Origin of the sequence: Caulobacter sp. UC70_42 (assembly GCF_044056025.1) — a bacterium.
Classification (GTDB): Bacteria; Pseudomonadota; Alphaproteobacteria; order Caulobacterales; family Caulobacteraceae; genus Caulobacter.
Genome location: NZ_CP171994.1, coordinates 3,382,705 through 3,498,047, shown reverse-complemented (window position 1 = coordinate 3,498,047; position 115,343 = coordinate 3,382,705). Strand labels below are relative to the sequence as shown.

Here is a 115,343-nt window from a genome sequence, read left to right as displayed (position 1 = left end):
CCGCCCACGGAATTTCGATCCCACCAAGCGCTATCCGGTGATCGAGAACATCTATGCCGGCCCGCACGCCAGCTTCGTGCCCAAGACCTGGTGGCCGTTCGGCTATCACGCCGGTGGCGACAAGGTGGTAGGCATGCAGTCCCTGGCGGATCTGGGCTTCATCGTCGTGCAGATCGACGGCATGGGCACGCTGAACCGCTCGAAGGCCTTCCACGACGTGGCCTGGAAGAACCTGGCCGACTCCGGCTTCCCCGACCGCATCCTCTGGCACCAGGCCGTGGCGGCCAAGTATCCCTGGTATGACACAAGCCGCGTCGGCATCTATGGCGGCTCGGCCGGCGGCCAGTCGACGGCGCTGGCCCTGCTCTACCATCCGGAGTTCTACAAGGTCGGGGTGGCCTTCGCCGGCTGCTTCGACAACCGCATGGACAAGATCAGCTGGAACGAGCAGTGGCTGGGCTGGCCCGTCGACCAGAGCTATTCGGACGCCTCGGCGATCGACAACGCCTGGCGCCTTCAAGGCAAGCTGCTGTTGATCGTCGGCGAGCAGGACAAGAACGTCGATCCCGCCTCGACCCTGCAGTTCGCCGACGCCCTGATCAAGGCGGACAAAGAGTTCGACCTGCTGGTCGTCCCGGGCGAAGGCCACGCGGTCGGCCGCTCGACCGGCCCGATCGACTATGGCCAGCGCAAGGAGTTCGAATTCTTCCTGCGCCACCTGGCCGGCCAGGAGCCGCCGAACTGGAACGCCCGCGCGATGGTCACGCCGGTGGCGGCGCGCTGAGAGGAAAACGCTCCCGATCGGTGAGATCGGGAGCGTCTTCAGTCAGCCGAGCGGCCCGTTCAGTTGCCTTGTGTCGCGCTGTCGTAGAAGGCGTCGAGGTCCTTCTTGAACTGCGTGGTGACCGCCGGGTTGATGTAAACCATGTGCCCGGACTCGTAGTACTTGTAGGTCAGGTTCTTCTGCAGGCTCGGATCGATCTGCATGTGCTTCAGGTCATACTCCGCCCCGAAGAACGGCGTGGCCATGTCGTAATAGCCGTTCTGCGACAGCACCTTCAGCTTCGGGTTCTGGCGCATGGCCATCGACAGGTCGAGCGCGGTGTCGGCCAGGGCCATCTGAGCGCCGCCTCCGCGTCCGCCCGGCGCCCTGTGCTTCTGGTCCCACTTTCCGCCGCCGATCTGGGCGTAGTAGTTCGGGCGGTAGCTGAGCTTGGTCTTATAGCCCAGGGTGCCGAACAGATACTTGTTCAGCGCGCCGATATAGGCCCCGCTGATCGAGGTGTCGGTGGCGTCGAACTCGGGACCGTCGCCGCCATCATCGACGTCGATGCCCTTGAAGCGCGAGTCCAGGCGGCCAACGGTGCGCGACTGGTCACGCAACAGCTCCTTGCGGAACCGACCGAGCTCGACGCGCAGGTCGACGCTGAGCAGGAACTTCTCGGACAGGCCGGTATAGGCGCTCATCTGCTTGGCGATGGCGGCGCGTTCGGCGTCGGTGAGGTCCGAACCCTTGGCCATGGCCGTGGCGTAGGGGCCGCGAGCCCATTCGCGCACCTCGGTCAGGAACGGCTCCAGCGCCGCCGGGCGGTTCTGCAGGCGGTTGTGGTACCAGGCCGTGGCTGCGTAGCTGGGCAGGTAGGTGACGAAGATCTGGTCGAAGCCCGGCTGGCGGACCCCGTAGTTCAGGATCGACGACAGCAGGACGACGCCGTTCATCTGCACGCCGCGCTCCTGCAGGGCGTGGACCAGGCCGGCCGAGCGCAGGGTGCCGTAGCTCTCGCCGAACAGGAACTTGGGGCTGTCCCAGCGGTCGTTGATCGTCAGGTAGCGCATGATGCCGCGCGCGAAGGCGTCGATGTCCTGGTCGACGCCGTAGAACTCCGGCCCCTTCGACTTGCCGATCGGCCGCGACAGGCCCGTGCCGATGGCGTCGATGAAGACGATGTCGGTCTTGTCCAGCATCGTCTCGTGGTTCTCGGTGATCTTGTAGGGCGCCGGCGCGGCGACCTCGACCAGCGGCGTCTCGACGTGCACCGGGCCGATCGAGCCCATGTGCAGCCACATGCTCGAGGAGCCCGGGCCGCCGTTATAGGTGAAGGTCACAGGACGCGGCGCCGAGCCCTTGGGACGGTCGGCCACGTAGGCGACGTAGAACATGCTGGCCACCGCCTCGCCGTCGTCGTTGCGGATGACGACCGTGCCGGGGGTGACGGTATAGCCGATGACCTTGCCGCCGACCGTCACCGAACCGCGCCTGGGCTGGGCGTCCTCCTCGGCGCTGGCCTGGGCCAGGTCGGGGGCGTCGGCCTTGGCGGCCTTTTCGGAACCCTTGGCCGGGGCCTCGACGGCCGGCGGCTTCTCCTGGGCCAGGACGGGCTGCGCCGCGAGGGCGGCCAGGCCCAGGGCGGCTATGAGGGGATACGCACGCATGGAAATCTCCGGATGGAAGTCTTGGTCTGGTCTTCGGGAAGGTCCTAGGAGGCTGGCGTCGTCGGGCTGGCGCCGCCGTCGGCGATGTACTTGTCGATCCGCGCCTCCAGCACCGGCAGCGGCACCGAGCCGAGCGCCAGGATGACGTCGTGGAACTTGCGCTGGTCGAACTTGGGACCGAGCTTGGCCTCGGCCTCGGCGCGCTTCTTGCGGATGCTCAGCTCGCCCAGCTTGTAGGCCAGGGCCTGGCCCGGCCAGCTGATGTATCGGTCGACCTCGGTCTCGATGTCGTGCTGGGCCAGCGCCGTGTGGCTGGCCAGGTAGTCGATGGCCTGCTGGCGGGTCCAGCCGTCGTGGTGGATGCCGGTGTCGATCACCAGGCGCGCGGCTCGCCACATCTCGAACGACAGCCGGCCGAAGTCCTCATAGGGCGTGCGGTAGATGCCCATCTTGGTGCCCAGCCACTCCATGTAGAGCGCCCAGCCCTCGCCATAGCCCGAGAAGTAGGTCTGCTTTCGGAAGGCCGGCCGACCGGTCTGCTCCAGGGCCACGGCGGCCTGGAAGCTGTGGCCCGGATTGCACTCGTGCAGGGTCAGGGCCGGGATCTGGTACAGCGGCCGCGACGGCAGGTCGTAGGTGTTCATCTGGCAGGATTCCAGCCCGCCCCGGCCGGACGTATAGTAGGGCGCGATGGCGGCCGGCACCGGCACGATGGTGAAACGGTAGCGCGGCAGCAGGCCGATGGTGTCCTTCAGCTTGCCGTCCACGCGCTTGGCCACATAGGCCGACACGCCCAGCAGTTCGTCCGGGGTCTTGGCGTAGAACTGCGGGTCGGTGCGCAGGAACTTCAGGAAGGCGGGCATGTCGCCCTTGAAGCCGCTCTGCTCCTTGACCTTCTCCATCTCGGCCGAAATCCGAGCCACTTCCGACAGGCCGATCTGGTGGATCTGCTCGGCGGTCAGGTCGGTGGTCGTGAACTCCTTGATCTGCGCCTGATAGTAGGCCTTGCCGTCCGGCAAGGCCTCGGCGGCGATCGTCTTGCGGGCCTTGGGCAGGTACTCGTCGCGATAATAGGCCAGCAGTTTCTGGTAGGCGGGCGCCACCGACTGGGCGATCACCTGCCGGGCCTCGGCGCGCAGTTTCTCCTGGTCTTCGGCCGGGATCGACGAGGGCATGTTGGCGAAGGCCTCGTAGAAGCCGTTCTTGGCCGGATCGGCGTTGGTGAAGGCGGCGATCGTGGCGTCGCGACCGCTCAAGGCCTCGCGCGGGACGGTGAAACCGCGCGCCACGCCGGCCTTCATGTTGGCGATCTGCTCGTCGAAATAGCGCGGGATGTCGCGCATACGGCCGATATAGCGGCGATAGCCCTCGGCGCTGGAATAGCCGCTGCGTGCGGACAGGCCGGACCAGAACTGGCTGTCGGCGTTGAACGGCGCTTCCCAGGTCCGGTACTTGCCCTGGGCGACGAAGGCCTCGAGGCTGGTGCGGAACACCGCGGCGTTGATCTGCTCCTCGGGCGACAGCTGGTCGACGGGGATCTTGTTCAACTCGGCCAGCGTCTTGGTCCAGTAGGCCAGGCGGGCCTCCTGGCTGGCGGCGTCGACGCGCTGCAGGTGGTCGGCGCCGCCGCTGAACGGCGCGTCGCTGGCCAGGCGCGCGAACTCCTTCTGCCGCCACGCCCACTCGGCGTCATAGATCGCCTTCAGGCGGCTGTCGGCGTCGCTGGCGGTAGCGGCGGCCGGCGCGACGGTCTGGGCCAGGGAGACCGCCGGAGCGCTGGCCATCAGGGCCAGGGCGGAAACGAGCATCAGGGAGCGAGCGAACACGGGAAGTCTCCATCCAGTACAGGCGGCAAGGGTTCAGGGCGCGGGGTCAGGCGGCGGTCGCGGCGTTGGGGTTCTTGCCGCCGCCGGCGATCCAGTCGTCGATGGCCTTTTCCAGGGTCGGAAGCGGCACCGAGCCGAGACCCAGGATCGTGTCATGGAACCAGCGCTGGTCGAACTTCGCGCCCAGCTTGGCCTCGGCCTCCGCGCGTTTGCGGCGGATCAGCATCTCGCCCAGCTTGTAGGCCAGGGCCTGGCCCGGGTCGTTGATGTAGCGGTCGACCTCGATGGTCACCTCGTGATCGGACAGGGCGGTGTGGCTGGACAGGTAGTCCAGCGCCTGCTGGCGGGACCAGCCCATGTGATGCAGGCCGGTGTCGACCACCAGGCGGGCGGCGCGCCACATCTCGTAGGTCTCGCGGCCGAACTCGTCATAGGGCGTCTCGTAGACGCCCATCTTCGTGCCCAGCCACTCCATGTAGAGCGCCCAGCCTTCGCCATAGCCCGAGAAGTAGGTGCGCTTGCGGATCGCCGGACGGTTGGGGCCCTCCAGCGCCAGGGCCGCCTGGAAGCTGTGGCCCGGAACGCACTCGTGCAGGGTCAGCGGCGGGATGGTGTAGAGCGGCCGGGCCGGCAGGTTGTAGGTGTTCATCAGGCAGCTCTCGAGGCCGCCATTGCCGCCCGTCCCGAACGGCGCGATCGCCGCCGGCGTCGGCACGATGGTGAAGCGATAGCGCGGCAGCAGGCCGATGGTGAACTTCAACTGGCCATTGGCCTTGTTGGCCACATAGGCCGACTTGGCGATCAGCTCATAGGGCGTCTTGGCGTAGAACTGCGGGTCGGTCTTCAGGTACTTGAGGAAGCCCTGGAAGTCGCCGGTCCAGCCCGCCTGCTTCATCGTCGCCTGCATGTCGGCGTCGATCCGCGCCACCTCTTTCAGGCCGATCTGGTGGATCTGCTCGGCCGTCAGGTCGGTGGTCGTGTATTCGCGGATCTTGGCCTGGTAGAAGGCCTTGCCGTCCGGCAGGCTCTCGGCGGCGGTATTGGTCCGGGCGTGCGGAATGTAGTCGTCGCGCACATAGGTCAGCAGCTTGCCGAACGCCGGCGCGGCGGCGCCGGTGACGGCGGCCCTGCCCTCTTCCACCAGCTTGTCGCGCTCACCGGCCGGGATCGACGACGGCATGTTGGCGAACGGGCCGAAGAACGGATTGGCCGCCGGATCGCTCGAGGCCAGCGGGGCGATGGTGGTGTCGCGCCCCTCGATCGACGCCCTGGCCTTGGTGAAGCCGCGCGCCTGCCCGGACTTCATGTTGGCGATCTGCTCGTCGACATAGCGCGGCATGTCGCGCAGCCGGCCCAGATAAGGCGCGGTACTCGGCGACGGTCCCGAAGCCCGTTCGCGGCGCCATCCAGGTCCAGAAGCCGAACGGGTCCTCGTATTCCTTGAACTTGATCTGGCTGACGAAGGCTTCCAGTGCGGTGCGGAACACCGCGGCGTTGACCTTCTCCTCGGGCGACAGCTGGTCGACGGGGATCTTGTCCAGCTGCGCCAGGGCGTTCGTCCAATAGGTGAGCCGGCGCTGCTGGCTGGCGGGATCGACATGCGGCAGGCGATCGCCCAGGCCGCCGCCCTCGTCGTCGGCGTCGCGGCCGAACTCCTGGGCGCGCCAGTTCCACTCGGCGTCATAGAGCGCCTTCAGGCGCGCGTCGGCGCTGGTGGCGGCGCTCATGGCGGGCTTTGCCGGCTTGGTCTGCGCCAGCGCCGGCTGAGCGACCAGCGCCATGCCCAGCGCGATCGCCAATCCCGAAACTCGTTTCATAACGCCCCTCCTCCCCATGCCCTGGTCAGGTTGTTCTCGAAGACCCCGCCGGCGCATAGATCCGCACGCCGAAGACAGGACCACAGCGGGTCGTGTCATCGGCGGGCTGGAAGCGCACGGTCACGCTTCCCTTGCCCCGGGTCAATTCTTGCGGGATCGGATAGTCCACATCGAAGAAATCGCCCGGATGCTGACCGGTCAGCGCCTGGGTCGCGATGCGGACGCCATCGATCAGGATGTCGAAGCGCTTATTGCGCTCCTCACCCCAAAAAGTGGCTTGCAGGATCAGCGGCCCCGGCTTCACCGCAGCCCTGTATTCGAAGAAGCCGAAGGTGCGCGCATCGCGCCCATGGCGGCCGCGATAGGTGACGGCGTAGCTGTTCTTGGCGACCAGCCCATGATCGCGTTCGGCCTGCATCTCGCCCAGGTGCATGACGTCGACCGAGCGCCGCGCCAGGTCCTGCAAGCGCGCCTGCTCGGCCGCGTAGGCGACCTGCTGCTTCTTCCAGCCAGCCTCGTCGAAAGTGGCGAAATAGACCGCGGTGCGGCGGTCGCGCTGCTGGAAGAACGGCGCGAACGACAGGTCGGCCGGCTTGCCTATCCCCTTTGTCCGGTACTGGCCCGGCGTCGGCTCGACGGGAACGAAGCCCGTCAGAGGATCGCGGGCGACCAGCGCCGGCGCGGGTCCGTCATAGGGCTGGCTGGAGGGTCCAAGGTCGGCGGCCAGGACCACGGGCCCTTTCAGCACGGCCAGCACGGAGGAGTCGTCGACCGTCGCCTCGGTCCGCAGCGTCATGGGCAGGTCCAGCGTGACCCGGTCGCCCTTGCGCCAGGCGCGGCGCAGGACCGTGTAGTCGCCGGCCGGTCCCGCCGACATCGCCTCGCCGTTGACGCTGACCCGCGCGCCCTGGCACCAGCCGGGGACGCGCAGGGCCAGGCCGAAGTCCTTCCCATCCCTTGAACCGTCCAGGTCCTCGACCACGATCTCGACCCGCTCGCCGAACGGATAGGCGGTCTCCATCCGGAAGGTCGCCCCCTGCTCGGCCCAGCGGGCGGTCGAGGGGATGTAGAGATTGACCAGCAGGGTGTCGCCGCTGCGCCACCAGATGGAGTCGCCGTGCTTGGCGTGGCTTTCCATGCCCGCGCCGACGCAGCACCAGAAGTCGTCGAACGGCCGCGAGAACCGGCGCGCCGAGCCCGACATCAGCGGGACCATGTAGGCGAACATGCCGGTCGACGGGTCCTGATGGGCCAGGATGTGGTTGATGTGCGCGCGCTCGTAATAGTCGAACAGCGCCGCCCGGGGCTGCCAGCCATAGAGATGCCGGGTCAGCTTCAGCATGTTGTAGGTGTTGCAGCTCTCGCAGGTCTGCTCGGTGATGTGGCGCGAGATGGTGCGGGGCGCGGTGAAGTATTCCCGGTCGGCGTTGCCGCCGATCACGTAGCTGTAGTCGCGGGTCACCGTCTCCCAGAAGAAGTGCGCCGCCACGGCCTGGTCGGCCTTGCCGGTCAGCTCATGCAGCCGCGCCAGGCCGATGACCTTGGGGATCTGGGTGTTGGCGTGGATCCACGGCAGGGAGTTCGCGGCGCTGGCTCAGCGGGTCCAGGACCTTGGCGTGGCGCAGGCGCTCGGCCAGGTCCAGCCAGCGCGGATCCCGGGTGCGGGCGTAGAGCTCGGCGAAGCTCTCGTTGACGCCGCCGTGCTCGCAGTCGAGGACCGTCTGCACCTGGGCGTCGTTCAGCTGGGCGAACACCGCGTCGATGTAGCCGCCCAGGGCGACGGCGACCCGAAGGGCCTGCTGGTTGTCGCAATGAAGCTGGGCGTCGAACAGGCCGGCGAACAGCTTGTGCCAGTTGTAGAGCGGCACCCAGCAGCCGTTGAGGTCGAAGCCCATCGAGCGGATGTCGCCGGCGATCAGCTCGGGGAAGATCGCCTTGCCGTCCTCGACCACGTCGCCGCGCTTGCGCGTGAACCCGGCGACATAGCCGTCGCCGTGGGCGGCCTGGACCACCGCCAGTTCGCCGACGATGTAGTCGACTCGCCGCCTGCACTCGGCGTCGCCGGTCTGGGCGTACATCAGCGACAGGGCCGTCAGGTAGTGACCCAGGGTGTGGCCAGCGATGGTGTCGCTCTCCCACCCGCCATAGACCGCCCCCTTGGCCGGCAGTCCGGCGCTGGTGCGGAAGTTGTGCAGCAGCCGGTCGGGCTCCAGGGCGTGGAGGTAGCGGCGATTGGCCTCCACCGCCGTCAGCCACGGCGAGTCCAGCAGCCGCACGTCGGCCAGCGGCAAAGGACTGGCCGGGCCGAGCGGGGCCAGCGGCGCGGCGCTCAGCAGCGACGGCGCCGAGGCGGCCAGGCCGGCCATGGCCAGCAACATGCGTCGATCGATCGACTCCACGGCGCCTGCTCCCTACTTGGTTTCGGGCAGGGCCGGATTGAAGCCCGGCGGATTGACCCCGCCGTCGGCGATGAACTGGTCGAGCCGCGCCTCGAGCGTCGACAGCGGCACGGACCCCAGCGCCAGGATCGCGTCGTGGAAGTTGCGCTGGTCGAACTTGGCCCCCAGCTTGGCCTCGGCCTCGGCGCGCTTCCTGCGGATCACCATCTCGCCCAGCTTGTAGGCCACCGCCTGGCCGGGCCAGGCGATGTAGCGGTCGATCTCGGTCTCGATCTCGTGCTCGGACAGCGCGGTGTGGTCGCGCAGGTACTGCTGGGCCTGCTCGCGGGTCCAGCCGTAGTGGTGGATGCCCGTGTCGATCACCAGGCGGCTGGCGCGCCAGATCTCGTAGGACAGCCGGCCGAAGTTCTCATAGGGCGTGTCGTAGACGCCCATCTTCGTGCCCAGCCACTCCATGTAGAGCGCCCAGCCCTCGCCATAGCCCGAGAACGAGGTCTGGCGGCGGAAGTCGGGGCGGTTCTTGGCCTCGGCCGCCACCGCCGCCTGGAAGGCGTGGCCCGGATTGCACTCGTGCAGGGTCAGGGCGGTCAGGGTGTACAGGGGCCGCGACGGCAGGTCGTAGGTGTTCATCAGGCAGCTGTCGAGGCCGCCGCGACCGCCAGTATAGATCGGCGCGAGGGCCGGCGGCACGGGCAGGATCGCGAAGCGCCGGCGCGGCAGGAAGCCGATGGTGTCGGCCAGCTTGCCGTCGACGCGCTTGGCCACATAGGCCGAGAACGACAGCAGCTCCCTGGGCGTCTTCGGATAGAACTGCGGGTCGGTGCGCAGGAACTTCAGGAACTCCGGCATCGTCCCCTTGAAGCCGGTCTGGGCCTTGACCGCCTCCATCTCGGCGCTGATCCGCGCGACCTCTTCGAGGCCGATCTTGTGGATCTGCTCGGGCGTCAGATCGAGCGTCGTGAAGCCCTGGATCTGAGCCTGGTAGAAGGCCTTGCCGTCGGGCTCGGCCTCGGCCGCCAGGGTGGTGCGGGCCTGCTTCATGTATTCGTCGCGGATGAAGGCCAGCAGCTTGGCGTAGGCCGGGATCACCGTGCTGGTGAGCACCTGCTGGGCTTCGGCCTTGAGGGCGGCCTGCTCTTCGGCCGGGATCGAGGCCGGCATGGTCTCGAACGGGGCCAGGAACGGATTGTCCGCGCCGGTCGACAGGTTGGGCTCGATGGTCTTGTCGCGACCGGTGACCACCACCCGCGGCACGCTGAAGCCACGCTTGAGACCGGCCCGCATATTGGCGGTCTGTTCGTCGAAATAGCGCGGGATGTCGCGCATCCGGGCGATGTAGTTGCGATAATCCTTGGCCGTCTTCAGCGCGCCGCGCGGGGCCAGTCCCGCCCAGAAGAAGGTGTCGGCGTTGAACGGCGCCTCGTAGGTCTTGAAGCGGGCGTTGTCGGCCAGGGACTTCACCGAGGCGCGGAAGATCTCGGCGTTGATCTTCTCCTCCGGCGACAGCTGGTCGACCGGGATCTTGTCCAGCTCGGCCAGGACGGCTGTCCAGTAGGCCAGGCGCGCGGTCTGGCTCTTGGCGTCGACGCGCGGCAGGTGATCGGCGCCGTCGCCCCAGCGGCCGTTGTCGTCTCGAACCCGGCCCAGCTCGCCCTGCCGCCAGGCCCACTCCCGCTCGTACAGCGCCTTCAGCCGCGCGTCGGCGGCGCCGGCTTGAGCGGAGGCCTGTCCGGCGCTCGCCATGACGCTCGCGGCCAGCAAGGCCGCCGCGATCGTCCGTCCCATCGAAACCTTGCTCATGCCCCTACTCCCACGCACGCGAACCAACGAAAATCAGTGAGTCAGATCGACCGCCTCGATCGGCATCGGTCCGGCGGGCAGTCCCCGCGCCGTCTTGTCCTTGAGCACCGACTGGCGGATCTCCTCGCGCAGCTTGCGCGCGTCGTAGAGGATGCCGTCCTTGATGGTCCAAGCCACGCCGCCGACGCGCTCGACCTTGCCGGTGTCGTCGTTCAGGCGCAGCGAACCGGTGCCGAACAGCAGCTTCAGATTGGCCAGCGGATTGCCCTGGACGATGACGAGGTCGGCCTTGCGGCCCACGCGGATCGTGCCGACCTGATCCTCGTGGCCCAGCAGCCGTGCGCCTTCCTGGGTCGCCGAGTGGATGACCTCCAGCGACGAGAAGCCGGCCTCGCGCAGCAGCTCCATCTCCTGGACGTAGCCGAAGCCGTAGAGGTTGTAGATGTAGCCGCTGTCGCTGCCGACCGTGACGCGCCCGCCGCGGTTCTTGTACTCGTTCACGAACCGCATCCAGAGGCGGTAGTTGTCCTTCCAGGCGACCTCGTCCTCGGTGGTCCAGTCGAACCAGTAAGAGCCGTGATGGACGCGGCTGGGGCGGTAATAGTCCCACAGCGCCGGCATGGTGTAGTCGTCGTGCCAGGTGGCGCGGCTCATCCTCATGAGATCGCGGCTGGCCAGGTAGGCGGTGAAGGTCGGATTCAGCGTGAACTTGCGGTCCAGCAGGGTCTGCATGACCTCTTCCCACTTGGCCGAGCCGGGCGCGGCGCTCTGGGCCCACAGCCGGCCGGACTCGCCGAAGCGCTCCTGCTCGTCATTGTTGACGAAGTCGGTGGGCCAGCTCTGCAGCCGCTTGTCGGTGAACATCGCCTCGGGCAGGCCGTACCAGTGCTCCATCGACTCCAGGCCGTGGGCCGAAGTGGTCAGCACGTTGGCGAAGGCCACGCTGGGCTGGGCGTGGTGCATGGTGGTGTGGAGGCCGATCTTGTGGGCCTCCTCAATGGCCGCGAACAGCACGTCTTCGGAACCGCCGATGAACTTGACGCCGTCGGCGCCGCGCGCCTTGGCTTCCTGCACGGCCAGGCGCGCCTGGACCGGGTCGTTGACGGGCGTGTTCCGGATCTTGTGGAAGAACGGATAGATGTCGATGCGCGGCGCGACGATCTCGTTGCGGGCGCTGCGGGCCTTGATGTCGGCCAGCCACTCGATCGGCCGGCTGCTGCCGACCTCGCGCACCGAGGTGACGCCGTTGGCGATCCAGAGCTTGAGGATGTAGTCCGATGGAACGGCTTGCGCATCGTTCAGGTCGTGCAGGTGGACGTGGGCGTCCACGAAGCCCGGCATCACGTAGTAGCCGGTCAGATCCAGCTCGTAATCGCCCTTGGCGGCGCGGGCCGAAGGGTCGATCGCCTTGGGCGCCCGATGGTGCGGATCTCGGCGATGCGGTCGTTGACCAGGACGATGTCGACAGGCCCCTGGGCCGGCGCGCCGGTGCCGTCGATCATGGTGACGTTGCGCAGCACCACGCGGTTGAACGGGCCGATCCCTTCCGTCCGCTTCGGGATCGGATCGGCGACCTTGCCCGCCTTGGCGGCCGGCGCGTCGTCGAGCGGCGCGGCCATCGGTGTGGTCGCTATCATCACGGCCGCGACCGAGGTCAGCAGCACTTGAGCCAGTCTCTTCATCGTTTCCCCTCCCCAGGGTCGAAAGGCCGCGAGCGTTTCGCCCGCGGCCCTCGAACATTCGCCTAGAAGCGCAGTCGCGCGCCCATGAAGTAGCGCCGGCCCAGCGTGTCGAAGAGCGACACGTCGGTGTTGGCGTCGCCGACCAGGGTGGTGCCCAGGATCGGCGGCTGCTTGTCGAGCAGGTTGTTGACCCCGCCGAACAGGCTCACCTGCTTGGTCACGTTCACCGCGAACGAGCCGTCGACGTACCAGGTGGGATCGACCTTCTTCACGACGTTGGTCGCGGTCGGGTACAGCTCCAGCTCGCCGATCATCCGGGCCGCCAGGCGCAGGGTGACGTCGCCGCTGGCGTAGTTGGCGCTGAGGTTCAGCTTGAAGTCCGGAGTGATGAACCCGCCGGTGCCGCTGGAGCAGCCCGCGCCGTAGAAGCCGGCGCAGTCCTGCGGCTTCTGGTTGGCCAGGACCTGGGTCGAACGCTCGAACAGCCAGCTGGCCACCGCGGTCAGCGACAGGTTGGCCGGCCCGCCCAGCTCCAGCGCCGACGGCAGCGGCAGGCGGTAGTCGACCTGGGCGTCGACGCCGCGGACCTTCAGCTGGCCGATATTGCTGTTGCTGGTGCGGACGAAGTCGATCTGGCCGCTCGGCAGACGCTTGATCGCCTGACAGGTGACGCTGCTGAGGTTGAGATTGGAGAAGCAGTCGTTCAGCGTCTGCTGGGCGTTGATCGTCGTGATCGCGTTCTTCACCTCGACGTTGAAGTAATCGACCGTGATGTTCAGACGCGGGATGATCGGCGGCGAGATGACCGCGCCGATGGTGAAGGTGCTGGACTTCTCCTCCGTCAGGTTCGGATTGCCGCCGCTTTCCTGGGTGAGACCAAGGGTGGCCTGGGTGAAGGTCTCGATGTCGGCGGCCGGAACGCCCTGGGCGATGCAGAGCTGCTTCTGGGCGGCCGAGGGCTTCTGGGCCGTGGCGCAGGGATCGGTGCCGCCGGTGAAGCCTTGCGCCCGCGCCGCGTAGAGCTCGGCGATATTGGGCGCGCGGATCGCGCGGTTATAGGCGCCGCGGAACCGGACCCACTCGATCGGCGCGTACTCGCCGCCGGCCTTCCAGGCGAAGACGCCGCCGATCGACGAATAGTCCGAGTAGCGTGCCGCGCCCTCGACGGCCAGGGTCTTGACGAACGGCAGGTCGGCCAGGATCGGCACGCGCAGTTCGCCGAAGACTTCCTTGACGTCGAACGAGCCCTTCAGGGCGTTGGAGGACGCCGCGCCGTATTCGCCGTTCAGGTCGAAGGCGCTGGGACTGGAGGCGTACTGATCCTTGCGGTACTCGGCGCCAACCGCCATGGCGACGGGACCGGCCGGCAGGGTGAACACCGTGCCGCTCAGCGAGCCGCCGCCGACCTGACGCTCGAAGATGTCGTGGGCGTCGCGATCGGGAGTCAGGAACTTGCCGGCCGCCGGACTGATCGAGGCCAGGCCGAAGATCGACACAGGAACGCAGCCTTGCGCGCCGCTGCGGCACACCACCTGGCCGGCCGAATTGACGATGGCGTCCAGGCCCTGGCTGAGGCGCGTCTGGTTGATCGTGCCTTCGTTGTGGGTGTCGGTGCGGTTACGCATGTACTGGTAGAAGGCGTCCCACCGCCAGGTGTGGTCCATCACGTCGAAATCGCCACGCAGACCGGTGGTGATCTCGTAGGACTGGCGCTCGTAGAACGAGTTGCGGGTGCCCAGCTCGTCGGCGCGCCGCCCGCCGCCGACCACCGAGGCGGTGCCGGTGCGGTTCGGGTCGAAGATCGCGGCGTTGTCGACGAAGAACTGCCGCAGCGCCGGCGTCAGCGCGGCATTGCTGGCGTAGTTCGGCACCAGCAGGGTCGAGGACGCCGCGCCCGGGGTCACCGGCGTGAACGAGTCCGGGGCCAGGATCGAGTTGTTGCGCGAATTGACGAAGAACGCCTCTGCATAGGCCGTGACGTGATCGGTAAGATTGTAGTGGCTGATGGTCGAGACGTTGTAGCGCTCGAGCGGCCGCTGCAGCAGGTTGAACGGCGCGTAGTTGTAGGTGTCTTCCGGCTGGCAGTAGGGCAGCACCACGCCGTTCGCGCCAAAGCGGATGCCGGTGACCGAGGTGCAGGTCCCGCTGGGGGTCAGGTTGACGCCCACCAGCTGGGCGCGCTGGGTGGCGCTGAGCGGCACGCGGGTGCCGGGAATGCTGCCCGAACCGGAATAGACCAGGGCGCCGTTCACCTCGCCCAGCGGGGTCTTGGAGAAGTCGCGGTCGTTCTGGGTGATCGGGTCTTGCTTGGTGTAGGACAGCGACATGGCGACATTGCCGCGTCCGCCATCCAGGTTGGCGCCCATCGTCAGGTCCAGCTTCTTGGACTTGGCGTCGCCGCGATCGGTGACCCCGTACTGGCCCGAGGCCTCGAAGCCCTCGAAATTGTCCTTCAGGATGAAGTTGACCGCGCCGGCGATGGCGTCCGAGCCGTAGACCGCCGAGGCGCCGCCAGTGATGATCTCGGTCCGCTTGATCAGCGTATCCGGGATGCTGGCCAGGTCGACGTCGGCCGCCGAGTTGGCCGGAATGAAGCGCCGGCCGTTGACCAGCACCAGCGTCCGGGTCGAGCCCAGACCGCGAAGATTGGCCGTCAGCACGCCCGAGCCGCCGCCGTTGTTGACGGTCGAGGTGTTGCCCGAGGCCAGCTGCGGAAACTGGTTCAGGGTCTTTTCAAGCGTGACGTTGCCCGACTGCTTGATCTCCATCTCACCGACCACCGTGGTCGGGCTGGGGGCCGTCAGGTCCGTCCGCGTCAGGCGGGATCCGGTGACGACGATCTCCTCGACCGTCGCGGGCGCGTCGCTCTGAGCGGTCTGGGACGCGGTCTGGGCCAGCGCCGGAGCCCCGATCGCCAGGAACCCGCCGATCATGCTGGAACATAGAACGATAGAGCGAAGATTTTTCCGAGCCTCGCCCGTATTCTGATCACCACTTCTCATGCTCATCCCCCAATTTTGATCGATGTCGTAGGTGTTTTCGGACCGTTAGTTCTCACCAAAGAATGCAAGCATGCCCTCGCGCATCGCCGACATGGCGCGCGAGCGCACTCGATACTCGCCTCTTGAAGACAAGCACCGCCTAGGACGGGTTCAGGGTCGAGACCTTCTCTCGATCCGTACCGTATACAGAATACGGTATATTGGATCGGAAATTGGTCAAGCCCGTGTTTCCGATTTGTGAAGGGTTGGAAGATTGGCCGCCGACCTGCCGCTCTTATGGTCAGGTCGCGCTCATGATCCGTGCCTTCTCTCCCCTCCTCTTCGAACGAGGGGATCGACGCCAAACCGCGCGCGAGAAGCCAGGCGACCTTCGGCGGAGCCAGCTGAACGGCTGAAGTTCCGCGCTTCCCCTCACGCTGGTATTTATAATAACGTATACAATACCAATGTCGACGCAAACAGGGAGTTCAGCTGATGGGCGCATCGATCAAAGGCGCCAGCCGGCGCGGTCTGGCGGCCCTGGCCCTGGCCATGACGGCGGCGCCGGTCCTGGCCGCGCCCCGGACATGTCCCCGCGTGATGGACGAAGCGGCCGAGACCACCGCCATCCTCAAGGTCATCGCGGACATGCAGGCGGCGTGGAACCGCGGCGACTTCCACGGCTATATGGCCGGGTTTCTCGATCCGGGGGTGATCTTCGTGTCGAAAGGCCGGTTCCAGGACGGCTGGCAAGGCACGCTGGACCACTACATCCGCGACTACGGCGCCTCGGCCGACACCCGCGGCCAGGTGCGGTTCCACGACATCAAGGTCGAGATGCTGGGGCCCGACGCCGCCCAGCTGATCAGCCGCTACGAGCTCATCCGCCCCAAGCAGGCCCAACGCGGCATCAACACGCGGCTGATGCGCAAGGTGGCCGGGCGATGGGTGATCGCCCTGAACCACGTCTCGGCCGAGGAAGGCCCCTCCGCGGCCTGATCTCTATGGCGCCTCGGAGCGCGCCAGCAGCTCGACCAGATCCTTTTTCCAGAACTTGGCCCAGGTGTGCGTGCCGTGGCCGCGCGTCTCGGGCGTGGCCTGGATCAGGATGAACTTGCCGTTCTTCAGCCGTTTGGCCGCCGGCTCGGCGATGCCCAGGCTGGGTGGGTTGATGAAGTCGTCGCTGGAATTCACCCAGGTCATGGGCGCGGTGATCTTCTCCAGATCCGCCGACGGATCGTAGTCGCTGGACGCGGCCACCTGATAGAGCATGTCGTTGGCGTCGCGCGTGGGCAGGTCCTTGGCGAAGCGATCCTCGAAGAAGGCGTCGGCTGCGTCGCGCGTGGGCGCCTGTTGCTGCCAGGCCGGCGGGGCCGAGCCCGCGACGATCATCAGGTTGACCGCCCCGCGCAGGCCCAGCACCGGCTGCTGGTCGTAGTCGCCGCCGCGCCAGGCCGGGTCGGCCTTGATCGACTCCATCGCCGCCTTGCGCCAGACGCGGTTCAGGCCGGCGATCTGCACGGGCAGGCAGGCCATGGGCATGATCGCCTGCGCGAATTGCGGATGCAGCTCGCCCCACATGAAGCCGTGCATGCAGCCCATCGAGGTGCCCATCAGCAGGCGCAGGCGGTCGACCTTCAGACCGTCCACCAGCAGCAGGCGCTGGGCCTCGACCATGTCGGCGTAGCCGTAGTGGGGAAACTTGGCGCGCAGGCCGTTGCTGGGCTTCGACGAGCCGCCGTGGCCGATGCCGTCGGGCAGAATGATGTAGTAGCGGGTGATGTCCAGCGGCTGGCCCGGGCCATACAGCTCGTCGGCGAACTGCGGCTGCAGGAACTGCGCGCCCGTGCCGCCGGTGCCATGCAGCACCATCACCGCGTTGGTCACGCGCCCCTGGGCGTCGCGCTTCGGCTGACCCAGCGTACGATAGTGCAGCCTAAGGCTGGGCAGGGTCTCGCCGGATTTGAACGTGAAGTTGGGGACGACATAGTCGCCCTGGGTGACCTGCCGCTCATAGGGCGTCGCCGCGCCGGCCGAACCGCCCATGGCCAGGAAGGGGGACGCCAGGATGAGCGCGGTGAACGCGGTGGCCAGGATCCTCATGCGCCTCTCCTTGCGTGGCTTGCGTTTGGATTGATCGTATACGTTATGTATTCTGGCAAGGTCCAGATTGAAGAATGGAGCGAGCCCAAGGCCGCGACAGCGGCCGCGGATGCGGGGTGCGCCAGCGGTTCGCCGCGCCCCCTGCTTCGGCCAAGCTTCTCGCCGATCGGAGGGAACCTTAACCGCCTTGCGCCGTTAGAGGCTCGCGTTCAGGGGCGCGCGGTCGGGGATATCCAGTGAGTTTCAAGCGTATCAGGCAGCTTTGCGTCGACGGGCCGACGGTCCCCGCGCGCGAACACGGCTACCGGCCTGTCGGGCGGGACCGCCCCTGCCCCTCCCGCGCGCTTGCTGATTTCCGCAAGATCGTTCATCCCGCCATCGTCCGTCGTCTCGGGCGGACCCGCCGCACAGCTCCCACGTCGAGAATCGCATGTCCCTGATCGAACCGCGCAACGCGTCCAAGACCGGCGCCCGAACGGAGCTATGGTCGGCGCTGGGCATGGGTCTGGCCCTGGCCTTCTTCCTGATCAGCGGTACGATCGCCTATCGCAACATCGAGACGCTGCGGATCAACAGCGAGAAGATCTGGCACACCCACGAGGTGCTGATCGCGCTGGACGACCTGCTGTCCACCACGCAGGACGCCGAGACCGGACAGCGAGGCTATCTGCTGACCGGCAACGACCGCTATCTCGCCCCTTACCAGCGCGCGGTGACCGACGTCGCCACGCGGACCGAGGCGGTCGGCTCGCTGACCAAGGACAATCCCATCCAGCAGGCCAATCACGCCCAGCTCAGGCGCCACATCGACGCCAAGCTGTCCGAGCTGGCCGAAACCGTCGCCCTGCGCGGCAGCCAGGGTCCGCAGGCCGCTCTGGCCGTCGTCAACACCGATCGCGGCAAGGCCGAGATGGACGCCATCCGCCAGCAGATCGACGTCATGCGCGCGGAGGAAAACCGCCTGCGCGACATCCGTCTGACCGAGATGGACATCGCCCATCGCACGGCCTTGATCAGCAGCGTGTTGTCGGCCGTGCTGGGCGCGGCGCTGACCTTCGCCGTCTTCGCCCTGATCCGCCGCAGCAGCCAGGCCCGCGCCCGCCAGCAGTGGCTGCAGGCCGGCCAGGTCGGCCTCTCGGAAGTGATGATGGGCGACAAGACGGTTCGAGGAGCTGAGCGACAGCATCCTTCACTTCCTGTCGCGCTATGTCGGCTTCCAGGCGGGCGCGCTGTTCAAGGGCGAGAACGGCCGCTTCTACCGCGCCGCCGCCCTGGGCATTCCGGCCGACGCCGACACGCCGCTGCATTTCAACATCAAGGAAGGCCTGCTGGGCAAGGTGGCGGCCGAAGGCCACGCCACCGTCGTCCGCGACGTGCCCGACGGCTATCTGACCATCGGCTCGGCCCTGGGCCACGACAAGCCCAAGCACCTCGTGCTGGTGCCGACCCACGCCGACGACATCGTCAACGCCGTCATCGAACTGGGCTTCCTGCACACGGTCGACGACCAGGTCCTGGAGCTGCTGAACCAGGTGTCGACCTCGATCGGCGTTTCCCTGCGCTCGGCTCGCTACCGCTCGCAATTGCAGAGCGCCCTGGAGGAAACCCAGCGCCAGTCCGAGGAACTGCAAGTCCAGAGCGAGGAGCTGCGCGTCTCCAACGAGGAGCTGGAAGAACAAGGCCGCGCCCTGAAGGAATCCCAGATCCGCCTCGAGCAGCAGCAGGTCGAGCTGGAACAGACCAACAGCCAGCTGGAGGAACAGGCCCAGACCCTGGAGGCCCAGCGCGACGAACTGGAGCGCACCGGCGCGGCCGTGCAGCTGAAGGCGCGCGAACTGGCCCAGGCCAGCCAGTACAAGTCCGACTTCCTGGCCAACATGTCGCACGAGCTGCGGACGCCGCTCAACTCGCTGCTGATCCTGTCGAAGCTGCTCAGCGACAACCCGGCCGGCAATCTGTCCAGCGAGCAGGTCAAGTTCGCCCAGACGATCGAATCCTCGGGCAACGACCTCCTGACGCTGATCAACGACATCCTGGATCTGTCGAAGATCGAGGCCGGCCACATCGAGGTGCGCCCCGAGAGCGTGCCGCTGCAGCGCCTGACCAACGACCTGCGGTCACTGTTCCAGCCGCTGGCCGACGAGCGCCAGCTGGGCTTCGAGATCAAGGTCGCGACCGACACCCCGACCCTGCTGGAAACCGACCGCCAACGCCTGGAGCAGATCCTCAAGAACCTGCTGTCGAACGCCTTCAAGTTCACTCAGGCCGGCCGTGTGACGCTGGCCATCACCCCGACCGGCGACAACGAGATCGCCTTCGCCGTGACCGACACCGGCATCGGCGTCGCCCGCGAGCAGCAGGAGAGCATCTTCGAGGCCTTCCGCCAGGCTGACGGCACCATCAGCCGCAAGTATGGCGGCACGGGCCTGGGCCTGTCGATCAGCCGGGAGCTGTCGCGCCTGCTGGGCGGCAAGATCGCGCTGGAGAGCACGCCGGGCGAAGGCAGCACCTTCACCGTCACCATCCCGCGATCCTACGATCCGGCCCGCGTCGCGCCGCGACCTGAACCTTCAGCCTCTCCCGCGCCCGCTCCCGCGGTCCCGGCGGCCCCGGCCCGCGCGCGCGCCGCCGCGCCCATGACCCGCACGATCGAGGACGACCGCGACCAGCTGGCCAACGGCCGCCGCGTGCTGCTGGTCATCGAGGACGACGACAAGTTCGCCAGCATCGTCCGCGACTTGTCGCGCGAGCTGGGCTTCCAGTGCCTGGTCGCCGGCACCGCCGAGGACGCCCTGAAGTTGGCCCGCCAGTTCAAGCCCAGCGCCGTGGTCCTGGACGTCGGCCTGCCCGACGAGTCCGGCCTGATGGTGCTGGATCGCCTCAAGCGCGATGACGCCACGCGTCATATCCCGATCCACGTGATCTCGGGCGCCGACCACAGCCAGACCGCCCTGTCGCTGGGTGCGATCGGCTACATGGTCAAGCCCGTCAAGCGCGACGACCTGGCCCAGGTCTTGACCAACCTGCAATCGAAGCTGTCCAGCACGGTGCGTCGCGTGCTGATCGTCGAGGACGACGACGTGCAGCGCGACGCCGTCGGCAAGCTGCTGTCCTCGGGCGATGTCGAGACCGTCGGCGTCGGCACCGCCGCCGAGTGCCTGGAAGCCCTCAAGACCCAGACCTTCGACTGCATGGTGCTGGACCTGTCCCTGCCGGACGCCTCGGGTTTCAGCCTGCTGGAGACGCTCAGCCAGGACGGCGATCACGCCTTCCCGCCGGTCATCGTCTATACCGGCCACGATCTGTCGGCCGACGACGAACAGCGCCTGCGCCGCTATTCCAGCTCGATCATCATCAAGGGCGCCAAGTCGCCCGAGCGCCTGCTGGACGAGGTCTCGCTGTTCCTGCACCAGGTGGTGTCGGAGCTGCCGCCCGAGCAGCAGAAGATGATCAAGAAGGCCCGCAACCGCGACGCGGTGCTGGAAGGCCGCCGCGTGCTGATCGTCGAGGACGACATCCGCAACGTCTATTCGCTGACCAATGTGCTGGAGCCGCGCGGCGCCGTCGTCGAGATCGCCCGCAACGGCCAGGAGGCCATCGAAGCCCTCGACCGCTCGGCCCAGGGCGACCCGGCCAACGCCATCGACCTGGTGCTGATGGACGTGATGATGCCGGTCAAGGACGGCCTGACCGCCACCCGCGAGATCCGCGAGGACGCCCGCTGGGCCAAGCTGCCGATCCTGATGCTGACCGCCAAGGCCATGCCCGACGACCAGGCGCGCTGCATCGCCGCCGGCGCCAGCGACTACATGGCCAAGCCGATCGACGTGGACAAGCTGCTGTCGCTGGTCCGGGTCTGGATGCCGAGGTAGCCGGTGTCCGAGATCGAAGACCTTGAAATCCAGCTGCTGCTGGAGGCGCTGTTCCAGCGCTACCACTACGACTTCCGCCACTACGCGCGGGCGTCGATCAAGCGGCGCCTGATCCAGGCGCGCCTGCATCTGGGGTTCGCGACCATCTCGGCGATGCAGGATCGCGTGCTGCACGACGCCTCGATGCTGCCGCGCCTGCTGGACTTCCTGACCGTGCAGGTCAGCGAGATGTTCCGCGACCCGACCTACTTCAAGGCCCTGCGCGAGAAGGTGCTGCCGCACCTGCGGACCTATCCGTCGCTGAAGATCTGGATCGCGGGCAGCAGCACCGGCGAGGAGGTCTATTCGCTGGCCATCCTCTTCAAGGAGGAAGGCCTCTACGACCGGACGATCTTCTACGCGACCGACATCAATCCCGAGGCGCTGGCCGCCGCCGAGGCCGGCGTCTACACGATCGACCGCATCCGCAAGTTCACCGAGAACCACCAGAAGTCCGGCGGCAAGTCCTCGCTCTCGGACTACTACACCGCCGCCTATGGCCGGGCCGCGTTCGACAAGAGCCTGCGCGACCGGGTGGTGTTCTCGGACCACAGCCTGGTCACCGACGCGGTGTTCGCCGAGATGCACCTGATCTCGTGCCGCAACGTGATGATCTATTTCGATCGTCCGTTGCAGGACCGCGCCATCGGCCTGTTCCGCGACTCCCTCACCCGCAAGGGCTTCCTGGGCCTGGGCTCGAAGGAGAGCCTGCGCTTTTCCAGCCACGCCAGCGCCTTCACCGATTTCGTGCCGGGCGAGAAGATCTACCAGAGGCGCGAGCCATGAGCGGGACGCCGATCCAGGCCGTCGCGATCGGGGCCTCGGCCGGCGCGGTGCAGGCGCTGCTGGCCATCCTGCCCGCCCTGCCCGCCAGCTTCTCGCTGCCCGTGCTGGTGGTCGTGCACGTGCCGCCCGACCGCTCCAACATGCTGGTGCCGCTGTTCCAGTCCAAGTGCCGGATCAAGGTCAAGGAAGCCGAGGACAAGGAGCCCGTCGAGAACGGCGTCGCCTATTTCGCACCCTCGGACTATCACATGCTGGTCGAGACCGACGGGTGCGTGGCCCTGTCGACCGACGAGCCGGTGAACTATTCCCGCCCCTCGATCGACGTGTTGTTCGAAAGCGCGGCGGACTATTATGGATCCGCCCTCGCGGGCGTCATCCTCACCGGCGCCAATCACGACGGGGCCGCAGGGCTCAAGGCCGTGGCGGACGTCGGCGGCGTGGCGATCGTCGAGAACCCGGACGGGGCCTACGCCTCGGCCATGCCGACAGCGGCGCTGGAGGCCACCCCCTCGGCGAGGATCATGAGCCACGACCAAATCGTATTCTTTTTGTCGAGTCTGGGGACCGCGCGATGACGGCGGACAAACCGATCAACTTCCTGCTGGTCGATGACCTGGAAGAGAACCTGCTGGCGCTGGAAGCCCTGCTGCAGCGCGAGGGCCTCACCTGCCTGAAGGCGCGCTCGGGCGAGCAAGCCCTTGAACTGCTGTTGGTCCATGACGTGGCCCTGGCCCTGCTGGACGTGCAGATGCCGGACATGAACGGGTTCGAACTGGCCGAGTTCATGCGCGGCGCCGCCCGCACCAGCCACGTGCCGATCATCTTCGTCACCGCCGGCGTGGCCGACGCCACGCGCCGGTTCCGAGGCTATGAAGCGGGCGCGGTCGACTTCATCCAGAAGCCGATCGAGGCCGACATCCTGCGCAGCAAGGCGGCGGTGTTCTTCGACCTCTATCGCCAGCGTCAGCAGATCGAGGCCCAGCGCGACGAATTGGAGGCCGCCGCCCAGGCCCTGCGCCGCGCCGACCGGCACAAGGACAGCTTCCTGGCCGTCCTGGCTCATGAGCTGCGCAACCCGGTCGCGGCCTTAAGCGGCGGCCTGCACCTGCTGGGCAAGGACATCGCGCCCGAACGCGCCAACGACATCCGCACCCGCATGGACCGGATGCTGACTCACCTGTCGCACCTGGTCGACGACCTGCTGGACGTCTCGCGCGTCAGCCAGGGCAAGATCTCGCTGCGCAAGCAGCGGATCGAACTGACGGAGGTGCTGCGTTCGGCCATCGAGGCCAGCCAGCACAATCTCGACGCCGGAAAACACCAGTTCGTGGCCGAGATGCCGGCCGAGCCGATCTGGCTGGACGCCGATCACACGCGCCTGGCCCAGGTGGTCTCCAACCTGCTCAACAACGCCGCCAAATACACCCCCGAGGGTGGAACGGTGACGCTGAGCGCCGGCGCGAACGGGACCATGGCCGAGATCCGCGTCGCCGACACCGGCGTCGGCGTGCCGCCTGACATGCAGTCGCGGATCTTCGAGATCTTCGCCCAGGTCGAGGACCACCTGACCAAGGCCCAGGGGGGCCTTGGCATCGGCCTGGCCCTGGCCAAGCAGCTGGTGGCCCTGCACGGCGGCACGCTGAGCGTGGAAAGCGCCGGTCAGGACCAGGGCAGCACCTTCACGGTGCGCGTGCCGATCGCGGTCGAGGGTTAGAGCATTTTCCGACGAAGTGGATGCCGGTTCGTCGTCGGAAAATGCGCCAAAACGGCACGCCAGAGCATTTCACCGATCCAGTTGGATCAGAAAATGCTCTAGCCCGCGAACACCTTCCGCCCGCGTTCCACCGTCATCCGGTGCGAGCCCGCGACCGCGAGGCTCCGCGCCTTGATGGTTTGCATGAACAGCCACTCGCCGGTCACGCGCTGGGGCGTGATCCGCAGCATCATGTAGCCGCGCTGGCTGGTGTCGGCCCACTTCATCTCGGGATTGGCGGCCATGAAGCCCGCCGCCACCGCCTTCGGATCGGACGCGAAGGTGCGCTCCATCCCATTCGAGGTGACGCTATGGCCGGCGAACTCGACCCCCGCCGGGCGGCCGTCCTCCACCAGGCCATAGGCCCAGGCGTTGTGGCTGTCGCCCGACAGCATGACCAGGTCGGCGTCGGCGCCCTGCGCCGCCTTCAGCAGCCGCGAGCGCGCCGCCGGATAGCCATCCCAGCGGTCCATCCACATCGGCAGCCCCGCCCGGGCGGCGCGGACATTGTCGCGGAAGCTGTTGAGGCTCTTCTCGGTCGCGTCGGGACGCAGCCAGTCGACGGCGTCCTTGGGCATGACGGTGCGGCCCAGGATCGTGCCCATGCCGACCATCTGCCAGCCCTTGTTGCTCTTGAGCGCATGGTTCAGCCAGCTCTCCTGGGTCGAGCCCAGCATGGTCGCCGAGGGATCCCTCCAGGGCCCGTCGCGGAACGCCTTCAGCGCCGCGTCCGGGTTCTCGGCCTTGAACGCCGCGCCCATGCTGATCTGCTGGGTGCGACCCAGCAGGCGCGACTCGGTGCGGTAGAGCGTGGCCAGCGCGCCGATCTGGTAGGCCTTCCACGGCTCCTCGGAGACCGGCATCCACTCGCGATAGACCTGCATGGCGGCGGCCTTGCGGACGCCCCAGTCGCCCTCGGTGGCGGCCTGGTGGTTCTGCGCCCCGCCCTCCCAGCTGTCATTGGCCGACTCGTGGTCATCCCAGAAGCCCACCATCGGGGCCATCTGGTGCAGCCGTTGCAGGTCCGGGTCCGCGCGATAGCAGGCATAGCGGAGGCGGTAGTCGGCCAAGCTCAGGATCTCGGTGACCGGTTGCAGCATCGCCTTGCGGCCATCGGCCCAGTCGCTGTCGCGGGTCGAGGCCACGCCGTATTCATAGATGTAGTCGCCGGTGTGCAGCCACAGATCCAGATCGTCGCGCGCGGCGGCGTGGCCATAGGCGTTGAACCAGCCCACGGGCAGGTTGGCGCATGAGAAGACCGCCAGATTGAAGCGATCCACCGGCCCCAATGGCAGGGTCTTGGTGCGGCCGACCGGGGACTTGTCGCCGTTCGGGGCGATGAAGCGATACCAGTGGATCGCGCCGGGCTTCAGCCCATCGACCGTGATCTTGGCCGTCCAGTCGCGATAGGCGCCCGTGCGGACGACGCCGCCGGCCACCACCTTGGCGAAGTTCGGGTCCTGGGCGACCTCGACCTGCAGGGTCGGCGTGCTCTCGCCCGCCGCCGGGACATAGCGGGTCCACAGCAGCATGGAGTCCGCGCCCGGCTCGCCGCTGGCGACGCCGTGGGTGAAACCCGTGGCGCCCAGCACCTCGGCGGCCAGCGCGCGGCCCAGCGGCGACAGGAAGGCGGCGGCGCCCAGGCCGCCGGCCAGGACCAGGCGGCGGCGATCGATTTTAAGAACCATGACGCGATCCTCGGGCTGTGGATTTGGGAAAGGAAATGGCCGCGCCCAGGGGAGAGGCGCGGCCATGGAAGGGATCGGCGACCTAGAAGGTGCCCTTGATCCCCACGTTCCACATCGAGCCGTAGATGCTGTACTGCTGCACCCGGCTGCGGTCGTTCGAGTAGACGATGTCCGGCGCGTTGAAGATGTTGCGGCCGGCCAGCATCACTTCGAACTGACGATTGATCTTGTAGCTGGCGCTGACGTTCCACAGCTCGCGCGACGCGCGGTAGAGGATGCCGTTGTTGGCGGTGGTCGGCGTGTTGCTCAGCGCGCTGGTGCGGGCCGACGACTGGTAGTTGCCGGTCAGCTGAATGTCGAACTTGCCGTAGCTGTAGCGCAGACCCCAGTTGGCCGAGGTCTTGGGCAGGTTCACGCGCTCGCCGTCCGGATCGACCTTGGTCACCGAGGCCCGCAGGCCCAAGCCGCGCAACGCGCCTGGCAGGAAGGTCAGCTGCTGGTCGTATTCCAGCGTGACGCCCTTGTTGGTGCTGGTGCCCGGCAGGTTCTGGGCGCTGCGGAAGGTGTAGCCGGCGTAGTCGGCGGGATTGTAGCCGACGTCGGCGGGATCGACGGTGATCCCCGTCACCTGCATGTCCTTCACGTCCAGCTGATAGGCCGAGAGGGCGATGACGCCCGACGGCTCGAGATAGTACTGCAGGCTGGCGAAGGTCTTTGTCGAATGCTCCGGCTTCAGCAGCGGGTTGGGCACGGTGACGATCAGGTTGTTGTCGTCCACGGCCACCACGCCGCCCAGGTTGCCGTAGTCCGGGCGCAGGATCGATTGGCTGAAGGCCAGTTGGCCGACAAGCTTCTTGGTCAGGTCGTACTTGACGCCGCCGCTCCAGAACCAGTCGTCATACTCGCCCTCGCGGGTCGTGTAGGTCCCGTTGCGATACTGGTACAGCAGGCCGGCGACGGTGCTGGTCGACAGGCCCGCGGCCGTCACCTCCTTGGCCGAGCGGATGTCGGCGACGCGCGCCTGGGTCTTGGTCTTTTCGTAGCGCAGGCCAAGGTCGAACTGGGCCTTGCCGACACGCGGCTGCACCTCGGCATAGGCCGCGCTGACCTCTTCGCCGATCTTCTTGTTGTTATCCAGCTGGCGCTTCAGGTTGCCGACGGTGTCGGGCACGAAGTAGTCGGGGTGCTGAGCGTAGATGTCGTAGACGCCGTAATTGCTGTCGGCGCGCCAGTGCTGGTCGTTCAGGTTGCCGGCGTCGAAGCCGTGGATCTTGAACGCGTAGTGCTGGGTGGCCGGGATCATGGCTTCCGGCGCCTTCTGGCTCAGGTCGCCGGTCGGGCCGACGTACTGGAACTGCTTGTACGAGCCCTCGACGGTCTTCCAGGCGTTGGTGCGATACCCCGCGCCGGCCAGCACCTTGAGCTGGACCTGACCGAAGGCGAACTTCTTCTTCAGGTCCAGATTGGCGCCGTACATCTGGTTGTTGGCGTTCGACTGCGACGTGCGGATGTTGTTGCCGATGTCGTCGTCGCGGTTGAAGCTGGCCGGGTCGCCCCACGGCCGGCCCGCCGTCTGCTTCAGCGTCCAGGCGTTGGAGTCTTCCGACGCGCGGTCCAGGGTGAAGCCGATGCGGGTCAGGTAGCTGTCGGTGCGGACGAAGAAGCCCCGGTCGTTGTCCTCGAAATTGAATTCCGAGCTGGAATAGCTTGCTCTCAGCAAAGCCTCGAAGGTGTCGCCGCGATATTCCAGCTTCGGCGCGAACAGCCAGGCCGGCGTGCCGGCGTAGCGGTGCGAATACTGGGTGTGCAGGCGGGTGTTGGTCCCGTTCGGATTGACGACAATGTGCGTGCCGGTCGAGTCCGCCGTGGCCTGGGTGGCCGTTGTCGTGCCGAAGATCAGGTAGGTGTACTGATTGAAGTACTCGACGTCGTAGAACGAGTAGGTGCTGCGCAGCGACAACGCCAGCTGGTCGGTGATCTTGTAGTCGACGCTGAGATTGGCCGCCTTGCGGTGGGTCAGCTTCGGACCCGGGCGGTACATCAGTTGGTACGGAATGATCCGGCCATTGGCCAGATAAGACCAGTCGGTCTGGATGCGGTCCTGCTGGACGAAGTTGGCGTTGTAGCTGGCGTTGAAGGCGACGCCGAGACGACCGTCCAGGAACACGTCGGCGTAGCCGACCTGGGCGGACGGGAAGATCGTCGAGTGCTTCTTGTCGTCCGGCAGATACTGGCGCGACAGCGTGGAGTCGGACGTGCCGACGCCGCCGACCTGGAAGCGCAGCAGGCGGCCGTTGCGCTGGAAGGCGTACTTGCTGCGCAGGTTGATGGACCCGCCGGGGCTGTCGGCGTCCATATTGGCCTGCAGGGTGTTGTTCAGCTCGATCGAGTCGATGCCGGTGATCGACATCTGCTCGAAGGAGTTCTGGCGGCCGGCGTTGTTGTTCGAGGTGGCCGTGGCCATGCGCGCGCCGTCGGTGGTGAAGGTCGAGTACTTGGGATCCAGGCCCCCGATGCGCACGGCGGTGGCGTCGACCTCGGTATAGTCCAGCGACAGGCCGGGCATGTTCTTCATGAACTCGCCGACATCGCCCATGGTCAGGGCGCCGAAGTTGTCGGCGGCCACAACGGTCTTGGCGTTGGTCGAGGCGCGGCGCTCCATGATGGCGGCGGCCTGGCCTTCGCGCTTGGCGGTGATCGTCACCGCCTCGACGCCTTCGCTGGCCAGGGCCGAGGCCGGCGGCTGCAGCGAGAACTCGACGGTGGTCGTCTGGTCCGGGGCGACCGTGACGATCTGCCTGGACTCCTGCAGGCCGGCGTACTTGACCACGACGGTGACGTCGCCAGCCGGCACGCCGGTCAATCGAAAGTCGCCGCCGTTCTCGGACAGGGCGACGATCGGCGTGCCCTCGACGCGGATCTCGGCGTTGCGGACGTACTCATGGGTCGCGGTGTTGAAGACCCGGCCGCGCACCGCGCCCGCGCCGGCCTGGGGGCGCGCGACGCCGGCGGCGGACCCGGCCTTCAGGGTAATGACCTGGCCGTCGTCGGTGTCGATCCGCAGCGGCGTGCCCGCGATCAGGCGACGCAGCGCCGCGCGGACGTCCATCGTGCCCTTCACGGCCGGGGTCTGGATGCCGCCGAGGTCGCGGGCCGGAGCCACGATCTGCACCTGGCCCTGACGGGCCAGCTCGGGAATGGCGCGGACGGCCGCCTGGGCCGGAACGTCGAAGACGCGCTCCTGCGCGAAGGAGGGCGCGGCGATCGCGAGCGCCACGATCGACGTCCCGCAGGCGAGGACGGAGTAACGGGAAATCATAGGCAAGCACCCCCAAGGTCATCGCGTTGGTCGCGACCTTCGCGATTGAGAGGAACCGGCCGAGGCCTTCCGCTAACGGTAATAAAAAACTTCTTATTCGGCGACGGATCGGGTGCTCAGCACCACCGTGTCGCCGCGCTGCTCCAGCCTGGCGTCGAACACCCGCGCGATGGCGCGGCTGAAGCCCACGGGATCATTGGCGGCGAACAGGCCGGTGACCGGTTCGCGCGCCAGAACGGGGTCGCCGATCTGGATGCGGGTGTCGCTGTAGCGGGCGAAAACCTCCGCCGCCTGACTCAGCGTCTCGCCCTCGAAGGCCAGCTTGCCTTCGCGCCAGGCCAGCTCGCGAGTGACGACCTCCGGCGCGACCGCCCGCGGGCGGTCGCCCCCGGGACGATCCGACAGCATCAGCCGCGTGTTGTCGGCCAGCCGGACCGGCTGGGCCGAGACCAAGGTCGGCGCGACCTCGACCAGGCCCTGGTTGACCAGCACGTCGACCGGCGCCCGCTCCAGCTTGCGGACGCGGAAATTGGCCTGGGCCGTGCTCAGCCGCCGGCCGTCGACCTGGACGATGAACGGTCTACGGTCGTCGCGCGCGACCGAGAAATAGGCCTCGCCCTCCAGCAGGGCGACGATCCGCCGTCCCTTGTCGTAGCGGACGCGGATTCTGGTCTCGGTGTTGAGCAGGACGGTCGAGCCGTCCTTCAGCGGCGCCAGGCGGATCTCGCCGCGCTCGGTGCTGATCACCGTTCCCGCGGCGGCCGGCAGGCCGACGGCCAGGGCGGCCAGCGACGCCGCCGCCGCGCCGCCGCCCCAGATCAGGGCCTGGCGGCGCGACAGGCGCGCGACCTTCGGCGCGGCGAAGTCGGCGGGGTCGAAGCCGTCGCCCAGCGCCTGGGCGGACTCGCTCATCATCGCCATCGCCCGGGCGCGCAGCATCGCGCCCTTGCGGCGCGGATCCCCCGCCAGCCAGGCCTGGAAAGCGTGTTCTTCCTCCGCGGACAACGGTCCGCGATCCAGCCGCGCCGTCCAGTCGGACGCCGTCTGATCAATGTCTCGACTGGATTCTCGCTGGGCCATCGACCGGGGCAATCTCCGCTTCCAAGGTCCTAGAGGTTTGGGACCGCCTGTTTCCGCTACGCCCGAACCAATCAATCAGGAATAGGACGCCCCGGGATATGTAAGTCTCGACCGTATTCTCCGAAATTCGCATCCGCGCGGCGATCTCACGCTGGGGCAGGCCCTTGACCCGCCTGAGCACGAAGGCCTCGCGGGTCTTGGCCGGCATGGCCGCGATCGCCTGCGCCAACCGTCGAAGTTCGTCCCGATCGATGGCCAGGCGCTCCGGTGAGGCCGCCTCGTCGGGATGCTCCAGCCGCTCCAGGTCCTCGACCGTCTGGATCGAGACGATGCGGGCCCGGCGCACGTGGCGCACCACGATCGAGCGGGCCACCTGGAAGAGATAGGCGCGCGGATGGCGGATGCCCTCGACGCTCTCCTGTTCGGCCAGGATCGCATAGGCCTCCTGGATGACGTCGTCGGGATCGATCCCGACCGGAACGCCGCGCGACAGCCAGCCCCGCAGAGCGGATTCGTGCGGCAGGATGTTGCGCAGGAACCACCGTGTTCTTTCCCTGTCGGCGCCGCTCATCGTCCACCCGCTGACTGGATTCGTCTCACCACGGAGCCTTCGCCTAGAGCCCTATTGTGACAGTCAGACCTCACCGCGCGGCAGGGTTGTCCGCCAGCTTTCGCAACTCGTCGGCGGTGACGGGAACGAACGGCTTGTGGGCGTCGCCGGTCCAGCGATTGAGCGTCAGGTCGGCCGTCTGGCCGTCGGGCGTCTTGGCGTTGACCGCCAGATAGAACAGGCCGTCGCCGACCGGCTGCAGCCCGACATCGGCCTTCTGGTTCCAGCCGCGCACGCCGGTGGCGGGATCCTTCAGGCCGTCGTCGGCGAGCGGCAGAACCCTCCCCTGCTCCCAGCCCCGCCCCGCCTTCACGCCGATCAGGTCGCCGGTCTTCGGCTGCGCGGCGGCGTCGAAGGCGTAGAGCCCATAGTTCGGCCAATTGGGCTTCTGGCCCGGATAGACGCCCATGAACCAGCGCTTGGAGGCGTCGTCATAGGCCAGGTTCTGGACGCCGTAGCGGGTGTTGCCGGTGCGGATGAAGACCTTGGCGTCCGCCGTCGCCGGGCCATTGTGATGCGGCGCGGCCTCGGTCAGCGGACTGGCGTAGCGGTCCCAGTCCGTGACGTCGTACTGCAGCAGCACCTGCTGGTCGTTGTCGGTCCGGGTGGTATTGCCATAGACGCCGTAGGCTACCGTCAGGTAGCGCCTGCCATCCGTGTGGCCGAACGCCGGACCGAACGACACGCCGTCGACGCCCGAGGCGTCGTAACGGTGATCGGGCGAGGCCACGACGTCGCCCTTGAACTTGCCGTCATCGCCCTCGAACACGCCGTCGCCGTTCAGGTCGGCGCTGTAATCCTTGACCACCTCGGGCAGGTAGACGGTGCGGAAAAGCGCGCTGCCGGACGCCTCGACGCCGACGCGGTCCAGCCGGGCCACGTCGATCACGGCGATGTAGAAGGCCTTGTCTTCCTTGTACTCCAGCGAGCCGTAGACCTTGCCGTCGGCCGGGTTGAAGTCGAGGTCGCCGAGGTGTCCGGTCCAGCCGACCAGCGTGCCGATCAGCTTGCCGCTGAAGTCGTACTTCGCCAGCAGGGTCGTGAACGAGTAGTAGATGAAGCCGCCCCGCACATCGACGGCGACGCCCTGCACGTGGCCGGCCTTCCAGGTCCCGCCGTTCTGGGTCAGCGGCAGGTCGGCCAGGCCCCCCTCGGCGAGCGCCGGACTGCCGACGCACAAGGCCAGGATCGAGGCGGCCAGGGCCAGGCGATGACGAACGGACATGGCGAAGACCCCAACCCAGCGTTGGCGGGCGGACCTAGGGCGTCTTGGCGACAGCTTGATGACAGTTCGGCGTCGAGAGGCGGGCTCAGGGCGCCTCTCGGATCGAGAAGCTCTGCTCGATCAGGGCGGCGCGGCCGAAGATGGTCATGAAGGCGATGTCGGCCGCGTCACGCCCCGTGGCGACCCGCACCAGGCCGTCGATCGGCGCCTTGCCCGTGGCGTCGACCAGGCGCCAGCGGCCGCCCAGATAGACCTCGGCGATGGCGTGCAGGTCCGGCGGCTCCAGCTTCCAGGCATAGGCGCTGACCGCTCGCGCGGGTATGTCGGCGGCGCGGCACAGGCCGATGATCAGGTGCGTGAAGTCGCGGCAGACGCCGGCCCGGTCGACCAGGGTGTCGATCGCCGTCGTGCCCGAGTTGCTGACCCCGCCCAGATAGTCGATGTGCTCGCCGATCCAGTCCAGCATCGCCTGGACCTTGGCCCCGCCCTGGAGCTGGCCGAACTCGCGCTCGACGAACGGCTCAAGCCGGTCGGACGGGCTGTAGCGGCTGGCGCGCAGGAAGGGCAGCACCTCGCTGGGCAGGTCGCGGATGGCCATGGCCGGCGCGTCGGCCAGGTCGTGGTCGCGTCGCATGACCTCCACCTGGGCGCGGTAGAGGGCGTTGACCGTTCCCGTGGCCGTGAACACCGTGCGCCGCTCGAACGTCACCGGATCGTCGACCCGCACGGCGTCGACATTAGGCCAGAAGGTCAGGGCTTCCAGCCCCACCACCTGGTCGGGCCCATGGGCGGCCTCGACCAGCAGCAGCACCTCGCACGGGGTCGCGAAGTCATAGGTGAGCGAGGCTTCGACGTCGAAACGCATGGCGATCCCGGAAATGGGGCGACCGAGAACCGGTCGCGCCGCCTAACAATCCGCCAGGATGGCTTCGGTTCAGAACGTCTAGCGAGCGAAAGGAAATGGCGATAGCGACTTGCTGGTCTCCTCGACCAGCAGGGTGCGATTGATTGGCGCCCGCCGCACGCTGGGGACAGGCCGGGCGTTCGCAGATCCGGCACGAGGGCCCGATCTCGACGGTGATCGGCGCGGCCATGTCCAGGCCCCGCGCATGGACCAGCTTCGACGCGTATTTCAGCTCGCAGCCCAGGCCGACGACCAGTTCGTCCTCCAGCCCCGCCTGCAGGCCGGAGGTCCGCCGCACCGTCCGCGACAGGGTGAAGTAGCGCTCGCCGTCCGGGGTCTCGATCACCTGGGTGACGATGCGCCCCGGGGTCTTGAAGCTGTCGTGGACGTTCCAGCGCGGACAGGCCCCGCCGAAGCGCGAGAACGGAAAGGGCCCGGCCGCGAAGCGCTTGGAGATGTTCCCCGCCGCGTCCAGCCGCATCATGAAGAACGGCACGCCGCGCGAGCCCGAACGCCCCAGGGTGGTCAGCCGCTGGGCGGCCTGCTCGTAGCTGATGCCAAAGCGCGGCCGCACCCGCTCGATGTCGTAGCCGCTGGCCTCCATGGCCGCCAGGAACGGCTCGTAGGGCATCATGATCGCGGCGGCCAGATAGCTGTCGAGGAACACCTTGAGCAGCTGGCGCGTGGCCCGGTCGGGGGCCTTGAAGCGGTCGGTCAGGTCCGACAGCACCTCCCCGCCCTCCATCAGCCCCAGCTGGTAGCACATGCCGAAGGTGCGGCTGGCGTGGGCCAGGGTCTCCGACAGCATCAGGCGCTTGCGGTGATGGTCGTAGCGGCGCAGCGAGCCGGTCATCACCTCGACCGGCATGATCCGGGTCTGGATGCCGAACCGGCTCTGCAGGCGCTCGCGGACCGCCGGCGCAAGGTCCTGCGGGTCGGCCTTCAGCTGGGCGACGATCTTCTCGGCCAGGGTCTCCAGCTCGGCGAAGTGGTTGCGCTGGGCGCCGACCAGGTCGCGGACCCAATCCGTCGGCGACGACTGCTCCGAGGCCGGCCCCGTCCCGTCCGGACGCTCGAAGGCGCCCAGGTCGATCATCCGGCCGCGATCCAGATAGGCGCGATAGAGCCGCGTCATGGCCTCGGCCAGGCCCGGCGACAACTCGGCGACCTCGGCCGCCTCATGGCGCGAGATCCCTAGATCCGCGAACATCTTGTCGGCCAGCACCTCTTCCAGCCCCGCCCCGCCGCCCGGATCGTCGGCCGACAGGCTGCGCAGGTCCAGGTCATAGGCGTCGGCCAGCCGCAGCAGGATCTGCGCGGTGACCGGCCGCTGGTTGCGCTCCAGCAGGTTCAGGTAGCTGGCCGAGACGCCCAGCTCCTCGGCCATGCGCGCCTGGGTCACGCCCAGGTCGCGCCGCAGCCGCTTGAGCCGCCCCCCGAGGAACAGCTTCTTGTCGCCCTGTTTCTTGTCGAGGGGCTTTTTGTCGCCGGTCATGTTCTGGAGCGTCGCCATTCGGTCAATCTGTCACGGCTTTACACATCTTACAAAGTCATTCTGTGACAAATTGCCTTCAATAGGTTCGACCGATCCCGCGGCGCGGCGTTAGCTCGCCAGGACGAGTTTTCCTTGGCCCGCAAGGCGCAACGCCCCGGGCCCCGTAGTGGGATCGAACGACCATGACGCAGCGCAAGACCTATGCCGAACACCGCGACGCCCTGCTGGCGCGCTATCCCGATGGCGTTCTGCCGGGCGGCGTCGGCATCGACGACGTCATCCAGCTGAAGCTGCAGAACACCTTCCCGACCCACCTGGACATCGCCCGCGCCATGGCCCCGGTCATGCGCGCCGACATGGCCGCTTACGACGCCGACAGCAGCAAGTTCACCCAGTCGCTGGGCTGCTGGTCGGGCTTCCACGCCCAGCAGATGATCAAGTCGGTCAAGCGCCTGCGCGGCACGACCAAGGGCGCCTATGTCTATCTCTCGGGCTGGATGGTCGCGGGCCTGCGCAATCGCTTCGGCCACCTGCCCGACCAGTCGATGCACGAGAAGACCTCGGTCGTCGACCTGATCGAGGAGATCTACGTCTCGCTGCGCCAGGCCGATGAAGTCGCCATCAACGACCTCTTCAAGACGCTGAGCGCCGCCCGCAAGGCCGGCGACCAGGTCGCCGAGCAGGCCGCGATCAAGGCGATCGACAACTTCGAGACCCACGTGGTGCCGATCATCGCCGACATCGACGCCGGCTTCGGCAACGAGCACGCGACCTACCTGCTGGCCAAGGAGATGATCAAGGCTGGCGCCTGCTGCCTGCAGATCGAGAACCAGGTCAGCGACGCCAAGCAGTGCGGCCACCAGGACGGCAAGGTCACCGTGCCGCGCGAGGACTTCATCGAGAAGCTGCGCGCCTGCCGCCTGGCCTTCGAGGAACTGGGCGTCGACCAGGGCGTCATCGTCGCCCGCACCGACAGCCTGGGCGCGGGCCTGACCCAGAAGATCCCGGTCAGCCAGGAGCCGGGCGATCTGGCCAGCGACTACATCAAGTGGCTGAAGACCGAGCCCGTCACGCCCGAGAACCCGCTGAAGGACGGCGAGCTGGCGATCATGAAGGACGGCGCCTTCGTCAAGCCGGTCCGCATGCCCAACGGCCTGTTCGCCTTCCAGGACGGCACCGGCCGCCAGCGCGTCATCGAGGACTGCATCGCCAACCTGACGCAAGGCGGCGCCGACCTGCTGTGGATCGAGACCGACACCCCCAATGTCGACGAGATCGCCTCGATGGTGAACGAGATCCGCAAGGTCGTGCCCAACGCCAAGCTGACCTACAACAACTCGCCGTCGTTCAACTGGACGCTCAATCTGCGCAAGCAGGTGCGCGACCAGTGGATCGCCGAGGGCAAGATCCACAAGGACAGCTACCCGGAAGGCAACGCGCTGATGTCGGCCGAGTACGACAAGAGCGACCTGGGCCGCGAGGCCGACGAGCGCCTGGCCCGCTTCCAGGTCGACATCGCCGCCCGCGCCGGGGTGTTCCACAACCTGATCACCCTGCCGACCTTCCACCTGACCGCCAAGAGCGTCGACGAGCTGTCGCGCGGCTATTTCGGCGAGGAGCGGATGCAGGCCTATGTCAACACCGTGCAGCGCGAGGAGATCCGCCGCGGCGTCTCGGCCGTGAAGCACCAGCACGAGGTCGGCTCGGACCTCGGCGACACCTTCAAGGAGATGGTCGCCGGCGAGCGCGCCCTGAAGGCCGGCGGCCACGCCAACACCATGAACCAGTTCGCGGCTGAATAGCCGCGAACCCCTTCCCTTCGATCGAGGAGCCAAAGCCATGACCGCCACGCGTTTCGCCCCCGCCGCCATGCCGAACTCGGACGCCAAGGAGCGCGCCGTCGACCGCGTGGCCGAGGCCTCTCACCGCCTCAACGAGGCCGTGCGCCGCGCCATCGAGGCCGGCTACTCGGTCGAGCTGGTGCGCGCCTCGCGCCACCACGACGGCTCGGGCAACTGGGGCGACCAGATCGTCCCCACCGTCCGTGACAAGGGCGCCGAAAAGAGCGCCTAACTAAAGATAACCGACCAGAAGTCCCGAAGACGGCTCCCCGGACCTCCCGGGGAGCCGATCCCACCGCCACGGAAAGCTTCCCATGCCGCTCGACATCGCCGCCAACATCCAGGTCACCGGTCCCGTTGAAGGCCGAGCTGCGGAAGTACTCACCCCCGGAAGCCCTGGCCTTCGTGGCCGACCTGCACCGCCGGTTCGACGCCCTCCGCCGCGAGCTGCTGGCCGCCCGCCAGGCGCGGCAGGCCCGCTTCGACGCCGGCGAGCTGCCCGACTTCCTGCCGCAGACCGCCGACATCCGGGCCGCCGACTGGACCGTCGCCCCCGTCCCCGCCGACCTGCTGGACCGCCGCGTCGAGATCACCGGCCCGGTCGACCGCAAGATGATCATCAACGCCCTGAACTGCGGGGCCAAGGTGTTCATGGCCGACTTCGAGGACGCCACGGCGCCGACCTGGGCCAATGTCGTCGAGGGCCAGATCAATCTGAAGGACCGCTGGTCGGGCGACCTCACCCACGTCGACGCCAAGTCCGGCAAGGCCTACGCCATGGGTCCGACCCCGGCGGTGCTGAAGATCCGCCCGCGCGGCTGGCACCTGATGGAGCGCCACCTGGAGGTCGACGGCCAGGCCGTGGCCGGGGCGTTGTTCGACTTCGGCCTCTACGCCTTCCACAACGCCAAGGCGACGCTGGCGCAGGGCTCGGGTCCCTATTTCTACCTGCCCAAGCTGGAGAGCCATCTGGAGGCTCGCCTCTGGAACGAGGTGTTCGTCCGCGCCCAGGAGGCGCTGGGCCTGCCCGTCGGCACGATCAAGGCCACGGTGCTGATCGAGACCATCCCCGCCGCCTTCGAGATGGACGAGATCCTGTTCGAGCTGAAGGACCACATCGTCGGCCTGAACTGCGGCCGCTGGGACTACATCTTCTCGTTCATCAAGCGCCTGGGCCGCCGCCCCGAGTTCCTGACCCCGGACCGCTCGGCCATGGTCATGGGCAAGGCCTTCCTGGGCGCCTATTCGCTGAAGCTGATCCAGACCTGCCATCGCCGGGCGCCTTCGCCATGGGCGGCATGGCGGCCCAGATCCCGGTCAAGGGCGACGACGCCGCCAACCAGGCCGCCTTCGCCAAGGTCAAGGCCGACAAGGAACGCGAGGCCGGGGCCGGCCACGACGGCACCTGGGTCGCCCACCCGGATCTGGTGTCCGTCGCCATGGAGGTCTTCGACCGCCTGATGCCGGCGGCCAATCAGCGCGACAAGAAGCTGGCCGATCTCGACATCACCGCCGCCCAGATGCTGGAGCTGCACGAGGGCGTCCGCACCGAGGCCGGCGTGCGCGAGAACATCCGCGTCGGCGTCCGCTACACCCAGGCCTGGCTGGAAGGCCGGGGCGCGGTGCCGCTCTACAACCTGATGGAGGACGCCGCGACGGCCGAGATCTGCCGCACGCAGCTGTGGCAGTGGGTCCGCCTGGGCGCGGCGCTGGACGACGGCCGGGTGCTGACCTCGGAGCTGTTCATCGGCCTGTTCACCCAGGAGATGGCCGACCTGCGCCGCGACTTCGCTTCGCCGCGCCTGGAAACGGCCGCCGAGCTCTTCACCCGCATGGTGCTGTCCGACAGCCTGGAAGAATTCCTGACCCTGCCGGCCTACGAACTGATCTAGCCGACCGCCTGATCCAACCGAACGCATGACCGCAAAGAAAAAGCCCGGCGAAAGCCGGGCTTGAGAAGTAGGGGAGGAAACGCCCAGGAAGGGCAGAGGCCTCAGCCTCACGGAGGTCATCTATGCCTGGCCGAACGCCATTCAAGGGCGGAGCGGAAGAAACTTCGGTTTCAACGCGCTTGGCTTGCCGGGGCCGTGTGGTAATGAGCGCGCTCGACGAGTGAGGGCCTGGCCCGAAGCGAGCGCCAGTCCATGTCCGACCCCGCCGATCCCAAAGACATCCCGCCGGCGCCGAAGCCGAAGCCGCGCAAGCCTCGCGCCACCGCCGCGATGACCTCGGCGGCCGCCCTGCCCGAGACGTCGACCGACCCTGTCGCGCCAAAGCCGCGCCGCCCGCGCAAGCCGCGCGCGCCCAAGCCGCCGGTCGAGGCGGTCGAGGCGGTCGCCGAAACCCCGGACATCGTCGAAGAGACCCCGGCCCCCCCCGCGCCAGTCGTCGAGCCCGAACCCGAGGTCCCGCCCGAGGAAGCGCCCCCTCCCGAAGCCGAGACCGAGCTGCCGGAAGCCGTCGAGGCGATCCCGGAAGCCGCCCTCTCCCCGGCCGAGCCCGTCAAGACCGCCAAGCCGCCGATCTGGAAGCGTTCCGCCTGGCTGATCGGCGCGGCCGCCGCCGTGGTGCTGGCGGTCGTGCTGGTCGCCTCGCTGTTCTGGTCGCTGCCGCTGAGCCGCGCCCTGGAGCCGCTGAACAATTCCGCCATCGTTCTGGTCGCTGATGACGGCTCGCCGATCGCCCGCCGCGGCTCCTACAAGGAAGCCCCGATCGACGTCGCCAAGCTGCCGAAATACGTGCCCGGCGCCTTCATCGCCATCGAGGACCGTCGCTTCTACAGCCACATGGGCGTCGACCCGAAGGCGATCGCGCGGGCGCTGGGCAAGAACGCCCAGGCCGGCGGCGTCTCGGAAGGCGGCTCGACCATCACCCAGCAGCTGGCCAAGAACGCCTTCCTGAGCAGTGACCGCAACCTGCGCCGCAAGGCGCAGGAGGCGTTGATCGCGGTCTATCTTGAGGCCCGCCTCTCCAAGGACGAGATCCTGTCGCGCTACCTGTCGTCGGTCTATTTCGGCGACGGGGCCTTTGGCCTGCGCGCCGCGGCCCGGCACTATTTCGGCAAGCCGCCCGAGCAGCTGTCGATCGGCGAGGCCGCCATGCTGGCCGGCCTGGTCAAGGCCCCGTCCCGCCTGGCCCCGACCAACAACATCGAAGGCGCCCGCGAGCGGATGCGCGTGGTGCTGGGCGCCATGGTCGAGACCAAGACCATCACCCAGGCCCAGGCCGACGCGGTCGGTGAGGTCTCGGCCATCGAGAACCCCGACAAGCTGCCAACCGGCTCCTACTTCGCCGACTGGGCCCTGCCCCAGGCCCGCGCCGCCATCGGCGCCCGCTATGGCGAGACCATCGTCAAGACGACCCTGGATCCCGCGCTGCAGGCTAAGGCCGAGAAGATCCTCAACGACTTCATCGCCCGCGACGGCAAGGTCCTGAACATCACCCAGGGCGCCCTGGTGGCCATGCGCAAGGACGGCCGCGTCGTGGCCATGGTCGGCGGCCGCGACTATGGCTCGAGCCAGTTCAACCGCGCCGACGGCGCGCGCCAGCCGGGCTCGTCGTTCAAGCTGTTCGTCTACCTGGCCGCCCTGCAGTCGGGCATGACCACGACCAGCCCGATCCTCGACACCCCGGTGCAGGTCAGCGGCTACACGCCGAAGAACCACGAGGGCAAGTACCGCGACCGCGAGATCCCGCTGATCAGCGCCTTCGCCGCCTCGTCCAACGTCGCGGCCGTGCGCCTGGCCCACGACCTCGGCCCCGCCAAGGTGATCAAGGTCGCCCGCCAGCTGGGCGTCACCGAGAAGATCCCCGACGACCTGACCATGGCGCTGGGCACCGGCTCGATGAGCCTGACGCGCCTGACCGCCGCCTACGCCTCGATCGCGGCCGGCGAATATCCGATCGTCGCGCACGCCCTGGACACGTTCCAGAAGCCCAAGACCACCGCCTACGACCCCAAGGTGCTGGCCGGCATGCGCGACCTGCTGCGCTCGGCCACCCATCGCGGCACGGGCCTGGAAGCGGCCATCGACGGGGCCTATGGCAAGACCGGCACCACCCAGGACTATCACGACGCCCTGTTCGTCGGTTACGTCGACGACCTGGTCGTCGGGGTCTGGGTCGGCAACGACGACAACAGCTCGATGAACGGCGTGGTCGGCGGCGGCGAACCCGCCAAGATCTGGAAGGCCTTCATGCTCTCGGCCCTCGGCCGTAGCGCCGCCCCGGCGGTCGTCGAGGACCCGCTGGACGACCTGGGCCTGCCGCTGGAGGGCGAGATCGGCCCCGATGGCCTGCCGGTGGTCCCGCTGACCGTGCCCGCCGACCCGCTCCCGCCGGCGCCCGTCGCGCCGGTCGCCCCCATCGCGCCGCCGCCGCCCGAGCCGCGCCCCTAGGCACACCCCGCGAGGAGACCGACATGTCCGACGACCTGGAGCGTGAAGACCTGTCGGCCCTCGCCGAGGCCCATGCCGGCCCGTTCCACGCCCGCGCCGAGGCCCGCGCCACCCGCGAGGGCCTGGTCACCTTCGGCGTGGTGATGAGCGGCGTCCTGCTGTCGGCGGCGCTGCTGGTCTGGACGGTGCGCCGACCGGTTCGCTAGGGCGCGAGGTAGAAACCCACCTGTCCGGGGGTCTCAATCCCCCACCAGCTTCCCCGCCGGCGGGACGCGGACGATGAAGTGGCCCTTCACGCCCTCCGGCCATCGGCGGTACGGCACCACGCCCTCGTCGCTGGCGGCATAGGCCACGGCGTAGTCGACGATCGCGCGCGCGGCCTCGGCGGTCGGTTCGAACCGGCCCAGCACATAGCCGATCTTGCCCGGGGCCCGCAGGTGGATCGAGCAGTGTTGCGCACAGTTGAACAGGCAGGGCATTTCCTGGATCGCCACGCCGCTGCCCGCCGCCGCCGCGCGCAGGGCCGTCGCCAGCAGCGCCCCGCCGCGCACGCCTTCGGGCGTTTCGCGCTCTTCGGCCGAAACGCGGCAGGTGTTGCAGACCACCACCGCCGGGCCGTCGTCGGCCGCGCGCAGAACGGTCAAAACTCGATCCCCGCCTGGGCCTTCACGCCGCCGCGGAACGGGTGCTTGACCTGGGCCATCTCGGTGACCAGGTCGGCGGCCTCGATCAGGGCGTCGGGCGCGTTGCGGCCGGTGACGACCACGTGCTTGCCCTCCGGCCGATTGACCAGAACCTCCAGCACCTCATCCAGCGGCAGGTACTCGTAGCGCAGGATGATGTTCAGCTCGTCGGCGACGACCATGTCCCAGTCGGGATCGGCGATGCGGCTCTTGATGGCCTCCCAGGCCTCGCGCGCCCTGGCGATGTCGCGGGCGCGGTCCTGGGTGTCCCAGGTGAAGCCCTCGCCCATCGGCCGGAACTCGACCTGATCGGGAAGGCGTCGAACACGACCTTCTCGCCAGTCTCCATCGCGCCCTTGATGAACTGGATGACGCTGACCCTCTGGCCGTGGCCGATGGCGCGGCAGACCATGCCCAGGGCCGCCGTCGTCTTGCCCTTGCCCGCCCCGGTATGGACGATCAGCAGGCCCTTCTCGATCTGGCGCTCGGCCATCATCTTGGCCCGCGCGGCCTGGATGACCTTCATCCTGGCGTTGTGGCGCGCGTTCTTCGCGGCCTCTTGGGCGGCCTCGCCGTCCGGGAGTTCTTCGTTCATCACCCTGCCCTCGCCGGACACCCCGCCGGCCGCGTTGATATGACGAAGGCCGGTCTCCTGGCTTACGCCCTCCCGTCGCGGCGCCTTCCCAGGATCGCTCCCAGTGGCGCGTGCCGCGACGATCGACGGACGATCACAGTTGCGGGGGCAGCCGCGGATTGGTCACCGCGTTCCCGGGAGGCCTTTCGACCTCCATGCCTTCGCCGTCCGGGGTAGGCGCGCCCGCCCGGAGGGTCAAGCTCACTTCGGCAGGGACAGGCGGTAGACCAGCACCAGGTTGTCGTTGTCGCCGGCCCCGGTGTCGCCATGCAGCGAGGCGTCGAAGTCCTGGCCGTTCACGTGGCCCTTGGCCGTGGCGAAGTCGTTGTCCGACCCGACCAGCAGGAAGACGTCGCCGGTCTTGTCGAACGTCGAACCGATGGCCATGGCCTCGATCTTCTCGGGCAGGCTGGTCGGGGTCGAGGGCGCGACCGACAGGTTGATCCCGAACCTGGCCAGCTGGACGGGGTTGAGGATGTTGACCAGCTCGGCCTGGGCGGCCGGCTTGATGTCGGGGTTCAACGCGCCGTCCTTGGCGATCGGCTTGCCGTCCTGCTCGTAGGGCGTGCCGGCCAGGTTGGTGGCGGCGGCGAGATCGACCAACAGGATGCTCTTGTAGACCGGCGCATTGGGCGAGCCCTTGCCGCGTCCATTGCCGTCGCGCGCCAGGACCAGCAGGCGGTCCTCGCTGAGCGCCACGGCCTCGGACTGGGCGGCGGTAACGTCGGCGGCCTGGCCGTCGCCGTTCTCGCGTACGGTCGGCAGCTGCAGCGCGTAGTGGCCGATCGGGGCCTTAGGCAGCCGGGTCTTGCTGATGTCATAGACCAGCACGCGGGTGTTGTTGCGGGTGGCGTTGTTCGACGCGGAGTCCTGCACGGTCGCGCTCTGCAGCACGGCGATCAGGCGCTTGCCGTCGGGGCTGATGGTCAGCGCTTCCAGGCCCTGGTTGTTGCGGCGGCCCTGTTCGGGCGCCTTCTCGGCGCCGAAGTTCAGTTGGCCCTTCTTGATCGGCAGCAGCGCCGGGACGGTCTGGATCGCGCCGGTCAGCGTGCCGGTCCTGTCGAACAGATAGACGCCCGCCGCATATTCGTCCGAGACGTAGAAGCTCCCGTCCGGCAGGTAGGCGATCGCCTCGCTGTCCAGGCTGAGCTTGCCCGCCCCCTCGCCGCCGGCCGGCGACGGATAGCGCACGCCGCCCCGCTCGACGACGTTGGCGCCCGGGTCCATGCCGGTGAACGGCTGGCCGGTCTGGTCCTTCAACAGGAAGCCGCCCGTGGGCGTGATGGTCAGGCCCTTGCCGGGAACCAGCTTGATCGCGTGCTCGTGGACGCGGTTGGCGTAGTCGGTCGTGCTCTTGAACGGTCCGACATTGTTGGGTCCGCGATCCGGCAGGGTGCGCAAGGTCCCGGTATAGGACCCGTCGGCGGCCTTCTTCCAGTTCGACAGCGCCATGCTGGAGAACGAGCCCAGAAGTCTCGCCGTTGAAGTCGCGCGTCGCCGCCGGCAGCCAGCCCACCGCCACCAGACCGTGATTGACATAGGTCTTGCCGCCGAACGCCACGGTGACGTCGCCGGGGGTGTTGTCCCAATGCGGCGCGACATAGGTCCGCGACTGGGCGCCGGCGTCGGCCGCCAGGGCCAGGGCGGCGAGACCCACGAGGGTTCCGGCAAGGCGACGGCGCGACATCGAGGGCTCCTGAAAAGGACACGGAAGTGTTCGGTGGAACTCGCCGCGCTCTTAGGGAGGGTCTGCATAGGTTTTGTGACAGAGACCGTCGCGCAACCGCAGCAGAACCGTCATCAAGCTGTGGAATAGACGCGGCGCTCAACACCAATCGGCGCCGTAGACGAAAATCCGCGTGGCGCGCGATATCTAGGGGGATATCCGAAATGCTGCTCCGATCCGCCAGCGTGGTGGCTATCGCCGCCTGCCTGATGTTCGCCACCCAGGTCCAGGCCGCCGATGCGCCCGCTCCGAAGGTCGCGGACGCGCCCGCCGACGCCAACGAGATCGACGCGGTCGTCATCGTCGGCAGCGGCCAGACCCGCTCGGTCAACACCCTGACGCCGTCGAGCCTGGAGGTCCTGCCCCCGGGGACCAGCATCCAGAAGGCCCTGAACTTCCTGCCGGGCGTCAGCGCCCAGTCGATCGACGCCCTGGGCGTCAACGAGCAGTCGCTGTCGCTGCAGGTGCGCGGCTTCAACACCACCCACCTCGGCTATTCGCTGGACGGCATGCCGCTGGGCGACGGCGCCTACAACAACTACAACGGCCTGACCATCAGCCGCGCCCTGATCTCGGAAAACCTGGGCCGCGCCGACCTGGCCACCGGCATCGCCGGCCTGTCCATCCCCTCGACCAGCAACCTGGGCGGCGCGCTGATCTACACGTCCAGCGATCCGAAGAAGACCATGGGCTTCTCGATCAACGGGACCGTGGGCAGCGAGGACACCGCCCGCACCTTCATGCGCTTCGACACCGGCGAGCACGGCGGCTTCTCGGCCTATGTCTCGGGCCACTACGCCCAGCAGGACCTGTTCGTGAACCAGGGCGCCTACAACAAGTCGACCGGCAAGCAGCTGAACGCCAAGGCCCAGTACCGCTTCGGCGACAACGTCATCACCGCCTTCGCGGACGTGTCGCGCACGAACCAGGCCGACGACACCTATCTCTCCAAGGACATGCTCTCGCGCCTGGGCTGGGACTGGGCCGGCTATGCGCCGAACTGGGACGCCTATGTCGGCCGCGCCGCCTGCTCCGTGGCCTCGCTGGCGGCCAAGTGCGTCCCCTCGACCGCGCCCGAGAAGCTGGCCGATGTCACCTTCACCAACGGCCAGATCCTGCGCAACGACGAGGTCTACTACCTGTCGGGCGATTTCAAGATCCGCGAGAACATCACCAGCCACGTGCAGGTCTATCGCCACACCGACGAGGGCGCGGGCAACAACTTCATCACCGGCCTGTCGAACCAGGGCACGACCTCGACCGCCGACGACCTGCCGGTCCAGATCCGCGACACCCGCTACACCATCGACCGCACCGGCGTGGTGGCGAACGTGGGCTGGACGCTGGGCTTCAACCACATCCAGGCCGGCCTTTGGCTGGAAGACAACACCAGCAGCGCCGCGCGTTACATCTGGACCAACGTCACCGGCCCGTTCAGCCTGGCGAAGTTCCTGAAGGGCCAGCCCGACACCGCCCAATGGGTTCAGCAGACCAACTGGACCACCCAGCAGTTCTACGTCCAGGACACGGTCACCCTGCTGGACGACGCGCTCAGCATCGACTTCGGCTTCAAGAGCACTCACGCCAAGTCGGCCGCCGAGGCCCAGCGCGGCATCGCCAAGGCCCCGGTGACGGCGTCCAGCCAGTTCGCCAGCGGCACGCTGTACGCCAAGGACGACTTCCTGCCGGAAATCGGCGCGCGCTACCGTATCGCCCCGGGCCACGAGGTGTTCGCCAGCTACGCCGAGAACATGGCCATGTTCCAGGGCGGCTTTAAGCTGGGCCCGCAGTCGGTGTCGCAAGCGGTCTGGAACGCCCAGGGCCAGTACCTGAAGCCGGAGACCTCCAAGAGCTTCGACGCCGGCTACCGCTATGTCGGCGACAATCTTCAGGTCTCGATCGCCGCCTACGACGTGAAGTTCAACAACCGCCTGCTGCAGTACAATCCCTGCCCGACCAACCAGCAGCAGAACCCGGGTTGCGGCAACTCCTTCCACAACGCCGGAAGCGTCACCAGCAAGGGCGCCGAGATCGGCGTGCTGTGGAAGGCGACGTCCTGGCTGAACTGGTACAATTCGGCCTCGTACAACAAGTCGACCTACGACGAAGACCTGAACTGGTGCACGACCACCTGCGTGATCAAGCAGACGGCCGGCAAGCAGCAGGTCGATACGCCGAAGGAAATGCTGGCCAGCGTGCTGAGCGTGAAGCAAGGCGGCTTCTCGGCCTCGCTGCAGGGCAAGTACACCGGCCGCCGCTACTACACCTACACCAACGACCAGAGCTTCGCCGGCGTCACCACCTTCGACCTGGGCGTCAGCTACAGGTTCAGCCCGGTCGGCTTCATGAAGGGGGCCAAGGCGTCGCTGAACGTCACCAACCTGACGAACAAGCGCTACGCCTCGAACTTCGACAGCAGCGTGTTCGCGCCGGACGACGCGGCGGGGACCATTCTGGTGTTCCACTCGTCCGCTCCGCGCCAGGTGTTCGGCACGATCGGCTTCGAGTTCTAAGGGCCGCAAAAACCTTGTCATCCCGGCCGCAGCGAAGCGGAGAGCCGGGATGACAGGAATTGTGCGCTGACTACTTCGCCGGCTCCATCAACGCCCGCGCCACGCCGTTGGTCCAGCCGAAGCCGTCCTGGGTTGGATACTCCCCGCCCCCGCCGGCCTTGGCCTCCTCGACGTCGTACTTCTCCAGCATCTTGCCGCTGGCCTGGTACTCGCGCTCGACCGTGGCCAGCCAGCGCTTGGAAAATCTCCGCGGCCAGGGCGTCCTCGCCGTAGCGGCGCAGTCCGGAGACGGCCACCCATTGCAAGGGCGCCCAGCCATTGGGCGTGTCCCACTGCTGACCGGTGCGGACGGTGGTGGTGCGCAGCCCGCCGGGCGCCAGCAGCACGTCCCAGGCCTTCTGGGCGACGGTGTGGGCCCGCCGCTCGTCCGTCGCGCCCGTGAACAGCGGGTAGAAGGTCGCCGCGCTGATGTCGTCCAGACGCCGGCCGGTCTTCCACTGGTAGTCGACATAGCCGCCCTTGGCGTTGTCCCAGAGATAGAAATCGATGGCTTCGCCCCGGTCGCGGGCGCGACGGTCGAAGTCGCGCTCGCAGGCGGCGTCGGCCAGCTGAGCGCAGCCCTTGGCGATCGCCTTCTCCAGGCCGTACATCAGGCTGTTGAGGTCGACCGGGACGATGGCCGTGGTCTGGATCGTCGACAGCGCCTGACCGTCGGCCATCCAGCGCGAGGAATAGTCCCAGCCGCTCTCGGCCCCGGCCCGCAGGTCGCGGAAGACCTCGGCCGGCGGGCGGCCGCTGTTGAGGGCGGTCTCGAGGTCCTCGCGATAGGACTCGTCGCGCGGGGTGTCGCGGTCGTCCCAGTAGCGGTTGAGGACGACGCCCCTGGCCAAGGCCACCACGCGGCGGTGGGCCTGGCCGGGCTGGAGATCCTTCTCACCGTCCATCCAGAAGGCGTGCTCGCGGCGCATCAGGTCGACGCGGGTCTTGAGCGCCTTGGGGTCGGTCGCGCTGGACAGCCCGACCATGGCGAAGAAGAACGGTGGCTGCGAGCGGCTCAGATAATAGGTTCGCGCGCCGTTGGGGGATATGTCCGTAAGCCGTTATCAGGCCTCCGAAATCGTCGATCATGCTCTCGACCAGATCGTCGCGGCCGTCCGCCTTTAGGCCCAGCATCGTGAAGTAGCTGTCCCAGTAGTAGATCTCGCGGAAGCGCCCGCCGGGCACGACGAACGGCTTGTCCATGGCCAGGGCCGAACCGCCGGCCACCGGCTTCACCGGCGGCCGGGTCAGATGGGGCCAGAGCGCGGCGATGTGATCCTTGAGCGGCGGCCGCGCGGCGCTGGGCTTGGGCGCGGTGCCCGCTTGCGGGACCACGAAGTTGGCGGCGACAAAGCGCTTCAGCTCGGCGTCGCTGAGCCTTGAATGGGCGCGATAATCGGCCAGGATCTTCGCCGGAGCGCGCCTGGGGACCGCATCGACGAAGGTCTTGCCGTCCGGGAAGATCCGCCGCGTCTGAACCTGGTGGAAGAACTCCTGGTAAGTATCCGCCGGCGTTGGGATCTTGGCGGCGTCCTGCGCATGGACGGCCGAGGCGAACGTCAAGGCCGCGAGCGTCGCGGCGAACGGGCGGACCATGGAAAGCCTCTCGGAACAGAAAGACGCGGACCGGCGAACCGGCCCGCGCGCAGGGAGTCTTCAGGGGATAAGGACGAGGATCAGAAGTTGTAGCCCACCGACAGCCTCACCGACCGACCCAGGATCGGACGGGCGTTGGCGCCGCTGGTGGAACGCGGATCCCCCTCGGTCAGGCCATGGCTGTCGGTCAGATTGTCGGCCGCCACCTGGACGCTGAAGTCGCCGACATTGAAGATCGCGCCCAGGTCGACCTTGGTGTAGCCCTTGAGCTTCTGGGTGTTGGCGTTGTCGCCCCAGCGATCGTCGACCGCGCTGACCGTGCCGTAGAACGTGGTCGCCACCGCCCCCAGCTGGACGTCGTAGCTGGGCGTGAAGCGGATCTGCCAGTCGGGCTGGCGCTGGGCGCTCTTGCCCTGGTTGCCGGGGATAGAGGACTTCTTGATCTCGGTCTTCTGCAGGTGCCATTCAGGGCCAGCGACAGGCCGAAGTCCGAGCGCCAGCGGCCGTCCAGCTCCAGGCCGTGGGCCTTGTTGGAGTTGGTCTCCAGCGTGCCGCCGACATCGGCGAACTTGGCCCCGTCAAAGGTGTTGGCGAAGCCGGTGGCGTAGAGCTCGAACGGGCCCGAACGCAGCTTGTAGCCCAGCTCGTACTGCTTGACGCTCAGGGTGTCGGTCAGGTTTTCGCGGAAGTTGTCGAAGCTGGGGAACTTATAGCCCTTGGAGTAGCGGGCGAACACGCCGGACATTTCGTTGAGGTCGTAGTTCAGGCCGACCGTGTACGAGGTCTTGGACTGGCTGTAGTCGACCGTGCGGATGGCCAGGCCGTCCGGATAGCCGTTGCCGTCGTCGACCACATAGTCGGTCTCGAACTTCTCCCGGCGCACGCCGACGTCCAGGCGCAGGGGCTCGATGATCCGCCAGCTGTCGGCCAGGTAGACGGCGTTGACCTTGCCGTCGCCGTTCGACAGCAGACCATAGGCCCAGCAGCCCGAACCGCTGCCCGCCGTCGCCAGGTTGGCGCACGACACGTTGGCGGCCAGATAGTCGCCATTGGCCTTCACCTGCATCGGCTTGAAGTTGCCGATGGTCCAGAAGTCGTCCGACGAGAAGCTGGAGGCGTAGTAGCCGGCCGAGATCGAGTGGTCGCCGACCGTCTTGTTGACGCTGAAGTCGTTGACGAAGGCCTGGATCTGCTTCTCGACGATCCACGCGCCCCAGTTCTGGACGTAGTCGCCGGTCCCCAGGGCCGTCCCGCCGCGCGTGCGGACCGGGCCGCCGATCGCCGTCGCCACCGAGGCGGCCGTCACCGCCCCGCCGTCGGGCACCAGGCCATAGGTGTTGGCGTCGCCCTTGGTGAAGCTGAAGCGGTCGCGCACCGTCCAGCCGTCGCCGAAATCGTGCTCGAAGCTGCCGCCGGCCACATAGCCCTTCCAGCCCCGGCCGTCGGCCAGGTCAAAGTCGCGGGTGCGGCCGTCGGCGTGGACCTGCAGGGTCTGCTGGCGCGAGAGCTCGCCCAGCTGGGTGTACTCGCCCTTGTCGATGCCGGGCACATTGACCGCGAACGGCAGGTACCAGGCCCCGTGGTCGTCGGTGAAGCGGGCGTAGAGATTGACCTTGCCGTGCTCCAGCCGCTTGGTCAGGTTGACCGTGAACTGCTGGCCCTTCTCGTTGTCGAACTGGGTGTCGCGCACGCCGGGCGAGCGGGTCACATAGCCGCCCATCATGAAATAGAGGTCGTCGGCCAGCTTGCCGCTCATCACCCCGTCGACGCGGCGCAGGCCGTAGTTGGAAGTGGTGGCCTTGATCAGGCCCTTGGTCTCCTCGCCGCCTTCCTTGAGCATAAAGTTGGTGGTCAGGCCCGGCTGGCCGTTCGAGAAGATCGGGTTGGGACCGCCGCGCAGGGCCTCCATCCGCGAGATCGTCTCGTCGACGCGGAAGATCGACGAGTTCTCCAGGAACGACAGGGTCGAGGGCGGATAGATCGGCGCACCCTGCAGCTGGATGGTCAGGAATTCGGCGTCGCCGGTGGCGGGAAAGCCGCGCACGAAGACATTGGCCCCGGCCACGCCGCCCGAGGTCTCGACCCAGACGCCGGGCACAAGGCTCAGCAGCTCGGCGCTGCTCTTGGGCGAGGCCTTGAGGATGTCCTGGGCGCCGACCGTGGTGACGGCGAAGCTGGCCGACAGCTTGTCGATGCCGGCGCCGCCGGGCGTGCCGACCACGATCACCTCCTCGACCTGGGCGGGCTCTTCCGGACGGCTTTGTTCTACGGCGGCGGCCGGCGCAGCCGACTGGCCGGCGGCGCTGGCCGAGACCAACAGCGGCCGCTCGCGGATGGCGTAGACGCCGCTGGCGGTGGGCTGAGCCACCAGGTTCGAGCCGGCCAGCAGCCGCGTCAGGCCCTCGTCGGCCGAATAGGCGCCCTTCAGCTTCGGCGCGCGCTTGCCCCGCGTCAGGTTCTCGTCGAAGGCCAGCTGCTTGCCCGAGGCCCGGCCGAAGGCGCGCAGGGCGCCGGACAGGTCCTGGGCCGGAATGTCGAAAGTCCGCTCCGGGGCTTGTTCAACGCGGGCCTGCGCCGCGACCGGCGCGGCCAGGACCATCAGCACGGCCGCCGAAGCGCCCAGCAGCCAGCGTTGCTCGAAAGACTTGCTCATACGTCCCTCCCTCGCGCCGCTTGTTGTGTGTATCGGCGCTTTTGGTCAGTTAGACGCCTCACTCCACGGAGGAACTCACCACCGGCGGTGAAGTTTTTTGGCTGGCGCTGGAAGGCGCGCAATACGGTCTCGCCGCCCTGGCCGCTGACGGCGCGCACGGGCAGCACCGCGGTGACGCCGTCGACGAAGGCGCGGGTGTCGCCCGAGGTGAAGACGCCGCTGATCCGCAGATTGGCCACGCTGGGGTCGCCGATCCGCAGCTTCTCGCGCGCGTAGCGATTGACCCGCTCGACGGCGAGGCTCATCGGCTCGTCCTGGAACACCAGTTGGCCGCTCTCCCACGCGGCCGCGCGGTTCGGATCGGCCGGGGCGACCGAGGCGGCCTCGGAATTGACCTGGGCGACCAGCTCGTGATCGGGCGTCAGCGACTTCTCGGTCGGCGCGCCATTGACCCTCAGCAGCGGCGGCGGACGCCCCTTCGCGCCCTCCCCGTCCAGCACCGCGACGTGGCCCTCGTAGAGCACCACCCGCATCTGGTCGGCGACGCGTTCGACGCTGAAGGTGGTGCCGGTGGCGACCACCAGCTTGCCGCCTGCGGCGACCGAGAACGGCCGCAGCGGATCCTTGGCGACCGCGAACTTGGCCCGGCCCTGGTCCAGCCACAGCCGGCGGCGGTCGCCGTCATAGCGGACCCTCAGCACCGTAGCGGCGTCCAGCGACACGCGCGAGCCGTCGGCCAGCTCGACGATGCGCCGCTCGCCCTCGGTGGTGCGATAGACGTCCGGCAGGCTGGATCGCCAGGCCAGGCCCCCGCCCAGGGCGACGGCGGCGACCACGGCGGCCGCGGCGCTCCAGATCGCGACGCGCGGGCCGGGCTTGCGGGCCCATTGCCGGCGCTGGGCGCGGCGCAGGTCGTTGAGGGCCTCGCCGCGCAGGGCGATCATGCCGGGGTGCGCGGCCTGCTCGTCCACCGCCCGCCAGGCGGCGACGGCGTCGTCCAGCAGCGCACGATGCTCCGGATCGGCGGCGAACCAGGCGTCCAGCGCGGCTTGCTCCGCCGGCGGCAGCTCGCCTTCCGACAGCCGCACGCACCATTCGGCGGCTTGGTCGAGGGCCTGATCCATCTTGTCGTCCATGGGGGAGCTCATTCGCCCGCCCTCAGCTTGCGCGTCAGGTGGCCCATGGCCTTGAGGATGTGTTTCTGCACGCCGCTGGTGGTCATGCCGTACAGCGTGGCGAGCTCGGCCTGCTTCATGCCTTCCAGGCGGTAGAGCAGGAAGATGGCGCGGGTCCGGTCGGGCAGCTCGCGCAGGGCCCGTTGCACCGCGCCCAGATCCTCGCGGCCCTGCAGGATGCGGGCGGGGTCCAGCGGCTCCTGGTCGAAGACCTCGCCCGCGACGGCGGCGCGATAGCTTGCCCGCACCCGCTCGCGCCGCTGACGGTCGCGCAGCAGGTTGGCCGCCATCTGGAAGATGTAGGCGTCGGCGTTCTCCATGGCCGGGTCCTCGACCCGCGCCAGCTTGGCGAACAGCTCCTGGGTCATGTCCTCGGCGTCGCTGTGCGTGGCCGCGCGGCGCATGAAGAAGGCCATCAGCGCTGGCCTGTAGCGCCGATCCAACCCCCGAAGATCGTGTGGCGCGACCTGCCGCACGGCGAAACCCTCATGACTGCTCACGACAGTCATGACGCACAACGCCCCCGAACGCACACCGATCTCCGCGAAAGTTTTTCGCGCGACGAGGCGGCCCCGCTCCATGGCATGACCCGCCGAACGCTCATGCGGAAAGAATCGGTTCCAGCCTAGACGGCGATTGATTTGTTCAAGCGATGCGCGCCGAACGCCCTTTAAGCCGGCCCCATGACACGGCGTTCGCCCACCCCGCTTCCCGGCCCCTCGCCCAAGCCGCGCTCGCGCGCTACAGCTTGGCCGGCAAGGACGGTGGCATGAGTCATCCTGGTATCGACAGCCTGCAGCCCCATGAGCGGCCCCTGTTTCCAGGCTCGCCGGCGACGCCCGACTTTTCCCGGCGCGTCCGTATCGCCTATGGCTGCGTCGGCCTGCTGCTGGCCTTCACCAGCGCCATGGGCACGGCGCTGATCACGGTCAACCTCCCCGCCCTCCAGGGCGCGCTGGGGCTGGATCCGGCCCAGGTCTCCTGGCTGCCCACCGCCTATGTGATGACGTCGATCTCGATGAACCTGCTGCTGGTCAAGTTCCGCCAGCAGTACGGCCTGCGCCTGTTCGTTCAGCTGGCGCTGGGGACGTATCTGGCCGCGGTCGTGGCCCACCTGTTCGTCAACGACTTCGCCTCGGCCCTGGTCGTGCGCGCGGCCAGCGGCGTCGCGGCCGCGCCCCTGACCACCCTGGCGGTCTTCTACATGCTGCAGGCCCTGCCCCAGCCCAAGCGCCTGGCGGCCTTCGTGCTGGCCTTCGGCCTGCCGCTGGTCGCCACGCCCCTGGCCCGCTGCTTCTCGCCGGACGTCCTGGAGCTGGGCCAGTGGCGCACGCTCTACCTGATCGAGCTGGCGATGGTGCTGGCCACCCTGGCCGCCGTGCTGGCGCTGCGCCTGCCGCCGTCGGAGCGGCTGAAGGTGTTCGAATGGGCCGACTTCGTCACCTATCCGCTGATGGCCGTCGGCCTGGCCCTGATCTGCGCGGTGCTGGGCCAGGGCCGGCTGGAATGGTGGTTCGCCGCCCCGTGGATCGGCGTGGCCCTGGCCGTCGCGGTCGTGCTGATCACCATCGCCCTGGTGCTGGAGTGGCATCGGACCAATCCGCTGCTCGACCTGCGCTGGGCGATCACGCCGGACTTCCTCGGCTTCATCGCCATCGCCTTCCTGACCCGGGTGTTGCTGGTCGAGCAGAACGGCGGGGCCGCCGGTCTCCTGGCCGTGCTCGGCATGGGCCAGGAACAGACCCGGAGCCTGTATTTCGTGATCATGCTGGCCACCCTGGCCGGCGCGATCGTCGGCGCCCTGACGATCACGCCGCAGACCGTGCTCTTCCAGATCATGATCGCCGTGGTGCTGATCGGCGCGGCGGCCTTTCTCGACAGCCATTCCAACGACCTGACCCGCCCGGCCCAGCTTTATGTCAGCCAGGCCATGCTGGGTTTCGCCACGGCCCTCGTCCTGGCGCCCACCCTGCTGATCGGCTTCGTCCAGGTGCTGCAGCGCGGCTGGCGCTCGTTCCCCACCCTGATCGTCTCGTTCAGCGTCGCCCAGAACCTGGGCGCGCTGTTCGCCACCGCCCTGTCCCAGACCTTCCAGTACGACCGGATGCGGTTCCACTACGCCCACCTGGTCGGCCAGCTGGACACCTCGATCCCGTTCGTCGCCGACCGCCTGCGGGCCGGACCCGTGGCGGTCGCCGCGGTCGCCGGCCAGGCGACGCGCGAGGCCGGCATCCTGGCCTATAACGACCTTTTCCTGCTTCTCCTCGTCATCGCCCTGCTGACCCTGATCGGCACCGCGATCTTCACGCTCCGCGCCATCGCCAAGATGAAAGCCGCGCAAAGGGCCGCTCAATGACCGACGCCGCCGCTCCCGCTCCCTCGCCCGAAGCGGCCGAGGCTCTGCGCCACCCGCCCCGCGTCAGCCCGGGGACCCTGGCCGTCGCCGTCACCGCCGCCGTCGCGGCCGTGCTGGTCATCCTGTTCGTCTGGCGGCTGCCGCCGTTCGTCACCACCCTGCAGGTGACCGAGAACGCCTATGTCCGGGGCCAGGTCACGGTGATGGCGCCGCAGGTCAACGGCTATGTCGTCGAGGTCGCCGTGCAGGACTTCGACCACGTCAGGCGGGGTCAGGTGCTGGCCCGCATCGACGACCGCATCTACCGGGCCCGCGTCGAGCAGGCCAAGGCGACCCTTGCCGCCCGCGAGGCCGACCTGGCCAACGCCGCCCAGGCTCAGCGGGCCCGCGCCGCCGCGCTGCTGGGCCGCGAGGCCGAGCAGGCCTCGGCCCAGGCCCAGGCCGCCCGGGCCCGCGCGGACCTGGCCCGCATCAACGACCTGGCCTCGGATGGCTCGGTGTCGCTGCGCGAGCGCGACCAGGCCGTGGCCACGCTGCGCCAGACCGAGGCGGCCGTGCGCCAGACCGCCGCCGGCGGCGAGATCGCCCGCCAGGACATCCGCTCGGTCGCCGTCTCCCGCGATGGCCTGAGGGCCGCCGTCGAAGCCGCCCGCGCCGCCCTTCGCCTGGCCGAGATCGATCTGGAAAACACCGTCATCCGCGCCCCGCGCGACGGTCAGCTGGGCGAGGTCTCGGTGCGGCTGGGCCAATACGTCTCGGCGGGAACGCAGCTGCTGGCCCTGGTCCCCGCCCGCCTGTGGGTCACGGCCAACTACAAGGAGGCCCAGACCGCCCACATGGCCGTCGGACAGCCCGTGACCTTCACCGTCGACGCCCTCGGCAAGAAGACGCTGCGCGGCGTGGTCGAGGATCTGGCCCCGGCCACCGGCTCGGAGTTCGCGGTGCTGAAGCCCGAAAACGCCACCGGCAACTTCGTCAAGGTCGCCCAGCGCATCCCGGTCAAGATCGCCATCAGCCCGAACCAGCCCCTGGCCGCCCGCCTGCGGCCGGGCATGTCGGTGGTGACCAAGGTCGACACCAAGGGCGGTCGCTGATGCGCCGCTCGCTGCCCCTGCTGCTGGTTGGCGCGGCGCTGTCGGCCTGCGCGACCACCGCAGCACCCGAGCGTCCGGCCTCGCCCGTTCCGCCGCCGGCCGCCTGGCGGACCGCGCCGCCAAATTCCCAAGGCGCCCAAGGCGCGCTGACCGCCGACTGGTGGACGCTGCTGGGCGACGTCCAACTCAACGCCCTGGTCGACAAGGCCCTGGCCCGCAACGCCGACATCGCCCTGGCCACGGCTCGGGTCGACGAGGCCCGCGCCCTGTCCCGCGCCGCCCATTCGGCCCTGCTGCCCACCGTCGACGCCGTGGCCGGCCTGCAGGGCTCGCGCCAGCTGGACGCCTTTGGCAGATCCTACGAGTCGACCGCCGAACAGGTCGGGCTGCGCGTGGCCTACGAGGTCGACCTGTGGCGCCGGGTGCGCGATCTCGACGCCGCCGGCCGGGCCAGCTTGCAGGCCAGCGCCGCCGCCCGCGACAGCGTCCGCCTGGCCGTCGCCGCCACCGTGGCGCGGGCCTATGTCGGCCTGCTGTCGCTGGACGCCCAGCTCGCCGTCGCCAGGCAGACCATCACCGCCCGCGAGGCAGGGCTGCACGTGATCACGCGCCGCGAGGGTGCAGGCTACTCCACCAAGCTGGAACGCGACCAGGCCCAGGCCGAGCTGGCCGGAGTCCGCCGCCAGGTTCCGGCTCTCGAGCTGGCCATCGCCCGCCTGGAAGCCTCTGTCAGCGCCTTGACCGGCGATCCGCCCGGCCCCGTCGCGCGCGGCGATGATCTTCTCGCCCTGCTGAAGACGCCGATTCCCGTCGAGGCCCCCGCGAGCCTGCTGGCCCGCCGGCCGGACATCGCTCAAGCTCAGGACAACCTGATCGCCGCCGACGCCAGCCTGGCCGCCTCGCGCGCCCAGCTGCTGCCGCAGCTGCGCCTGTCAGTCTCGGCCGACCGGGTGTTCACCGACGCCCTGCCCGATCCGGTGGCGCTGTGGACCATCGGGGCGGGCCTGGCCCAGCCGATCTTCAACGGCGGCCGGCTGAAGGCTCAGGTCCAGGCCTCGGAGGCTCGCAAGGCCCAGGCGGCGGCCAGCTATCGCGGCGTCGTCCTGAACGCCTTCGCCGAGACGGAAACCGCTCTGCGCGCCGTCGACGCCCTGCAACGCCAGGAGAGCGAAATCGCCGCCCAGCGCGCCGCCATCGCCGAGGCCGCCCGCCGCGCCAAAGACCGCTACCGCGCCGGCTACGCCTCGTACCTGGAGCAGATCGACGCCGAGCGCGGCCTGCTGGCCGCCGACCAGGCGGTGATCCAGGCCCGCGAGGCCCGCGCGGTCGCCGCCATCGACCTGGCCCGCGCCCTGGGGGGCGGCTGGACCCCGGCTCCCTGAGGACTGCCGTGGGTTGGTCGCGCCTGAAAGCATGACGCCCTTGCCCCAGGGCTAAATCCCGACACAATTGTCAGCCCACGGACGCTACGTCGTAAAACTGTCGCGGAACCGTGACAAAAGCCCTTGCATTGCTCCGGCAGGGTCCCCCCGTCCTCCGGACCACACAGGATTTGACGACATGAACAAGCTCCTTGGCGCGGTCGCGACGATCGCCCTGCTCGCGGTCGCCGACCAGGCGCACGCCGCCCGCGACTATGTCTGGGCCGCCGGCTCCTCGACCGTGTTCCCGTTCTCCACCCGCGTCGCCGAGAACTTCTCCAAGAAGACCGGCAAGAAGTCGCCCAAGGTCGAAAGCCTGGGCACCGGCGGCGGCATCAAGATGTTCTGCGGCGGCGCCGGCGAGAAGTTCCCCGACATCGCCAACGCCTCGCGCCCGATGAAGAAGTCCGAGTTCCAAGCCTGCCAGAAGGCCGGCGTGAAGGACATCGTCGAGATCAAGATCGGCTTCGACGGCATCGTCGTGGCCGTCGACAAGAAGTCGCCGGACTATAACTTCAAGCTCGAGCAGCTCTATATGGGCCTGGCCGACCAGAGCGCGAAGGGTAACGCGACCGTCAAGAACCCCTACAAGACCTGGAAGGACGTCAACCCCGCCCTGCCGGCCAACCGTATTCTGGTCTATGGGCCGCCGCCGACCTCGGGCACCCGTGACGCCTTTGTCGAGCTGGCTATGGAAGGCGGCGCGTCGAAGATCCCGTTCCTGGCCGCGCTGAAGAAGTCGGACGAGAAGAAGTTCAAGGCCATCGTCTCGCCGACGCGCACCGACGGCGGCTGGGTCGACGCGGGCGAGAACGACAACGCCATCGTCGGCACCATCGAGAAGACCCCGAACGCCCTGGGCGTGTTCGGCTTCTCGTTCCTGGAAGAGAACGCCTCGCGCATCAAGGGCGCCGCGATCAACGGCGTGAAGCCCACGCCGGCCGCGATCGCCAGCGGCCAGTATCCGCTGTCGCGCTCGCTCTACATCTACGTGAAGAAGTCGCAGGTCGGCGTGACGCCGGGCCTGAAGGAGTTCGTCGCCGAGTTCGTGTCGGACTCCGCCACGGGTCGCGGCGGCTACCTGCAAGGCCGCGGTCTGATCCCGCTGCCGCCGGCGGCGCACGCCCAGATGAAGACCAAGGCGACCGCCCTGCCGGCCATGCCGATGCCGAAGGACTAAGGGTCTCCTTGAACCCGAGCTTGGGAAAGGCGGTCGCTCCGGCGGCCGCCTTTTTCTATTCCGGCTTCTCCCAAGGCGGCCTGTCCGGAAGAAACTCGTCGAAGCTCGGCCGCACGCCGGGATCGTCGTCCAGGCAGCTGGCGGCGATGGCCAGGATCCGGCCGCTGTCGGGATCGCCCAGCGAGGTTCCGCAGCGCTTGCAAAAGCTCCGCGTGAACCGGAACGGCGGCTTGGGGCGGTAGCGGGTCAACAGCGCCTCCCCCCGCCAGCCAGTGGAACGCCTCGGCCCGGACATAGGCGTAGACGCCCGAACCGGCCTTGCGACACCGCGAGCAGTGACAGGTTCCCATCAGCAGCGGCGGCTCGAACAGCTCGAAGCGCACGCCGCCGCAGCAGCAGCTACCCTTGATCGACAATAGGCGTCTCCTTGACCACCCAATCCTCTGAGTGATCTCGGGAAACTGCGCCTCCTCTGCCGCCAGCTTGGTGTCAGCAGGGTGATCGGGCGGTTGAGCCAGGTTGTCGCAATGCGTCAGCCCGCGCCGCGGGCGTTTCGATCCGAAGCCGCAGAGCCTTTGGTTTGACGCTCCACGACGGCGAAGAACGGAATTTCCGGAAAAGCCGTGCAAACAGTGCTTTGAGCATAATCAATGCAATATCGGCGGAGCCCTCCAGTTTTCAGCGTCAGGCATATCGGTGCGAACCCCGGACGAAATTCCAGGATTTCGTGACACGCACATTCGATGGACTGGACGATCATGGAAACGACACGACTGCATCGCGGACGACTCCTCGATCACCTGCAACTTGTCGTCCGGGACCTCAAGGCTAGCCGGGAATTCTACGGGGCTGTCCTGAATGTTCTGGAGATTCCGATCGTCGATACGGCCGACGGCTATTTCTGGGCCGATGAACTCGTCGTGTCCTCGCCAGAAAGCGCGGCGAGCCAGGGCGTCGCGACAGGCCGGCATCACCTGGCCTTTCAGGCCAAGGATCGCGCGACAGTCGATGCTTTCTATCGGGCGGCGTTGGCCCATGGCGGGCGCGACAATGGCGCGCCGGGCGAGCGGGCCTATCATCCAGGCTACTACGCCACCTTCGTGCTCGATCCCGACGGCAACAACGTCGAAGCCGTGCACCATGGCGAGGCGCGGCGTAGCGCGCCGTCGATGGTGATCGACTTGTAAGGGTTCCGTGGGGGCCTCTAGCGCGTCCGCGAGGTCATGCCCGCAGCCGCCGCGTCATCCGCCACTTGCGGGTCGAGCGTCGGCGCGGGGCTGGTCTGACGGTCGGCGGGCATGGCGCTCGCCGGGGCTTCGGCGACTGGGGCCGAAGTCTCGACCTTATGAGGCGCGGGCTGGGAGGCGGTCGACTTGGCGGCCATGGCCGCTGCGGCCGCGTCATCGGCGGCGGTGCGCGTCTCGGACGGGCCGTCCTCGTACCCGCCGTCGCCGGCGGTCAGGAACAGGATCGCGCCAAACGTCGCCATAACCCCGATGATGAAGCCGAGGATCACCCAACCAAAGGGATTGCTGCGACGCTCACTCATTGGACTGGAATTCCCTGACGCCGATACAGCCGGCTACCATGCTCTAACGCTTCAACTAGAGCTTGGTTACCCGTTTCCGCCCGCGGGTGAAAAGGGGGCCGACGAAAGAAGGCGTCAGGTTCCGGACCACTTGCGGACCGGGCCAACGTCGACATGCACGAAATTGCTGGTCGGATAATAGCCCACGCCGCCGCGCCCCAGCTCCAGGGCCGCGGCCCGCACGTAGCGCAGGTCGACGTCTTCCAGGAAGACGTCCATCGCCTTGCCGTCCATGTGCAGGCTGCGCTTGGCGACCTCGCCGCTGCGCTCGGACAGCATCTTGTTGGTGGCGGGGAACGGTAGCCGGAGATGATCTGGAAGGGCGACTTGCTCTGGGTCTTGGCCCGGATCTGGTCGAGGATGTCGTAGAGACCCGTGTCCATGGGATGGGTCTCGTCGTTGCGATAGTCGCGAAGCACCTTGTTCAGGGCCTGGACGGCGTCGGGAACGTACTCGCCGTTCTCCCAGTAGACCGCTTCGAGCTTCTCGTCGGTGTGGATGTTGCGCAGATGGACCCAGCGCGGCTCGACCACCGCCTTGGCCGCGAACGTCTCGACCGGCGCGGGCCGCAGGCCCACCGGCGGAACCGAAGCGGCCGGAGGGATTTTTCCTTCCAGGATCTGGCCGATGATATCGTCATCGGCGCGGGCGTCCGCGACCGGCAGCAGGCCGGCGCCGAGCACGCCGAGCCCCATTCGAAGCAGCTTCCGTCGATCCATAGGTACGCCTTACCCGACACCAATGCCGGGAGGACAGCCCAAAAACTTCAGGAAATCAAGCTGGGCCAGAGCGAAGTGCGGCAATCCGCTGCACCAGCTCGCGATCCCAGCCGTAGGGATCGTCGCGGAAGTTGACCTGCCCGTCCGGGGTCACATAGGCCGTCCAGTACAGCAGGAAAACCGCGATCTGCTGGGGCAGCTTGGCGCGCACGGTGTCGCCCGAGGCCAGGGTCGCGTCGATCTTTTCCGGCGTCCAGGTGGCGTCGCCGGCCAGCAGCGCCTTGGCCAGCTCGATCGGCTTTTGCAGGCGCACGCAGCCGTGGCTGGCCAGCCGGCTGAAGCTGTCGAACTTCGATCGGCTGGGCGTGTCGTGCAGATAGACCCCGTAGGGGTTGTTGAAGTCGAACTTCACCTGACCGAGGGCGGCCTTGGGGCCGGCCTTCTGCTGCAGGCGCGAGCCGCCGTCGCCGGTGGGGATGACGATGAAGTCGTTGCGGCGCAGATAGCCCGGGCTCTTGCGCTCTTTGGGCCACAGCTCCTTGGCGGCGATCGACGACGGCACGTTCCACGGCGGGTTCAGCACGATCGAGTGGATCATCGACGACAGCATCGGCGTCTCGTCGCCCGGACGACCGGTGACCGCCCGCATGGTCAGGGTCGGGGTGTCGTGGCTGAACACCGACAGGATGGCGGCGGCGATGTTCACCTGGATCCGATCGGCCGGCAGCACCTGCGGCAGCCAGCGCCAGCGCTCCATATTGGCGGTGATCTGGTCCAGGCGCCGTTCGACCGGGACGTTCAGGGCGTCCAGCGTGGCCTTGTTGAGGGTCCCGGTGGGATCGAGGCCGAAACGCTTCTGGGCGCGCTGCACGGCCTGGGTCAGGGCGGCGTCGAAGACCGGCGCGGCGTCGACGGCGACGGTCGGGTCCTCGACGGCCAGGCGGGCTTCCAGCGCGACCACGCGCGAACCGGTCGCGCCTTCCTTCAGCTCGGGACCGGCCACCAGCGGCGCCCAGCCGCCCCTGGCGGCGATGTCGCGATAGGTGACCAGGCCCTGCTGTAGGGTCTGATAGCCGGTATAGGGCGGCGGCAGCGTCGCCAGCCAATCGGCCAGCCGGTCCTGCTGGACGGCGGCGTAGAACTCCGGCGTCGGATCGTAGGCGGCCGGGCGCAGGCCCCACGCGTTCATGAAGCCGCTGACCGGCAGCCGTCCCGTGCGCACGGCCTTGGCATAGGCCAGGGTCAGGCTGATCAGCTGGGTTTGGCCGACGACCCGGGTCATGGCGTCGCGCGACTGCAGCTGGGCGATGGCCTGATCCGGCGAAAAGGCTCCCCAACTCGAAACCGTGCAGATAGGCGTCGCCCAGCACCTGGCGCAGCAGGTCGATCTGCTCCGAGCGCAGTTGGACGCTGGAATAGTCCGGCTGCATCACCGAGGCCCGGGGCGCCTGGATCAGCGGAGCGTTTTGCGGGGCGGATTGAACGGGGCGAGCGCCGGCCAGGGGCGGACGCTGCGATTGGACCATCGACGGTTGAGCTTGGGCCGCTTCCAGGGACAGCAGACTGATCGTCGCCGCCAGGACGCCGCAGGATCTCGAAACTCGCATCACCGTCGAACAGCCCGCCCGTACATACTCGCGGCCTGACCGCGTTAAGGTTTCCAGATGGCCGGCGTCGGCCCTCCGCGTCAACAAAGGTAGCGCGAAAGGCGAGCCTTCCCAGCATCTTCGGCGAACGTTTTCCGATAACAGGAACCCGCAAGCCACACCGTCGGTTTCATCCCAAACGGGGACCGTCGGGAAAAACCCGGCGGTAAAGGCGATGGACAAAGCTTTGCATCAGAAGACTCTCGACCTCTATCCGATCGGCAATTGCGCGGTCAGCGCCCTGATCGACACCAGCGGCCGCTTCGTCTGGGGCTGCGCGCCGCGCGTCGATTCCGATCCGGTGTTCAGCGCCCTCCTCGACGACGCCGATATCGACGGCGACGACGCCAAGGGCGTCTGGGACGTGCAGGTCGAGCGCCGGGCCGAGACCCGCCAGGGGTATCTGCGCAACACGCCCATCCTGCGCACCGAGATCGCCGACGAGGACGGGGCGCGGTTCGAAATCCTCGACTTCGCCCCGCGCTACCAGCAGTTCGGTCGCACGTTCCGTCCCACCGCCTTCATCCGCCTGATCCGGCCGATCATCGGCGTCGCGCGCATCACCCTGCGCCTGAAGCCCACAGCAGGCTGGGGCGCCCAGGTCGCCGAGCACACCTCGGGCTCGAACCACATCCGCTACCTGTGCTCGGACATGACGATGCGCCTGAGCACCGACGCGCCGGTCTCGCACATCCTGGAGGAGCGCACGTTCCGGCTGGAGCGGCCGATCGCCATGTATCTGGGCGCCGACGAGGGTTTCGACGCCCCGATCGGCGCGACGTGCGAGCGGATGCTTCGCGAGACCGACAACTACTGGAAACAGTGGGTCCGCGGCCTGGCCATCCCGCTGGACTGGCAGACCGCGGTGATCCGCGCCGCCATCACCCTGAAGCTGTGCATGCACGAGGAGACGGGCGCGATCGTCGCGGCCCTGACCACCTCGATCCCTGAGCACGCCGACAGCGGCCGCAACTGGGACTACCGCTACTGCTGGCTGCGGGACGCCTATTACGTGGTCCAGGCCCTGAACCGGCTGGGCGCGGTCGACATCCTGGAAAACTATCTGGGCTATCTGCGCAACATCGTCGACCGGGCCGGCGGCGGCCACATCCAGCCGCTGTTCGGTGTCGGCTTCGAGGAGGTGCTCACCGAGCGCTTCGCGCCCGACCTGCCCGGCTATCGCGGCATGGGCCCGGTCCGCGTCGGCAACCAGGCCTATGAGCACATCCAGAATGACGTCTATGGCCAGATCGTCCTGTCGACGGTGCAGGCCTTCTTCGACGAGCGCCTGCTGCGGCCGGCGACGGTCGAGGACTTCGAGGCGCTGGAGCCGGTGGGCGAGCGGGCCTTCCAACTGCACGACCAGCCCGACGCCAGTCTCTGGGAGTTCCGGGGCCGGGCCAATGTCCACACCTACTCCTCGGCCATGTGCTGGGCGGCCTGCGACCGCCTGGGCAACGCCGCCGAGAAGCTGGGGCTGACCGACAAGGCCGCCTTCTGGAACAGCCGCGCCGCCCACGTGCGCAAGGTGATCGAAGACCGCGCCTGGAACGATGAGCTGGGCCGCTTCGCCGCCACCTTCGAGGGCGACGAGCTGGACGCCTCCCTCCTCCAGCTCGTGGACCTGCGCTTCCACAAGCCCGACGATCCGCGCAACGTCGCCACCCTGAAGGCGATCGAGGAGGGCCTGCGGCGCGGGGCCTATCTGCTGCGTTACGCCATCCCCGACGACTTCGGCTCGCCGCAGACGGCGTTCAACATCTGCACTTTCTGGCTGATCGAGGCCCTGCATCTGTCGGGCCGTTCGGACGAGGCGCGCGCGCTGTTCGAGGACATGCTGTCGCGCCGCACGGGCGCGGGCCTGCTCTCCGAGGACATCGGCTTCGCGGACGGGGAACTGTGGGGCAACTATCCTCAGACCTATTCCCTGGTCGGCCTGATCAATTGCGCGGTGCTGCTGAGCCGGCCCTGGACGTCGGTGCGGTAGACCTCGAAGACCTTCGGTGCGCGATATTGCGGCGCGGGAAGATTCTGAAATCCTCGTGTCACATCGCGCGGGCAACGGCGACGTTGGGACGCTCGAAAATCGGAGAAGCTCTTTGGTGAGCCGCAAACTGGCCCTGGCCGGCGTCCTGAGCTGTGTCGCGACGAGCGCCCACGCCCAGGCGACCAGGCCCGCTGTCCCGGCCGAGCAGGCCCCCAAGCCCGCCGCGGAGAAGCCGGTCACGCCCGAGGACCTCGACACCGAGGTCGAGGCGATCACCATCACCGCCAGCGGCAAGCCCTATGGCGCGGTGATGGGCGACATTCCGCCGGAGGAGACCTTCAGCGCCGCCGACGTGCGCTCCTTCGGGGTCTCGTCGATCACCGACCTGCTGACCGAGCTGACGCCCCAGACCACCAGCGGCCTGGGCGGCGACCCCGTCGTGCTGCTGAACGGTCGCCGCATCTCTGGCATGGGCGAGATCCGCGACATCCCGACCGAGGCCATCCAGCGCGTCGAGATCCTGCCCGAGGAAGTGGCCCTGAAGTACGGCTATTCGGCCGACCAGAAGGTCGTGAACGTGGTGCTGCGCCAGCGCTTCCGCGCCGCCACGGTCGAGGGCCAGGTCGGCGGCTCCACGGCCGGCGGCCAGCTCAGTGAAATGGCCAACTACAGCCGTCTGCAGCTCAACCGCCAGGGCCGCACCAACATCGCGGTGAAGGTTCAGAACAGCGACCGGCTGCTGGAAAGCGACCGCGACCTGATCAGCCGCAACGAAAGCGGCCTCTATGACCTGGTGGGCAATATCGGCCCCGCCCTGCCCGGCGCGAGCCAGATCGATCCGGCCCTGCCGGTCGCGGTGGCCGGCGCGCCCAGCTCGGCCGCCAGCGGTCGCCCCGCCCTGTCGGCCTTCACGCCGAACCTCGCCAACACCAGCGACCTTTCGGACAGCCGCACCCTGCTGCCCGAAAACCAGCAACTGAGCATCAACAGCGTCACCAACCGCTACATCCTCGACAATGTCTCGGCGACCCTGAACCTGGGCCTGACCGCCTCGCGCAACAATTCGCTGCTGGGCCCGGCGCGGGCGCGGCTGGTCATCCCCGCCGGCGACCCGTTCTCGCCGTTCAGCCAGCCCGTGGCGCTGTACCGCTATCTGGGAGAACTTGCGCCGCTGGAGCAGACCAGCCGCAACCTGGCGGGCCACGCCGGCTTCACCCTGAACCGCGACACCGAGACCCTGCGCCTGTCGCTGACCGGCAATTACGACCACGCGATCAGCAAGACCCAGACCGATCGCGGCGTCGACCTGACGAGCGTCCAGACGCGACTTACCGCGCTGGACCCGACCCTTAACCCGTTCGCCCCGCTGTCGGGCCTGTCCTTGACGCGGGACCGCGCCCGCTCGACCACCGACACGGCCGATCTGCAGTTCGTGGCCAACGGCGCCCTGGCCAAGTTCAAGGCCGGGGATCTGTCGACCACCTTCAAGCTGGGCGTCACCGGCACGAAGCTGGAGGCCAAGTCCTTCCGGGGCGGCGTCGAGGCCGACAGCGACCAGTCGCGCGGCGACCTCAACACCCAGGTCAGCTTCGACCTGCCGCTGGCCAGCCGCCGCAAGGGCGTGCGGGCCGGGATCGGCGACCTTTCGGCCAATCTGAACCTGGCCGCCCGCCAGATCTCGGACTTCGGCACGCTGACCACGATCGGCGGCGGCCTCAACTGGTCGCCGGTGAAGCCGGTCAGCTTCATCGTCTCGATGACCCGCCAGGAGAACGCCCCCAGCATCGCCCAGCTGGGCAATCCGCTGGTCACCACGCCCGACGCCCGCGTCTTCGACTATGTGCGCGGCGCGACCGTCGACGTCACCCGGATCAGCGGCGGCAACCCCAACCTGAAGGCCGAGGAGCGCAACGTCCTGAAACTGGGCGCCAGCTTCAAGCCCGAGAAGATCCAGGGCCTGTCCCTGACCGCCAACTACACCCGGGTCCGCATCGACAACCCGGTGGCGGGCTTCCCGGCCGCGACGGCGGCGGTCGAGGCGGCCTTCGCCGACCGCTTCACCCGTGACGCCGACGGCAATCTGACCCGCATCGACAGCCGCCCGGTGAACTTCGCCAAGCGCGAGAGCGAGCAGATCCGTTGGGGCCTGAACTTCTCCCGCCAGATCGGCAGGACCCCGCCGCCGCCGCCGGGCGGCTGGCGCGGGCGCCAGGGCGTGGGCGGCCAGCGGCAGGACGGCGCGAGCGTCCCGGGCGCTGAACTCCTGCGTCGCTCGCCTGGCGGCGCCACGGGGCGAACCTACCCGCGCGCCGCAGCCTGACGACCCGGCGCAGAATCAAACACAACAGAACCAGCCCCCCCAGACCGGCGAGGAGCCGCCGCGCCCGAACTTCGGCGACCGTGGCGGCGGCGATGGCCCCCGCTTCGGCGGTGGCGGCGGCGGTGGACGCGGCGGCGGCGGCGGCTTCGGTGGTCGAGGCGGCGGCGGCAATCCGCGCGCCACGCGGCTGCAGCTGGCCCTCTTCCACACCGTCCACCTGCGCGAGCGGGTGACGATCGCCGATGGCGTTCCGGCGCTCGATCTGCTGGACGGCGACGTCCTGGGCTCGGGCGGCGGCCAGCCGCGCCACGAGGTCGAGGCCCAGGCGGGGGTCACCCGTTACGGCCTGGGCGCGCGCCTGTCGGCCAACTGGCAGAGCGCCAGCCACGTCCGCGCGGGCCTGGGCGGTGCGTCGACCGACCTGGACTTCTCGGACCTGGCGACGATCAACCTGCGCCTGTTCGCCGATCTGGGCGTGCGGCGCGAGCTGGTCCAGGCCCATCCGATCCTGCGGGGAACGCGCCTGACCTTCTCGGTCAACAACCTGTTCGACCAGAGCCAGACCGTGCGCGACGCCACCGGAACAGTCCCGCTGACCTACCAGCCGGACTACCTGAATCCGCGCGGCCGCGTCGTGTCGTTCAACATCCGCAAGCTGCTGTTCTAGCGACGCCCAAGTTTCAGGCGCCCGCTAAAATTGCCGTGCGCTTCAGTACGTCGCGGGATCGAACCGGGCCGTCCGACGTTCTTGGCGCATGTTGCTTACTGATGAGGGGGTTATCGCCATGACCGCGGCTCACACGGTCTCGCGCCCGAAATCCATCGATCTCGCGCCCCCGCCTCTCGATCTGCCGCGCCGATCGGCGGTGTTTCTTGACCTCGAACGGCACGCTGGCGCCCCATCATGCCGCGTCCCGACGACGTGGGTCCTGACCCGCGCCGCGCGCGGGCGCTGGCCCGCCTTCGCGAGGCCTTCGAGGGACGCGTCGCCGTGGTCAGCGGCCGAGCCCTGACCAATCTCGACTACATCCTGGGCGGCGCCATCCCCCGCGATCGGCGCCGTGCACGGCCTGGTGCGTCGCACCGCCGACGGCCAGGTGATCGAGCGCGAGCCCCACCCCGGCCTGGCCGACGCCCGCCGCATCCTGGTCGAGCTGGCGCACTGCGAGCGCGGCCTGCTTTTCGAGGACAAGGGCCTGTCGGTCGCCCTGCACTACCGCAACGCCCCCGGCTGCGCCGACGCGGTGATCGAGGCCGGCGAGCGCCTGTCACAGTCCACCGGCCTGGTTCTGCAACTGGGCGACATGGTCGCCGAACTGCGCACGCCCGGCGCCGACAAGGGCGCGGCCGTCACCGCCTTCCTGCGCGAGGCCCCGTTCCTGGGCGCCACGCCCGTGTTCGTGGGCGACGACCTCACCGACGAGGACGGCTTTTCCGCCGCCAACCATCTGGGCGGGTTCGGCGTGCTGGTCGGCGAACCCCGCCCGACCGAGGCCCGCTATCACCTCAAGGACACGGAAGCGGTCTTCCGCTGGCTGGAGGGCCTTTCGACGCCCCAGAGTGTTGTCGAGGTCACCGCATCAGCCGGTTGATCGTCGTTTCCAACCGCGTCAATCCGCCCAATCCGGCGGAGGGCGGCGAAGGCAGCGTCGGGGGCCTGGCCATGGCCCTGGCCGCGGCCCTGCGCGAATATTCCGGCATCTGGTTCGGCTGGAGCGGCAAGACCATTCCGGAGTTCACCGGTCAGCTGAACATGCAGCGGATCGAGGGGGTGACGGTCGCCACGGTCGACCTCGAGGAGACCGACTACCAAGAGTACTACAACGGCTACGCCAACAAGACGCTGTGGCCGCTGTTCCACTACCGCGTCGACCTGACCGCCTATGATCGCTCGTTCGGCGAGGGCTATGACCGGGTCAACAAGCGCTTCGCCGAGACCCTGCTGCCGCTGATCGAGCCCGACGACATCGTCTGGGTTCACGACTATCACCTGATCCCGGTCGCCCGCGAGCTGCGGCGGATGGGCGTGACCAACCGGATCGGCTTTTTCCTGCATATCCCCTGGCCGGCTCACCAGCTGGTCACCACCCTGCCCCGCCACAAGGCGCTGGTGGAAGCGCTGTTCCACTACGATCTGATCGGCTTCCAGACCGAGGAGTCGCTGCAGGCCTTCGAGGGCTATGTCTTCTCCGAGGTGGACGGCGGCAAGAACGAGCGCGGCGAGCTGGTCGCCTTCGGCCAGCGCACCCGCGCGGCCGCCTTCCCGATCGGCGTCGACGCGGCGGACTTCGCCCAGATCGTCCAGGGCGAGAACGCCCGCAAGGTCTACGATCGGATGATGGCCCACAGCGTCTTCCGCAAGATGATCGTCGGGGTCGACCGCCTCGAACTACTCCAAGGGCCTGGAGGAGCGGCTGATCGGCTTCGAGCGGTTCCTGCACGACCACCCGGACATGGTCCGCGACGTCATGCTGCTGCAGATCGCCCCGATCTCGCGCGACGAGGTCGAGGCCTATCAGGACCTGCGCGCCCGGCTCGACGGGCTGATCGGCCGCATCAACGGCGCCTATGCCGAGATGGACTTCACGCCGATCCGCTACGTGAACCGCTCCTATCGCCGCGACGAGCTGGCCGGGATCTACCGCGCCAGCCGCGCGGCGCTGGTCACGCCTCTGCGCGACGGCATGAACCTGGTGGCCAAGGAATATGTCGCCGCCCAGAACCCGGACGATCCCGGCGTGCTGATCCTGTCGCGCTTCGCCGGCGCGGCCCGGCAGATGAAGGACGCCCTGATCGTCAATCCCAACAGCCCCGAGGAAATCTCCGACGCGCTGGAGCGGGCCCTGTCCATGGAGTTGCCGGAGCGAAAGCGCCGCTGGGAGGCCCTGTTCGACAATGTCAGCCGCGAGGACGTCACCGCCTGGCGCGACAACTTTGTCGCGGCCCTGCGCGCGCGGCCCGGGTCGGACGGCGATGAACCGGAAAAGCCGGCCCTGGAACGGCGGGCTACCGTGCGGTCGCTGGACGTCGCGGCCAAGGCGCTGAAGGCCGGGCCTGAAGCCAAGGCGATGCGGGCCTAGGCGTTACGCCCGAAGGCGCCCAAAACTGTCATCCTGGAAGCCTCGCGCAGGCTGTCCGGGATGGCAGGGTTTGGCGTTGGGGAGGAGCTTCAGCCCTTCTCCGCCATCCCGTCGATCAGCTTCTTCAGCTTCTCCACCTCGTCCGCTCGCAGCGGTCGGTGCTGGGCGAAGTGGCTGATCAGCGGTGCCAGCTGGCCTTCGAACAGACGGTCCAGCAGGCCCTGGCTCTCGGAATGGACATAGGCGCTGCGGTCGATCAGCGGGCGGTAGCCGTGCTTGCCGTCGGCGCGCTCCGACTTGATCGCCTTCTTCTTCAGCAGGCGATTGATCAGCGTCTTGACCGTGGCCTCGCCCCACTGCTGGGACGCGCCCACCTCGGCGACCAGATCGTCGGCCGACATCGGCTCGCGACGCCAGAGGGCTTCCATGACATGCGCTTCGGCGGCGGTGATGTGCATGACACTTACATCCGTAATTCACGCAGGACGCTATACCCGCTATTACGGGTGTCAAGCGCCCCGCGCCGAATACGATTGGCAGTTTGTCATCGGCGACCGGCGCCGCGCGGACCATCGATCCAGGCCGCGAGATCCGAACGCGCTTCCATGAACTCATTGTCAATGACACCGGTTTCCATTAGAGACTCCCCAAACCTGTGAACATGACCCGCCAAGCGGGACCTGTGCCGAATATTCGAGGGAGGATTAGCGGCGTGACCGTTTCTGAGGCCGATAGCGAGGTTTTCGCCCCCCGCGGCCATCGCTCCCCAATTCGTCAAGGCTCGTCAGGAGGGCGTCAGCGTTCCCGGCTATCCGGGCGGGGTGATTCCCGCGACCATGGCCGAAGGCTACGCCGTCCAGGATTTGGCCATCGCCGCCTGGCCCGATGAGCTGGTCGGCTGGAAGGTCGGTCTGGTGCCGCCGCAGCACCGCGAGCGCCTGGGCGTCGACCGCCTGGCCGGCTGCATCTTCAAGTCCAAGGTCCAGGACGCCTCGAACCGACGGCCAGCCCAACAAGTTCCGCGCCATCGAAGGCGGTTTCTGCGCCGTCGAGGCCGAGTTCATCGTCCGCCTGGGCAAGGACGCCCCGGCTGACAAGACCGAATGGACCGCCGAGGAAGCCGCCGAATACGTGGGCGAACTGCTGGTCGGCGTCGAGATCGCCGGCAGCCCGCTGGCCACCATCAACGCCCTGGGCCCGACCGTCGTGGCGTCAGACTTCGGCAACAACGATGGTCAGATCATTGGTCAGGCCATTTCCAACTGGCGCGACATCGCCTGGGAGGATATGCCGGTCGAGACCTTCCTCAATGGCAAGTCGCTGGGCAAGGCCACGGCCGCGACCATCCCGGGCTCTCCGCTGGCCGCCCTGGCCTTCCTGCTCGGAACCGTCGCCGCGCGCGGCAAGCCGCTGAAGAAGGGCATGATCGTCACCACCGGCGCCACCACGGGCATTCACGACGTGGTCGCCGGTGATGTCGCCCATGTGAGCTTCGGCCCGTACGGAACCGTGGACTGCATCGCCGTCCCGGCCAAATAAGAAGACCATAAGGGGAAGGACGCGTGTCCATGGACGTTTCGAAAGCGCCCGAGCCATCCGAGAAGATCGGGCGGTACCGTTGGGTGATCGTCAGCCTGCTGTTCGCGGCGATGGTCATCAACTACGTCGATCGCCAGACGATCGGTCTGCTGAAAGCGGACCTGTCGAAGGAATTCGGCTGGAACGAGACCCACTACGCCGACCTGGTGTTCTACTTCCAGCTGGCCTACGCAGTCGCGTACTTGGCCTGGGGCAGGATCATGGACCGGATCGGAGCCCGCTGGGGCTTCGGCGTCGCGTTCGCGATCTGGCAGATCGCCCACATCGCCCACGCCGCCGCGGCCGGCTTCGGCGGCTTCGTGGCCGCCCGCATGGGGCTGGGCATCGGCGAGGCCGGCGGCTTCCCCGGCGGCATCAAGGCCGTGGCCGAGTGGTTCCCCAAGAAGGAACGCGCCTTCGCCACCGGCCTGTTCAACGCCGGCACCAATATCGGCGCCATCGTCACGCCCCTGGTCGTTCCCGGCATCGTCCTGGCGTTCGGCTGGCAGATGGCCTTCATCGTGACGGGGATCGCCGGCCTGGTCTGGCTGCCGATCTGGCTGCTGGTCTACCGCCGCCCGCGCGAACAGAAGCGCCTGGGCGCGGCCGAGCTGGCCTATATCGAGCAGGACCCGGCCGACCCCGTCGAGAAGATCGGCTGGGCCAGGCTGCTGACCAAGAAAGAAACCTGGGCCTTCGCCCTGGGCAAGTTCCTGATCGACCCGATCTGGTGGATGTTCCTGTTCTGGCTGCCGGACTTCCTGGGCAAGCGCTACGGCCTGGACCTGAAGTCGTTCGGCCCGCCGCTGATCGCCATCTACCTGCTGAGCGACGTCGGCTCGGTCGCCGGCGGCTGGATGTCCTCGACCCTGATGAAGAACGGCGCCAGCATCAACAAGGCCCGCAAGCTGACCATGCTGGTCTGCGCCTTGCTGGCCGTGCCGGTGATGTTCGCCGCCAAGGCCGACAGCGTCTGGCTGGCCGTGCTGATCATCGGCGTCGCCACCGCCGCCCACCAGGGCTTCTCGGCCAATCTCTACACCCTGCCCTCGGACGTGTTCCCGCGCGCCGCGGTCGGCTCGGTCGTCGGCATCGGCGGCATGTTGGGCGCCTTCGGCGGCATGGCCTTCTCGAAGTATATCGGCCAGGTGCTGGAGCGGATCGGCAGCTACACCCCGATCTTCATCGTCGCCGGCAGCGCCTATCTGGTCGCCCTGCTGGTCATCCACCTGCTGACGCCCAAGATGGAGCCGGTGAAGATCTGACCGATCGGCGCCACGCGAGAACAACCAAGGCCGGGGATCGCTCCCCGGCCTTTTTCCATGAAGGACACGCCTTCTGCCGGTAGCCCCCAAGCCGGAAACCGGCTTAACCTGCCGGCCATGCGCGCTTCCCTGCTCACCGCCTCCGCCGCCCTCGCCGCCGCCCTGGCCGCCTGTGGTCCCGCTCCCGCCCAGCCTCAAGCCGGAGCGCCCGTCGAGAGCCGCCCGGCCAACGCGCCCGAGCAGAAGCCGGCCTTCGCGGGCCAGACCCGCGCGCCGGGCCTGAACTCGAACACGGTCGGCCAGTACACGACCCTGGCCAGCGGCCTCTCGCACCCCTGGGGCATGGCCTTCCTGCCCACCGGCGACATCCTGCTGACCGAGCGCGCCGGCCGCCTGCGGATCTTCGGCAAGGACGGCAAGCTGTCACCGGCCGTCGAGGGCGTGCCGGCGGTGTTCGCCCAGGGCCAGGGCGGCCTGCTGGGCGTGGCGCTGGATCCCGCCTACGCCCGGAACGGCCTGGTCTACTGGGCCTATGCCGAAGCCGATGGCGGCGTGAACGGCACGGCCGTCGCCCGCGGCAAACTCATTACGGGCCCGGCCCCGAAGCTGGAAAACGTCCAGGTCCTGTGGCGCCAGGCGCCGAAGATGGACAGCGCCCTGCACTTCGGCGGCCGCCTGGTCTTCGCCAGGGACGGCAAGCTGTTCATCACCACCGGCGAGCGCTCGATCCTGGAGGGCCGCGTCCAGGCCCAGCACCTGGACGCCACCCTGGGCAAGGTGATCCGCATCAACGCCGACGGCTCGATCCCCAAGGACAACCCCTTCGTGGGCAAGGCCGGCGCCAAGCCTGAGATCTGGTCGCTGGGCCACCGCAACCTGCAGGCCGCCGCCCTCGATCCCAGCGGCCGGCTGTGGACCGTCGAGCACGGCGCGCGCGGCGGCGACGAGCTGAACCACCCCGAGGCCGGCAAGAACTACGGCTGGGCCGCCATCACCTATGGCGAGGAATATTCCGGCAAGCCGATCGGCGACGGCCTCACCGCGAAGGACGGCATGGAGCAGCCGGTCTATTACTGGGACCCGGTGATCGCCCCGTCCGGCATGGCTTTCTACGAAAGCGATCTCTTCCCGGCGCTCAAGCACAGCCTGCTGATCGGCTCGCTGCGGGAAAAGCACGTCGACCGCCTGGTCCTCAAGGACGGCAAGGTCGTGGGCGAGGAGCGCCTGTTCACCGACATCGGCGGCCGGGTCCGCGACGTCGCGGTCGGCCCGGACGGCGCGATCTATGTCCTGACCGACGAGGAAGACGGCAAGCTGATCAAGGTGACGCCGAAGGGCTGAGGCATCGCCCGGGCGCCATGGGCTGGCGTCCCGGGTGACGCCATGGAATAGTGCCTGACTACTCCGGGATCAGATGGGCGTCGCGCAGCAGGTCGCCGACCTCGGTGGCGTCGATCTTGCTGAGCAGCAGCTCGCGAAGGAACGCCGGCCCCGGCACGTCGAAGGCCTTGCCGTCGCGAACATGCCCCATCGCGGCGAGCAGCTTGCGCACGTCATAGGTCGAGTTGAAGACCTCGGGCACGCCCCGCTCGACATTCAGCAGCGTATAGACCGCCTCCATCGGCGTACGGACGGAATACTCCGTGGTGAAGATGCAGTCGCGTTCGCCAGACTCGGCGAACTGGCCGATGAAGGCGAAATTGACCGCGCCCTTGGGCACGACGTCCGGCCTGTCCCCCGCCTGGCGCGGCATGAAGAAGGCGGTGATATAGGGCATCATCACCGGCACGGCCTTGGCGCCCGTCGCGGCCAGCTCGGCGATCTCCTCGAACCGGAACGCCCATGTGGTAGAGCCACTCCTGGGTGATTTCCTCGCCCGTGCAGTCCTGCATCGGCTTCTTGATGAAGTCGCCGGGCCGATCGACGAACAGCGAATAGACCCAGACGATGACCTGATCCTTCGGCTGCTGCTTGAAGTGCGGCTGGCGGCTGACCGTCCAGCTCATCAGCCAGCTGGAGTCCTTGACGGTGACGATGCCGCCGGTGACCACCGCGCCGCTGAACGGGTCGCGCTTGGCGACCTTCTGGATGTAGGGCGGAATTCGCGCGTCCAGGGTGGTGATCGTCGCCGACTCCCACTTGGTCTCGGGAATATGCGCGCCGAAGACGTCGGGCCGCCCGAACGCCGGATCCTTCGCCGCGATGTTGCGCCAGAGGTCCCAGGCGGGCGCGGGCCCCTCGTTGAGCTTCGCGGGCGTATGGTGGTCGCCGTTGTCGGAGTTCTCGGTCAGCGATCCGATGGTCATGAACACCAGATCGTTGGGACCCAGGTCGACGCCGCCGTCGACGCCGTCCTGGCGCCAGTGGATGCGCGTGGCCTGCTTGCGCTCCGGCGTGATGTCGAAGTCGACATCGGTGACCTCGACGCCGTAGCGGAAGGTGACGCCGCGATCGGTCAGCCACTTGTACAGCGGCAGCACCAGCGACTCGTATTGGTTGCGGCGCGTGAACTTCAGGGCGCTGAAGTCGGCCAGGCCGCCGATATGGTGGATGAAGCGATGGACGTAGAGCTTCATCTCCAGGGCCGAGTGCCATTCCTCGAAGGCGAACATGGTGCGCCAGTAGAGCCAGAAGTTGCTCTTCAGGAAGTCCTCGCCGACCACTTCGTTGATCCGCTTGTTCTCCATCTCCTCGCGGGTCGCCAGGAAGAGCGAGATCAGGTCCTTCTGGGCCTTGCCGTTCAGGGTCAGGCGTTCCACGTCCTCGATGGGCTCGCCCCGGTTCTGGGTCGCCCTTTGCAGGGAGAAGTTCGGGTCGTCCTTGTCCAGCCAGTAGAACTCGTCGAGCACGCTGGCGCCCTCGACCTCGAGCGAGGGGATCGAGCGGTAGAGATCCCAGAGACACTCGAAATGCTCTTCCATTTCACGGCCCCCGCGGATCACGAAGCCCTTCTCCGGATCCTTGATGCCGTCCAGGGCGCCGCCCGGAAGCGCCAGCCGTTCGAGAATGGTGATCTTCTCGCCCGACATGTGTCCGTCCCGGATCAGAAAGGCCGCCCCGGCCAAGCTGGCCAGCCCCGAGCCGACGAAGAACGCCGTCTTGTTCTCCACGCCCGCTGGTTTGCGGGGCCGGGCGAAGGCTTCGTAATTTCCGCTGCTGTAGTACATGGCGAGATCCTTTCCGGAAGCCGGAGGCTCAGGGGACGCTAGGGAGGGAAGACGGCGCATCGCTCGCGGCCAGACCGGCGAAACAGCTGGCCGCGATGTGGCCTGTCCGGGCGCGCGGGCCGGTCATGGGATCATGTCGGAACGCGCGCCGGTGGAGTGTCCTAGTGGATGAGTGGGCTCATCCATTGAGTGTGGTCACCCCGCCAGGAGGCCACAATCGGGGTTATCCCTTAGGGTGAAACGCCGACGCCGGATGACGCTGGCGCATTCCGTCGAACTTCCCCTCCCCCGCCCTGAACTCTGCTATCAATCCGCCATGCGGCGCAGGCGAAGCATCCTCATCGTGGGCGGCGGGACGGCGGGGTGGCTGACGGCCGCCTACCTGGCCAAGGCCCTGCGCGTGGCCGACCAAGGCGACCTGACGATCACCCTGCTGGAATCGCCCGACATCGGCATCGTCGGCGTCGGCGAGGCCACCTTCCCCACCATCCGCAACACCCTGCGGTTCCTGGGCGTCGACGAGGCCCGGTTCATTCGCGAGACCTCCGCGACGTTCAAGCAGGGCATCCGCTTCGTCGACTGGGCGGAGACCCCGGCGGACGGTCGCCATCACAGCTTCTTTCATCCGTTCGAGGCGCCGTTCTCGACCGAGGGCGCCTCGCTGGCGCCCTACTGGCTGCTGCAGGACGAGGCCGGACGCGCGCCGTTCGCCGAGGCCGTGACCATCCAGGCCCGCGTCGCCGACGCGGCCCGCGCGCCCAAGCGGCCGCACGAGAGCGATTTCGCCGGACCGCTGAACTACGCCTATCACTTCGACGCCGCCAAGCTGGCCCAGGTGCTGGCCGAACGGGCCCGGGAGCTGGGCGTGCGCCACCTGCGCGGCGCCCTGTCCGAGACGATCCTGGACGAGACGGGCGCCATCGCGCGCGTCGTCAGCCCCGAGCACGGCGACCTGACCGCCGACCTCTATATCGACTGCTCGGGCTTCCGGGCCGAGCTGATCGGCAAGGCCCTGGGCTCGCCGTTCAAGTCGGCCCGGCCGATCCTGTTCGCCGACCGGGCGCTGGCCTGCCATACGCCCTATGACCGCCCGGACGCGCCGATCCAGAGCTACACCGTCGCCACGGCCCATGAGGCCGGCTGGACCTGGGATATCGGCCTGGCGGGCGCGCGCGGCGTCGGCTGCGTCTATTCCAGCGACCATATGGACGACGCCCGCGCCGAGGCGGTGCTGCGCGACTATCTGGGCGGGGTCGAGGCGGAGACCCGCAGGATCCGCTTCGACGCGGGCTATCGCCCAAAGCAGTGGATCGGCAACTGCGTCGCCGTGGGCCTGTCGGCCGGCTTCCTGGAGCCGCTGGAATCCACGGGCGTGGTGCTGATCGAGGCGGCCGTGGCGATGATCGCCGAGCTCTTCCCGCACAACGGCCCGGTCAGCGCCCCGGCCCGCCGGTTCAACGAACTGATGGCCGCGCGCTACGACAACATCATCGTGTTTCTCAAGCTGCACTACGCCCTGAGCCGCCGCCAGGAGCCGTTCTGGCGCCAGAACGCCGACCCGGCCTCGATCCCCGAACGGCTGGCCGAACTGCTGGAGCAGTGGCGCTATCGCCCGCCGGCCCGGTTCGACTTCATCCTGGATCTCGAGACCTTCGCCTTCTTCAACTACCAGTACATTCTCTACGGCATGGGCTTCAAAACCGACCTCGCCGCCGGCGCGGGCGAGTTCGCGGACGCGGCCGGCGCGGCCAAGCTGTTCGCCAAGATCCGCGGCTTCGCCGATCGCGCGACCCAGGACCTGCCCAGCCACCGCGACCTGATCGCCCAAATCAACCAGTTCGGCTTCGACAAGACGCTGGAGCGGGCCTAGAGGCCGTCCGCGATCAAGTCAGCCCGAGACGCGCGCCATAGACGCGCGCGGCGGTCTGGTCGTGGAACTCGAACTCCACCGCGTCCGGGTCACAGCGAAACGCCGCGAAGCCCGGCGTCGAGGATCCGTGCAGCATGCCCTCCACGGCGCGAAGGGCGTCATTGGCCTCGGCCCCGCTGCCCGTGCAGACGTAGTCCACCCGGCCGCGCCGGATGTGCTGCAGGCTGTGGTCGTGGCCGTTGATGTAGAGCCTCACCCCATGGGCCTCGAACAGGGGAACCAGGGCCTGCACGAGAAACGGGCTGTCGCCGTGGCCGCCCGAATAGACGGGATGATGCCCGACGACGATCTTCCAACGCGCCGTCGAGCCGCCCAAGGCCTGGTCCAGCCAGGACAGCTGCCGGGCGCTTTCGTGCCGCGCGCGGTGGCCGCGCGCCAGCTGCTGCAGCAGTTCGTCGTAATTGTCCCCGTCGACCATCGGCGAGGTGTCGATGACGAACAGGTCGACGAAGTCCGCGCCGAAATCCGCTCCGGCCACCTTGAAATAGCGGCTGGGCATGCGCCAGCGCGGGCTGAGGCGCGAATAGTCGATCTGCGCCTGGACATCGCCCCGGTAGTCGTGATTGCCCAAGGCCGAAAACCACGGAACCCGCAGGGCCGGGGCGGTGTAGACATCCTCGAACGACCGCCGCCAATGCGGGTCCTGGGTCGAGGTCACGCCGGCGGGATAGAAGTTGTCGCCCGCCGAAAGGACGAAGCGGCTCGCCTGGGCCAGGGCGGCGGCGCCCATGGCGTCGGCCACCCGCCGTTGCGTTTCGTGGCCCTGCTGGCCCCAGTCGCCCAGCGCCAGGAAGCTCAGGGGCTCACCCTGGGCCTGGGCGCGCGAGCCAATCGCCAGACCCGCGCCCATGGCCGTGATCACCGCGCGACGATCGATGCTCTTGGGACTCAAGACGTCCTCCTCAAGGCTGGGGGTCCGCGCTCAAGGACGCCACCGCGCCGCCAGGACCTCACAGCCTCGCGTCGATCAGACATCTCACAGGATAGAAGGGCTCGCCGATGGCGGGCCGCCTTGCGCTTAAGCGACTAGGCCGCCGCGCCGGACGGCGCCGCGCCCAGCTCGCCAGACTCGCGGGCCTTGCGACCGTAGACGGCCTCGAACAGCGGGGTGGCCATCACCGTGGTGACGATCGCCATCAGCACCAGCATGGCGAACAGGGGCGGACCGATGATGCCCTTCTGCAGGCCGATATTGATGATGATCAGCTCCATCAGCCCGCGCGAGTTCATCAGGGCGCCGATGCCCATGGCGGTGCTGTGGTTCTCGCCCGTGACGCGGGCCGCGACATAGCAGGAGCCCCACTTGGCCACGATCGAGGCGACCAGAACGCCCAGCGCGATCAGCAGCAGCTGAGGCGAGTTGACCATGTCCATGCGGGTGTTGAGGCCCGAATAGGTGAAGAACATCGGCAGCAGCAGCACGACGGCGATCGGCTCGACCTTCTTCTTCAGCTCCTCGACGAACAGGCCGCGCGGCATGACCGCGCCCAGCATGAACCCTCCGAAGATGGCGTGGATGCCCACGGCGTCCATCAGGAAGGCCGACAGGCAGAACAGCATCAGGGTGATGGCCATCACCGTCGGGGTCATCTCGCCGGCCTTGTCGACCATGCGGCCCAGCGGGGCCAGCAGCTTGCGGCCGAAGACGGTCAGGAACAGCGCGTAGATCACGCCGCCGCCGATCGCCAGCACCGCCACGCCAGGCCCGCCGCCGAAGGTCGCCAGCACGATGGCCAGCACGCACCACGAGCAGGCGTCGTCGAAGGCTCCGGCCGTCAGGGACAGGGCGCCCAGCGAGGTGTTCTGCAGGCCGCGCTCATTGATGATCCGGGCCAGCATCGGAAAGGCGGTCAGGGCGATGCAGGCGCCCATGAACAGGGTGGCGTTGGCGACGCTGATAGTCGGCGCGAACAGGCCCGGGACCTTGAGCAGGAACGGGGTGATCGCCACGGCCACCAGGAACGGCGTGACGATCCCGGCCAGCGAGACGCTGAACGCGCTCCGGGCCTTGGACCGGAAATGCTCGACCTTGAAGGTCGTGCCAACCAGGAACATGTAGAGCCCCACGCCCAGCTGGGAGCCGACATAGAGGACGTTCTTGGTCTCCTTGGGGAACAGGGCCAGCTGGAAGTCGGGGAATACGAGGCCCAGCAGCGAGGGGCCCAGCAGCACGCCGGCGATCATCTCGCCCACGACCTGGGGCTGGGCCAGGAACTTCTGACCCAGCCAGCCGACCACGCGGCAGGCCAGCAGGATCACCGTCAATTGCAGGAAGAAGTGCACCGAAAAGTCGCCCGGGGCATAGCTGTGGGCGGCGACCGGAGTGGCCGGGCCATGCGGCGACAGGACGTCGGCCAGGGTGGCGAGCGTGCTCGCGAGAATGTCCGACACTTTGAAACGCCCCTAATGCGATCCGCTGGCTTCGCGCCTTTCCCCCATGCAAGGCTAAGATCGGGGGCGAGCGCAATCCGGATCCCGCGTTTTTGACGCCACTGTCAGTCGATTGTTTTCGTTGCCTATTTTTTGTTGCCGGAACGCCACTATGTAGTAACGTACCTACAGACAGCCTTGTCATTTAGCGCGGTGAGCAAGCCCATGAAGGTCCTGACGAGCCGCGAATTCAACCAGGATGTCAGCCAGGCCAAGCGCGCGGCGCGACTCGAGCCGGTGTTCGTCACCGATCGCGGCCGCCCCACCCACGTGCTGATGAGCGTCGAGACCTATCGCCGCCTGACCGGCCAGACCGAGACTATCGTCGACCTGCTGGCCATTCCCGGTGTGGCCCCGATCGAACCGCCGCGCTCGACCGAGACCTGGAGCCGCCAGATCTGGGACGGGAAGGACGGCGACTGATGCATCTGCTGGACACCGACGTCGTCTTCGAGCTGCGCAACGCCAAGGCCGGCGCCGCCGATCCGGGCCTGGCCGCGTGGGCCGGCGCGGCGGCGCGCTCCAGCCTGTTCATCTCGGCTCTCACCCTGCTGGAGCTTGAGACGGCGACGGCCCGCGCCGAGCGCAAGGACAAGGTTCAGGGTTCGCGCCTGCGCGACTGGCTGGACAGCCGCGTCCTCCCCGCCTTCGACGGCCGCGTGCTGGCGATCGACGCCGCCGTGGTCCGCCGCCGCGCCCACGTTCCGTTGACCGACGGCCGCGACGCCCTGCTGGCCGCCACAGCCCTGGAACACGGCCTGACCCTGGCCACCCGCGACACGGCGGCCTTCGCCAGGGTTCCCCGGCTGAAGCTGTTCAATCCCTGGGGCTACAAGCCCGAGGAACAGGAGGAAGACTGGGGCGAGGCGGCCAAGGCCGGCGCCCAGTGGCTGCGGAACATCTTCGTCCGGGGCTGAGCCCTACTGGACGCCCGCCACCTCCGTCGCCGCCGCCACGCGCACCGTCGTGGCGAACGGCGCGAGCGGCGCGTCGACGCGCGGCGTCGGGGCCGGCGGCTCGGCCGCGACCAGGACCGGAACCGGCTCGGCGGCCACCAGAACCGGCGGCGGCGCGGGCTTTGCGGCCACGAACACCAGGCGGTTTCCCTTGCAGGTCCCGGCGTTGTAGAGACCCTTCAGATAGCCGCGCCGCACGAAGCCGGCCTTGATGGCGTCGCGGACCATCTGGTCGTGGCGCTCGGCGCCGGTCAGACGGCGGACCCAGCCACGCATCGGGATCACGTCGGTGATCGTGCTGGCCACCACGCCCAGCACCGGCCTGGCCATGCCGCCCTGCCCGTTCTTGTCGTCGTCGTCGCGGTCGTCGTAGTCGTCGCCCAGCACCGCGTCGAACCGCGCGATCTCGGCCTTCAGCGGCGCGCAGCCGGGCGACGGCGGGGCATAGGGATCGGTCTGGGCCTTTTTCAGCAGGTCGGGGATCTCCGAGCGCACCAGATTGATGTCGCGCAACGGCGCGGCGACGGCCGAGCCGAGACTGTCGGTATTGGCCTCGGCGGAGGTCTTGGGCGTCTCCTGCCGCTTGCCGGCCAGAGCGGCGTCAGCGGCGCCCACACCCATGCAGAGCGCCAGCAAGGCGGCGCCGACCGTTCGGGTGGATCTGGGGACTGGCGACGTCATGTCCATGAGCTCGCACGATTAAACCACGTCGCATCAACCCAGGAATCGCCCCGGCCGTTCCGCGAGGCGCGCGAACGTGATCGGCGGAGGCCTGAGCGCCATGGCGGCGCCACACAGACGGTCCGCAACCGGACCTATTCAGAGTCAGTGATGGGTGGATTTCGGCCCCCCAAACAAACCCCTCTCTCATAGAGAGAGGGAGGGGGCCCGCCGCCGGAGGCGGTGGGAGGGTGAGAGGTTTCATCGCCCACCGGAAAATCCCGATTCCTTCCGTTGAGCGGCCGCGAGGGCTGAGCCCATGCTCTTGTTATGGACAAGCTCTCCAATGCCCGCCGCCTTCGCCGGGACCAGACGCTGGCCGAAAAGGTGCTCTGGGGCCTCGTTCGCAATCGCCGCCTGGGTGGGTTCCGGTTCCTGCGACAGGTCACGATCGATCGCCACTTCGCGGACTTCGTCTGCGAGGCGGCGAAGATTATCGTCGAATTGGACGGCGCCTCGCATGAAGGCCGCGAAGACTATGACGAGCGCCGCACTCAGACGCTGGAGCTATACGGCTATGTCGTCCTGAGGGTCCGCAATGAGCGGGTCCTTACAGATCCTGGCGGGACGGCGGATGACATTCTCGCGGTGCTTCGTTCGGACAGGGTGTAACCTCTCACCCTCCCACCGCTTCGCGGCGGGCCCCTCCCTCTCTCTATGAGAGAGGGGTTCTAAAGTCGCTATGGGCCGTGCACGGAAATCGGATCCGTCGCTCGAAGCGGACATCCTGCCTATCGGGCGCGCCGGCGGTTCTCAGCGCGTTGGCGACGGCGAAAGCCTCAACCGTCATCCCGCGCTTCATGCGCGGGACCCATTTGTCCGCGGCAAATGAAGAGCGGAAAATGGCGCTCACGCGCAATCTGAACCATGGGTCCCACGCATAAAGCGCGGGATGACGGGGATTTTTGATTGAAGCGGAGCGTCACGCTCCAGAGCGAAGCACGGGGATCCAGCCCCCTCCATCCCCGCCTCCAAAACCTGCCGTATCCTCTATCCACCTCGAAGCACTGGGGAGGGCGCGCGGCCAGCGACCTTCGCGGCTTCGGGGGGCGGTCGAGCGGGCGCGCTCGTCGGCGCGGAGGAAACTCCGCAACTGCATCCTTCTGGCGGCGGTCGGCCCTGGAACACAGAAACGACGTGGGATGTGGACCGACGGCGCGACGGGGGAGTTGAAAGGCTCCTGTCCGGGACCGGGCTTCGCGGCCCGGCCCGCCCGTCGGAGGCTTCAAGGGCGATCAGGCGCGAACAGCGTCGGCGCGCCACGCTTCCGGATAACGATCGCGCGGGGCGCTGCGCTTCGTCGAAACGGTATTTTCTCCATCTGCTCCGGGCGAGGTCCGGGCGCCCCGCTCCCCTCCCCACTCCCTCCGGCGCGCCGCGCCGGAGCGCATCGACCTGCCTGGAGAAGAACTCATGCCGCGCCGTCACAGCCCCATTCCGCCTGACATCGCCTGGCCGCCGGCCCGCAAGGCGCAGCTGCGGCGGAACGTCTGGAAGAAGATGCGGAAGTTCCGCGCCTCGGCCGAATACGCGCGGATGGTCGCCAAAGAAAAAGCCCCCGGCCTTTCGACCGGGGGCTCATCATTGTCCGAGGACTGAGGGCCTAGCGGATGACCCGCGCGCCCTTGCCCTTCATCACGGCCTCGACTTCGGCCTGGCGCACCATGGAGGTGTCGCCCGGGGTGGTCATGGCCAGGGCGCCGTGGGCCGCACCGTACTCGACGGCGGCCTGGGGACCCTTGCCTTCCATGAAGCCGAACGCCAGGCCCGAGGCGAAGCCGTCGCCGCCGCCGACGCGGTCATAGATCTCGAGGTTCTCGCGCATCATCGAGGCGTAGAACTCGCCGCCGGCGTACAGGATCGCCGACCAGTCGTTGACCGAGGCGGTCTTGGCGTTACGCAGGGTGGTGGCGGCGACCTTGAAGTTCGGGAACTCCTTCACGGCCGTCTGGATCATCTTCTTGAAGTTGGCCGGGTCGATGGAGCTGATGTGCTCGTCCAGGCCTTCGACTTCAAAGCCCAGGCAGGCGGTGAAGTCTTCTTCGTTGCCGATCATCACGTCGACATACTGGGCGATGTGACGGTTGACCTTCTGAGCGCCTTCCTTGCCGCCCTGCGACTTCCACAGCGAGGCGCGGTAGTTCAGGTCGTAGGAGATGACGGTGCCGTACTTGCGGGCGACTTCCACGGCTTCGATCACGGCTTCGGCCGTGTTCGAGGCCAGGGCCGCGAAGATGCCGCCGGTATGGAACCAGCGCACGCCTTCCTCGCCGAACAGCTTTTCCCAGTTCACTTCACCGGGGCGGATCTGCGAGGCGGCCGAGTGACCCCGGTCGCTGCAGCCCAGGGCCGGACGGACGCCGAAGCCCTTTTCGGTGAAGTTCAGGCCGACGCGGGTGTTGCGGCCCAGGCCGTCGAACTCGCGCCAGATGACGTGCGAGGTGTCGACGCCGCCCTGCATCATCAGGTCCTCGACCAGCCAGCCCAGGTCGTTGACCGGCAGGGCCGTCACGGCCGTCGAGCGCTTGCCCCAGCACTTGCGGAAAGCGCGGGCGACATTGTATTCGCCGCCGCCTTCCCAGACCTGGAACTGGCGGGCGTTGCGGACCCGGCCGAAGCCCGGGTCGAAGCGCAGCATCACTTCACCGAAGGACGCGCAGTCCCACTTGGTTTCCGAAGCCGGGCGGATGTCGAGGATGTTGTCGGTCATTTGGTCTTAGGCCTTCCCACGAACCTTCTTGATCAGGTCAACAGTCTCGCGGACCTTCTTGGTGATGCCCGCGTAGTCCTTGGCGTCCAGCAGCTCTTGGGTGATCAGCTTGGAGCCCATGCCGGCGGCGACGATGCCCGCGCCGAACCACTTCTTCACCGAAGCCTCGTCCGGATCGACGCCGCCCGTCGGCATGATGCGGGTCCAGGGCATCGGGCCCAGCACCGCCTTGACGAAGTCCGGGCCGCCGACCGACGAGCCGGGGAACACCTTGACGATCTCGCAGCCCAGTTCTTCGGCGTACGAGATTTCCGAGGCCGAACCGCAGCCCGGCGAATAGGGGATCTTGCGACGGTTGCAGACCTTGGCGACGTCGGCGTTGAGGATCGGGCCGACGACGAACTTGGCGCCGTTGGCGATGTAGATGCCGGCGGTCGGCGCGTCGACGATCGAGCCCACGCCCATGATCACGCGGGGGTCGGCCTCGTGGAAGTAACGGGTCACTTCGTAGAAGACGTGGCTGGCGAAGTCGCCGCGGTTGGTGAACTCGATGCAGGGCGCGCCGCCGTCGGCGCAGGCCTGGATCACGGCCTTACAGACCTCGACGTCGGGGTGATAGAAAACCGGGATGACGCCCTGGTCCATCAGGGCGGTCAGCACCGCCATACGGTCTTTTACCATCTTAGACTCCTTCCCGAAGGATCGATCTTGCGCGGAGGACCTTGCGGACCGCCGCGCGTGCAAGATTTCGCCGGAATTGGCTCAGGGCGATCCCTTAGACCGCGTTGCCGACGAGCGCCACACCGGGCTTGCCGTAACGTCAGACTCTCGGACCGCTGGACGCGTGTTTCGGACTCCCCGTCCGCCCGCGCGAAGCTCTCTGGTCGTCGCTTCCTTCCCCGAACCTTTTCCGTCGGCGCCCCTCGCCCGCCTCCGGTGCGCAAAAGTGAGGGCGCCGGTATGACCCGACGCCCCGGAAGTTTGCGCAGGAGCGAGCTCAAAGAGCCGCAAACGAGACGGACCGACCACGACGCCGAACCGAAACGTAATGACACCGGTGTCACGGAAATCCGGGAAAGTGGCCAAGCCACTTAGCCACCGGTGTCATGGAGGAGATAACCAGAAACCGCGAAGGAGCGCAAGCGCTGTAAAGGCCGCGAACAGACAAGGTTAAGCGATTGAAAAAACACGGCTTCACGCACTGGCGGAACATCAGTCTCGCAAGCCCTTGGTCCGACCAGGTTCAGCCCGTATTGCGCAGGCCCGCCGCGATGCCGGCCACGGTCAGCTGGATGGCCAGGCGCAGCTCCTCGTCCGCCTCCCCCGCCCGGCGGCGCGACAGTAGTTCCAGCTGCAGGTGGTTCAACGGATCCACCGAGCGGCTGGCCAGGGTCACCGACTCGGCCAGGTCCGGCTGGTTGTCGAGCAGGGCCGAACCGCCGCGGATCTCCAGGGCGATGCGCGTGGCCGCGTCGTGCTCGCGCTGGATGGTCGCGAAGATCCGCGCGGCGTTTTCCTTGTCCGGCGACAGGGCCATGTACCGAGCGGCGATGCCCATATGACTCTGGGCCAGGGCCAGCTCCATGTTCGACAGGAGCGAGGCGAAGAAGTCGAAACTTCCGGCAAGGTCGCGCAGTTGCTCGACCGACAGCTTGGCCCGCTCGACGCCCGAGGCGAAGCCGTACCAGCCGGGCAGCATGAAGCGGGCCTGTGACCAGGAGAACACCCACGGGATGGCCCGCAGGTCCTCGATCTTGCGGCTGGCGGTGCGGCTCGCCGGGCGGCTGCCGATGTTGAGGCCCACGATCTCGCTGATCGGGGTGACCGACCAGAAGAAGTCCTCGAACGCCGGATCGTCATACACCAAGGCGCGGAAGCCATGGAACGAGGCCTCGGCCAGGGCGGTCATGGCCGCCTCGACCTTGGGGTCGGGCTTGTGGACGGGGCGCTCGCTGGACATCAGCACGGCGGCGGCCAGGCCATCGAGGTTGCGGCGGGCGGTGGGCTGGTCGCCGAAGCGGCGGGCGATCATCTCGCCCTGCTCGGTCATCCGGATGCGGCCCTGCACGGTGCCGGCTGGCTGGGCCAGCACGGCCTCGGCGGCCGGTCCGCCGCCCCGTCCGACGCTGCCGCCCCGGCCATGGAACAGCTGCAGGCCCACGCCCATCCGGTCGGCCTCGAACGCCAGGGCCGAGGCGCCGCGCGCCACGCCGCGCCGGCTGGCCACGTACCCGCCGTCCTTGTTGCTGTCGGAGTAGCCGAGCATGATCTCCTGCACCGGCCGGTCGCCCAGGATGGTGCGGCTCAACGGCAGCTCCAGCCACTGGCGCAGCACGGCCGGGCCGTTCTCCAGGTCGCCGATGGTCTCGAACAGCGGCGCGACCTTGACCGAGGCGCGCGGCGCGGCGCCGCCCCAGACCAGGCCGACCTGCTTGAGCAGAACGAGCGGCTCGAGGATGTCGGACAGGGTCGCCGACTTCGAAATGATGTACGCCCCGAGGCAGCCATGGCCGTAGTCGCGCACCGCCTGGGCGGCGGCCCGCATGGTGGCCAGCTCCTTGGTCGTCTCCTCGCCATAGGCGGTGAACGGCGAGACCAGCGGCCGCTGGTGCGACAGCTCCTCGATCAGGACCTTGCAGCGGGCCTCCTCGTCGAGCTTGAGGTAGGCCACGCCCGTGCCGGCCCGCTTGAACAACTCGTCGACCGTCCGCTCGTGAACGTCGGCGTTCTGGCGCAGGTCCAAGCTCATCAGGTGGAAGCCGCAGGCCCTGGCCACCTCGACCAGGGTCCGCAGGGCCGAGCCAACCAGGCGCTCGCCGCCATTGCGCTCCAGGCTGTCGATAATGACGGTCAGATCCGCGACGAAGGCGTCCGGATGGCCGTAGGGCTCGACGTCGGTCGCGCCGGTGGCGTAGGCGACCGGCGCGCCGGTCAGCTTCTGCGACACGGCCGTCAGGCGATCGAAGATCAGCTCCAGAGCCAGGCGATAGGGCTCGTCCAGCCGGTGGATCGACGGATCGCGGGTCTGGGCGGCCAGGGCCAGCAGCTCGTTCGACACCGGCGTGTAGGCGGTGGAGACGGCGAGGTTGGACCACAGCTTGCGCACCTCGCCGGCGTACCAGTCGAGGATCACGCGGGACTGAGAGGCGAAGGCCAGCTTCAGGGTTTCGCCATTGACGCCGGGGTGACCGTCGCGGTCGCCGCCCAGCCACGACCCCATCTTCAGCAGCGGCGCCATATGGCCATGCGAGCCGATCTTGTGCGTCCAGTCGCCATAGAGCTCGATCATCGCCGGCAGGATCGAGGTGCGGACGATCGACAGGGCGTTGCGGATCTCGTCCTTCACGGTGATCCGCTCGGGACGGTAGAGGCGGGTCCGCCACATCAGGGCGATCTCGCGGAACAGGCTCTCGCGGATCTCGGCGTCGAGGTCCGCCGGCAGGTGGTGGCGGCGCAGGGCCATCAGGCGCGAGATCTCGGTCTCGCGATCGACCATGCTGCGGCGACGAACCTCCGTGGGGTGGGCGGTCAGCACCGGCACCACGTTCATGGCGGCGAAGACCCTGGCCAGCTCGGCGTCGGTCTTGCCGCGCCCCTTCAGGATCTTCACGGCGTCGATCAGGGTCCGCGGCCGCTCGTCGCCCGGCTGAGCCTCGGCCTCGGCGTGGCGGCGGCGTCCGGCGACGTCCTCGCCGATATTGGCCAGCAGCGAGTGACTGGCGAAGGCGCGAGCCAGGAACACGGCCTGGTCGTTGGTGAGGTCGGCGAACAGGTGATCGAGGACCGGCGCATCGCCGGTGGCCTCGTCCTCGCGGGAGGCGGCTTTGCGGGCCTTGGCCACCAGGGCCGCGGCCTCCTCGCCCTCGAGATAGGTGATCGCCTCGATCAGGAGGTCGCTCAGCAGATTGGCGTTCTGGCGAACGTGACGGCTGGTGGGGCGGTCGGCGTCGATCGACAGGGCCGGATTGCGCATGCGCGAACTCCAGGATCGGCCGGAGCCGTTCGGGACGGGAATGGATCACGAGAAAGCGTCAGCGACGCGGGATCGATCCCGGGCGCTGACGTTACGGCGCCCTCTAGCGCGCTTCACCGGGCGGGAAAACCCGCCCGGCACAATGGTTGCGCTACCATGATATTTTTGCGTGGATTTGTTTCGTCAGCGCGCCAGCCAGCCACCATCCACGGGCAAGGTAATGCCCTGGACGTAGTCCGCCGCCGACGAGGCCAGGAACACCGCGGCGCCGCCGATGTCTTCCGGACGGCCCCAGCGCCCTGCCGGGATGCGGGCCAGGATCGCGGCGTTGCGGTCCTGGTCGGCGCGCAAAGCCTCGGTGTTGTTGGTGTCGAAATAGCCCGGGGCGATGGCGTTGACGTTGATCCCCTTGGTCGCCCACTCGTTGGCCAGGATCTTGGTCAGGCCGGCCAGGCCCGACTTGGCTGCGGTATAGGACGGCACGCGGATGCCGCCCTGGAACGAGAGCAGGGAGGCGATATTGATCACCTTCGCGGTCACACCGTTCACAGGCCCCTGCTTCAGGGCCTGCTTGGCGAAGGCCTGGGTCAGGAAGAAGACCACCTTCAGATTGGTGTCCATCACCGCATCCCAGTCGGCTTCCGAGAACTCGATCGAGTCGGCGCGACGGATGATGCCGGCGTTGTTGACCAGGATGTCGATCTTGCCGAACGCTGCCACGGTCTCGTCGACCACGCGCTGGACGGGCTCGGTGGAGCCGAAGTCGGCCTTGATCGACAGGAACTTGCGCCCCAGGGCCTCGACGGCCTTCTGGGTGTCGGTCGGCGCGCTGCGGCCCGCGGCGGCGATGTCCGCGCCAGCGGCGGCCAGGGCGATGGCGATCCCCTGCCCGATCCCGGTGTTGGCGCCGGTGACGAGCGCGACCTTGCCTTCGAGGCTGAACGGATTGGCCATGTCGAGTTCCTGTTCAAAAATCTTGTCATCCCGGAAGCCTCCAAGAGGCTGTCCGGGACCCAGGGGCCGGCGCACTGCCAGTGGCCCCTGGGTCCCGGGTCTACGCTTCGCTCCGCCCGGGATGACAAGCTAAGAGCGGGTGACCTCGCGGTCCTACTTCAGCTGGCAGATGTCCAGCACGTTCATGTCGGTGTAGTCGAGGTTCTCGCCGCCCATCGCCCAGATGAAGGTGTAGTTGGCGGTGCCCGAACCCATGTGGATCGACCACGGCGGGCTCATCACAGCCTCTTCGTTGGCGATCACGATGTGACGCATCTCGTCAGGCTCGCCCATGTAGTGGAAGACCCGGTCGTTCTCGCCCAGGCCGAAGTAGAAATAGGCTTCCGAACGGCGGTCGTGCAGGTGGGGCGGCATGGTGTTCCAGACGCTGCCCGGCTTCAGCACGGTCATGCCCAGCAGCAGCTGGGCCGACTTGCAGGTGGTCGGGACGATGTACTGGTAGATCGTGCGCTCGTTGCTGGTCTCCAGCGCGCCGCGCTCCAGGGCGACGGCGTCGGCGAAGGCCAGCTTCTTGGTCTCGAACGCGGCGTGGGCCGGCAGGCTGACCAGGTAGAAGCGCGCGGCCTCGCCGTTCACGCCTTCGAAGGTCACGTCCTTGGCGCCCATGGTGACATACAGGCCGTCACGCGGAACGATCTCGTAGACGACGCCGTCGACGGTGATCTTGCCGGTGGTCTCGCCGACATTGATCACGCTCAGCTCGCGGCGCTCCAGGAACGGATGGCCAGCGGCCGAGGCAGGCTCGGTCTGGTCGGGCAGCTTGATGGCCGAGGTGGCCACGACGCCGCCGACGACGAAGCGTTCGGCGTGGTTGTAGGTCAGGACGATCTGGCCGTCCTGGAACAGGTCCTGCATCAGGTAGCGGTCGCGCAGGTCGTCGTTGCTGACCGCGAACATCATGTCCGGATGGGTGGCGTGGTAGGTCTTGGCGAACATCGGGAAGTCTCCGGAAGGGTGTTCTTATTCGGCGGCGGCGCGCAGCGTCGCGGGACGGGCCCAGTCGGGGCGCTGATCGAGTTTGTAGGCCTTCTTGGGCAGGTTGTAGGTCAGGTCGACGATCAGCGCCTCGGCCTCGCAGAGGTCCATGCGGTGCTCGGCGACCATGCGGGCCAGGAAGGCGCTGTCGACGCGGCGGGCCACGTCGTGGCGCGCAGGGATCGACAGGAAGGCGCGGGTGTCGTCGTTGAAGCCGACAGTGTTGTAGAAGCCGGCGGTCTCGGTGACCTGCTCGCGGAAACGCATCATGCCTTCCGGGCTGTCGTGGAACCACCAGGACGGACCCAGCTTCAGCACCGGATAGTGACCGGCGAGCGGGGCCAGTTCGCGGCTGTAGGTCGTCTCGTCCAGCGTGAACAGGATGATCGACAGGCGCGGATCATTGCCCAGACGGCCAAGCAGCGGCTTCAGCGCCGAGACATACTCGGTGCGCATCGGGATGTCGGCGCCCTTGTCGCGACCGTGGGAGGCCAAGAGGCTGGCGTTGTGATTGCGATGCGAGCCAGGATGGATCTGCATGACCAGACCGTCGTCCAGGCTCATCTTGGCCATTTCGGTCAGCATCTGGGCGCGGAACAGCTCGGCCTTCTCGGGCGTGACGTCGCCCTTCACCAGGCTTTGGAACAGGGCCTCGGCCTCGGCGTCCGACAGGTCGGCGGTGGCGGCCGTCGGGTGGCCGTGGTCGGACGAGGTGGCTCCGGCTTCGATGAAGGCCTGGCGGCGCAGGCGATGCGCTTCCAGATAGCTCTTCCAGCTGTAGACGTCCTGACCCGAGGTCTCGGCGAAGCGCTCGAAAGCGCGCGGGCTGCGCTCGTCCTCGAAGTCGATGACCGCGTCGGGACGGTAGGCGGTGATGACGTGACCGCCCCACCCGCTCTCACGAATGGCCGCGTGATGCTTCAGGCTCTCGTGCGGACCTTCGGTGGTGGCCAGGGTCTCGATGTTGAAACGGTCAAACAGAGCGCGCGGACGGAAGGCGTCCGTCGCCAGGGCTTCGTTGATGCGATCGAAATAGTCGTCGGCGTTCGAGGTCTCGAGGAACTCGGTGAAGCCGAACACCTTGGAGAACACGTGGTTCAGCCAGATCCACGACGGCGTGCCGCGGAACAGGTGGAAGTTCGACGCAAACAGCTTCCACGCCGCGCGTGGGTCGGTGTCCGGTACGCCGGCCTTGGAACGCACCTTCAGGTCATCCAGGCTGACGCCCTGGCTGTAGAGCATCCGATAGAGATAGTGGTCCGGCGCCAGCAACAGGTCGGTGGCGTCCTGGAAGGGCGCGTTGGTGGCGAACCACGACGGATCGGTGTGACCGTGCGGACTGATGATCGGCAGATCCTTGACCAGCGCGTACAGGCCGCGCGCGTAGGACCGCGTCGTCGCGTCCGACGGGAAGAGCCGATCTTCGTGGAAATTCAGAGGCCTGGGCATGGCTTGGCGTGTGCTCCCTGCTTCACTAAGCGCTTCTTGGCCGGCGGCTTCGCGGATGGCCGCTTAGGCCCGCTTGGTAACCGGTGTCATGATTGGATGCAACCCAACGGCGGTTGCGAATCCTCAGGCCGGGACCGGGCCGGAGGAACTCGCGCACCACCAGGGTCGGTTCGGTCTTGGTCATATCCCGCGGCTCGCGTCGCTCGACGCCGATCAGCTTCTCGGCGGCCATGCGGCCGATCTCGCGAGTCGGCGTACGGATCGTGGTCAGAGGCGGCCAGACCGCCTGGGCGATCTGGAAGTCGTCGAAGCCTACCACGCTCAGGTCGGCGGGCACGGAAAGACCGGCCTTGCGCGCCGACTGCAGGACGCCAGCGGCCATTTCGTCATTGCCGCAGAAGATGGCGGTCGGACGCGGGGTGCGGGCCAAGAGGATGTCGCCACACGCCACGCCGGACTCGAAGGTATAGGCGCCCTGGACGATATCGCCTTCGCCCAGTTTCAGGCCCGCCTCGGCGAGACCGTCCTCGAAGCCCCCTCGCCGCTCGTGCGAGGAACGGAAGGTGTCGGGCCCCGAAATAAAGGCGATGGCCCTGTGGCCCAGGCCCACGATGTGCCGGGCGGCCTCCGCGGCGCCCATGCGGTCGTGACCGACGATCATGTGCTCGGGCTTGTCCAGCTCGACCGAGGCGATGCGGATGTAGGCGCAGCCGATCTCGTTCAGCAGCTTGGCGACGCGCTCGTCCTCGGACACGGACGGCGGCAGCACGACGCCGAAAAGTTTCTGGCGCTCCACGAAGGCCCGGATGTCGGTCAGAAAGGTCGGGCTGGCGCGGTCGCAGGGATGGACGACCAGCTCGAAGCCCGAGCCGCGCATGCCGTCCAGCAGGCCAAGCTGCATGTTCACGACGTACTGCGGGTTGGGGTTGTCGTAGATCATGCCGATCAGGAACGAGCGGCGAAACGCAAGGCCCCGGGCCTGGGGATCGGGCGCGTAGCCCCACTCGGCGATCACCGCCTCGATGCGCTCGCGGGTCTCGTCGCGGACGAAGGGAGACTGGTTGATGACGCGTGAAACGGTCTTCTTGGACACCCCGGCGAGCCTGGCAATGTCGTTGATCGTGGCCCGCTTGCGGCCGCCTTCGACGCCACTCTCCCCCTCCATAGAGGCTTCCGGGGACGAGGAAGGCGTCTTTGAAGAGTTCACGGCGTTTCCAAGCAGCTAAGCAGTGTCTTTTGTCATACTCTAGCCGCGCTGGCGTCGCCAACCTAGGACGAAACGTCTGCTTTTAGGGTGACTGACACCGGTTACCATGTCACTACGCACTGAAATTGACGACACGAAACTCGGCGGCGAAGACCAACCCATGACCGATACGACCTTGGCGCCTCGCGAATCGATTCACCCCGTCGACCCGCGCGACCACGTGGCCACGGCCCTGCGCGACCTCGCGGCCGGCGAGGTGCTGAACCTGCGGGGCCAAGCGATTACCGTCCGCAACGACATCCCCAAGGGCCACAAGATCGCCATTCGCGATGCCAGCGCTGGCGCCGATGTCCTGAAGTACGGCTGGCCGATCGGCCGGGCCACCGTCGACATCGCCGTCGGCGACCATGTCCACATCCACAATGTCGAGACTCGCCTGGAAGGCGTCGAGGGCTACAGCTTCGCCCCGACCGCGCCGGAGCCGCATGTCGAGCCCGCCGCGCGCACCTTCGACGGCTATCGCCGCAAGAACGGCCGGGCCGGCACGCGCAACGAGATCTGGGTGCTGTGCACCGTCGGCTGCGTGGCCAACACCGCCCGCCGTATCGCCGAAAAGGCCAATGCCCGCTTCGCCGGCCGCGTCGACGGAATCTACGCCTTCCCCCACCCGTTCGGCTGCTCGCAGCTGGGCGACGACCTGACCCACACCCGCAGCCTGATCGCGGGCCTGGCCGCCCATCCCAACGCCGGCGGCGTGCTGATCCTGGGCCTGGGCTGCGAGAACAACCAGCTGAAGGCCCTGCTGGAGAGCGCGCCGGATATCGACCGCGAGCGACTGCGCAGCTTCACGACCCAAATGGTCGAGGACGAGCTGGAGGACGGCCTGTCCGCCGTCGAAGCGCTGGTCGAGATCGCCGAACAGGACAAGCGCGAGCCGATCCCGGTCTCGGAGCTGGTCGTGGGCCTCAAGTGCGGCGGTTCGGACGGCTTCTCGGGCGTCACCGCCAACCCGCTGGTCGGCCGCATCGCCGATAAGGTCGCCGACGCGGGCGGCACGCCGGTGCTGACCGAGATCCCGGAGGTGTTCGGGGCCGAGAACGTGCTGCTGCAACGCGCCGCCAGCCGCGAGATCTTCGACCAGGCCGTCGGCGTGATCGACGACTTCAAGCGCTACTTCATCGACAACAAGCAGCCGATCTACGAAAATCCCTCCCCCGGCAACATCGCCGGCGGCATCACCACGCTCGAGGAAAAGTCCCTGGGCGCGGTTCAGAAGGGCGGCCGGGCCCAGTTGGTCGAGGTTCTGCGCTACGGCGAGCGCGTCGGTCCGCACGGCCTGACTCTGTTGGAGGCCCCCGGCAACGACGCGGTCTCGTCGACGGCCCTGACCGCCGCCGGCGCGACGGTCATCCTGTTCACCACCGGCCGCGGCACGCCGCTTGGCTTCCCCGCCCCAACCCTGAAGATCGCCTCCAACTCGGGCCTTGCCCAACGCAAGCCTGGCTGGATCGACTTCGACGCCGGCCAGGTGCTGGAGGGCGTCTCGATGGACGACGCGGCCGACCGGCTGATGGACCTCGTGGTCGACACCGCCTCGGGCAAGGCCACCAAGGCCGAGCTCAACGGCGAGCGCGAGATCGCCATCTGGAAGTCCGGCGTCACGCTTTAGTGGTCAAGCCAATTGCCACAGTTGTCAGACTACCGCATTTAACGCTCCGCTTCTTTTGCTCACCAACTCCAGGCTTGCTCCCGTGACGGCTTCTCCCGCGACCACCCCCGCCCTGCGTCTGAGCGCGACCAGCTATCCCGGCGCGATCCCGGGCACGGCCCTGCCTGCCTATGACCGCGATAAGGTGCAGGTCGGCGTCGTCCACTTCGGTCCCGGCGCCTTCCATCGCGCTCACCAGGCCTTCTATTTCGACCAGTTGCTGGCCAGCGATCCGCGCTGGGGCATCTGCGCGGTTTCGCTGAAGAGCCCCGGCGTCCGCGACGCCCTGCAACCGCAGGACGGCCTCTACACCCTGGCCCAGCTGGACGCCGAAACCACCTTCCGCATCGTCGGTTCGATCGTCGAGGTTCTAGTCGCGCCCGAGGATCCGCCATCGGTCTTCGCCCGCCTCGCCGCGCCGACCACCCGCCTCGTCACCCTGACCGTCACCGAGAAGGGCTACACCCTGTCGGCCGAGGGCGGGCTGGACGAGAAGCATCCGGACATCGTTCACGACCTGGCCAATCCGCGCGAACCGAAGAGCGCCGTCGGCTACATCGTCGAGGGCCTGCGCCGCCGCTTCTCCGCGGGCCTCGCGCCCTACGCCGTCGTCGCCTGCGACAACCTCGCCGACAACGGCTGGCGCCTGAAGGCGGCGGTCGTCGCCTTCGCCGCCAAGATCGACGCCGATCTGGCGGCCTGGATCGAGGCCGAGGGCAGCTTTCCGCGCACCATGGTCGACAGCATCACCCCGGCCACCGACGACGCCCTGCGGGTCCGCGTCCAGGAGGCCACCGGCCTGGAGGACGCCTGGCCGATCCAGCGCGAAGCCTTCACCCAGTGGGTCGTGGAGGACGTGCTGCCGGCCGAGGCGCCGGATCTGGCCAGCGTCGGGGTTATCCTGACCGACGATGTCCGCGGCTTCGAGCGCGCCAAGCTGCGCCTGCTGAACGGCGTCCACTCGACCCTGGCCTATGCCGGCATCCTGCGCGGACACGAGACGGTGTTCGAGGCCGTCAGCGATCCGACGCTGGAAGCCCTGGCCCGCGACCTGATGGCCAAGGACATCATCCCGACCCTGAAGGCGCCGCGCGGCCTGGATCTCGCCGACTACGCCGAGGCGATCCTGGCCCGCTTCCGCAATCCCGAGATCCGCCACTACCTGGCGCAGATCGCCTGGGACGGTTCGGCTAAGCTCCCCTTCCGTATCCTCGGCACCTTGACGGAAACCCTGGAGGCTGGCCGCTTGATCGAGCGCCTGGCGATCCCGCTGGCGGCCTGGATGCGCTTCATCGCCCTGCGCGCCAAGACCGGCGAGGCGATCACCGACCCGCTGGCCGACAAGCTGACCGAGATCGGCGTGGCCGTCACCGGTGACGCCAAGACCGACGTGGCGGCCTTCATGACCCTGGACACGGTGTTCCCGGCGGCTCTGGCCTCGAACCCGACCTTCATCGCGGCGATCGAGAAGGCCTATACGGACCTCGCCTGACCTAGCGGGTCACGCCCTTGGCGGTCAGCACCGGCACGACGGTGCTGACCATGATCTCCAGGTCGAACAAGAATGAGCGCCGGGCCAGGTACTCGGCGTCCAGCGCGACCTTGTCGGGAATGGCCAGTTCGTCGCGACCGTTGATCTGCGCCCAACCGGTGACCCCGGGCCGCAGGATGTCGACGCCAGCGGCCCGGCGGGCGGCGATCAGGTCGTCCTGATTGAACAGCGCCGGGCGGGGTCCGACCAGGCTCATGTGGCCGACAAGCACGCTCCACAGCTGCGGCAGCTCGTCCAGGCTGAGCTTGCGCATCACGGGCCCCAGCGGCGTCAGCCAGCGGTCGGGATCCTCCAGCAGGTGCGTGGCGACCTCGGGGGTGTCGATCCGCATGGTCCGGAACTTGGGCATCGGAAACAGCGTCGAACCCTTGCCCACCCGCTGCGACCAATAGAGCCCCGGCCCCGGCGAGGTCAGGCGCACCAGCAGCCACAGCAGGGCGAGCGGCAGGGCCAGCACGATCAGGCCGATCGCCGCCGCCAGGAAATCGAACGCGCGCTTCACGAGATCCTAGCCGAGATCGCCGCTCGCCGCGTCGAGCAGGAGATAGGCTCGCCCCGCGTCCGATGACAGCAGGGCCGCCAACAGGAAGCCCTCGCGGTCCTGGCCCGCCGCCTCGTCGATCATGCCGGAGTAGCGCTTCAGGAAACGCTCGGTATTGGCCTTCAGCGTCGCGTCGGAGAACAGGCGGCGCACCAGGCGGCGGATGGCGGCCGGCGCCAGGCGCTTGACCACCTCGCGGGCCCCGACGTCGTCGCGGGTCTGCAGGGCGGCGGCGATCTCGTCTATCCGGCCGCGCGGCAGAAGGGCGTGCGGGTCGATGCCCATGGCCGTGATCTCGGCGGCCAGCTTCTCGCCCAGGCCGGCGTCGCCCGGCGAGCTGTTCTCGATGCCCGCCAGCAGGTTGCGCCAGCTCCAGCCCCCCTCGCCGTCCGGGTCGGACGCCGGCTGGGGCGGCGTCTGCTTGCGGGCCGAGGCCTGCTCGAACACCGAGCGGAACTCCTGGTCGGTCGCCGTCGGCGTCAGGCGCAGACGGCGGCGGTCGGTCGGCGGCTCCTCGTCCTCGTCGTCGAATACGGCCATCGGCAGCGGTTCGGGCTGCACCGGCGGGGGCGGCGGAGCGGCCGGACGCGACCGGCTCAGCGGCGCCTGCGCCGAGGTCGAGCGGGCGGCCACGGTCGAGGCGCTGGATGCGGTGACGGCCCCGGCCGCCTCGCTCAGCATCTCGTAGTTGCGGCGGACGCGCTCCTGGAAGGCCTGGTCGATCGCGGCCGTTTCCTCGGCGGTGCGCCGGACGGCGTTCATCAGTTGCTCGACGCCCTGCTCGATGGACACCCGGACCTCGGCGGCCTTCTGCAGCGCCTCGGCCGGCAGGTCGGCGGTGCGCTTGCCGATCTCGGCCAGCATCGCCTCCAGTTCGTCCAGCGTGCCGCGCGCGGCCTGAACCGAGTCGGCCAGCTTCTGCGAGGTGCGGGCCCCGGCCTGCTCGACCATCTGGGCCGAGTGCTCGATGATGTCGCGCGCCTCTTCCATGCGGAACTCGAACACCGCGTCGGCCTTCTGACCTGCGGCGAAGGCGATCTCGTTCAGCTGGTCGACACGGCTGCGGGCGGCTTCGACCCGGGCCTCGACGCCCTCGGCCGCCTTCAGCGCCGACTCGGCCATGGCTTCCATCGCCGCCTTCAACTCGTCTTCCAGCAAGGTGCGCTGGTTCTCGGCGACGTCGCCGATCGTCTCGAGCGTCTTCTTGGCGTCCTCGGCCAGAGCCTCGCGCTGGGTGGTCGCGCCCTCGGCCATTTCGCGGAACTGGTCGGCGGCCGCGCTGATCAGGCCGCGCAGGATCTCCGCGCCCATCGCGGCGGTGTCCGAGAGCTCGGTGGCGCCGACGCGGGTATAGGCGACGAACTCGGTGAGCTGGGCGGTGCGGGTCTCGGCCTCGGCCGCGAAGTCCTCCTGCTCAGAGCGCAGGGCCTGGCTGATCTCGACCAGGGCGGCGCGCTGAGCGGCCAGGCTCTTTTCGACGGACGAGACCTGATCGCCGACGCCGTGGCCGGCGGTTTCCAGGCGGGCGATCTGGCGCGACAGGTCCTCGGCCCCGACACGGGCGGCGTCCGAGGCTTCGGCCGCTGCGGCGGCCAGATCGGCGGCGCGGGCGGCGAGAGCCGCCTCGGCCTCGCGGAGCTGGGTCTCAGCCAGGTCGGAAGCCTCGGCCACCATGCGGGCCTGGCTGCCGATCGCGTCAACCACCGCCGTGGAGCGAGCGTCCAGCGACTGCGACAGGGTCTCCATGGCGGTGCGCTCATGGCTCAGGCCCTGGGCCAGCTGGCTGGCCATCTTGGCGGACTCTGCGGCGGCCTCCGCCAGACGCCCGGTCTCCTCGGCCAGCGCCTGACGCAGCGAGACGATGTGCTCGCGCGCCCGCTGGGCGGCGTTGGCGGCGTCATCGACGCCCTGGCGCATGGCCTCGACGGCGCTGGACGCGCCGACCGCGGCCAGGGCGGCCGGGGTGACGATGCGGTCGGTCAGGGTCCGGGTGCGGCGCAGTTCGTCGGCGATGCCAGTGGCCTGGCGCAGCAGATAGGCGCCCAGCAAGGTCAGCAGAGCCGGACCGAGGGCCAGGCCCGCGAACACCGTCAGGGCGAAACCCTCCACCTTGAAGGCCGGCACGCCACGGGCATAGCCCAGGGCGAAGGCGATCGGCGCCAGGGCCCACAGGAAGGCGATGGCGGTGGCCAGGGTCCAGAACAGAACGCCGGACATGCGGCGCGGAACGTCCTCGGTCCGTAGCGGGACAGTCGTTTCGGGTCCGCGCAGGTCCAGGGTAGGCTCGCGGCTCTCGGCCTTGGCCGGGGCGGCGCGTTCGGGCTCCACGGCTGGCGCCGGCGGCTGAGCGGTCGCGGTCAGCGAGGTGGCCAGTTTCAGCTCGGGTTCGGAGAAGCTCTCGACCGGCTCGGGATCGGGTTCCCGACGTCGGCGCGAGCGCACGGTCATCGGCGGCGGAACAGCCAGGTCATCGTTCAGGGTGTCCTGCAGGCTCAAGGGTTCGGCGGTCGGAACGTCGCCTTTCGGCTCGGCGAAGGACGTCGTCCCAGGAACCTCCGGAGGGAGTTCAGGCGTGGTCTTGGTTTCCTCGGGAGGGGCATCCGTCGGCGTAGCGGAGAAATCGAGCGGTTGGCGCTTCTTAGGCTTCATACACAGCCAGGGTCCCAAGGCGTCGGCGAGGGGCGCAAGAGACAACCTTCGCGCGCCGGACCCCTCCTTCGCGTGTCACATGAACCTAACGGCGAAAAGCCTTGGCGAAAAGCGACTTCCGTTGTGTTCGCGGGTCTCGACGCCTTGCGCGGTCGTTCAAGCGTCGCGCGCCGTCGCCTCGACCGTTCCAGAAGACGCATTCACCGCGATCGGCGCGCCACGCGGAGAGCGGGCGACCGTCTTGGCCGAGGCGCTCTTGGCGTGCGGGCAAACGGCGTGCTCGACGCTCACCCCGAACTGGCAGAGCGCGAACGAAGACAGCCAGACGACCGCAACAGCCAGCATTTCCGTCAGAAAGCCCATAGCCCGTCCCTGGACCGATACCGGCGTTATGCTAGCGTTCTTGGACGGAGGCGAGTGAACTTTTGGTCATGAAGGTCGGCGCCGACCGGCCTTGGGCCCCATGTCCGCTGACAGCGCCCCCAGAATTCCGGCGGTTGTCCGCAGCCTCGCCCGGGCATAGGTCGCAAGGTGACGCAGCGCGCTCCTCGACAGACGCGCTGAGACGTTTTTCCTTTGCGGACCCTCGCCTTGGCCCTTACCCAATTCGCACCCGCCGCGTACCCGCCGGACTCCGCAATGACCGAAATCTCGCCGGCGCGCCTGACCCACCTCCAGCGCCTGGAGGCCGAGAGCATCCACATCCTGCGCGAGGTGGCGGCCGAGTGCGAACGGCCGGTCATGCTGTACTCGATCGGCAAGGACAGCGCGGTGATGCTGCACCTGGCCGCCAAGGCCTTCTATCCCAGCAAGCCGCCGTTCCCGCTGCTGCACGTGGATACGACCTGGAAGTTCCGGGACATGTATGCTCTGCGCGACAAGGTGGCGTCCGAGCTGGGCTTTGACCTGATCGTCCACAAGAACCCCGACGCCGAGGCGCGCGGCGTCAATCCGTTCGACCATGGCAGCGCCCTGCACACGGATCTTTGGAAGACCGAGGGCCTCAAGCAGGCGCTTTCCAAGTACGGCTTCGACGCGGCTTTCGGCGGCGCTCGTCGCGACGAGGAGAAGAGCCGGGCCAAGGAACGGGTCTTCTCGTTCCGCACCGCCGAGCACCGGTGGGACCCGAAGAACCAGCGCCCCGAGCTTTGGAACCTCTACAACACCCGCAAACACCCGGGTGAAAGCCTGCGCGTCTTCCCGATCTCCAATTGGACCGAGCTGGACGTCTGGCAGTACATCCACCTAGAGAACATCCCGATCGTGCCGCTGTACTTCGCGGCCGAACGGCCGGTGGTCGAGCGCGACGGGGCCCTGATCATGGTCGACGACGACCGCTTCCGCCTGCGGGACGGCGAAGTCCCCCAGATGAAGAGCGTCCGCTTCCGCACCCTGGGCTGCTACCCGCTGACCGGCGCGGTCGAGAGCACCGCCGCCACCCTGCCCCAGGTCATCCAGGAGATGCTGCTGACCACGACCAGCGAGCGCCAGGGCCGGGTCATCGACCACGACCAGTCCGCCTCGATGGAGAAGAAGAAGCAGGAGGGCTACTTCTGATGGCGCACCAGTCCGCCCTGATCGCCGAGGACATCGACGCCTATCTGCACCAGCATCAGCACAAGTCGCTGCTGCGCTTCATCACCTGTGGCAGCGTCGACGACGGCAAGTCCACCCTGATCGGTCGCCTGCTGTACGACAGCAAGATGATCTTCGAGGACCAGCTTGCCGCTCTCGAAGCGGATTCCAAGAAGGTCGGCACCCAGGGCGGGGCGATCGACTTCGCCCTGCTGGTCGACGGCCTGGCCGCCGAGCGCGAGCAAGGCATCACCATCGACGTCGCCTACCGCTTCTTCTCGACCGAGAAGCGCAAGTTCATCGTCGCCGACACCCCCGGCCACGAGCAATATACCCGCAACATGGTCACCGGCGCCTCGACCGCCGACGCGGCCGTGATCCTGATCGACGCACGCAAGGGCGTGCTGACCCAGACGCGCCGCCACAGCTATCTCGTGTCCTTGCTCGGCATCCGCCACGTGGTGCTGGCGGTGAACAAGATGGACCTGGTCGGCTGGAACCCGGCCGTCTTCGACCGCATCGTCGCCGACTATCGCGCCTTCGCCGAGCAGATCGGCCTGTCGGTCTTCACGCCCATCCCGATCTCGGGCCTGGGCGGCGACAACATCGCCTCCGCCAGCGAACATACGCCCTGGTTCAAGGGGCCGATCCTGATGGACTGGCTTGAAGGCGTCGAGGTCGAGGACGATCTCCAGGCCAAGCCGTTCCGCATGCCGGTGCAGTGGGTCAACCGCCCGAACCTCGACTTCCGGGGCTTCTCGGGCCTGATCGCCTCGGGCGGCATCAAGCCGGGCGACCGCATCCGCGCCCTGCCCTCCGGTCGCGAGAGCCGGGTGGCGCGGATCGTCACCCTGCCTGGCGATCTCGACAAGGCCGTCGCCGGCCAGTCGGTGACCCTGACGCTGGAAGACGAGATCGACATCTCGCGCGGCGACGTCATCGCCGCCGCCGACGCGCCCGCCCCGGTCGCCAACCAGTTCGAGGCCACCGTCGTCTGGATGGACGATGAGCCCCTGCCCCCGGGCCGCACCTATCTGCTGAAGCTGGGGGCGAGGACGGTCGGCGCCAGCGTCACCGACATCAAGCACCGCGTGAACGTCAACACGCTGGAGCATACGGCCGCCAAGCGCCTGGAGCTGAACGAGATCGGCCTCGTGAACCTCTCGCTCGACCAGGCCATCCCGTTCGAGGCCTATGCCGACAACCGCCAGATGGGCGGCTTCATCCTGATCGACCGGCTGTCCAACCGCACCGTCGGCGCGGGGATGATCAACTTCGCCCTGCGGCGCGCCGACAACATCCATTGGCAGCACACCGACGTCACCAAGGCCTCGCGAGCGGCGCTGAAGAGCCAGCGCGGCCAGGTCGTCTGGCTGACGGGCCTGTCGGGCGCCGGCAAGTCGACGATCGCCAACCTCGTCGAGAAGCGTCTGCACGCCCTGGGTCGTCACACCTATCTGCTGGACGGCGACAATGTCCGCCACGGCCTCAACAAGGACCTCGGCTTCACCGAGGAGGACCGCGTCGAGAACATCCGCCGGGTGGCCGAGGTCGCCAAGCTGATGGTCGACGCCGGTCTGATCGTGCTGACCGCGTTCATCTCGCCGTTCCGGGCCGAGCGCCAGCTGGCGCGCGACATCCTGGAGCCGGGCGAGTTCATCGAGGTCTTCGTCGACACGCCCCTGGCCGTGGCCGAGGCGCGGGACGTGAAGGGCCTCTACAAGAAGGCCCGCTCGGGTCAGTTGAAGAACTTCACCGGCGTCGACAGTCCGTATGAGGCTCCGGAAGCGCCTGAACTGCGGATCGACACCACCGCGATCGATCCCGTGGAAGCGGCGGAACGGATCGTGGCCTGGCTGGAAGGCCAGGAGATCGACTACACGATCTGATGTCTCGAGCGGCGCGATAGCCATAGCGCGCCGCCCAGACCCAGCAGCGCCATGAACGCGGTGGCGAGATAGCCATAGGGCCCCAGGTGGTCGAACAGCGGGCCCGAAGCCAAGGTCGCGATCCCCAAGGTGAAGCCGGACGACAGCGCCGAGTTGATCGCCTGGGCTGGCGACGCCGCCGACGCCGGGGCCAGTTTCTCGATCAGGCGCAGCGAGGCCAGGAACGAGGCGGCGAAGGTCAAGGCGTGCAGCATCTGCAGTGGGAACAAAGCCCATAGCGGCGGCTCGAAGGCATAGAGCGTCCACCGCAGCACGGCGGCGGACGCGCCCAGGATCAGGAACCGTTCCGGGCCCCAGCGGCGACGCAGCGGCTCCAGGAACCACATGAAGCCGACCTCGGCCGCGACCCCCACGCCCCACAGCACGCCGATCATCGGCTCGGAGATCCCCTGCTTGCGCCAGAGGATGGCCGAGAAGCCGTAATAGAACGCGTGCGCCCCCTGGATCAGGCCGGCCGTAACCACCGCCAGCACGAAGGTGCGGTTGCGCAGCAGCTCGGAGAGGCCTTTCCAGCGTTCGGATCGGTCGGGCTTGGCGCCTTCGGCGTGCACGCGTTCGGGCGGAACCAGCAGGGTGGCGGCCAGGGCCGCGATGAAGCAGGCCGAGGTGATCCAGATGGCGATGATGGTCGGCGCGGCGAAGGTCAGGATCGACCCCATGGCCAGGTTCGCCGCGATGAAGGCGCTGGAGCCCGTGCCGCGCGGGATCCCGTAGTTGAAACCCTCGGTCCGCGCCCGGCGCAGGGTGATGATGTCGATCAGCGGCGAGACGGTCGACAGGAGGGTCTGACCGACGAACCAGGCCAGGATGAACCACCACAGGTTCGGAGCGGCCAGCAGGCCCGCATAACCCAGCCCCGCCCCGGCCAGCAGCAGCACCATCGGCGTGCGCCGCAGGGTGAAGCCGTCGGCCCACACGGCAAGCGAGGCGCCGGTGAAGGGCTTGAGCAGCAGCGGCACGGCCAGGATCAGCCCGATCTCGCCGCCGCTCATGCCGCGCGAGCGCAGATAGGTGCCGATATACGGCAGGCTGACGCCGGAGCTCAGAAAGATCGCGGCGTAGAACAGGCAGAGGCGGACGAGCGTCGGGAGCCTTGGCGCCTCCGTCTTGTCCGCCCCTCCGGTCATTCCACGAAGCTCGCCCTATTCCGCGCCGCCGAAGCGGGCTGTCCATTCGGCGATCTGCTCGTCCTCGATCTTCTTGAACAGCACGGCCGGCACGGTCACCGCCTGACCGACGGGCAGCTTGTCGAGCTCGGCCTTGGCGTCGTTCGAGGGCCATGCGGCCGGGTAGTCCAGCCCGAAGGCGTTGCCGATCGTCTCGGCGGCGAACGGGATGAACGGGGCCGAGAGCTTGGCGTAGAGGGCCACCAGGTTCAGGGCCGTGCGAACGATGACGGCGGCGCGGTCGCGATCGGTCTTGATCGCGGTCCACGGCGCGGCCTCCTGCAGGTACTCGTTGCCGACCACCCACAAGGCCCGCAACGCCTGGGCGCTCTTGCGGATCTCGATGGCGTCCATCTGTTCGGAAAGGTCCGCCAGGCGCGCCGAGACGTCGGCGAACAGCTTCTCTTCCAACGGCCCCGGCTCGCCGCCCGCCGGCACCACGCCCTCGAACTTGCTCTCGTTGAACTTCAGGATGCGGTTGACGAAGTTGCCCAGCACGTCGGCCAGGTCGCGGTTCACAGCGCTGGCGAACTGCTCCCAGGTGAAGGCCGTGTCGCTGCTCTCCGGCGAATTGGCCGTCAGGTACCAGCGCCACAGGTCGGGCGGCAGGATCTCCAGGGCCGCGTCCATGAAAACGCCGCGCTTGTTGGAGGTCGAGAACTTGCCGCCGTACCAGTTCAGCCAATTGAAGGCCTTGAGCATGTCGACGCTCTTCCACGGCTCTTCGGAGCCCAGAATGGTCGCCGGGAAGCTGACCGTGTGGAACGCGACATTGTCCTTGCCCATGAACTGGACGTAGCGGACATCCTCGGCGCCCTCATCGGTGCGCCACCAGCGCTTCCAGTCACGGTCGGGCGCGCCCTCGGCCCACTCTTGCGTGGCGGCGATGTACTCGATGGGGGCGTCGAACCAGACGTAGAAGACCTTGTCCTCGAAGCCCGGGCGCGGGATCCCGTCCTTGGCCACCGGGATGCCCCAGGCCAGGTCGCGGGTGATGCCGCGGTCGATCAGCCCCTCGTCCAGGTGCTTGTAGGCGATCGAGCGGGCCAGCGGCGGCCAGTCGGCGTGGCTGTCGACCCAGGCGCGGATCTTGTCGGCCATCTTAGTCTGCAGCAGGTAGAGGTGGCGGGTGTCGCGCACCTCGATGTTCCGCGAGCCGGAGATCACCGAGTACGGATTGATCAGGTCGGTGGGGTCCAGCAGGTTGCCGCAGTTGTCGCACTGGTCGCCGCGCGCCTTCTCGAACCCGCAGTGCGGGCACGTCCCCTCCACATAGCGGTCGGGCAGGAAGCGCTTGTCGTCGACCGAATAGACCATCTGGTCGACGCGTTCCTCGATCAGGCCGTGGTCTTCCAGCGCCTGGCAGAAGTGCTGGGTCAGGCGATGGTTCTGCGGCGAGGACGAGCGGCCGAAATGATCCCACGACAGGCCGAAGGCGCGGCCCACATCGTGCTGCAGCACGCGTGCTGCTCGGCGCAGTAGGTGGCCACGTCCTGGCCGGCCGCGGTGGCCGCCAGCTCGGCCGGCGTGCCGTGTTCGTCGGTGGCGCAGATGTAGAGGGTCTCGTGGCCGCGGGCCCGCTGGAAGCGCGCATAGACGTCGGCCGGCAGCATCGACCCCGCCAGATTCCCCAGGTGCTTGATGCCGTTGATGTACGGCAGGGCCGAGGTGATCAGGATGCGAGCCATGCGGGCGCGGCCTTTCGGGCAAATCGACGAAGCAAAGAAGCGTCCGCATATAGAAGGCTCGGGCCAGAAGGGAAAGGTTTGCGGACAGCCCACACCTCCGCCGCTTCACGCGATCGCTCGCTGAAGGCGTGGAAAGGGATGCGGAGCGCCGGACAGCGTCCGGAAGAACTGGATAAATACCGTTTCGACGAAGCCCGACGCTCCGCGCGATCGTTATCCGGAAGCGTGACGCCGTGATGCTGTTCGCACCCCAACGCCCTTGAAGCCTCCGACGGGCGGGTCAGGCCGCGTAGCCCGATCCCGGATGCGGCTGTTTCCAGCCGCCTGTCGCCTCTTCGGCCCGACATCCCACGTCGTTTCTGTGTTCCAGGGCCGACCGCCGCCAGAGGGATGCAGTTGCGGAGTTTCCCCCGCGCCGAAGAGCGCGCCCGCTCGACCGCCCCCCGCCGCCGCAAATGGTCGCTGGCCATGCGCCCTTTCCTCGCGACGAGGTGGGTAGAGAATACGGCAGGTTTCGGAGCCGGGGACGCAAGGGCGTGAATGCTCATCGAACACCCTTCTCCCCTTGCGGATGAAGGCGGTAGGGTCAGGGGGCGCACAAACTTAACCGCTTGATCCGTAACGCTAATCCAGGCCCAGCAATCCGTCCTCCGGCGCTGCGCGCCGCCTTCTCCCGCATGGGGACAAGGTTTTTATCCCCGTCCCCGTCGATGCGTTCGCCTACAGCGGGATGTTGTCGTGTTTCTTCCAGGGGTTCGCCAGTTCCTTGCCCTTGAGGCTCTTGAGCCCCCGCACGATGCGGCGACGGGTGCCGTGTGGCATGATGACGTCGTCGATGTAGCCGCGGCTGGCGGCGACGAACGGGTTGGCGAAGCGGTCCTTGTACTCGGCCTCGCGGGCGGCGAGCGCCTCGGGGTCCTTGGCCTCCTGGCGGAAGATGATCTCCACCGCCCCCTTGGCGCCCATCACCGCGATCTCGGCGGTCGGCCAGGCGTAGTTGAGGTCGCCGCGCAGGTGCTTGGAGCTCATCACGTCATAGGCCCCGCCATAGGCCTTGCGGGTGATGACGGTGATCTTCGGGACCGTGGCCTCGGCATAGGCGAAGAGCAGCTTGGCGCCATGCTTGATCAGGCCGCCGTACTCCTGCTTGGTCCCCGGCATGAAGCCCGGCACGTCGACCAGGGTGATGATCGGGATGTTGAAGGCGTCGCAGAACCGCACGAAGCGCGCGGCCTTGCGGCTGGAGTCGATGTCCAGCACCCCGGCCAGGACCTGCGGCTGGTTGGCCACCACGCCGACGGTCTCGCCGTCCATGCGGGCGAAGCCGACGACGATGTTCTTGGCCCATTCGCTGGAGATCTCGAAGAAGTCGGCCTCGTCGACGATCTTCAGGATCAGCTCCTTGATGTCGTAGGGCTTGGTCGGATCGGCCGGGACCAGGGTGTCGAGGCTGGCCTCCTCGCGATAGGGCTCGTCGAAGCTCTCGCGCTCGGGGGCGGGTTCGCGGTTGGACGAGGGCAGGAAGTCGACCAGGCGGCGCACCTGGGTCAGGGCTTCAAGATCGTTCTCGAACGCGCCCTCGGCCACGCCCGACTTGGCGGCGTGGACCCGGGCCCCGCCCAGTTCCTCGGCGGTGACCACCTCGTTGGTGACGGTCTTGACCACGTCGGGCCCGGTCACGAACATGTAGCTGGTGTCCTTGACCATGAAGATGAAGTCGGTGATCGCGGGCGAATAGACGTCGCCGCCGGCGCAGGGGCCCATGATCACGCTGATCTGCGGGATGACGCCGCTGGCCAGGGTGTTCTCCAGGAAGATGTCGGCATAGCCGGCCAGGCTGTCGACGCCCTCCTGAATGCGGGCCCCGCCGGCGTCGAACAGGCCGATGATCGGCGCGCCGACCTTCATGGCCTGGCGCTGGACCTTGACGATCTTGGCCGCGTGGGCGCCCGACAGGCTGCCGCCGAACACCGTGAAGTCCTTGGAGAAGACGTAGACGACCTTGCCGTTGATCGTGCCCCAGCCGGTGACCACCCCGTCGCCGGGGATCTTCTGGTCGGCCATGCCGAAGTCGGCGCTGCGGTGCTCGACGAACATGTCGAACTCCTCGAACGAGCCCTCGTCCAGCAAGAGGTCGATCCGCTCGCGCGCCGTCAACTTGCCCTTGGCGTGCTGAGCGGCCACCCGCGCCTCCCCGCCGCCAGCCCTGGCCTGCTCGCGACGACGGTCGAGTTCCTCGAGAATGTGCTGCAACGCGCTAGCTCCCCTGCCCGGATCTTCATGCTGGTGGTTCGCCCACCTTAGAAAGCCAGCCCTAGCGGGGCCAGGGGGTGCAGGCAAGACGGACCTGGCGGCGCCGCGGAGTGCGGAAGGTCCCGCCCCCTAACGGAGCGCGGCGAACCAGCGGTCGATCATTTCGGCCTCGACCGCCAGGAACGCCACGCGGGCGGTCGCTTCGGCGTCCTCTCCCCACTGCTCGGCCTGGAACGTCTCCTCGAGGCGCGACAGATCCAGGGCCTTGCGGCCGGTCAGCCGGCCGGCGCGAACGGCCAGGGCCAGCACGGTCGAGCCGTAGAGACCGGCGGCGAAGGCCACCCCCGCCAGGCTGAAATCATCCAGGGTCAGGGCCAGGGCCTCGACAGCCGCCAGGGTGGCCGGCGGCTGCGGCTGATGGATGATCCCGCCGACGGGCGTGAACACCAGGCCATGCTCGGCCTTGGCCCAGTCCAGGACCGCGCCCCACTCGCGCGCCTGGCGCTCGACCAGCGGCGTCGGGTGCTCGGCGCGATAGCAGAGGTGGTCAGACGCGGCGTAGGCGGTGATCTCCCCGGACACCTCGGCGCGGGTCTCGGCGATGCGGTCGATGGCCGTGAAGGCCAGGCGCGTGGCCGGCATCAGACTGTTGTCGATATACTCGACCTGGGCCTCCCACTCGGCGGCGATCAGATCGGCCAGGGCTTGGGTGGGCAGGATCAGCGGCTTCCTGGCCGGCGACCTGGGCGTGCGGCCATCGAGCTGAACGGCGAAGCCTCCCTCGACCGGCGCCGCGGCGGCCGCCTTGTAGAAGCGCTTGGGTTTCAGCAGCAGCTCGGACTTGTCGGACACGGCGAGAACTCTTTTCCAGGCCGCGCGACGGAACGGCCACTGACCCGCGTTGAATGAGCAAGATCGCGTGTCAGCGCAAGGGAGAGCGCCGCTTGAGCCTACCGTCCAAGGACATGATGGCCGCCATCGCCGTCACCCGCTTCGGCCTGGGCGCCCGCCCCGGCGAGATCGACGCCGCCAAGGCCGATCCGCAAGGCTTCCTGATCGCCCAGATCCGCCGCGACGGCGCCGACGCCCCGCAGGACGGCGGCGAGACCTCGGCCCAGCGCTTCGAGCAGATGCGCGACTACCAGCAGCAGCAGAAGGCCGCTCGGCAGAAAAAGGACGGCGAGGCCAGCGACGACGCGGCCCTGCAAGCCGCAAAGGCCGCTCAGCTCGCCTTGCGGGACAAGGTCAATGCCGACTTCCTGGCCCGCGCGCGCCTGGCGACCAATACGCCGGCGGGCTTCCGCGAGCGCTGGGCGCTGTTCTGGGCCAACCACTTCACGGTCTCGGCCACCAAGCAGATCACCTCGGTGCTGATCGGCCCGTTCGAGCGCGAGGCGATCCGCCCCCACGTGTTCGACAGCTTCGAGACCCTGCTCGTCGCCTCGTCGACCCACCCGGCCATGTTGACCTATCTGGACCAGGCCCAGTCGATTGGTCCCAACAGCCAGATCGGCCTCCGCAGGCGCGGCGCCAGGGCCGGACTGAACGAGAACCTGGCCCGCGAGATCATGGAACTGCACACGGTCGGGGTCGACGCCGGCTACACGCAGAGCGACGTCACCGAGTTCGCGCGGGCCCTGACCGGCTTCTCGGTCGGCCGCGACAACGAGGATCGCCAGGGCCAGTTCGTGTTCCGCGACGCCGCCCACGAGCCGGGCGCTCGCACGATCATGGGTCGCCGATACGCCCAGGGCGACATCCAGCAAGGCATGGCGGTTCTGAAGACCCTGGCCGCCGACAAGCGCACCGCCCGCCACGTCTGCGGCAAGCTCGCCCGCCACTTCGTCTCCGACACGCCCCCGCCCGCCCTCACCGCGCGGCTGGAGAAGCGCTGGATGGACACCGGCGGCGATCTCGCCCAGGTCGCCAAAGCCCTGGTCGAAAGCCCCGAGGCCTGGGATCCGACGCCCGCCAAGTTCAAGACGCCCTACGAATATACCCTGTCGACCTGGCGCCTGATCGGGGCCGAGCCGTCGGCGATCGAACGCCTGGCGCCGATCCTCACGGGCCTTGGCCAGAAGCCCTTCTCGCCCCCCTCCCCCAAGGGCTGGGCCGAGGACGCCCAGACCTGGGCCTCCCCCGATGGCCTCATCAAGCGGATGCAGTGGGCCCAGGGCTTCGCCGCCGTGGTCGCCGACCGCACCGATCCCAACGCCCTGGCCGTCTCGGCCTTGGGCGCGCGCCTGACGCCCCCTGTCGCCAAGGCCGTGTCGCGGGCCGAGACCCGCAAGGAAGCCTTCGCCCTTCTCGTGATGAGCCCGGAGTTCCAACGCCGATGACCGCTCAAATCAACCGCCGCTCGCTGCTGGGCCTGGGCGCCAGCCTCGGGATCACCGTCAAATTCCTGGGCTCCCAGGCCTTCGCCGCCACGGAAGGCGATCTCGCCAGGAAGAAGCTTGTCGTCGTCATCTGCCGGGGCGGCATGGACGGCCTGTCCGTCTCGCCGCCGGTCGGCGATGCGAACTACGCCAACCTGCGCGGCTCGATCGCCCTGAAGCCCGACCAGGTGCTGAAGCTGGACGACACCTTCGGCCTGCACCCCGAGCTGAAAGCCGTTCACGCCCTGGCGCTGAAGGGCGAGGCCCGCATCGCGCCCGCCATCGCCAGCCCCGACCGCGCCCGTTCCCACTTCGAGGCCCAGGACGTGCTGGAGACCGGCGCGGCCCATGTCTACGGGACCGAGACCGGCTGGCTGAACCGCACGCTGGAGGCTCTCGCTCCCGTCCGCAAGGTCGAGGGTCTGTCGGTCGGAACCACCGCCCCGTTGATCCTGCGCGGCAAGATCCAGGCGGCCAGCTGGTCGCCGGGCAAGGGCGTCGACGAGACCGCCCGCCTGCCGACCCTGCTGCAGGACCTCTATCGCAACGACCCGATGCTGGGTCCGGCCTTCGCGCGCGGACTGGAGACCGAGACCATGGCCCAGACGGCCATGACCGCCCTCTCGGCCACGCCGGCCATGAACATCGCGGCGGCCTCGACGCCGACAAAGCCAGGCGCCGCGCGGATGTCGCCCACCATGGCCAACGACCGCCAGAACCGCGCCGGCGGCGAGGCGGCGCGCAAACTGGGCTCGACCCTGGGCGGCTTCATGATCCAGGCCGGCGGTCCCCAGATCGCGGCTATCTCGCTAGACGGTTTCGACACCCACGCCGGCCAGCCGGGCCAGATCGCCACCCGGCTGTCCTATATGGACGCGGTGCTGGACGGCCTGCATGCCGGGCTCGGCGCCGAGTGGAAGAACACGGTGGTCATCGCCGTCACCGAATTCGGCAGAACGGCCCGCGTCAACGGCACCGGCGGCACCGACCACGGCACGGCCTCGACGGGCCTCGTCCTGGGCGGGGCGCTGAAGAAAGGGGGCGGCGTCATCGGCGACTGGCCGGGACTGGCCGACAACGCCCTGTTCGAGAACCGCGACACCGCCCCGACGCTCGACATGCGCGGCCTGTTCAAGGGCGTGCTGGCCGATCACATCGGCGTCGACCGCGCCATCCTGGAGCGCAAGGTGTTTCCCGACAGCGCGGCGGCGAAGCCGGTCACGGGTCTGGTGTAGCTCGACGACGCCTGCTCGCTAGCCTCTTGACCCGGCCCCTGGGGCCGGTCCCATGGATAGGACGGTCAGCCACAACGAGGCGAGTCATGCGTGCTTCCGTCGATGTCCTCAGCCCGTCCGAAGCGGCCCGCCATCTGGGCATTTCAACCAAGGCGCTTCGCCTCTACGAGGAGCGCGGCCTGCTTCACCCGACAAGAAGCGCCACCGGCTGGCGCGCCTACGGACCGGACCAGATCCGGCGCGCCGCCGAGATCGTCGCCCTGCGATCGCTGGGCTTCAGCCTCAAGCAGGTGGAGCGCGTCGTGAGCGGCGTGGCCGACGGCCTGGAGCCCGCGCTTGGCTCCCTGCAGACCCGACTGGAATCGGAGTTCGACCAACTCAGCCAGCGACTCGAGAAAATCAGCGCCCTGAGGCGCGCCTTGGCGCAAGGCCAGGTCCCCGCGATGCTGGACCTGGCGGGCTTGACGGCCGCTGCCGACACCCTGGTCGCGGGCTTCCATCTCCCGTGGCCTTGGGGCGGAGAATGGTTCGAGGCGCGCGGCGTCCGAGCGCTCAACTATATCGTCGGACCGCTCGGCAGCGGGAAGACGAGGCTGGCGCGGATGCTTGCCCAGCATCTGCCCGGCGCCCTCTTCATCGGGCTCGATCGGATCGAGCGCCATGAGGAGACAAGGCGAGCCATGGAGACCGAACTCCGAGTTGCGCCAACGCGTGGAGGCGTCGCTCGCGTGGCTCGTGGAAGACGGCGCGACCGAATCCGACGCCCTGGTGACGCTCGTGGTCGGTCTGGAACAGGGGCGGTCGAACACGCTCGTCATCGACATGATCGAGCAGGGGCTGGACGAATCCACACAGCAGGCGGTGATCTCGGATCTGCGCCGGCGAGGATACGCGCGCCCGCCGCTGTTCATGCTGACGCGCTCCTCCAGCATCCTGGACCCGGCGGAAGCCACCCCGGATGAGGCGGTGATCTTCTGTCCGGCCAACCATGCGCCGCCCTTCATGGTCCGGATCACGCCAGGCGCGCCAGGCTATGACGCGATGGTCAGCTGCCTCGGGTCGCCCGACGTCCGGGCCAGGACCGAGGGGATGATCGCAATGATGCCCCGCCGGGAGAAAGCCTGAAGGGCCTTTCCCATGTCCTGCTAGGCCGACGGAACTACCGTCGCTTGGTCTGGCGGCGCGCGAAGGGTTCGGCGTCGGCCTCGTCTTCCGAGAAGCCGAACTTGCGGAAGCCTTCCTTCATCTCGGGGCTCAGCGGCGCCTCGATGTGCAGCATGCCGGCCGAAGGGTGCGGCAGCAGGATCGAGCGGGCGTGCAGCTGCAGCTTCAGCCCCTCCGACAGCGGCGCCGACTTCTCGTCGCCGTACTTGGGGTCGCCGAGGATGGGATGGCCCATGGCCTTCATGTGGGCGCGCAGCTGGTGGGTGCGGCCGGTGTGCGGACGCAGGGCCATCCAGGTGACGCGCGGCCCGGCCCGGCTGATGGTGACGAACTCGGTCTCGGCCGGCTGGGCGTCCGGGTCCTTGGGCTGGGCCGGCACCACCAGTTCGCGATCACCGACCCCGCGCTTGGCCAGGTGCAGCTCCATCACGCCCTCGGTCGGGTGCGGATTGCCGGCGACGATGGCCCAATAGGTCTTCTGCGCCTTGCGCTTGGCGAAGGCGCCCGACAGGCGCGCGGCCGCGGCGGGCGTCTTGCCCAGCAACAGCACGCCCGAGGTGTCGCGGTCCAGGCGATGGACCAGCCGCGGGCGATCGACGCCCTCGCCCCAGGCGCTGAGCAGCTTGTCGACGTGCTTGGTGGTCTTGGTGCCGCCCTGCACGGCCAGGCCGGCGGGCTTGTTCAGCGCCAGGACTTCCTCGTCCTCGTACAGCACCAGCGACTTGGCGTAGGCGATGTCGCGCGGCGACAGCTTGGCCTTGTCCGAAGGATCGGGTGCGTCGGGCAGCGGCGGCACGCGGATCTGGCTGCCGGCGGCCAACTTGGTGTCGGCCTTGGCGCGCGAACCGTCGACCCGGACCTGGCCCGAGCGGAACAGCTTGTTCAGCTGGATGTGGTTGAGGTGCGGCCAGCGTCGCTTGAACCAGCGATCGAGGCGGACCCCGTCCTCGCCGGCGTCGACGTACAGCGTGCGGACTTCCTTGATGCTCATGCGAAAACCTTGCGGGCGATCAGAAGGCCCGCGAACAGGGCCGCCAAGGACAGAAGCACGCTGGCGGCGGCATAGGAGAAGGCTGGCAGATAGTCGCGCTTCTGGATCATCAGCGCGGTCTCCAGCGAGAACGAAGAGAACGTCGTGAAGCCGCCCAGCACGCCCACGCCCAGCAGCACGCGCCACTGTTCGTTGGATCCGCTGCCGCGATGCGCCAGCCACGAGGCCAGGCACCCCATCAGGAAGCCCCCGGCGATGTTCACGGTGAAGGTGCCATACGGCCAGCCCGTCCCCATGACCCGCATGGCGCCGACGCCGACCAGATAGCGCGCGACCGAGCCGACGGCTCCGCCAGCGGCCACCAGAAGCAGCTTGTTCATGAACGCCTTATGCGCCGAGCTGACGCCGACGCCAAGCATCCAACGAAGTTCCCTTGATTTTCCCCGGTTTCTTTCACGGTAAACGCGTTTGGAAACCGTATTTCCGAACGACCGGTTAAGCGCGCTTCCCGCATTCTCCAGGGCGTATCAACAGCGCCAGACCCATGCCCTTCGACACCTCAACCTCTTCGGACGCGACCGAACGCGTGGCCCTCCCGGGCCCGGTGGCTCAGCGCCTGTCGGGCTCGGAGCTGGTCGCGCGCGGCTCGGTCAACGTGATCAGCATCAAGGCCATCCGGCACTGGGCCGGCGAATGGTGGAGCCAGAAGCGCGGCGACGTCTGGACCTATGTCGAGCTGAAACTCAACGAGCATCTGGACCGCAACGACATGCGGGCCCGCATCTCGGACAGCGAATTCCTGATCGCCATGAACAACGACCAGGGCCTGGCCGCCCAGGCGACCAGCGTGCGGATCCTGGAAGACGTCCTGACCCATCTGCTGGGCGCCGCCTCGCCGAAGGACCTGGGCATCCGTTCGGTGATTGGGGTCGAGAACGGCGAGGCCGTCTGCAAGCCGATCGACCCGACCGTGATCCTGGCCGCCCGCGCCCGCCGCGACTCCGCACGCTCGCCGGTCCGTATCGAAGTGGATCCCGCTGACGAGGCCCGCCGCACCCCGGTGGCCTTCACCACCGCCGGCGGAGCGGCGCTGCGCGTGGACTTCACGCTGGAGCATGTGGTCAGCCTCCGGCGCAACATCACCACCGCCGTGCGGGTCGAGCCGATGGTCACCCACCTGGCCAGCGGTCGCCAGGCCTCGGCCCGCGCCCTGACCAAGCTGTCGGACCGCGATGTGGCCTTCATCGACGAGTCGACGCTGAAATACGCCTCGGTGTTCGCCCGCTCGGCCCAGGGCCACAACGCGCCCGAACTGATCCTGCCGGCCTCGTTCCGCACCCTGGGCACCCAGCGCGGCCGCGACCTGCTGACGGGCACAGCCGGCCTGTCGCTGAGCCTGCTGCGCGGCGGCCTGATGATCGAACTGGTCGATGTCACCCGCGGCACCCCCGCCGGCCGCCTGCTGGAAGTGGTCGGCCTGTTGCGCGCCCTTACCCGCGGCGTCATCGCCCGCGTGCCGCCGGACAAGGAGGCCCTGCGCGTGCTGCGCGACGCTCGTCTGGCCGGCCTGGCGCTGGACGCCTCCGACCTCTCCGGCGAAGCCGGCAAGATCGCCATGGAGATGATGGCCTTCGGTCGCGACGCCCGGGGCCTGGCCCCGATGACCATCCTGCAAGGCCTGCCCCAGGACGGTTATTTCGCCGCCGCCGAGACGGCCGGCCTCACCCACGCGGCGCTGCGCGCGAACTATCCGCTGGGCAAGCGGGCGGCGGCCTAACTAGAACTCGCTGGCGTCCGTAGCCGACGGTCTTGACCACGTCCCGCGCGTCATAGGCGTCGCGGTCGCGCGGCGTCGGCCCCCTGCCGAACACCACCTCGATCGAGCGCGAGACCGCCGGGCCTGGGCCGAGATTGAAGCTCGTCCCCAGGCCGACGCCGACGCTCGATCGCCGCCCGAAGCTGGCCGAACCGCCGCCGACCGACACGCGCGGTCCACGGTCGTAACCGCTGATATTGGTCGAGCCGTCGGCGATCCGGAACCAGTCATAGCCGTCACGCAGGGCCAGCTCGGCGGCGCGCAACAGGGCATAGTCGGCGACCTGCGCCTCCTTGGCGCCCGGCCCGCCCTGGAAGGTGACGCGATAACGTCCGGCCTCCAGGCGATATTCCGAATAGCCGACGTCGTTGGGCGCGCCGAGCTGGGCGCGATAAACGGTCGGGGCGGTGGCGCAGGCGGCCAGCAGCAGGCCCGACAGGGCGGCGGCGATCAGGGGCTTGGCGATCTTCATGGCGAATATCCTCAGACCGGATCAACGGCCTCGGAACCGGGCTGTTCCGGAACCGCCAGATCCAGGGCCTGGAGCATGGCTTTGAAATCGGACGGAAGCGGGGCCATGACCTTGCGCTCGCCGCCCAGCGGGTGCGGGAAGGTCAGGCGCGCGGCGTGCAGCATCAGGCGCGGCACGGCCGCGCCGCCCAGCATCAGCGCCCCGCCATAGCGGCTGTCGCCCGCCAGCGGCCGGCCGATGGACGCCATATGGACCCGCAGCTGGTGCATGCGGCCGGTGTCGGGCGACAGCTCGACCAGCGCGGCGACGCCATTGCTGGCCAGGGTGCGATAGCGGCTGCGAGCGGTCTCGGCGTCCGGATGATCGGGCGCG

At 68.1% G+C, this 115,343-nt stretch carries 79 protein-coding genes, 17 pseudogenes and 1 riboswitch (2 of these 97 only partly in view); of the genes and pseudogenes, 42 read left to right on the top strand and 54 right to left on the bottom strand.

Annotated elements, in window-relative coordinates:
- Nucleotides 1-784 carry the end of a DPP IV N-terminal domain-containing protein gene (locus tag ACHMW8_RS17390; RefSeq protein ID WP_395443221.1) on the top strand. 1,136 nt of this gene lie to the left of the window's left edge, so only the last 784 of its 1,920 coding nucleotides appear in the window; its start codon lies off the left edge, out of view; the stop codon is at nt 782-784.
- A gap of 59 nt (nt 785-843) precedes the next feature.
- Here the strand turns inward: ACHMW8_RS17390 and ACHMW8_RS17385 are convergent, their stop codons facing one another.
- The 9 genes from ACHMW8_RS17385 to ACHMW8_RS17345 all read right to left on the bottom strand — a co-directional run bounded on the left by ACHMW8_RS17385 (nt 844) and on the right by ACHMW8_RS17345 (nt 14,890).
- A complete protein-coding gene (locus ACHMW8_RS17385; protein ID WP_395443220.1) occupies nt 844-2,433 on the bottom strand; it encodes a S10 family peptidase in 1,590 nt (529 codons plus the stop codon).
- A 44-nt stretch (nt 2,434-2,477) separates the two neighbouring features.
- Entirely contained in the window at nt 2,478-4,259 is a 1,782-nt protein-coding gene (locus ACHMW8_RS17380) for a DUF885 domain-containing protein (RefSeq protein WP_395443219.1), read from the bottom strand.
- A 46-nt stretch (nt 4,260-4,305) separates the two neighbouring features.
- On the bottom strand, nt 4,306-5,598 hold the full coding sequence (locus tag ACHMW8_RS17375; RefSeq protein WP_395443218.1) for a DUF885 domain-containing protein: 1,293 nt from the start codon (nt 5,596-5,598) through the stop codon (nt 4,306-4,308).
- Between the two features lie 503 nt (nt 5,599-6,101).
- Nucleotides 6,102-7,607 (bottom strand): beta-L-arabinofuranosidase domain-containing protein, encoded by a 1,506-nt coding sequence (locus tag ACHMW8_RS17370; RefSeq protein WP_395446001.1) that lies wholly within the window; start codon nt 7,605-7,607, stop codon nt 6,102-6,104.
- Nucleotides 7,591-8,475 (bottom strand): beta-L-arabinofuranosidase domain-containing protein, encoded by an 885-nt coding sequence (locus ACHMW8_RS17365; RefSeq protein WP_395443217.1) that lies wholly within the window; start codon nt 8,473-8,475, stop codon nt 7,591-7,593. Before ACHMW8_RS17365 ends, ACHMW8_RS17370 begins: the two co-directional genes overlap by 17 nt.
- Before the next feature lie 12 nt (nt 8,476-8,487).
- Nucleotides 8,488-10,275: a DUF885 domain-containing protein gene (locus ACHMW8_RS17360; protein WP_395443216.1), complete on the bottom strand. Its 1,788-nt coding sequence runs from the start codon at nt 10,273-10,275 to the stop codon at nt 8,488-8,490.
- Between the two features lie 33 nt (nt 10,276-10,308).
- Complete coding sequence (locus ACHMW8_RS17355) at nt 10,309-11,616, bottom strand: amidohydrolase family protein (RefSeq protein ID WP_395443215.1); 1,308 nt, start codon at nt 11,614-11,616, stop codon at nt 10,309-10,311.
- A gap of 14 nt (nt 11,617-11,630) precedes the next feature.
- Nucleotides 11,631-11,957 carry a hypothetical protein gene (locus ACHMW8_RS17350; RefSeq protein WP_395443214.1) on the bottom strand — a complete coding sequence of 109 codons (327 nt, stop codon included), beginning with the start codon at nt 11,955-11,957 and terminating at the stop codon, nt 11,631-11,633.
- Nucleotides 11,958-12,019: 62 nt separating this feature from the next.
- Complete coding sequence (locus ACHMW8_RS17345) at nt 12,020-14,890, bottom strand: TonB-dependent receptor domain-containing protein (RefSeq protein WP_395443213.1); 2,871 nt, start codon at nt 14,888-14,890, stop codon at nt 12,020-12,022.
- A 543-nt stretch (nt 14,891-15,433) separates the two neighbouring features.
- Between ACHMW8_RS17345 and ACHMW8_RS17340 the strand changes: the two genes are divergently transcribed.
- Entirely contained in the window at nt 15,434-15,937 is a 504-nt protein-coding gene (locus tag ACHMW8_RS17340) for a YybH family protein (RefSeq protein WP_395443212.1), read from the top strand.
- A gap of 3 nt (nt 15,938-15,940) precedes the next feature.
- Here the strand turns inward: ACHMW8_RS17340 and ACHMW8_RS17335 are convergent, their stop codons facing one another.
- Nucleotides 15,941-17,041 (bottom strand): alpha/beta fold hydrolase, encoded by a 1,101-nt coding sequence (locus tag ACHMW8_RS17335; RefSeq protein WP_125157996.1) that lies wholly within the window; start codon nt 17,039-17,041, stop codon nt 15,941-15,943.
- A 430-nt stretch (nt 17,042-17,471) separates the two neighbouring features.
- On the opposite strand from ACHMW8_RS17335, the pseudogene ACHMW8_RS17330 reads away from it, so the two are divergent.
- From ACHMW8_RS17330 to ACHMW8_RS17315, 4 genes and pseudogenes are all read left to right on the top strand, one after another.
- Nucleotides 17,472-20,913: pseudogene (locus ACHMW8_RS17330) on the top strand (response regulator).
- A gap of 3 nt (nt 20,914-20,916) precedes the next feature.
- A complete protein-coding gene (locus ACHMW8_RS17325) occupies nt 20,917-21,738 on the top strand; it encodes a CheR family methyltransferase (protein ID WP_395443211.1) in 822 nt (273 codons plus the stop codon).
- A complete protein-coding gene (locus ACHMW8_RS17320; RefSeq protein ID WP_125157994.1) occupies nt 21,735-22,313 on the top strand; it encodes a chemotaxis protein CheB in 579 nt (192 codons plus the stop codon). The genes ACHMW8_RS17325 and ACHMW8_RS17320 overlap by 4 nt, the downstream gene beginning before the upstream one ends.
- Nucleotides 22,310-23,452: an ATP-binding protein gene (locus ACHMW8_RS17315; protein ID WP_395443210.1), complete on the top strand. Its 1,143-nt coding sequence runs from the start codon at nt 22,310-22,312 to the stop codon at nt 23,450-23,452. Before ACHMW8_RS17320 ends, ACHMW8_RS17315 begins: the two co-directional genes overlap by 4 nt.
- Nucleotides 23,453-23,550: 98 nt before the next feature.
- Here ACHMW8_RS17315 and ACHMW8_RS17310 read toward each other — a convergent pair whose 3' ends face one another.
- From ACHMW8_RS17310 to ACHMW8_RS17280, 7 genes and pseudogenes are all read right to left on the bottom strand, one after another.
- On the bottom strand, nt 23,551-25,179 hold the full coding sequence (locus ACHMW8_RS17310; protein ID WP_395443209.1) for an alkaline phosphatase D family protein: 1,629 nt from the start codon (nt 25,177-25,179) through the stop codon (nt 23,551-23,553).
- A gap of 82 nt (nt 25,180-25,261) precedes the next feature.
- Nucleotides 25,262-28,456 (bottom strand): TonB-dependent receptor domain-containing protein, encoded by a 3,195-nt coding sequence (locus ACHMW8_RS17305; RefSeq protein ID WP_395443208.1) that lies wholly within the window; start codon nt 28,454-28,456, stop codon nt 25,262-25,264.
- 135 nt (nt 28,457-28,591) lie between these two features.
- Nucleotides 28,592-29,578 (bottom strand): FecR family protein, encoded by a 987-nt coding sequence (locus ACHMW8_RS17300; RefSeq protein ID WP_395443207.1) that lies wholly within the window; start codon nt 29,576-29,578, stop codon nt 28,592-28,594.
- Nucleotides 29,547-30,149, bottom strand: coding sequence for an RNA polymerase sigma factor (locus tag ACHMW8_RS17295; RefSeq protein ID WP_395443206.1), 603 nt, complete (start codon nt 30,147-30,149; stop codon nt 29,547-29,549). The genes ACHMW8_RS17300 and ACHMW8_RS17295 overlap by 32 nt, the downstream gene beginning before the upstream one ends.
- Before the next feature lie 70 nt (nt 30,150-30,219).
- Complete coding sequence (locus tag ACHMW8_RS17290) at nt 30,220-31,413, bottom strand: hypothetical protein (RefSeq protein ID WP_395443205.1); 1,194 nt, start codon at nt 31,411-31,413, stop codon at nt 30,220-30,222.
- 85 nt (nt 31,414-31,498) lie between these two features.
- Complete coding sequence (locus tag ACHMW8_RS17285) at nt 31,499-32,278, bottom strand: transglutaminase family protein (RefSeq protein WP_125157988.1); 780 nt, start codon at nt 32,276-32,278, stop codon at nt 31,499-31,501.
- Nucleotides 32,279-32,356: 78 nt separating this feature from the next.
- Nucleotides 32,357-33,812, bottom strand: a pseudogene (locus ACHMW8_RS17280) (short-chain fatty acyl-CoA regulator family protein).
- A 182-nt stretch (nt 33,813-33,994) separates the two neighbouring features.
- Between ACHMW8_RS17280 and ACHMW8_RS17275 the strand changes: the two are divergent.
- The 5 genes and pseudogenes from ACHMW8_RS17275 to ACHMW8_RS17255 all read left to right on the top strand — a co-directional run bounded on the left by ACHMW8_RS17275 (nt 33,995) and on the right by ACHMW8_RS17255 (nt 40,256).
- Nucleotides 33,995-35,614: an isocitrate lyase gene (locus ACHMW8_RS17275; RefSeq protein ID WP_125157986.1), complete on the top strand. Its 1,620-nt coding sequence runs from the start codon at nt 33,995-33,997 to the stop codon at nt 35,612-35,614.
- Between the two features lie 37 nt (nt 35,615-35,651).
- Complete coding sequence (locus ACHMW8_RS17270; protein WP_125157985.1) at nt 35,652-35,885, top strand: hypothetical protein; 234 nt, start codon at nt 35,652-35,654, stop codon at nt 35,883-35,885.
- Nucleotides 35,886-35,967: 82 nt separating this feature from the next.
- Nucleotides 35,968-37,545: pseudogene (gene aceB, locus ACHMW8_RS17265) on the top strand (malate synthase A).
- 252 nt (nt 37,546-37,797) lie between these two features.
- Nucleotides 37,798-40,050, top strand: a complete 2,253-nt coding sequence (locus tag ACHMW8_RS17260; RefSeq protein WP_395443204.1) for a transglycosylase domain-containing protein — start codon at nt 37,798-37,800, stop codon at nt 40,048-40,050.
- A gap of 23 nt (nt 40,051-40,073) precedes the next feature.
- The gene (locus ACHMW8_RS17255; protein WP_395443203.1) at nt 40,074-40,256 is read left to right on the top strand and encodes a hypothetical protein; all 183 of its coding nucleotides are present in this window, start codon (nt 40,074-40,076) and stop codon (nt 40,254-40,256) included.
- Between the two features lie 33 nt (nt 40,257-40,289).
- Here the strand turns inward: ACHMW8_RS17255 and ACHMW8_RS17250 are convergent, their stop codons facing one another.
- Both ACHMW8_RS17250 and cobO read right to left on the bottom strand, forming a co-directional pair.
- On the bottom strand, nt 40,290-40,694 hold the full coding sequence (locus ACHMW8_RS17250) for a DUF1636 domain-containing protein (protein WP_395443202.1): 405 nt from the start codon (nt 40,692-40,694) through the stop codon (nt 40,290-40,292).
- Nucleotides 40,691-41,151, bottom strand: a pseudogene (cobO, locus tag ACHMW8_RS17245) (cob(I)yrinic acid a,c-diamide adenosyltransferase). The gene ACHMW8_RS17250 and the pseudogene cobO overlap by 4 nt, the downstream one beginning before the upstream one ends.
- Between cobO and ACHMW8_RS17240 the strand changes: the two are divergent.
- Nucleotides 41,093-41,371 (top strand): hypothetical protein, encoded by a 279-nt coding sequence (locus ACHMW8_RS17240; RefSeq protein WP_395446079.1) that lies wholly within the window; start codon nt 41,093-41,095, stop codon nt 41,369-41,371. The pseudogene cobO and the gene ACHMW8_RS17240 overlap by 59 nt on opposite strands.
- A riboswitch (cobalamin riboswitch) is annotated at nt 41,358-41,545 on the bottom strand. Its footprint overlaps the gene before it by 14 nt.
- 23 nt (nt 41,546-41,568) lie before the next feature.
- Here ACHMW8_RS17240 and ACHMW8_RS17235 read toward each other — a convergent pair.
- A complete protein-coding gene (locus ACHMW8_RS17235; RefSeq protein WP_395443201.1) occupies nt 41,569-42,819 on the bottom strand; it encodes an esterase-like activity of phytase family protein in 1,251 nt (416 codons plus the stop codon).
- Nucleotides 42,820-43,257: 438 nt separating this feature from the next.
- Between ACHMW8_RS17235 and ACHMW8_RS17230 the strand changes: the two genes are divergently transcribed.
- Nucleotides 43,258-45,606: a TonB-dependent receptor gene (locus tag ACHMW8_RS17230; protein ID WP_395443200.1), complete on the top strand. Its 2,349-nt coding sequence runs from the start codon at nt 43,258-43,260 to the stop codon at nt 45,604-45,606.
- A 70-nt stretch (nt 45,607-45,676) separates the two neighbouring features.
- On the opposite strand, the gene ACHMW8_RS17225 is transcribed toward ACHMW8_RS17230, so the two are convergent.
- The 7 genes and pseudogenes from ACHMW8_RS17225 to ACHMW8_RS17195 form a co-directional block, all read right to left on the bottom strand.
- Nucleotides 45,677-45,796, bottom strand: coding sequence for a trehalase family glycosidase (locus tag ACHMW8_RS17225; protein WP_395446000.1), 120 nt, complete (start codon nt 45,794-45,796; stop codon nt 45,677-45,679).
- A 97-nt stretch (nt 45,797-45,893) separates the two neighbouring features.
- Nucleotides 45,894-46,631, bottom strand: a pseudogene (locus ACHMW8_RS17220) (trehalase family glycosidase); the annotation flags it as partial.
- Entirely contained in the window at nt 46,540-47,241 is a 702-nt protein-coding gene (locus ACHMW8_RS17215; protein ID WP_395443199.1) for a trehalase family glycosidase, read from the bottom strand. The gene ACHMW8_RS17215 and the pseudogene ACHMW8_RS17220, both read right to left, overlap by 92 nt.
- An 80-nt stretch (nt 47,242-47,321) precedes the next feature.
- Entirely contained in the window at nt 47,322-47,447 is a 126-nt protein-coding gene (locus ACHMW8_RS17210; protein ID WP_395446078.1) for a hypothetical protein, read from the bottom strand.
- A gap of 42 nt (nt 47,448-47,489) precedes the next feature.
- Nucleotides 47,490-49,840: pseudogene (locus ACHMW8_RS17205) on the bottom strand (TonB-dependent receptor domain-containing protein); the annotation flags it as partial.
- Between the two features lie 50 nt (nt 49,841-49,890).
- On the bottom strand, nt 49,891-51,030 hold the full coding sequence (locus ACHMW8_RS17200; protein ID WP_395443198.1) for a FecR family protein: 1,140 nt from the start codon (nt 51,028-51,030) through the stop codon (nt 49,891-49,893).
- Between the two features lie 8 nt (nt 51,031-51,038).
- Nucleotides 51,039-51,578 (bottom strand): RNA polymerase sigma factor, encoded by a 540-nt coding sequence (locus tag ACHMW8_RS17195; protein ID WP_125157974.1) that lies wholly within the window; start codon nt 51,576-51,578, stop codon nt 51,039-51,041.
- Between the two features lie 260 nt (nt 51,579-51,838).
- Between ACHMW8_RS17195 and ACHMW8_RS17190 the strand changes: the two genes are divergently transcribed.
- From ACHMW8_RS17190 to ACHMW8_RS17175, 4 genes are all read left to right on the top strand, one after another.
- On the top strand, nt 51,839-53,425 hold the full coding sequence (locus ACHMW8_RS17190; protein ID WP_395443197.1) for an MFS transporter: 1,587 nt from the start codon (nt 51,839-51,841) through the stop codon (nt 53,423-53,425).
- Nucleotides 53,422-54,519, top strand: coding sequence for an HlyD family secretion protein (locus ACHMW8_RS17185; RefSeq protein WP_395443196.1), 1,098 nt, complete (start codon nt 53,422-53,424; stop codon nt 54,517-54,519). The genes ACHMW8_RS17190 and ACHMW8_RS17185 overlap by 4 nt, the downstream gene beginning before the upstream one ends.
- Nucleotides 54,519-55,901 carry an efflux transporter outer membrane subunit gene (locus ACHMW8_RS17180; RefSeq protein WP_395443195.1) on the top strand — a complete coding sequence of 461 codons (1,383 nt, stop codon included), beginning with the start codon at nt 54,519-54,521 and terminating at the stop codon, nt 55,899-55,901. Before ACHMW8_RS17185 ends, ACHMW8_RS17180 begins: the two co-directional genes overlap by 1 nt.
- A 178-nt stretch (nt 55,902-56,079) precedes the next feature.
- On the top strand, nt 56,080-57,120 hold the full coding sequence (locus ACHMW8_RS17175; protein ID WP_125157970.1) for a substrate-binding domain-containing protein: 1,041 nt from the start codon (nt 56,080-56,082) through the stop codon (nt 57,118-57,120).
- A gap of 55 nt (nt 57,121-57,175) precedes the next feature.
- On the opposite strand, the gene ACHMW8_RS17170 is transcribed toward ACHMW8_RS17175, so the two are convergent.
- A complete protein-coding gene (locus ACHMW8_RS17170; protein ID WP_395443194.1) occupies nt 57,176-57,370 on the bottom strand; it encodes a hypothetical protein in 195 nt (64 codons plus the stop codon).
- A gap of 493 nt (nt 57,371-57,863) precedes the next feature.
- Here ACHMW8_RS17170 and ACHMW8_RS17165 point away from each other — a divergent pair, with 493 nt between their 5' ends.
- Nucleotides 57,864-58,307, top strand: a complete 444-nt coding sequence (locus ACHMW8_RS17165) for a VOC family protein (RefSeq protein ID WP_395443193.1) — start codon at nt 57,864-57,866, stop codon at nt 58,305-58,307.
- Nucleotides 58,308-58,324: 17 nt separating this feature from the next.
- Here ACHMW8_RS17165 and ACHMW8_RS17160 read toward each other — a convergent pair whose 3' ends face one another.
- The 3 genes and pseudogenes from ACHMW8_RS17160 to ACHMW8_RS17150 all read right to left on the bottom strand — a co-directional run bounded on the left by ACHMW8_RS17160 (nt 58,325) and on the right by ACHMW8_RS17150 (nt 61,037).
- Nucleotides 58,325-58,669 carry a hypothetical protein gene (locus ACHMW8_RS17160; protein ID WP_125157968.1) on the bottom strand — a complete coding sequence of 115 codons (345 nt, stop codon included), beginning with the start codon at nt 58,667-58,669 and terminating at the stop codon, nt 58,325-58,327.
- Nucleotides 58,670-58,783: 114 nt separating this feature from the next.
- Nucleotides 58,784-59,427: pseudogene (locus tag ACHMW8_RS17155) on the bottom strand (DUF882 domain-containing protein).
- 55 nt (nt 59,428-59,482) lie between these two features.
- A pseudogene (locus ACHMW8_RS17150) lies at nt 59,483-61,037 on the bottom strand (murein L,D-transpeptidase).
- Nucleotides 61,038-61,248: 211 nt separating this feature from the next.
- Between ACHMW8_RS17150 and ACHMW8_RS17145 the strand changes: the two are divergent.
- From ACHMW8_RS17145 to ACHMW8_RS17125, 5 genes and pseudogenes are all read left to right on the top strand, one after another.
- Nucleotides 61,249-63,060 (top strand): glycoside hydrolase family 15 protein, encoded by a 1,812-nt coding sequence (locus tag ACHMW8_RS17145; RefSeq protein ID WP_395443192.1) that lies wholly within the window; start codon nt 61,249-61,251, stop codon nt 63,058-63,060.
- Between the two features lie 115 nt (nt 63,061-63,175).
- Nucleotides 63,176-65,380 carry a TonB-dependent receptor gene (locus ACHMW8_RS17140; protein ID WP_395443191.1) on the top strand — a complete coding sequence of 735 codons (2,205 nt, stop codon included), beginning with the start codon at nt 63,176-63,178 and terminating at the stop codon, nt 65,378-65,380.
- Nucleotides 65,381-65,609: 229 nt separating this feature from the next.
- A complete protein-coding gene (locus ACHMW8_RS17135) occupies nt 65,610-66,047 on the top strand; it encodes a hypothetical protein (RefSeq protein ID WP_395443190.1) in 438 nt (145 codons plus the stop codon).
- A 394-nt stretch (nt 66,048-66,441) separates the two neighbouring features.
- A complete protein-coding gene (otsB, locus tag ACHMW8_RS17130; protein ID WP_395445999.1) occupies nt 66,442-66,972 on the top strand; it encodes a trehalose-phosphatase in 531 nt (176 codons plus the stop codon).
- Nucleotides 66,960-68,460, top strand: a pseudogene (locus tag ACHMW8_RS17125) (trehalose-6-phosphate synthase). Before otsB ends, ACHMW8_RS17125 begins: the two are co-directional and overlap by 13 nt.
- Before the next feature lie 89 nt (nt 68,461-68,549).
- Here the strand turns inward: ACHMW8_RS17125 and ACHMW8_RS17120 are convergent.
- On the bottom strand, nt 68,550-68,918 hold the full coding sequence (locus tag ACHMW8_RS17120; RefSeq protein WP_125157961.1) for a BlaI/MecI/CopY family transcriptional regulator: 369 nt from the start codon (nt 68,916-68,918) through the stop codon (nt 68,550-68,552).
- Between the two features lie 254 nt (nt 68,919-69,172).
- On the opposite strand from ACHMW8_RS17120, the pseudogene ACHMW8_RS17115 reads away from it, so the two are divergent.
- The 3 genes and pseudogenes from ACHMW8_RS17115 to ACHMW8_RS17105 all read left to right on the top strand — a co-directional run bounded on the left by ACHMW8_RS17115 (nt 69,173) and on the right by ACHMW8_RS17105 (nt 72,644).
- Nucleotides 69,173-69,999, top strand: a pseudogene (locus tag ACHMW8_RS17115) (2-keto-4-pentenoate hydratase).
- 29 nt (nt 70,000-70,028) lie between these two features.
- Nucleotides 70,029-71,303, top strand: a complete 1,275-nt coding sequence (locus tag ACHMW8_RS17110; RefSeq protein ID WP_395443189.1) for an MFS transporter — start codon at nt 70,029-70,031, stop codon at nt 71,301-71,303.
- A 117-nt stretch (nt 71,304-71,420) separates the two neighbouring features.
- Entirely contained in the window at nt 71,421-72,644 is a 1,224-nt protein-coding gene (locus tag ACHMW8_RS17105) for a PQQ-dependent sugar dehydrogenase (protein WP_395443188.1), read from the top strand.
- 58 nt (nt 72,645-72,702) lie between these two features.
- On the opposite strand, the pseudogene ACHMW8_RS17100 reads toward ACHMW8_RS17105, so the two are convergent.
- Nucleotides 72,703-74,470, bottom strand: a pseudogene (locus tag ACHMW8_RS17100) (oleate hydratase).
- A gap of 316 nt (nt 74,471-74,786) precedes the next feature.
- Here ACHMW8_RS17100 and ACHMW8_RS17095 point away from each other — a divergent pair.
- Entirely contained in the window at nt 74,787-76,340 is a 1,554-nt protein-coding gene (locus tag ACHMW8_RS17095; RefSeq protein ID WP_395443187.1) for a tryptophan halogenase family protein, read from the top strand.
- Nucleotides 76,341-76,353: 13 nt separating this feature from the next.
- Here the strand turns inward: ACHMW8_RS17095 and ACHMW8_RS17090 are convergent, their stop codons facing one another.
- Together ACHMW8_RS17090 and ACHMW8_RS17085 are read right to left on the bottom strand one after the other, a co-directional pair.
- A complete protein-coding gene (locus tag ACHMW8_RS17090; RefSeq protein ID WP_395443186.1) occupies nt 76,354-77,292 on the bottom strand; it encodes a purple acid phosphatase family protein in 939 nt (312 codons plus the stop codon).
- A 134-nt stretch (nt 77,293-77,426) separates the two neighbouring features.
- On the bottom strand, nt 77,427-78,791 hold the full coding sequence (locus tag ACHMW8_RS17085; RefSeq protein WP_395443185.1) for a cation:proton antiporter: 1,365 nt from the start codon (nt 78,789-78,791) through the stop codon (nt 77,427-77,429).
- Nucleotides 78,792-78,995: 204 nt separating this feature from the next.
- Here ACHMW8_RS17085 and ACHMW8_RS17080 point away from each other — a divergent pair, with 204 nt between their 5' ends.
- Both ACHMW8_RS17080 and ACHMW8_RS17075 read left to right on the top strand, forming a co-directional pair.
- Nucleotides 78,996-79,253: a type II toxin-antitoxin system Phd/YefM family antitoxin gene (locus ACHMW8_RS17080; protein ID WP_395443184.1), complete on the top strand. Its 258-nt coding sequence runs from the start codon at nt 78,996-78,998 to the stop codon at nt 79,251-79,253.
- Nucleotides 79,253-79,747, top strand: coding sequence for a PIN domain-containing protein (locus ACHMW8_RS17075; protein WP_395443183.1), 495 nt, complete (start codon nt 79,253-79,255; stop codon nt 79,745-79,747). Before ACHMW8_RS17080 ends, ACHMW8_RS17075 begins: the two co-directional genes overlap by 1 nt.
- Nucleotides 79,748-79,750: 3 nt before the next feature.
- Here ACHMW8_RS17075 and ACHMW8_RS17070 read toward each other — a convergent pair whose 3' ends face one another.
- Nucleotides 79,751-80,467: a hypothetical protein gene (locus tag ACHMW8_RS17070; protein ID WP_395443182.1), complete on the bottom strand. Its 717-nt coding sequence runs from the start codon at nt 80,465-80,467 to the stop codon at nt 79,751-79,753.
- A 309-nt stretch (nt 80,468-80,776) separates the two neighbouring features.
- Here ACHMW8_RS17070 and ACHMW8_RS17065 point away from each other — a divergent pair, with 309 nt between their 5' ends.
- On the top strand, nt 80,777-81,118 hold the full coding sequence (locus ACHMW8_RS17065) for a DUF559 domain-containing protein (protein WP_395443181.1): 342 nt from the start codon (nt 80,777-80,779) through the stop codon (nt 81,116-81,118).
- A gap of 801 nt (nt 81,119-81,919) precedes the next feature.
- Complete coding sequence (locus tag ACHMW8_RS17060) at nt 81,920-82,105, top strand: hypothetical protein (protein ID WP_125157946.1); 186 nt, start codon at nt 81,920-81,922, stop codon at nt 82,103-82,105.
- Nucleotides 82,106-82,109: 4 nt separating this feature from the next.
- Here ACHMW8_RS17060 and ACHMW8_RS17055 read toward each other — a convergent pair whose 3' ends face one another.
- From ACHMW8_RS17055 to ACHMW8_RS17025, 7 genes and pseudogenes are all read right to left on the bottom strand, one after another.
- Nucleotides 82,110-83,216: a PfkB family carbohydrate kinase gene (locus ACHMW8_RS17055; protein WP_395443180.1), complete on the bottom strand. Its 1,107-nt coding sequence runs from the start codon at nt 83,214-83,216 to the stop codon at nt 82,110-82,112.
- A 6-nt stretch (nt 83,217-83,222) separates the two neighbouring features.
- On the bottom strand, nt 83,223-83,897 hold the full coding sequence (locus ACHMW8_RS17050) for a bifunctional 4-hydroxy-2-oxoglutarate aldolase/2-dehydro-3-deoxy-phosphogluconate aldolase (RefSeq protein WP_099582329.1): 675 nt from the start codon (nt 83,895-83,897) through the stop codon (nt 83,223-83,225).
- A 562-nt stretch (nt 83,898-84,459) separates the two neighbouring features.
- Nucleotides 84,460-87,189: a phosphoenolpyruvate carboxylase gene (ppc, locus tag ACHMW8_RS17045; RefSeq protein WP_395443179.1), complete on the bottom strand. Its 2,730-nt coding sequence runs from the start codon at nt 87,187-87,189 to the stop codon at nt 84,460-84,462.
- Between the two features lie 183 nt (nt 87,190-87,372).
- Nucleotides 87,373-88,143: a 2-dehydro-3-deoxy-D-gluconate 5-dehydrogenase KduD gene (gene kduD, locus ACHMW8_RS17040; RefSeq protein WP_125157942.1), complete on the bottom strand. Its 771-nt coding sequence runs from the start codon at nt 88,141-88,143 to the stop codon at nt 87,373-87,375.
- A gap of 153 nt (nt 88,144-88,296) precedes the next feature.
- On the bottom strand, nt 88,297-89,139 hold the full coding sequence (gene kduI / locus ACHMW8_RS17035; protein ID WP_395443178.1) for a 5-dehydro-4-deoxy-D-glucuronate isomerase: 843 nt from the start codon (nt 89,137-89,139) through the stop codon (nt 88,297-88,299).
- 24 nt (nt 89,140-89,163) lie between these two features.
- Nucleotides 89,164-90,627: a glucuronate isomerase gene (gene uxaC, locus ACHMW8_RS17030; RefSeq protein WP_125157940.1), complete on the bottom strand. Its 1,464-nt coding sequence runs from the start codon at nt 90,625-90,627 to the stop codon at nt 89,164-89,166.
- Nucleotides 90,628-90,750: 123 nt separating this feature from the next.
- Nucleotides 90,751-91,834: pseudogene (locus ACHMW8_RS17025) on the bottom strand (LacI family DNA-binding transcriptional regulator).
- A gap of 160 nt (nt 91,835-91,994) precedes the next feature.
- Here ACHMW8_RS17025 and ACHMW8_RS17020 point away from each other — a divergent pair.
- Together ACHMW8_RS17020 and ACHMW8_RS17015 are read left to right on the top strand one after the other, a co-directional pair.
- Nucleotides 91,995-93,503, top strand: a complete 1,509-nt coding sequence (locus tag ACHMW8_RS17020) for a UxaA family hydrolase (RefSeq protein WP_125157938.1) — start codon at nt 91,995-91,997, stop codon at nt 93,501-93,503.
- A gap of 82 nt (nt 93,504-93,585) precedes the next feature.
- Nucleotides 93,586-95,034 (top strand): mannitol dehydrogenase family protein, encoded by a 1,449-nt coding sequence (locus ACHMW8_RS17015; protein WP_395443177.1) that lies wholly within the window; start codon nt 93,586-93,588, stop codon nt 95,032-95,034.
- Nucleotide 95,035: 1 nt separating this feature from the next.
- Here ACHMW8_RS17015 and ACHMW8_RS17010 read toward each other — a convergent pair whose 3' ends face one another.
- The 3 genes from ACHMW8_RS17010 to ACHMW8_RS17000 form a co-directional block, all read right to left on the bottom strand.
- Nucleotides 95,036-95,596 carry a sugar transferase gene (locus ACHMW8_RS17010; protein WP_395443176.1) on the bottom strand — a complete coding sequence of 187 codons (561 nt, stop codon included), beginning with the start codon at nt 95,594-95,596 and terminating at the stop codon, nt 95,036-95,038.
- Nucleotides 95,597-95,602: 6 nt separating this feature from the next.
- Nucleotides 95,603-98,284 carry a polar localization protein TipN gene (locus tag ACHMW8_RS17005; protein ID WP_395443175.1) on the bottom strand — a complete coding sequence of 894 codons (2,682 nt, stop codon included), beginning with the start codon at nt 98,282-98,284 and terminating at the stop codon, nt 95,603-95,605.
- A 156-nt stretch (nt 98,285-98,440) separates the two neighbouring features.
- Nucleotides 98,441-98,647 carry a hypothetical protein gene (locus ACHMW8_RS17000; protein WP_125157934.1) on the bottom strand — a complete coding sequence of 69 codons (207 nt, stop codon included), beginning with the start codon at nt 98,645-98,647 and terminating at the stop codon, nt 98,441-98,443.
- A 228-nt stretch (nt 98,648-98,875) separates the two neighbouring features.
- Here ACHMW8_RS17000 and cysD point away from each other — a divergent pair, with 228 nt between their 5' ends.
- Nucleotides 98,876-99,841 (top strand): sulfate adenylyltransferase subunit CysD, encoded by a 966-nt coding sequence (gene cysD, locus ACHMW8_RS16995; protein ID WP_395443174.1) that lies wholly within the window; start codon nt 98,876-98,878, stop codon nt 99,839-99,841.
- On the top strand, nt 99,841-101,748 hold the full coding sequence (gene cysN / locus ACHMW8_RS16990; protein WP_395443173.1) for a sulfate adenylyltransferase subunit CysN: 1,908 nt from the start codon (nt 99,841-99,843) through the stop codon (nt 101,746-101,748). Before cysD ends, cysN begins: the two co-directional genes overlap by 1 nt.
- Here the strand turns inward: cysN and ACHMW8_RS16985 are convergent.
- Both ACHMW8_RS16985 and metG read right to left on the bottom strand, forming a co-directional pair.
- Nucleotides 101,736-102,935 (bottom strand): MFS transporter, encoded by a 1,200-nt coding sequence (locus tag ACHMW8_RS16985; RefSeq protein ID WP_395443172.1) that lies wholly within the window; start codon nt 102,933-102,935, stop codon nt 101,736-101,738. The genes cysN and ACHMW8_RS16985 overlap by 13 nt on opposite strands.
- A gap of 15 nt (nt 102,936-102,950) precedes the next feature.
- Nucleotides 102,951-104,662 (bottom strand): annotated as a pseudogene (gene metG, locus ACHMW8_RS16980) (methionine--tRNA ligase).
- A gap of 128 nt (nt 104,663-104,790) precedes the next feature.
- On the opposite strand from metG, the pseudogene ACHMW8_RS16975 reads away from it, so the two are divergent.
- A pseudogene (locus tag ACHMW8_RS16975) lies at nt 104,791-104,888 on the top strand (hypothetical protein); the annotation flags it as partial.
- Nucleotides 104,889-105,083: 195 nt separating this feature from the next.
- Nucleotides 105,084-105,161, top strand: a pseudogene (locus tag ACHMW8_RS16970) (hypothetical protein); the annotation flags it as partial.
- A 221-nt stretch (nt 105,162-105,382) separates the two neighbouring features.
- Here ACHMW8_RS16970 and ACHMW8_RS16965 read toward each other — a convergent pair.
- Both ACHMW8_RS16965 and ACHMW8_RS16960 read right to left on the bottom strand, forming a co-directional pair.
- Nucleotides 105,383-106,915 (bottom strand): acyl-CoA carboxylase subunit beta, encoded by a 1,533-nt coding sequence (locus ACHMW8_RS16965; protein ID WP_395443171.1) that lies wholly within the window; start codon nt 106,913-106,915, stop codon nt 105,383-105,385.
- 129 nt (nt 106,916-107,044) lie between these two features.
- Complete coding sequence (locus ACHMW8_RS16960) at nt 107,045-107,767, bottom strand: ATP12 family chaperone protein (RefSeq protein ID WP_395443170.1); 723 nt, start codon at nt 107,765-107,767, stop codon at nt 107,045-107,047.
- 53 nt (nt 107,768-107,820) lie between these two features.
- Here ACHMW8_RS16960 and ACHMW8_RS16955 point away from each other — a divergent pair, with 53 nt between their 5' ends.
- The 4 genes and pseudogenes from ACHMW8_RS16955 to ACHMW8_RS16940 all read left to right on the top strand — a co-directional run bounded on the left by ACHMW8_RS16955 (nt 107,821) and on the right by ACHMW8_RS16940 (nt 111,653).
- Nucleotides 107,821-109,254 (top strand): DUF1800 family protein, encoded by a 1,434-nt coding sequence (locus ACHMW8_RS16955; RefSeq protein WP_125159638.1) that lies wholly within the window; start codon nt 107,821-107,823, stop codon nt 109,252-109,254.
- Nucleotides 109,251-110,528, top strand: coding sequence for a DUF1501 domain-containing protein (locus ACHMW8_RS16950; RefSeq protein WP_395443169.1), 1,278 nt, complete (start codon nt 109,251-109,253; stop codon nt 110,526-110,528). The genes ACHMW8_RS16955 and ACHMW8_RS16950 overlap by 4 nt, the downstream gene beginning before the upstream one ends.
- A gap of 86 nt (nt 110,529-110,614) precedes the next feature.
- Nucleotides 110,615-110,776: pseudogene (locus ACHMW8_RS16945) on the top strand (MerR family transcriptional regulator); the annotation flags it as partial.
- Nucleotides 110,777-111,227: 451 nt separating this feature from the next.
- Complete coding sequence (locus ACHMW8_RS16940; protein ID WP_395446077.1) at nt 111,228-111,653, top strand: hypothetical protein; 426 nt, start codon at nt 111,228-111,230, stop codon at nt 111,651-111,653.
- Nucleotides 111,654-111,687: 34 nt separating this feature from the next.
- On the opposite strand, the gene ACHMW8_RS16935 is transcribed toward ACHMW8_RS16940, so the two are convergent.
- A complete protein-coding gene (locus tag ACHMW8_RS16935) occupies nt 111,688-112,683 on the bottom strand; it encodes an RluA family pseudouridine synthase (RefSeq protein ID WP_395443168.1) in 996 nt (331 codons plus the stop codon).
- Nucleotides 112,680-113,063: a fluoride efflux transporter CrcB gene (gene crcB, locus ACHMW8_RS16930; protein ID WP_125159642.1), complete on the bottom strand. Its 384-nt coding sequence runs from the start codon at nt 113,061-113,063 to the stop codon at nt 112,680-112,682. Before crcB ends, ACHMW8_RS16935 begins: the two co-directional genes overlap by 4 nt.
- Nucleotides 113,064-113,227: 164 nt before the next feature.
- On the opposite strand from crcB, the gene ACHMW8_RS16925 reads away from it, so the two are divergent.
- On the top strand, nt 113,228-114,460 hold the full coding sequence (locus tag ACHMW8_RS16925) for a hypothetical protein (RefSeq protein WP_125159643.1): 1,233 nt from the start codon (nt 113,228-113,230) through the stop codon (nt 114,458-114,460).
- Between the two features lie 13 nt (nt 114,461-114,473).
- Here the strand turns inward: ACHMW8_RS16925 and ACHMW8_RS16920 are convergent.
- Nucleotides 114,474-114,971: pseudogene (locus ACHMW8_RS16920) on the bottom strand (CC0125/CC1285 family lipoprotein); the annotation flags it as partial.
- An 11-nt stretch (nt 114,972-114,982) separates the two neighbouring features.
- A protein-coding gene (locus ACHMW8_RS16915) for an RluA family pseudouridine synthase (protein WP_125159645.1) crosses the window boundary here: on the bottom strand, nt 114,983-115,343 show its final stretch. It continues 455 nt past the right edge of the window; 361 of the gene's 816 nt are visible here — the last part of the coding sequence; its start codon lies off the right edge, out of view — the gene reads right to left on this strand; it ends in the stop codon at nt 114,983-114,985.

Bases quoted from the DNA above. Each gene is read 5' to 3' on its own strand.
- ACHMW8_RS17175 (WP_125157970.1), top strand. From the start codon at position 56,080: ATGAACAAGCTCCTTGGCGCGGTCGCGACGATCGCCCTGCTCGCGGTC.
- ACHMW8_RS17110 (WP_395443189.1), top strand. From the start codon at position 70,029: ATGGACGTTTCGAAAGCGCCCGAGCCATCCGAGAAGATCGGGCGGTAC.
- uxaC (WP_125157940.1), bottom strand. From the start codon at position 90,627: ATGCCCAGGCCTCTGAATTTCCACGAAGATCGGCTCTTCCCGTCGGAC.
- ACHMW8_RS17350 (WP_395443214.1), bottom strand. From the start codon at position 11,957: ATGAAGAGACTGGCTCAAGTGCTGCTGACCTCGGTCGCGGCCGTGATG.
- ACHMW8_RS17145 (WP_395443192.1), top strand. From the start codon at position 61,249: ATGGACAAAGCTTTGCATCAGAAGACTCTCGACCTCTATCCGATCGGC.
- ACHMW8_RS17345 (WP_395443213.1), bottom strand. From the start codon at position 14,890: ATGATCGGCGGGTTCCTGGCGATCGGGGCTCCGGCGCTGGCCCAGACC.
- ACHMW8_RS17055 (WP_395443180.1), bottom strand. From the start codon at position 83,216: ATGACCGACAACATCCTCGACATCCGCCCGGCTTCGGAAACCAAGTGG.
- ACHMW8_RS16935 (WP_395443168.1), bottom strand. From the start codon at position 112,683: ATGAGCATCAAGGAAGTCCGCACGCTGTACGTCGACGCCGGCGAGGAC.
- cysN (WP_395443173.1), top strand. From the start codon at position 99,841: ATGGCGCACCAGTCCGCCCTGATCGCCGAGGACATCGACGCCTATCTG.
- crcB (WP_125159642.1), bottom strand. From the start codon at position 113,063: ATGAACAAGCTGCTTCTGGTGGCCGCTGGCGGAGCCGTCGGCTCGGTC.
- ACHMW8_RS17315 (WP_395443210.1), top strand. From the start codon at position 22,310: ATGACGGCGGACAAACCGATCAACTTCCTGCTGGTCGATGACCTGGAA.
- ACHMW8_RS17070 (WP_395443182.1), bottom strand. From the start codon at position 80,467: ATGACGTCGCCAGTCCCCAGATCCACCCGAACGGTCGGCGCCGCCTTG.
- ACHMW8_RS17225 (WP_395446000.1), bottom strand. From the start codon at position 45,796: ATGCTGGAGAAGTACGACGTCGAGGAGGCCAAGGCCGGCGGGGGCGGG.
- ACHMW8_RS17270 (WP_125157985.1), top strand. From the start codon at position 35,652: ATGACCGCCACGCGTTTCGCCCCCGCCGCCATGCCGAACTCGGACGCC.
- ACHMW8_RS17320 (WP_125157994.1), top strand. From the start codon at position 21,735: ATGAGCGGGACGCCGATCCAGGCCGTCGCGATCGGGGCCTCGGCCGGC.
- ACHMW8_RS17300 (WP_395443207.1), bottom strand. From the start codon at position 29,578: ATGGCCCAGCGAGAATCCAGTCGAGACATTGATCAGACGGCGTCCGAC.
- ACHMW8_RS17195 (WP_125157974.1), bottom strand. From the start codon at position 51,578: ATGACTGTCGTGAGCAGTCATGAGGGTTTCGCCGTGCGGCAGGTCGCG.
- ACHMW8_RS17160 (WP_125157968.1), bottom strand. From the start codon at position 58,669: ATGAGTGAGCGTCGCAGCAATCCCTTTGGTTGGGTGATCCTCGGCTTC.
- ACHMW8_RS17295 (WP_395443206.1), bottom strand. From the start codon at position 30,149: ATGAGCGGCGCCGACAGGGAAAGAACACGGTGGTTCCTGCGCAACATC.
- ACHMW8_RS17230 (WP_395443200.1), top strand. From the start codon at position 43,258: ATGCTGCTCCGATCCGCCAGCGTGGTGGCTATCGCCGCCTGCCTGATG.
- ACHMW8_RS17180 (WP_395443195.1), top strand. From the start codon at position 54,519: ATGCGCCGCTCGCTGCCCCTGCTGCTGGTTGGCGCGGCGCTGTCGGCC.
- ACHMW8_RS16955 (WP_125159638.1), top strand. From the start codon at position 107,821: ATGAGCAAGATCGCGTGTCAGCGCAAGGGAGAGCGCCGCTTGAGCCTA.
- ACHMW8_RS17050 (WP_099582329.1), bottom strand. From the start codon at position 83,897: ATGGTAAAAGACCGTATGGCGGTGCTGACCGCCCTGATGGACCAGGGC.
- ACHMW8_RS17240 (WP_395446079.1), top strand. From the start codon at position 41,093: ATGAACTGGATGACGCTGACCCTCTGGCCGTGGCCGATGGCGCGGCAG.
- ACHMW8_RS17165 (WP_395443193.1), top strand. From the start codon at position 57,864: ATGGACTGGACGATCATGGAAACGACACGACTGCATCGCGGACGACTC.
- ACHMW8_RS17020 (WP_125157938.1), top strand. From the start codon at position 91,995: ATGACCGATACGACCTTGGCGCCTCGCGAATCGATTCACCCCGTCGAC.
- ACHMW8_RS17215 (WP_395443199.1), bottom strand. From the start codon at position 47,241: ATGGTCCGCCCGTTCGCCGCGACGCTCGCGGCCTTGACGTTCGCCTCG.
- ACHMW8_RS17200 (WP_395443198.1), bottom strand. From the start codon at position 51,030: ATGGACGACAAGATGGATCAGGCCCTCGACCAAGCCGCCGAATGGTGC.
- ACHMW8_RS17285 (WP_125157988.1), bottom strand. From the start codon at position 32,278: ATGCGTTTCGACGTCGAAGCCTCGCTCACCTATGACTTCGCGACCCCG.
- ACHMW8_RS17095 (WP_395443187.1), top strand. From the start codon at position 74,787: ATGCGGCGCAGGCGAAGCATCCTCATCGTGGGCGGCGGGACGGCGGGG.
- ACHMW8_RS17080 (WP_395443184.1), top strand. From the start codon at position 78,996: ATGAAGGTCCTGACGAGCCGCGAATTCAACCAGGATGTCAGCCAGGCC.
- ACHMW8_RS17310 (WP_395443209.1), bottom strand. From the start codon at position 25,179: ATGGTTCTTAAAATCGATCGCCGCCGCCTGGTCCTGGCCGGCGGCCTG.
- ACHMW8_RS17235 (WP_395443201.1), bottom strand. From the start codon at position 42,819: ATGGCGCTGTCGAACTGGAAGAAGGCCGCCGACGGGTCCTATACCGGG.
- ACHMW8_RS17185 (WP_395443196.1), top strand. From the start codon at position 53,422: ATGACCGACGCCGCCGCTCCCGCTCCCTCGCCCGAAGCGGCCGAGGCT.
- ACHMW8_RS17060 (WP_125157946.1), top strand. From the start codon at position 81,920: ATGCCGCGCCGTCACAGCCCCATTCCGCCTGACATCGCCTGGCCGCCG.
- ACHMW8_RS17385 (WP_395443220.1), bottom strand. From the start codon at position 2,433: ATGCGTGCGTATCCCCTCATAGCCGCCCTGGGCCTGGCCGCCCTCGCG.
- ACHMW8_RS16950 (WP_395443169.1), top strand. From the start codon at position 109,251: ATGACCGCTCAAATCAACCGCCGCTCGCTGCTGGGCCTGGGCGCCAGC.
- ACHMW8_RS17375 (WP_395443218.1), bottom strand. From the start codon at position 5,598: ATGCCGCGCTATGTCGACGAGCAGATCGCCAACATGAAGTCCGGGCAG.
- ACHMW8_RS17005 (WP_395443175.1), bottom strand. From the start codon at position 98,284: ATGAAGCCTAAGAAGCGCCAACCGCTCGATTTCTCCGCTACGCCGACG.
- ACHMW8_RS16985 (WP_395443172.1), bottom strand. From the start codon at position 102,935: ATGACCGGAGGGGCGGACAAGACGGAGGCGCCAAGGCTCCCGACGCTC.
- ppc (WP_395443179.1), bottom strand. From the start codon at position 87,189: ATGCGCAATCCGGCCCTGTCGATCGACGCCGACCGCCCCACCAGCCGT.
- kduI (WP_395443178.1), bottom strand. From the start codon at position 89,139: ATGTTCGCCAAGACCTACCACGCCACCCATCCGGACATGATGTTCGCG.
- ACHMW8_RS17065 (WP_395443181.1), top strand. From the start codon at position 80,777: ATGGACAAGCTCTCCAATGCCCGCCGCCTTCGCCGGGACCAGACGCTG.
- ACHMW8_RS17360 (WP_395443216.1), bottom strand. From the start codon at position 10,275: ATGAGCAAGGTTTCGATGGGACGGACGATCGCGGCGGCCTTGCTGGCC.
- ACHMW8_RS17190 (WP_395443197.1), top strand. From the start codon at position 51,839: ATGAGTCATCCTGGTATCGACAGCCTGCAGCCCCATGAGCGGCCCCTG.
- ACHMW8_RS17335 (WP_125157996.1), bottom strand. From the start codon at position 17,041: ATGAGGATCCTGGCCACCGCGTTCACCGCGCTCATCCTGGCGTCCCCC.
- ACHMW8_RS17255 (WP_395443203.1), top strand. From the start codon at position 40,074: ATGTCCGACGACCTGGAGCGTGAAGACCTGTCGGCCCTCGCCGAGGCC.
- ACHMW8_RS17355 (WP_395443215.1), bottom strand. From the start codon at position 11,616: ATGCCGGGCTTCGTGGACGCCCACGTCCACCTGCACGACCTGAACGAT.
- ACHMW8_RS17340 (WP_395443212.1), top strand. From the start codon at position 15,434: ATGGGCGCATCGATCAAAGGCGCCAGCCGGCGCGGTCTGGCGGCCCTG.
- ACHMW8_RS17075 (WP_395443183.1), top strand. From the start codon at position 79,253: ATGCATCTGCTGGACACCGACGTCGTCTTCGAGCTGCGCAACGCCAAG.
- ACHMW8_RS16925 (WP_125159643.1), top strand. From the start codon at position 113,228: ATGCCCTTCGACACCTCAACCTCTTCGGACGCGACCGAACGCGTGGCC.
- ACHMW8_RS17290 (WP_395443205.1), bottom strand. From the start codon at position 31,413: ATGTCCGTTCGTCATCGCCTGGCCCTGGCCGCCTCGATCCTGGCCTTG.
- kduD (WP_125157942.1), bottom strand. From the start codon at position 88,143: ATGGCCAATCCGTTCAGCCTCGAAGGCAAGGTCGCGCTCGTCACCGGC.
- ACHMW8_RS17105 (WP_395443188.1), top strand. From the start codon at position 71,421: ATGCGCGCTTCCCTGCTCACCGCCTCCGCCGCCCTCGCCGCCGCCCTG.
- ACHMW8_RS17275 (WP_125157986.1), top strand. From the start codon at position 33,995: ATGACGCAGCGCAAGACCTATGCCGAACACCGCGACGCCCTGCTGGCG.
- ACHMW8_RS17120 (WP_125157961.1), bottom strand. From the start codon at position 68,918: ATGCACATCACCGCCGCCGAAGCGCATGTCATGGAAGCCCTCTGGCGT.
- ACHMW8_RS17260 (WP_395443204.1), top strand. From the start codon at position 37,798: ATGTCCGACCCCGCCGATCCCAAAGACATCCCGCCGGCGCCGAAGCCG.
- ACHMW8_RS17000 (WP_125157934.1), bottom strand. From the start codon at position 98,647: ATGGGCTTTCTGACGGAAATGCTGGCTGTTGCGGTCGTCTGGCTGTCT.